Raw genomic sequence first — 113,203 nt, 5'->3', positions numbered from 1 at the left:
AAGACATTACGCAAGGTCGGGGAGCTTTTGCGCCAGTTCACCGCCGCGCAGCCGGAGCATTCGGTCACGGATCTGTCGCGCGCGATCGGCAATTCCGTGAGCGGCACGCATGACCTCGTGAACGGTCTGGCCCGAATCGGATTGCTGCGAAAGGTCGAGCGGGGACGCTATCGGCTGGGTCCGCTGGTCGCGACGCTGAACCGCGCGCTGGAGGATAGTTCCGCGCTGACGGAGGCCGCGCGGCCCGTGTTGGCGGCGCTCTGGCGCGACTATGGCGAGACGCTGCACCTGACCTTGCACGATCACGGGCGGCTTCTGGTGCTCGACGCGCTGGAGGGCACGCAGGCGCTGCGGGTCTCGCGCGAGGCGCTGGGGTCGTGGATCGCGCTGCATGACAGCCCGCCGGGGATGCTGCATCTGGCGCAATTTTCCCCGGCCCAGCTTGAGGAATATCTCGACCGGCACACCCGGCCCGGCTCGCGGCTGGAGGATCGCGCACGCCTGCGCGCGGAGCTCGACGCGCTCGCACGCGACGGGTTCAACGCAGGCGCGCCGAAGGACGAGGCGGATGTAATCTGCGTCTCGGCGCTGATCCGCGACCACATCGCCCAGCCCGTCGCGGTGCTGGTCATCTCGGTCCCCCGCTCGCGCCACGAGGTCCAGCCGCGCGCCTTCCGCAATATCGCCCTGGGCGCCGCGCGGACGATTTCCGAACGCCTGGGGTATGAACTTCGCCCAAACTGAACCTTTGAGGTATTACAGGATACCGCGCACCCGTCTGGCCCAAGCCGCGTGCGCCATGCAAATCTCCCCTTATCGAATTGAAGGCGCCGCCCGGAGGAGGGCCGCCCACCGCATCCGAGGAGGAGACTTATGCGCAACGTAACCGTGGATAATGTGACCGATGTGGTCATCGACTCGCTGGGCCAGCACGCCACGCTCGAGCCGCGCCAGCGAGAGATCATGGAAAGCCTGATCAAGCATCTGCACGGGTTCTGCAAAGACGTGAACCTGACCCATGACGAATTTCTCTATGCCTGCGACTATCTGGGCCGCGCCGGTGCGCTGTGCTCGGACAAGCGTCAGGAATTCATCCTGCTGGGCGACATCCTCGGCGTCGAAGTGCTCGTCGACATGCTCTCGAACCCGATCTCGGGCGACGAGACCGTTTCGACCGTGCTCGGGCCGTTCTTCCGCGAGAACGCTCCGGTGATGCCGAAAGGCGCCTCGACCATTCAGAAGAACTTCGAGGGTCAGGAAACCGTCTATGTCGAGGGCTATATCCGCGACAACAAGGGCAACCCGATCCCCGGCGCGATCATCGACGTGTGGGAAGACGCGCCGAACGGTCTTTACGAGAACCACGATCCCGATCAGCCCGAATATAACCTGCGCGGCCGTTTTGAGAGCGACGAGAACGGGCATTACGCCTTCGTCGCGATCCGCCCCGTGCCCTACCCGATCCCCGGCGACGAGACCGCGGGCGAACTGATCCGCTACATGGGCCACCACTGCATGCGCCCGGGCCATATCCACATGATGGTCACGCGCGAGGGCTACCGCCCGCTGATCTCGCAGATCTACGACGCCGATAGCGATTATCTCGACAATGACTCGGTCTTCGCCGTGAAAGAGGACCTGATCGGCAAGTTCGAGAAGGCGCCCGAAGGTTCGGAAACCGATCTGGTTCTGCGCTTCGACTTCACGCTGGGCAATCAGGCTCAGGCGATGGCCGCGGAATGATCCAAGTGGCGTAAAGAGTTCCCGGCGCCGCAAGCGCGGCGCCGGATTTACCTTGAAGACCAATGACATATTTCGAAGGACAGAGCCGATGACTACGCCCGGCGTTGCGAAACTCGCAGATCATTTTCAGGGCGCCGACGCCCATGCGGGTCGCCAGATCGCGAAGATCGAGACGATGATCGTCGATTGCCCGACGACCCGGCGCCACAAGCTGTCCAACACGGAAATCAACTTCCAGTCCTATGTGATCGTGCGCGCCGAACTGGCCGACGGATCGGTCGGCTGGGGCGAGGCATCGACGCTGGGCGGTCCCCGCTGGGCCGAGGAAAGCGTCGAGGCGATGAAGGCCAATATCGACACCTATCTCGCCCCGGCTCTGGCTGGGGCCAATGCGCTCGAGTTCGAGCTGAATGCCGCCAAGATGGCCAAGGCCGCGAGCCGTAACAACGCCGCGCGCGCCGCGGTGGATGCCGCGCTTTACGATGCAGCCGGGCACTCGCTCGATCTGTCGGTCTCGGTCCTGATGGGGGGCGCGGTGCGCGACAAGATCGAGGTGATCTGGGCGCTCGCCTCGGGCGATGCCGATCAGGAGATCGAGGAAGCCAACCGCAAGTTCGACGCGCGCGAGCATCGCCGCTTCAAGATCAAGCTGGGCTTCAACACGCCTGATCAGGACATGATCCGCCTGCGCAAGATCGTCTCGGCGCTGGAGGGCAAAGCCACCGAGATCATCGTCGACGTCAATCAGGGCTGGACCGAGGCGGTCGCGATCCGCTACCTGCCGCAGCTGGCCGAGATGGGCGTGTCGCTGATCGAACAGCCGCTGCGTCCCGGCCTGATTGCGGCCACCGCGCGTGTCGCCGCGCGCGCCGCGATCCCGATCATGGTGGACGAGGCCGCTTTCACCGGCCCCGATATTGTCGCCAACGGCATCGCTGCGGCCGGTTCGGTCTATTCGCTGAAACTGGTGAAATCGGGCGGGTTGAACGAGATCAAGCGCGCCGCCGGGATCGCGCAGGCCTGCGGGATGGAGCTTTATGGCGGCTGCCTGATCGAGAGCGGCATCGGCGCCGCGGCGCATCTGGCCGTATTCTCGACCCTGCCCCGGCTCGAATGGGGCTGCGAGCATTTCGGCCCGAAGATCCTGAAAACGGACCTCACCGGCGGCGAAATCCGCTTCGCCGATTTCCACGTTCATTGCCCGACCGGCCCCGGCCTCGGGATCACGGTGAACGAGGACGTGCTGGCCTCCGTCGCGCGGAAAGGCTGAGCCGATGCCGATCCTGCACTGGTCCCCGCGCTCGCCCTACGTCCGCAAAGCGATGGTCGCGCTGCATGAGAAAGGTCTGGCCGATAAGGTCGAGACCGTGCGCACCCATGCCGACCCGATGATCCCGCATGAGGGGCTGATGGCGATCAACCCGCTGTCGAAGATCCCGACGCTGGAGCTCGAAGACGGCCGCGTGCTGTTCGACAGCCATGTGGTTTGCGAATGGGCCGATCTGGAGAGCGCAGACGGCCCGCAGCTTTTCCCCGCCGACCCCGCCGCGCGGCTCGAGGCCGAGCGCGACGAGGCGCTGGGAACGGGGCTGTTGGATGTGGCGCTACCGTGGCTGGTGGAGCTGAAGATGCGGCCCGAGGAACAGCGGTCCGAGCAGATGCTCGCCGTCTATCGCACCAAGATGAACCGGGTTGCGGATTGGTTGGAAGGTCATGCCGCGCGCCTGACCGAGCGGCCCTTCGATATCGGTCATCTGAGCATCGGGGTCGCGCTCTGCTATCTCGATTTCCGCTTCGACGGTGAGGGCTGGCGCGAGGGCCGTCCGGAGTTGGCCAATTGGCACGCACGCTTTGCCGAACGCCCGTCCGTGCAGGCCACGACCTTCCGCGACGACCCGCGCCCGACTTAATGCATCACTTGAACTTCGCGCCGCAACCTACTGTTTACGCGCAAATTTACGGGTCACTTCCAGAAAGTGCATCACCTGCGGCGCGCGATTGTCGAGCCGCGCATGCACGGTCAGGCCGGTCCCCGGATTATAGCCCTTATAGGGCCGGAAGATCACGCCGGGGCGCTGCGTGCGCGACACCGACTGCGGCACCACCGCGATCCCCACGCCCACTGACACAAGGCTGATCGCGGATTGGAAATCCTGCGCGAGATCGACGGCCTTCGGCTTGAACCCTTCGCGCGCGCAGATATCAAGCACGACATCGGCATAGCTGGGCCGGGGCTTGCGCGGATAGAGCACGAAGGTCTTGTCGGCGAGATCGGCGAAATGGATCTCGGCGCGGGTGCCGAGATCAGAATTGTCGGGCAGCGCGAGGATCAGCGGCTCGGTGCAGAGCGGCTCGCGGCGGAACTCCTCGTCATCGAGGATCGGCCGCGCCACTGCGATGTCGATCTCGCGGCTCACAAGCGCGGTGTGCAGCTCGGCATTGTTCATCGCCGAGAGCTGCAGCTCGACCTCCGGGTAGAAGGATCGGTAGGATTTGATCAGCGTCGGCAGCACCCCATGCGAGGCCGATCCGACAAAGGCGATCCGCAGCCGCCCGCCCGCGCCGGAGCCCACCATCTTCGTCTCGCGATAGGCCGCATCCAGCCGTTCGAGCAATTGCCGCGCGTGATCCTGCAGCACCTCGCCCGCCTGTGTCAGCCGGATCTGGCTGCGCGAACGGTCGAAAAGCTGCACCTCCAGCTCGGCCTCGAGCGCCGCGATCTGACGCGACAGCGGCGGCTGCGCGATATCCAACCGGTTCGCCGCGCGTCCGAAATGCAATTCCTCGGCCACCGCGAGGAAATATTTGAGCCGCTTGAAGTCCATTCCCACGCCTCCTCCCGTTGATACCATATAGGTCATAACGGAACCCTCCTCACTATCGCAAAAGGTATTGGATAATGCCGGGCACGAATGAGGGCTCGCGCCCGGCCGGGGAGGATCAGAAGACCTTCAGGAAACGCAGCTCCGCGACCACGTCGTTGCGGAACCCGCCATCGCTGTTCACGTCCTTCGCCAGCATCCCCTGCACCTGGACGGTCGGCGTGACGAAAGTATTGGCATAGAGGCGGAGCTGATCGCGCTCGGTGCGCTGGCCGGTATCGGCGCCGCCCACCTTGATCTTGCCGCCGCGCTGCGAGGACAGGCCGAAGGACACGGAGGTCTTCTGGCCGAATTGCTTGCGCAGATAGGCCTGAACCTGCGTGGCGGGGCTGCGCTCGATCTTCTGGCCTTGTTCGGTGTGGTCCATCGTGACCGCCACATCGGCCATCGCGTCGAAATAAAGCCCCTGCCCGAGCCCCTGAATGAACCCGATCTGCGGCGTCAGCGCCCACGTCCCAGAGCCCGCGCTGACCTTCGCCGCGTCATACCGCCCCGTAGGCGCGGTCACGAAGGCGGTCACGCCGAGCGTTGTCCCGGTCTCGGGGTTCGACGGCTGCACTGGCCAGACCGAGAAGCCCAGCGTCAGATCGCCCACGCCCGATTTGGTCGGCATGTCCCCACCGCCGATGCGCGCAGTGTCGAAATTCACGATCGGCAGCACCGCCTGATAGAGCGCAGGCATCCCGAAGGCTTCGGAATAATGCAGCCCGCGCAGGACCATCACGTTCACCTTGGCCTTGCTGTCGGGCACCTTCGTCCCACCAAGCTCGAACGTATCGGCGCTTTGATGCTGCAGATAGAGCAGCCCGATATTCGTGCCGGACGGCAGGATGTTGTAATCCCCCGGGGCCACGTCGATGGCATGGGCCGGCAGTGCGGCAAGCGACATCAGCGCGCTCAAAGCGAGCGCGGCGCGTTTCAGTTTCATGGATTTCCTCCCTTCGCGTTTCTCTGGTCCGGTCGCTCCGGGCGTCAGGGCTCCTCTTCCCCTACCCGGTCCGGCTTTCCGCGCGCCGTTGGGACCGACGCGCGGAAAGGATCTGTCAGGCGCTCTCCTTCAACAGGCCGCGCTCGCGCGCCATGGTCATCGCCGTGTCCTGGATCATGTCTTCCTGACCGCCGATCATCTTCTTGCGGCCCAGTTCGACAAGGATGTCGCGCGCCGGGATGCCGAAGCGCTCGCCTGCGCGTTTCGCGGGCAGCAGGAAGGTCGAATAGACCCCGGCAAAGCCCAGCGTCAGCGCTTCGCGGTCGGCGCGAACGACGTGATCCATGAACGGGACCACGACATCCTCGGCCAGATCCATCAGCGCGAAGGTGTCGGAGCCGGTCTCGATCTCCATCCGGTCACAGACGGCGGCCAGCACCTCGATCGGCGCATTGCCCGCACCTGCGCCCAGCCCCGCCAGCGAGGCGTCGATCCGCGTAGCCCCCGCACCGATGGCGGCGATGGAGTTGGCGATGCCGAGGCCGAGATTGTGGTGGCCGTGGAAGCCGATCTCCGTTTCCGGTTTCAGCGCATCACGCATCATCGAGATCGCATGGGTGACCTCGTGGGTCAGCATCGCGCCCGCCGAGTCCGTGACATAGACGGTGTTGGCGCCATAGCTCTCCATCAGGAGCGCCTGTTCCGTCAGCCCCTCGGCCGAGTTCAGATGTGACATCATCAGAAAGCCCGAGGCATCCATCCCGAGCTTGCGCGCGAAGGCGATATGCTGCGGCGAGGTGTCGGCCTCGGTACAATGGGTCGCGACATGGACCGAGCGCGCGCCGCACTGATAGGCCTCTTCGAGCTCTTTCATCGTGCCGAGACCCGGGATCAGCAGCACCGAAATCGTCGCCTGTTTCACCACCGCAGCAACCGCCGAGATATATTCCGCGTTGGACGCCAGCGCGCGGCCATGCTGGATCGAGTTGCCACCCAGACCCGCGCCATGGGTGACCTGCATGTAAGGCACGCCCGCCGCGTCGAGACCCTTGGCGATCTTGACCATCATCTCGACCGGGATCTGCTCGCGCTTGGCATGCATCCCGTCGCGCAGGGACATGTCGTGCAGCTTGACCTTGCGGCCTTCCATGCCCGATTTCGCTTTTTCATGGGTCATTGTGCCGGCTCCAGTTTCTTGAGTTCCATCGACCCGTCGAGGATCCGCTCGGCGAACATCTCGGCGGTGCGTGCCGCCGCCGCCGTCATGATGTCGAGATTGCCCGCATAGGTCGGCAGGTAGTCGCCAAGGCCCGCGACCTCCATGAAGACCGCGACGCGTTTGCCGTCGAAATCGGGGCCGTTCACCAGCTTGTAGCCGGGGACGTAGCGCTGAACCTGCGCGATCATATCCTTCACCGATTTGGTGATCGCTTCGCGGTCGGGCGTGCCCTCGACCTCGCAATAGATCGTGTTGCGCATGATCATCGGCGGATCGGCGGGGTTGATGATCGCAAGCGCCTTGCCCTTCTTCGCGCCGCCCACCTTCTCGATCGCGTTCGAGGTGGTGAAGGTGAACTCGTCGAGGTTCGCCCGCGTGCCCGGCCCGATGGATTTCGAGCTGAGCGAGGCGATGATCTCGGCATATTCGACCGTCTGCACCGCGCCCACGGCCGAGACGATCGGGATCGTCGCCTGACCCGCGCAGGAGATCATGTTGACGTTCATCGGGGTGGCCTTCGCCAGATCGCCGAGATTCACCGGCGGCACGCATAAGGGACCGATCGCGGCGGGCGTCAGGTCGACCATGAACACGCCCAACTCGTTGAGCTTGCGCGAGTTTTCGGCATGGACATAGGCCGAGGTCGCGTCGAATGCGATCTGGATGCCGTCTTCTTCGACATGGGGCAGCAGCCCGTCGACGCCTTCATGGGTGACCTTCAGCCCCTTCTCCTTGGCGCGCTTGAGGCCGTCGGAATCGGGGTCGATGCCGACCATCCAGACCGGCTCCAGCACCTCCGAGCGCAGCAGCTTGAACATCAGATCGGTGCCGATATTGCCCGACCCGATCAGGGCACATTTGATCTTGTTCATCTTGAACCTCCTTGGCTCGGGATCACTCGGTGAAGGTCACCGTGATCGAGCCCATCTCGTAAAATCTCGCGGTGATGGAATCGCCGGGTTTGACGGCCACGGCGGCGGTGATCGCGCCGGCCATCACGAAGCTGCCCGCGGGCAGCACCTCGCCCATATCGTCCAGAACGCCGACCAGCATCGCGATCGCCTCGGCGGGGTGGCCCAGCACCTCGGCGCCCGCGCCGATCTGGGCGATCTCGCCGTTATGCTCCAACACGACGCCCACGGTCCGCAGATCGAGCGCGTCGGGCCGGATCATCCGCCCGCCCGGCACATAGCGCGCCGAGCTGGAATTGTCGGCCAGCACCGATTCCAGATCGAACTTGAACCCAGTGAAGCGGCTGTCGATCACCTCCAGCGCGGGCTGGACGTAATCGGTGGCGGCCAGCACGTCGTCGCGCGTAACCTTGCCCGCCAGCTCCTTGTTGGTCACAAAAGCGATCTCGGCCTCGACCCGCGGGTGGATCATGTCGCTGACGGTGATCTTCGAGTTCGCCGGACGCTCCATCGCGTCGGTCAGAAAGCCCACGCCGGGGGTCGAGACCCCCATCTGCGCCATTTTCGGCTTCGAGGTCAGGCCCGCTTTCCAGCCGATCACCCGCTCGCCCTTCTTCTCCAGATTGCGGCGCAGCGCGGTCTGGACGCGATAGGCGTCGGCGATGGTCAGATCGGTATAATCCTCGGTCAGTTTGCGGATCGGCACCGCGTAGCGCTGCGCGGTCTCGACGCGCTCGGCCATGCGGATGATCGCTTCCTCATCGACGGTCTTCGGTTGATCGAGGCTCATACCATTGCCCTCCCGGCAAAACGCATCTCGCACGCGCCGATGCCCGCGATCTCGCAAGTGAAATGATCGCCATCCGTGACGGCCAGCAGCGGCGCCTGCGCGCCCGACAGGATGATCTCTCCGGCTTTCAGCGGGATCCCCAGACGCCCGAGCGTATTGGCCAGCCACGCGACCGCCATCACCGGCGAGCCTTGCACCGCAGCGCCTGCCCCGGTCGCGACCACCTCGCCGTTCTTCTCGATCACCATGCCTGCGAGGCTGAGGTCCAGATCGCGCGGATCGGCCTTGGCCTCGCCCAGCACGAACACGCCGCAAGACGCGTTATCGGCCACAGTATCCTGAATCTTGATCTGCCAATCCTCGAACCGGGTATCGACGATCTCGAAACAGGGCGTCACATAGTCGGTCGCGCGGATCACGTCCGAGACGGTCACGCCCGGCCCGATCAGGTCTTCCTTCAGGCGGAAGGCCAGCTCGCCCTCGAGGCGCGGCTGCATCAGCTTGCTGAGGTCGATCGTCGCGCCATCCTCGAACAGCATCCGCTTCGTCACCTGCCCGAAATCGGGCTGGTAGACGCCGAGCGCGTCCTGAATGGCGCGGCTCGTCAGGCCGATCTTCTTGCCGACGACCGCGTCGCCCGCCTCCAGACGCCGCTCCAGCATCCGCAACTGGATGCGATAGGCGTCCTCGATGTCGCTCTCGGGTTCGAGCGCGCTGATTTTCTGGGTCGGTCGGCCCGAGCGCAGCGCGTCATACAGCGCATCGCCCAAGCTCTCGATCTTGGTGCTGTCCAGCATATGTCCTCCGTCGCGGCCCTCATCTGCATCGGTCTCGTGAAACCGATACGGGCTGCCTCCGGATCAAGGCTAAGACGGCGGCGCGATACGCTCCAATACTTTGACGGGCCGGGCTTGATACGGGTTTTGCATCGCGACCCGATGCGGCATCATGCAAAAACGGTATCGCGTGCGGGATGCAAAAGCATTGGAGCGTATCGGCCGGGTTGCCTAGCTTGTCGCCCAAGAGGTGGCTCACGGGAGGACGATATGACCACGCATAAGCTCTTCATCGACGGCGAATACCGCGCCGCGCAATCGGGCAAAACCTTCGACAAGATTTCCCCGTCCACCGGCGAGAAGATCGCCGATGTGCATGAGGCGCTGGCCGAGGATGTGAATGACGCGGTGGAGGCGGCACAGGCGGCGCTGAAAGGCCCCTGGGGCAAGATGCCGAAAGCGCAACGCTGCGATCTGCTGATGAAGATCGCCGACGCGATCGACGCACGCAAGGCCGACTTCATGGAAGCGGAAGTGGCCGATACCGGCCATACGCGCGGCTTTGCCGAGAAGGTCGAGATTCCGCGCGGCGCGGCGAATTTCCGGATCTTCGCGGAGATGCTCAAGAACACGGGCGGCGAGTATTTCCATATGGATACGCCCGACGGCACGGGGGCGGCCAATCTCGAACTGCATCGCCCGAAAGGCGTGATCGGGGTGATCTCGCCCTGGAACGCGCCGTTCCTGCTGATGACTTGGAAGGTTGGCCCGGCGCTGGCTTGTGGCAATACGGTCGTCGTGAAGCCGTCCGAGGAAAGCCCCGCCACCGCGACCCTGCTGGGCGAGGTGATGAACGAGGTGGGCATCCCGAAAGGCGTCTATAACGTGATCCACGGCTTTGGGCCGGACAGCGCGGGCGAGTTGCTGACCCAGCATCCGGGCGTCAACGGCATCACCTTCACCGGCGAGACCCGCACCGGCGAGGCGATCATGAAGCAGGCTGCGGTGGGGCTGCGCGATGTGTCGTTTGAACTCGGCGGCAAAAACCCCGCCATCGTCTTTGCCGATGCAGATCTGGACAAGGCGATCGAGGTCACGATGCGCTCGTGTTTCGCCAATACCGGGCAGGTCTGTCTGGGCACCGAGCGGATTTACGTCGAACGCCCCGTCTTCGAGGAATTCGTCAGCCGCCTGAAAGCGGGCGCGGAAGGTCTGATCCAAGGCGGCCCGGATACCGACGGCGCGACCATCGGCCCGCTGATCTCCGCTGAGCATCGCGAGAAGGTGCTGAGCTATTACAAGAAGGCCGCCGATCTGGGCGCGACCATCGTCACCGGCGGCGGCACGCCGGACTTCGCGCAAGGCGATTACCGCAACGGGGGCTTCTTCGTCGAGCCGACCATCTGGACCGGCCTGCCCGAAGACAGCCCCATCGTGCGCGAGGAAATCTTCGGCCCCTGCTGCCACATCCAGCCCTTCGACAGCGAAGAGGAAGTGATCGCGATGGCCAACGATACCAATTACGGGCTCTCGGCCACGATCCTCACTGAAAATCTCAGCCGCGCACATCGCGTCGGCGGGCAGATGGAGGCGGGCCTCGTCTGGGTGAACTCGTGGTTCCTGCGCGACCTGCGCACGGCCTTCGGTGGCTCGAAATCCTCAGGGATCGGGCGCGAAGGCGGGGTGCATTCGCTCGAATTCTACACCGAGCGGACGAACCTCTGTATCAAGCTGTGAGCGCCAGCCTCGCGAGCCGCGCCCGATGCGCGCCGCAGGCGCAGGGCGCGCGCCGGCCCGTGCCGACGGGCTGGCGCCTTGCCACCCGCGCGCGTGGCTCGAGCGATGGAGGCAGCCGCGCGGATAAAGCGCATCCGCTGATATGTCGGGATGCGCCACCCCACGGGCCGCCGCGCGCCCGGCTTGCCCCCTTCGCCATTGTGCCTCACTCTGAGCGCCGGAGAGGACACCCATGAACCTGCGCCAGCTTCGCTATTTCATCGCCGTGGCCGAAGAGCTGCATTTCGGCCGCGCGGCCGAGCGGCTGCATGTCTCCCAGCCCCCGATCACCCGCCAGATTCAAGCGCTGGAGGAACAGCTCGGCGCGCAGCTTTTCAACCGCACGCCGCGCGGGGTGGAGCTGACGCAAGCGGGGGCGCTGTTTCTCGATGAGGCGCGCAACATCGCGGCGCTGCTCGATCAGGCGGCGGACCGGGTGCACCGGGCGTCCGAGGGCGGGCTTGGCCGGATTGACATCGCGATCTTCGGCACCGCGATCCTCAGCTTCATCCCGCGCATCATCCTCGAATTCAAACGCCGCTACCCGGATGTGAAAGTGGTGATGCACGCGCTCGACAAACTGGCGCAGATCGAGGGGCTGCAGAACCGTTCGATCGATCTGGGCTTCAACCGGATGCTGACGCCGGTGCCGGGGCTGGCGATCGAGGAGCTGGCCTCGGAGCCGCTCTATATCGTCGTGCCCGATCCGGGGCCTTTCGCGGATCGCGAGAGCGTCGCGCTGTCGGAACTGGCGCGCGAACCGATGATGCTGTTTCCCGCCAGCCGCGCGCAGGGGTTCGTCGAGAAGGTCACGGGGCTCTGCCACGAGGCAGGCTTTGCGCCCAATGTCGCGCAGGTCGTGGGCGACGGCTTTACCGCGATGGCGCTGGTGGCGGCGGGCTTCGGCGTCTCGGTCGTCCCGCAATCGATCACATCGGTCATCATGGAAGGCGTGAAATGCCTGCCGATCAGCGATGTGAGCGACAGCGCGCGGGTCGATATCTCCTGCATCTCCCGAGAGGACGACCCATCTCCGATCGTCGCGAATTTCCTCGAAGTCGCACGCAGTTTAAGTCAATAAATTCCGCAACTTGAAAGACGTTCCTCATGTTGCAGACCGGACGTGATCCGGGTGCGACATCGTGCCATATGACGGGTTCACTCTTACCCGGAGCGATGCGCCTTCGGTATCGAAACCCGGACTAAATGGTATTTGATCGTATCGCCTTTTCTGCCCCAATCTCGGTCCACGGACACGCCGAGGAGGCCCCGAAACGCGGGGAATGAGGGCGCGTCCCGAGACAGAGGAGCAGTCATGCCGGTAATCCAGATCAACCTTATGGAAGGCCGCACCGAGGCGCAGAAAGAAGCGCTGATGCGCGAGGTCACGCGCGCGGCGGTCGACACGCTGGGCGTCAAGCCGCAGGCCGTTCGGATCATGCTCAACGAGCTGCGCTCGGGCCATTACGCGGTCGCGGGCGAGCCGAAATATGTCGAAGCGAGCGAGCAACCCGCCGCCGCCTCGAACGGCACAGCCCCGACCAACGGCCACGAGAAGGCCCCAGCAAACTGACCGCATTCACCTTATCGAGCTTTAGGGAGGACACCATGAGCTTTCAGGAACAGATCCACGATGTCGCGCAGCTTGCCTGCATCGAACTTTTCACCCCCAAATTCGAGGAAAGCTTCTGGTTCTTCCACGATGTTCTGGGCATGACGCCGACCGAGGATGACGGCACCTCGTGCTATCTGCGCGGCTATGAGGATCGCTATCACCACTCGCTGAAGCTGACCCGCTCGGACAAGGCTGGCATCGCCATGGTGGGTTGGCGCGCGTCGTCTCCGCAGGCGCTGGAGCGCCGCGTGGCCGTGCTCGAGGCCTCCGACAATCCGGGCAAATGGGTCGAGGGCCACAAGGGCTATGGCCGCGCCTATGAATTCACCACGCCGGACGGCCACAAGCAGCACCTGTTCTGGGAGGTCGAGTATTACGAGGCCCCGGCAGAGCTGAAATCGAAGCTGCTCTCGCGCGCCCAGAAGCGTCCGCTGCGCGGGGTGCCGGTGCGTCGTCTCGACCACGTCAATCTGCTCTGCTCGGACGTGACCAAGAATGGCAAGTTCCTGCAGGACAATCTCGGCTTCCTGAAGCGTGAGAACGTGGTCTTCGGCGGCTCGGACGAGCTGGCGGCGTGGTTCTCGGTCAGCCCGCTGGTGCATGAGGTCGCCTTCACCAAGGATCAGGCAGGCCCCGGCAACCGTCTGCACCATGTCGCCTTCTGGTATGGCAATCAGGGCCAGATGCTCGACCTTGCCGATATCTTGCAGGAATATGACGTGACCATCGAAGCGGGCCCGGCCAAGCACGGCGTCTCTCAGGCCTATTTCATGTATGTCTACGAGCCCGGCGGCAACCGCATCGAGCTGTTCGGCGACACCGGCTATCTGATCTTCGACCCGGACTGGAAGACGCTGACCTGGGACGAGAGCAACTTCTTCAACGGCGGCGGCGTCTGGTTCGGTGGCGAGCTTCCGCAGGACTTCTTCGTCTATGGCACGCCGATCATCGAGGCCGCGATGGCCGAGGCGGAGACCAAGGACGAAGTGGCCGAGCCGGCCGAGTAATTCCTCTCCGCAGTTTCGGAGGCTGGCCATCCCCTCGGGGGTGGCCTTTTTGGTTTTGGGGATGGCGCCGACCTCAGGTCCCGTCCGGGGCGACCAGCCCCGGGCAGCGCCCGACCTCCCCCCGGGAGGGCGCTTTTGCGACGCCGCTGCGCGCACCGATCACTCTCGGATCTTGCGAGATTAAGCGCGGACCACGACTGTTGTCACGCGCCCACCCGAGGTCGGGCGCCGCCCTCTGGCGCGGCCCGGGGCTGGTCGCCCCGCGCCAAGTAGCTCCCGGCATCCCACTTCAGGTATCACCGAGGTAATCCCCGATACCCGCGCGGTATGTTTTCCTTCCCCAGTCCCGCGCGCTACAACCTCCTGCAAAGAGGAGGCTTTCATGCACGCACTGACCCATGACGGGGTGACGCTCCACATTCTCGACCAGGGCCCGCGCGACGGGCGCGTGGTGATGTTCGGCAATTCTCTGGGCAGCGATCTGAGGCTCTGGGAGACGCTGATCCCGCATCTGCCCGAGGGGCTGCGGCTGATCCGGTTCGACAAGCGCGGGCATGGGCTGAGCGATTGCCCGCCCGGCCCCTACAGCATCGAGGACCTCTCGGGCGACGCCGCCGCGATCTGCGATGCGCTCGGGCTTCGGGACGTGACCTTCGTGGGCCTCTCGATCGGCGGGCTGATCGGACAGAGCCTCGCAGCACGCCGTCCTGACCTTCTGCGTGCACTGGTGCTGATGGACACCGCCGCCAAGATCGGCACGCCCGAGATGTGGAACGAGCGGATCGCCAATGTGCGCCGCGACGGCATCGCGAGCATCTCCGATGCGATCCTCGCACGCTGGTTCGCGCCCGGTTTCGCCGAGGCCCACCCGGCGGAGTTCGCGCTTTGCCGCAACATGCTCGAACGCGGGCCCGACGAGGGCTATGCGGGCTGCTGCGCGGCGATTGCCGGGGCCGATCAGACCGAGGCGACGCGGGCGCTGACGCTGCCGGTGATGGCGATGACGGGTGCGGATGACGCCTCGACCCCGCCCGATCTGGTGCGCGGCACGGCGGAGCTGTGCAACGCCGAGTTTCACGAGATCGCGAATGCCGGCCACCTGCCCTGTTACGAGCAACCCGAGGCTGTCGCGGCGCTGCTGAAGGCGTTCTTGGACAAGACCTGAGCCAAGCAGGGCGCGCGCCGGTCCGTGGGATGGCGCGCGTCCCTTATCCGCTCAAGAGATTGATGCCTGCCACGCCCCTCCATCAGTGACGCGGCGTGCCCGGCTGCAGATGCGCCAGCCCGTCGGGACGGACCGACGCGCGCCCTGCGCCTTCGGCGCGTACCGGGCGCAGCTCTCTAGACCGCCTCCAGCGCAACGGCGATGCCCTGCCCCACGCCGATGCACATCGTGGCAAGCGCCCGGCTGCCCTTACGGCGCACCAGTTCCAGCGCCGCCGTGCCGGTGATCCGCGCGCCCGACATGCCCAAGGGATGGCCAAGCGCAATCGCGCCGCCATTGGGGTTCACGCGGGCATCGTCATCGGCAATGCCGAGATCGCGCAGCGTGGCCAGACCTTGGCTCGCAAAGGCCTCGTTCAGCTCGATCACGTCGAAGGCGTCCTGCGTCAGCCCCAGCCGCGCCATCAGCTTCTTGCTGGCAGGCGCAGGCCCGAAGCCCATGATCCGCGGCGGCACGCCCGCCGCGGCCCCGCCGGAGATCTTCACCAGCGGCGTCAGCCCGTGTTTGCGCACGGCGTCCTCGGAGGCGATGATCAGCGCCGCTGCGCCATCGTTCACGCCGGACGCGTTGCCCGCCGTGACCGTGCCATCAGGCCGCACGATGGGCCGTAGCTTGGTCAGCGCCTCCAGCGTGGTGCCGGGGCGCGGGTGTTCGTCAGTGTCGACCACGACCGGCTCGCCCTTGCGCTGCGGGATCGTGACGGGCGTGATTTCCTCGGCCAGACGGCCTTCTTCCAGCGCCTTGGCCGCAGCTTCCTGCGAGCGCAGCGCGAACGCGTCCTGATCTGCGCGGCTCACGCCGAAATCGTCGGCCACGTTCTCCGCCGTCTCGGGCATCGAGTCGACGCCGTGGGACTCTTTCATCAGCTTGTTCACGAAGCGCCAGCCGATGGTCGTGTCATAGACCGCATTGGCGCGGCTATAGGCGGCCTCGGCCTTGGGCATCACGAAGGGCGCGCGCGACATGCTCTCGACGCCGCCCGCGATCATCAGATCGGCCTCGCCCGCCTTGATCGCGCGGGCGGCGGTGACGATGGCATCCATCCCAGAGCCGCAGAGCCGGTTGATCGTGGTCCCCGGCACGTTCACCGGCAGACCCGCGAGCAGCGCCGACATGCGCGCCACGTTGCGGTTGTCTTCGCCCGCCTGATTGGCGCAACCGAAGATCACGTCCTCGACCGCCTCCCAATCGACGCCCGTGTTGCGCGCCATCAGAGCGCGCAGCGGGATCGCCCCCAGATCGTCGGCCCGGACAGGCGCCAGCGCGCCGCCGAAACGGCCGATCGGGGTTCGGATATAGTCGCAGATATAAGCGTCACGCATCGGCCAACTCCTCGGGACAGATCAGGTCACCCACCGCGCCCTCGATATGCAGGGTCGCACCGGTGACGGATTGCAGCTCCTCCATCGAGATCGCGGGGAGCTTTTCGCGCAGGACGAAGCGACCATCCACCACGTCCACCACGGCGAGCGACGTATAGACGCGGGTCACGCAGCCCACCCCGGTCAGCGGGAAGGTGCAGGCCTCGACCAGCTTCGGCTGGCCCTTCTTGGTGACGTGGTCGGTGATGACAGCCACGCGTTTGGCCCCGTGTACAAGGTCCATCGCCCCGCCCACGGCGGGCACGCCCTTCGGCCCGGTCGACCAGTTCGCCAGATCGCCCGTTTCGGCCACCTGATAGGCGCCGAGGATCGCCACGTCGAGATGCCCGCCGCGCACCATCGCAAAGCTGTCGGCATGGTGGAAGAAAGCGGTGCCGGGCTTCAGCGTGATCGCCTTTTTCCCGGCATTGATCAGGTCCCAGTCCTCCTGACCGGGCTCGGGCGCGCGGCCGAAGCCGAGCACGCCGTTTTCCGTATGGAAGATCGCCTCGCGGCCTTCGGGCTGGAAGCGCGCGACCATCTCGGGAAAGCCGATCCCGAGGTTCACATAGGCGCCGTCCTCGATGTCCTGCGCGGCGCGCCAGGCGATCTGTGCATTGCTCAGTTTCTGGGTCATGGGTGATGGGCTCCGGCGCGGTTCAACTCTTCTTCCTGGGCGGGATTGGCGACCTCGACGATCGCATCCACGAAGATGCCCGGGGTGACGATGACTTCCGGGTCGATCTCGCCCGGCTCAACTGCCTTGGTCACCTGAACGACGACCTTTTCTGCCGCCGTCGCCATCAGGGGCGAGAAGTTGCGCGCGGCCATCCGGTAGGTGAGATTGCCAAGCGCGTCGCCCTGCTCCGCCTTGATCAGCGCGTGATCGGCCTTGAGCCAGCGCTCCATCACGTAGTCGCGGCCGTCGAATTGCTGCACCGGCTTGCCCTCGGCCAGATCGGTGCCAACGGAGGTCGGCGTGAAGAAGCCCGGGATGCCCGCGCCGCCTGCGCGGATACGCTCGGCCAGCGTGCCCTGCGGCACCAGTTCCAGCTCGATCTCACCCGCCAGATAGCGTTCGGTGAACACCGTCGGATCGGCCGAGCGCGGGAAGGAGCAGATCATCTTCTTGACCATGCCCTGCTCGATCATAGCGGCGATGCCGACATGGCCGTTGCCCGCGTTGTTGTTGATCACGGTCAGCCCCTTGGGCGATCCGGTTTCGAGAAAGCGGTCGATCAGGGCGTGGATCAGTTCGATCGGGGCCCCCGAGCCGCCAAAGCCGCCGATCATCACCGTGGCGCCGTCTTGAATATCGGCCACGGCCTCGGTCAGCGAGGAAAGTCTCTTGTCCATTTGCGGTCCTCCTGAGGCCTCGGATTTAGACCTGCGCGGGACGGCTTTCCACGGCTTTCGTGCGCATCTTGACATTTGTTCGCATCGCGAGAAAACCTGTTCGCATGTTGAACAAACCGACCGATTTCATCGCCTCTTTCGCGAAAGGCCTGCGCGTCATCGAATGTTTCGGGGCGGAGACGCCGCGGCTCTCGATTGCCGAGGTGGCGCAGGCGACGGGCTTCGACCGGGCCACCGCGCGGCGCTGCCTGCTGACGCTGAACGCGGAGGGCTACGCGGAGTACGACGGCAAGTTCTTCACGCTAACACCGAAGGTCTTACGGCTCGGAATGGGGGCGTTGGCCTCGCTGCCGCTGCCGCAGATCGTGCAGCCGTGGCTCGATCAGCTGACCGACCGGATCGGGCAAAGCTGTTCGGTCTCGATCCTCGACGGGACCGAAATCGTCTATCTCGCGCGGGCGGCGCAGAGGCGGGTGATGTCGATCGGGCTGATGCCGGGTTCGCGGCTGCCCGCGCATTGCACCTCGATGGGGCGCGTGCTGCTGGCCGCCCTGCCCCCGGAAGACGCCCGCACGGCGGTGGAGGCCTCGGACCTGACGCCGCGCACGGCCTATAGCCTCACCGATCCGGGCGAGATCCTCGCGCGCATCGATCAGGTGCGCCGCGACGGCTATGCGGTGATCGATCAGGAGGTGGAGATCGGGCTGCGCTCCATCGCGGTGCCGCTTTACGACATGCATGGGCGGGTCGTGGCCGCGCTCAATACCGGGATGGCGGCGAGCGCCGATCCGGCGGCGACGCTGATCGAGACCTATCTGCCGGAACTCACGCGGGTGCAGACCGGGCTGCGGCGGGTGATGCGCTGAGCCTCACTGAGCGACGGTGATCTCGGTGTCCCATTGCGCGCAAAGCGCCATGAGCGCGTCCGGCAAGGGCTTGTCGATGAAAACCCGGTCGATATCGGAGAGCGAGGCCAAGCGCACCGGCGCGGAGCGTTCCAGCTTCGACGCGTCAGTCACCAGAAAGCTCTGCCGCGCCTGCCGCAAGATCCGGCGGCTCACGCGCACTTCGGCCAGATCGTAATCGAGCATGTCTCCGTCCGCATCGAGCGCGGAAGTCCCGATCACCGCGAAATCGGCTTTGAACTCGCCCATGAAATCCGCCGTCAGGTCGCCCACGAGCCCGCCATCCGAGCGGCGCAGGTTGCCGCCCGCCACGAGGATGTCGCAGCTCTCATTGGCCATCAGGATATTGGCGACATTGATGTTATTCGTGACCACGGTGATGTTGCGATGATGCAGAAGCTCGCGCGCCACCGCCTCGGTCGTGGTGCCCAGCGTCAGCACGATCGAGCTGTTGTCGGGGATCGCCTGCGCACAGGCCCGCCCAATTGCCGCCTTCGCCGCCTCGTTCATCCGGCGGCGCTCTTCATAGGCGAAATTCACCACGCCGGTGCGGATCACCGCCCCGCCATGCACGCGTTCCAGATGCCCCGCCTCGGACAGTTCCGTCAGGTCGCGCCGGATCGTCTGGACCGACACATTGAAGCGTTCGGCCAAGGCCTCGACCACGACACGGCCCTCGTCGCGCGCGATTTCGAGAATTTCGGACTGTCTGAAATTGAGCGCCATCCTGCCCCCCCTTTTGGGCCTTGCTGCCACAGGTTACCGACAAAGTCATGTCTTGGCAGTGTTTTTGTGTGAAATCACCGGGGACGGTGTGGCGCGGTCAGTTCAGGCTCAGCCCCTCGATCCGGGCGCGGATCGCGCTGTCGGTGTCGTCGCTGTCCCCTGACAGAGCCAGCCCCACAAGCTGCGTCGGCTGCGCCCCGAAGGCGCGCTGGTAGTCGCGCGCGAGATCGACGCTCTCGGAATGCGTGCCGGTCCCCGCCGGGCGTAGCACCACCGTCTTGCCCCGCGCCCCCAGATAGGGCGAGGGCAGCAGAGCCCCGCGCCCGTGCTTGCCGCCCCAGACATACATCAGCACGCGCGCTTCCTTCACCGCCAGAAGCTTGCGGATGCTGGCCCCCTCATTGGCGTGGGCGACGGCCTCGGGCATGAAGACGAAATAGAGCGACAGATCGCGATCGTCCCCGCCCTTACGGTCGAGCGGCGTCGGCGGGACGCTCTGGCTGACCGACCATTGCCACGCGGCCTTGCGCGTGCCCCAATCGGACTGCGGCAACGCCCGCCAGATCAGCGACACCGAGCCGTCCGAGCGCATCTCCACGCCATCGCGGGACTGCTGCCAGTCATTCGACGAGAACAGCGAAAACCGCTGCTCAGCCCAGCCGCCGAAGATCGAGGCCAGCGCGAGGCCCGGCATCGCCCCCGACAGGATCAGCCCCAAGATCAAACCACGCATCATTCCTCCTCCGGTCGCCATCAGCTCTCATGACTTACGAAGCGGCGCGTTGCTGCGGATCACTCGCGTCAACGAGGCCCTGCGCCGCTGTGCCAGTCAGACAGAGACTCGGCGGCGATGTCAAAGACCTCCAATCGCCACTTTGGCAACCCCGTCTCAGGGCACGTAACGCCTGAGGAATTCCGCGAGCGCAGAGACCGCGGCGCCCATATCCGCCCCATTCGCCTCTTCTGCCGGATTATGGCTGACCCCACCCTTGCAGCGGACGAAGAGCATCGCAATCGGGCACAGATCGGCCATCGCGGAAGCGTCATGCGTCGCCCCGGAGGGAAGCTCGATCGCGGGGGCGCCGGTCGCGGCTTCGACAGCCGCTGCGAGCCGCGCACGCAGATCGGGGTCGCAGGCCTGCGCGGGTTGGGAATAGGTCTTTTCGATCTCGATTTCGGTGAGTGTCTCGACTGCGATGCCGGCGCACAGCTCGCCGAGCGCCGCACCGACAGCATCGCGCGCCGCGTCTTCGGCGGCACGGATCTCGATCGTCAGATCGACCCGCGCAGGGATCGCATTGACCACATTGGGCGACACTGTCAGCTGACCGACGGTCGCGCGAATTCCGTGATCGCGCGCCATGTCATGCACGCCGCGCACAAGGTCGGAGGCCGAGAGAAGAGCGTCATGGCGCATCTCCATCGGCACCGTGCCCGCATGTCCCGCCTCGCCGGTGACCGTGACGCGATGCCGTTCGATCCCGGAAATCGCGGTGACGACGCCAAGCGGCGCATCGGCGGCTTCCAGCACCGGGCCCTGCTCGATATGCAGCTCCAGATAGCCCGCGATCTCATCCGGGTTTCGCGCGAGCATCGTGGCCTTTTCCGGATCTCCCCCGAAGGCACGCAAGGCCTCCCCGAGGCGTTCGCCTGCCCTGTCGGTCATCTCGAAGACCTTCGGGTCGAGCGTGCCTGCCAGCGCGCGTGGACCGATCAGCGCGGTGGGGAAGCGCACGCCTTCCTCATCGGCGAAGGCCAGAACCTCGACGGCGAAGGGCAGTTCCTGCGCGCCAAGGGCCTCGAGGGCGAGACAGCCCAGAGCCACGCCCATGATCCCGTCGAACGCCCCTCCCTCGCGCACCGAGTCCTGATGCGAGCCGATCAGCAGCGTGGGCGCACCGGGCGGTCCCTCGCGCCGCCCGATCAGCGTCCCCGCCGAATCGAGCGACACGGAACAGCCCGCGCGCCGCATCCACTCCGATATAAGGTCCAGCGCCGCCTCGTGCTCCGGACCGAAGGGCAAACGCGTCACCCCCGGCCCCGGCTCGGACGCCTTGGCGATCGCGCTCAGACGTTCGCTCGCCATCGCGCCCCAGTCCTCATTCGCAGTCATTCGGATCGGCCCCGTCTATTTATAATGATAAATAGGTATCTACTCTTTCACCCGGTTTTGGTCTAGGAGAAAGTCTCCAGGAATTTCCCTCGCAGAGGTCAGATGCGCCCGAAACCCTCCACCGAACCCAGACGCAGCCGCCCGGCGCGCGTCGCCGATCAGATCAAGGACTGGGTGGTCGCGCAGCGGCTGAAGAAGGGCGACCGCCTGCCGGGCGAGAGCGAGATGATCGCCCGGTTCGGCATGGCGAAAGGCACGATCCGCGAGGCGATGCGGCTGCTGGAAGCGCAGGGGCTGGTGACGACACGCACCGGGCCTGGCGGCGGCTCCTTCGTGGGCGAGGTCAGCGAGGAGCGCGCTCGGGCGCTGTTGGGAAACTACTTCTATTTCAAGGACCTGACGGTCGCCGACATCTACCAGATCCGCCGCGCGCTGGAGCCCGAAGTGGCTGCGAGCCTTGCCGGAAAGCTCTCCGAGGCGGATCTGGCCGAGCTGGAGGCGCTGGTCTCGCAATATGCCGCCCCCGCCGCGACGCCCGAGGAGGAACGCGAACAGCATGTGGATTCCCTGAAATTCCATGCGGTGCTGGCGCGGCATTCCGACAATGCGCTGCTGGCCTTCCTGATCCGCTTCATGGCGCAGATCCTGTCGGACCTGACGGTCTATCGCAAACTCTACGCGCCCCATAACCGCGAGCTGTGGGAGAGCGGACGCAACCACCAGATCGCCCTGATCGCCGCGCTGCGCGAGGGCCGTGCCGAGGATGCCCGCACGATCATGGCGGATCACATGGCCACCGCCCAGCGCTTCATGGAGGCGCAGGAGGCCGAGGTGATGAAACGCTTCATCGCCGAGTGACGCGGGCTTTCGCGCCGAGGGCCGCGCCCGAGCCTCGGGCGGGCGCTTTGCAACGCGTGTGGCTTAGCGATTCATCTCGCAAACCCGAAAATCGGTGATGCATGCGCCGACGCCGCCAATGCGCCCTCCCGTGGGGAGGGTCGGGCGCGGCCCGGGGCTGGTCGCCCCGCGCCAAGTTCCGAGCTACTCCGTCCCGGTCTCGGGCAGCGGGAGCGCTTCGGGCTCCACCAGATCGGGGGCGCGATAGGGATCGTCGAGGGTCGGCACGACGCGGGTCCAGCCGTAATAGGGCTCGGCCCGGGCGGCGGCGAGCAGGTCGGCCAGATCCTCGAGCGGCTTGGCGGAGCGGTCGATGCGCAGGGTGAGCGGCGTCGTCGCGCGCGAGGCCACCAGCAGCGCCGCCGAGAGGAGCCCACGGCTGTCGCCCCCCGCCTGCGCGCCCGCCACCAGCGCCGCCATCAGACGGTCGGGCATCGGGCCCTGTGTGGACAGGTAGGTGTCGCGCACCGCCACGATCACCGACCAATCGGCGAGCATATTGCCCGAAACCACGACACCCGGCCCTTCCAGCGCACCGCAGACCGGCACCGACATCTCGCCGGTGAAATGGCCCGTGCGCCCACGCAGGTCGATGGCGGCGAGTTGGCGGTGGGCGCGTCCGGTATCGGGGTCTGTCACCTCCGCCACGGCATCGGGCGCGGACATACCCGCCTTCATCTTCGCCAGCACATCCTCGCCCCAGAGCGTGGACGGCGCGGTGCCCTGGCTTGCCGACAATCCCGATTCGGCGCCGCCGCGCAGCACCCAGCCGCCGACGCAGAGGCTGCCGGTCATGGCCGCCCCGCCAAAGACGCCTGTTTTTTCGTCATATGCCAGAATTGATACCGTCACGGCGGAACTCCGTTAATCTACGCTCTTGCATTTATCATGATAATTTGCCCTCATGCAATCATCACCAATAAAAATCAGCCATGCTGAACAGGAGAGGTACTATGGCAAAACTCACCCTTACGCGGCGCGGACTTCTGATCTCGGGCGTGGCTGCGGGCGTCCTGATGGGAACCGGTCTGCCCTCGATGGCGGCGACCCCGCCCGGCGTTCTGGTCGTCGGCCAGATCGCGGAGCCCAAGGCGCTCGACCCGGCGGCGGTCACCGCCGTGAACGACTTCCGCATTCTGATGAATCTCTATGACGGGCTGGTGCGCTACAAATCCGGCACGCTCGAAGTCGAACCGGCCCTCGCCGAGAGCTGGGACATCTCGGATGACGGCAAGACCTACACCTTCCACCTGCGTCAGGACGTGAAGTTCCATGACGGGTCCGCTTTCGACGCCGAGGCGGTGAAGTTCAACTTCGAGCGGATGCTCGACGAGAACCACCCCTATCACCACACCGGTCCCTTCCCGCTCGCTTTCTTCTTCTCGAGCGTGGACACGATCGACGCGAAGGACCCGCAAACCGTGGTCTTCACGCTGAAAGAACCCTATGCGCCCTTCCTGTCGAACCTCGCCTATCCGACGGGGCTGATCGTCTCGCCGACGGCGGTGAAGAAATTCGACAAGGATTTCGGCCGCAACCCGGTCGGCACCGGCCCCTTCACCTTCAAGGAATGGCGTGCGAACGAGGCCGTCGTGGTCGAGGGCAACCCAGATTACTGGGACACGCCCACCTCGCTCAAGGCTGTGATCTTCCGCCCGATCACCGATGCCAATACCCGCGTGGCCGAGATGCTGGCAGGCGGGATCGACCTGATGGTCGAGGTGCCGCCCGTGGCGCTCAAGGAGTTCCAGAACGACAAGTACCACCTTGTCGAGCAGGCCGGGCCGCATCTGTGGTTCCTGATCCTCGATTGCGCCAAGGGGCCGTTCAAGGACAAGCGCGCCCGTCAGGCCGCGAACTACGCGATCAACAAGAAAGCGATCGTCAACGATGTGCTCGAAGGGACGGCCACCGTGGCCAACGGCCCGACGCCCGCCGCCTTCGCCTGGGCGCATGACGATAGCCTCGACCCCTACCCCTACGACCCGGAAAAGGCCAAGGCGCTGCTGAAAGAGGCCGGCGTGGCCGAGGGCACGGAAGTGACCTTCTACGTCACCGATGGCGGCTCGGGGATGCTCGACCCGGTGGCAATGGGCACGGCCATTCAGGCCGACCTGAAAGCGGTGGGGCTGAACGCCAAGATCGAGACCTTCGAGTGGAACACCTTCCTCGGCAAGGTGAACCCGGGGCTGGATGCGAACGGGCAGCATGTCGACATGGCCGAGATGGCGTGGATGACGAACGATCCCGACACCCTGCCCTATCTCGCGCTGCGCACCGATGCCTGGCCCGACAAGGGCGGCTTCAACTCGGGCTATTACTCGAACCCCGAGGTCGACAAGCTGCTCGAAGAGGCGCGCACCGCGACCGATCAGTCCAAGCGCGCCGAGCTTTACAAGAAGATGCAGCAGATCGTGCATGACGACGCGCCCTGGGTCTTCGTGGCGAACTGGAAGCAGAACGCGGTGACGAACGACAAAGTGTCGGACTTCACGCTGCAGCCCTCGTTCTTCCTGCTCCTCAAGGACGTGACGAAGGCCTGATCCTTCCGAGTGCGCGAGCCGCGACTGGCCCGCGCACTCTTTTTTTCATCATTTGCGCGTCACCCAAAGGGAGACCAATGGGCAGCTATATCCTCAAACGGCTCTTGCTGGCGGTGCCGGTGATCCTCGGGATCACGGTGATCGTCTTTCTGATCATGGCGATGATCCCGGGCGACCCGGCCACCGCGATCCTGGGCAGCTATGCCACACCCGAAAACGTGGCGAAGCTGAACCGCGATCTCGGCCTCGATCAGCCCTTGGTGGCGCGCTATTCCATCTGGCTGTGGAACATGCTCCACGGCGATTTCGGCCAGAGCTTCTCGCTCAATCGCCCCGTGATCGACGAGGTGCTGGAGCGGTTCAACAACACGCTGATCCTTGCGGGCACCTCCTTCGTTCTCTGCACAGTGTTCGGCATTCTCGCAGGCGTGGTCTCGGCCGCGCGCCAATATGGCTTCGCCGACAAGGCGATCACCTTCGTGGTGCTGCTGGGCATTTCGATCCCGTCCTTCTTCCTCGGGATGATGATGATCCTGATCTTCGCCGTGGACCTGCAATGGCTGCCGGTCTCGGGGATGTATGCGATCTATGGCGGCGGCGACCTGCCCGACCTGCTCCATCACCTGACGATGCCCGCGCTGGCTTTGGCAGTGGTGGCGACCGGCGTTGTGGCGCGACTGTCGCGCTCGGCCATGCTGGAGGTGCTGCGGCAGGATTTCATCCGCACCGCACGGGCCAAGGGTGTGAAAGAGGGCCGCGTGATCTGGGGCCATGCCCTGCGCGCGGCGATGGTCTCGATTATCCCTGTGCTCGGCATTCAGGCGGGCTTCGTGCTGTCGGGCGCGGTCTATATCGAGATCGTGTTCCAATGGCCCGGCATCGGGCGGATGCTGGTCGATGCGATCTTGCAGCGTGACATCCTGCTCGTCCAAGGCGGCGTGGTCTTCGTCGCGGCCTGCTACGTCATTTTCAACATCATCGTCGATGTCGCCCAGAGCCTTCTCGACCCGAGGATCAAGACATGAGCGCGTTCTTCAAACTTCTCGCGCGCAACCGGCTGGCGCTGGGTGGGCTGATCGTGATGGGGCTGGTGGTGGCTCTGGCGCTGATTACGCCTCTGCTGCCTCTCGTCGATCCGGACGCGACGAACACCGCGAACCGCTTCCTGCCGCCGTTCTCCGATAGCGCGCTGCTGGGCACGGATGCGCTGGGGCGCGATCTGCTCTCGCGGCTTCTGTGGGGCACCCGGCTGTCGCTCGCCGTGGGCTTTGCCGCAGCCCTCTTCGCGGCTGTTGCGGGCGCGGCAGTCGGCATCATCGCGGGCTTCTATGGCGGGCGCACCGACAATATCATCATGCGCGCCGTCGATATGCTGATGGCCTTCCCCTATATCCTGCTGGCGCTCGCGATCGTGGCCGCGCTCGGTCCCGGTCTCGTGAATGCGCTGATCGCGGTCTCAGTCGTCAACATCCCCTTCTTCGCGCGCAACATTCGCGGCATCACCGTGGGGCTTGCCAATAAGGAATTCGTGGATGCGGCAAAGCTCGCGGGCATGTCCAATGCGCGCATCATCACCTCGGAAATCCTGCCCAATGTGGTGCCCGTCATCGTGATCGCGATGTCCACCACGATCGGCTGGATGATCCTCGAGACGGCGGGCCTGAGCTTCCTCGGGCTCGGCTCTCAGCCGCCGCAGGCCGATCTCGGGAGCATGCTGGGCGAGGCGCGCTCGGCGCTGATCACCAACCCGCATACCTCGGTCATTCCCGGCATCATGATCCTCATCATCGTGATGAGCATCAACCTGCTGGGCGACGGCGTGCGCGACGCGCTCGACCCGCGGCTGAAATCGGACGCGCTGAGCCGTCCGATGGCCGCGACCCGCGTGGACCGCAAACACACCCCCGCGCCAGAAGTCGCGACTGACGGCATTCTCAGCCTCGAGAACCTGCGGACCGAATTCCACGTCAAGGACCGCATCTACAAGGCGGTGTCCGGTGTCTCTCTGTCGGTCAAACCCGGCGAATGTCTCGGCGTGATCGGCGAGTCCGGCTCGGGCAAATCGGTCACGGCGCTGTCGGTCATGGGGCTTGTCGCCTCGCCGCCCGGCGTCATCACCGGCGGAGCCGCGCGGCTTGAGGGCCGCGACATGATCGGCGCGCGCTATGGCGATCTGAGAACCCTGCGCGGTCGCCGCGTCGCCTATATCTTTCAGGACCCGCTGGCGACGCTGCACCCGCTCTACAAGGTCGGCGATCAACTGGTGGAGGCGATCTCCAGCCATCGCGCGATCTCGAAATCCGAAGGTCGTGCAAAGGCCATCGAGTTGCTGAAATCCGTGCGCATCCCCAATGCCGAGGAGCGCGTGGACAGCTACCCGCACGAGATGTCGGGCGGCATGCGTCAGCGCGTCGGCATCGCGATGGCGCTGGCCAACGATCCCGACGTGATCATCGCGGACGAGCCGACCACGGCGCTCGACGTGACGGTGCAGGCACAGATCCTCTCGCTGCTCGACGATCTGCGGCGCGAGCGCGGGCTCGCGATCATCTTCATCACCCATGATTTCGGCGTGGTGGCGCAGCTGTGCGACCGCGTGGCGGTGATGTATGCGGGCCGGATCGTCGAGGAAGGCCCGACGATGGAGATCCTGCGCGCCCCCGCCCACCCCTACACGGCGCGGCTGATCGCCTGCGTGCCCGAACTGGGCGCGGGCAAGCGCAAGCTGGAGGCGATCCCGGGCCTGCCGCCTTCGGTCGATGCGCTGCCCGCAGGCTGCGCCTTCGCCGATCGCTGCCTGAAGGCGCAACCGGATTGCCAGCAAAGCGAGATCGCGCTTGAACGGGCCGGTGCCCGCGCGGTGCGCTGCCTGCATCCCGAAACCACCCTGGCGGAGGAAACCGCATGAGCATCGCCCTGCAAGTCACCGATCTGTCGAAGACATTCCCCTTTGGCAAGAAGCTCTTCGGCGGCACCACAGGGGCCGTGCAAGCCGTCCATCCGATAACGCTGGAAGTGCAGACCGGCGAGACTCTCGGCGTCGTCGGAGAGTCGGGCTGCGGCAAGTCCACGCTGGCACGAATGCTGGTGGGGCTGCTCCCCGCGACGACCGGCACGATCGAAATCGAGGGTTCGGCGCTCGATAACGCCGACCCGGCCGAGTTCGGCAAGCGCATCCAGTATGTGTTTCAGGACCCGATCTCTTCGCTGAACCCGCGCAAGACGATCCGGCAGATCATGGATGCGCCCTTGAAGCTGCTGCACGGGATGGACCGCAAGGCGCGCGAGAAGCGTATCCTCGAGATTTTCGACAGCGTGAACCTGCGCGCCGATTTCCTAGACCGCTACCCGCATGAGTTCTCCGGCGGTCAGGCGCAGCGCATCGGCATCGCGCGGGCGCTCGCCGCGCAGGCGCGCATCCTGATCCTCGACGAACCCGTCTCGGCGCTCGATGTGTCGGTGCAGGCGCAGGTGCTCAACCTGCTGGCAGACCTGAAACGCGAATTCGGCCTGACCTACCTGTTCATCAGTCACGATCTGGCGGTGGTCGAGGCGGTCTCTGACCGGATCGCGGTGCTCTATTTCGGCTCGGTGGTCGAGGAAGGCCGGGCCGAGGAAATCTTCGCCCATCCGCGCCACCCCTACACGAAACTGCTGGCGGAAAGCGCGCCGGTCGTGGGGCGTGCGCTGTCAGACCCCGAAGACGGGCACGCGGAATTGCCCAACCCGCTCGACCCGCCCAAGGGCTGCGCCTTTGCGATGCGCTGCCCCTACGCGACCGATAAATGCCGGGAGGCGGCTCCCGCGCTCGAGCAGATCGGCGACGATCAACGGGTCGCCTGCTTCCATCCTCTGCCCGCGCGCTAAGGCGCAGAGCCGGAGCGCGGCAACCGCGTGCGTCTCGCTATGTCACGCGGTGCGGCACTGGCGGGAATGGGACCTCCGCGTCTCATCGCTCCAGAAATGAAAAACCCGGCCGCTGGGGGCCGGGTTCATTCAGATCGCTTGCGGCGCGCTCAGCTCAGGCCGAGCTTCTTCAGCCGGTTCTCGCGCAGCCGGGCGAAGTCGTCGCCCGCGTGATAGCTCGAGCGGGTTAGCGGAGTCGCCGACACCATCAGGAAGCCCTTGCCGTAAGCCGCTTTCTCGTAGTCGCGGAACTCTTCCGGCGTCACGAAACGCATCACCGCGTGGTGCTTCGGCGTCGGCTGCAGATATTGCCCGATGGTCAGGAAATCGACATCGGCGGAGCGCATGTCATCCATCACCTGACGGACCTGCGGTGCCTCTTCACCCAGACCGACCATGATGCCCGATTTGGTGAACATCGACGGGTCCAGCTCTTTCACGCGCTGCAAAAGGCGCAGCGAGTGGAAGTAACGCGCACCGGGGCGCACGCCGGGATAGAGGCCAGGCACGGTTTCGAGATTGTGGTTGAACACGTCGGGGCGCGCCTCGACGACTTTCTCCAGCGCGGCGGGCTCGCATTTCAGGAAGTCCGGCGTCAGGATTTCGATCGTGGTGTCGGGCGAGCGGTGACGGATCGCGCGGATCGTCTGCGCGAAATGCTCCGCCCCGCCATCGTCCAGATCGTCGCGGTCGACCGAGGTGATCACGACGTGGTTCAGACCCAGCGTCTCGACCGCATGGGCGACGCGGCCCGGCTCGAACACGTCGAGCGCGTCGGGGCGACCGGTGGCCACGTTGCAGAAGGAACAGCCACGGGTACAGATCTCGCCCATGATCATCATGGTAGCGTGACCCTGGCTCCAGCATTCGCCGACATTCGGGCAGCCTGCCTCTTCGCAGACGGTGACCAGCTTGTTGGTCTTCAGAATGTCGCGCGTCTTCTTGTAGCCTTCCGAGACCGGCGCTTTCACGCGGATCCAATCGGGTTTCTTGGGCTGGGCATTGTCGGCGCGATGCGCCTTTTCGGGGTGGCGTTCACCGGGCATCTTGAGATCGCGCATGATCCATCCTTTCGGAGTGCGGTTGATGGTCACATAAGCCGATTGCGTCCCGGATGCAAATGCGCAACCCCGAAGGCCGCAATGCACATGGCGCGCGGCTGACCTGCGCGTAAGCGACGCTCAGGCCACCATCAAGTCAACGACTGCAAAGTCGCGCGGCGGATGCTGCATCTGCAAAGTCAGCGATTGTGACCGAAAGGGACATCCGCTAGTCAGGACATTCTCCAAACCGCAACCTCCCCAACCGATAAAGGAGACCTCCCATGCTTCCCGGTTCGAAACTGCCCGAAGTGACCTTCCACACCCGCGTGCGCGACGACAGCATCGAGGGGCCGAACCCCTTCCGCTGGGAGGACAAGACCACCGCGGATTACTTCGCGGGCAAGCGCGTGGTGCTGTTTGCGCTGCCCGGCGCCTTCACCCCCACTTGCTCGACCTACCAGCTGCCCGGCTTCGAGAAGGGCTTCGACGATTTCGCCGCACAGGGCATCGACGAGATCTACTGCCTGTCGGTCAACGACGCCTTCGTGATGAACCAGTGGGCCAAGGCGCAGGGCCTCGAGAACGTCAAGGTGATCCCCGATGGTTCGGGCGAGTTCACCCGCCGCGTCGGTATGCTGGTGCGCAAGGACAATCTGGGCTTCGGTCTGCGCTCGTGGCGCTATGCGGCCGTCGTCAATGACGGCGTGATCGAGGCCTGGTTCGAGGAGCCGGGCCTTGAAGACAACCATGGCGCGGATCCCTATGGCGTGTCCTCGCCCGAGACCGTCATGAACTGGCTGGTCAACGCCAAGGCCGAAGCGGCGGCGTGACCCTATGCCGGCCCGTTTATCGGGCCGGCATACGAGGGGCCGAGACCGGGGCGCGCGGCGATCAGAAGCGTCTGCGCGCCTGCGCGACCAGCCCCTCGCCCGCACTTTGCAAGACCTGCGCGAGCGGGTCGAACCACGCCTCGGCATCGGAAACTTCGCGGGCACGGACCAGCCTCACGGTCCGTGCCGGCTCTTCGTCGAACCGGCTGAGCGCGAGCGTCGGAAAGGCGCGGGTTTCCTGCAAGCTCGCGATCTCGGGCACCAGCGTCAGCCCCATCGCCTGCCCGGCCAGCGCGCAAAGCGTGGTCAGCGAGGACGCCCCCAGATCGATGCGCTGCGCCGCCCGCGTCAGCCCGCACAGAGCCAGCGCCTGATCGGCGAGGCAATGGCCTTCATCGAGCAGCAAGAGCTGATCCGGGTCGATCGCCTGAGGGCTGAGGCCGCGCACCATTGTCAGCTGATCCGGCGTCCCGGCCAGCAGGAAACGATCCTCGAACAGCGGTGTCTCGAACAGTTCCGGCGCGGGCGTCGCGATGATCGCGGCATCGAGGCGCCCCTCGGCGATCTCGGCCAGCAGCGACTCGGTCGTGGCCTCGCGCAGCCGCAGCCCCCCTTGCGCGCGCAGCCCCGCCAGAGACGCAGGCAGCAGATAGGGCGCGATGGTCGGGATCACGCCAAGATTGACCTGCCCCAGCCCGCGCCGCGCCTCGGACTGCAAATCGCGCAACTCGCCCGCGACCCGCTCGGCGGTTTCCAGCACCCGCCGCCCGGCCCGCGTCAGCCGCACATCGCGCGGGCGGCGCTCGACCAGCGGCTGGCCCACCTGCTCCTCCAGCTCACGGATTTGGACCGAGAGCGCGGGCTGGCTGACATGGACGATCTCAGCGGCGCGCGAGAAAGAGCGCGCCTGACCGAGCGCCCGCAAATAGGTGAGTTGGCGAAGCGTGATATTCATAACCTTCGATTATCGCCACACGGAAAAATTTACAACTTCGCGTTATATCATTTTCGCATGGGTCGCTCATACCAAGAAGGAATCCGTAAGGGTGCACGCCAAGGTCGGCAGGACACGGACCAGCGAAAAAGGTAAGGGCGCGAGAAAACCTCACGCCCTTTCTTGCGTTTTATCAGAGTCTTGCAAAGCAAAGCTAAGGTAAAACCTTAACTTTAACGCACTGTTAGGCATTGAGGATTTGGCTGCGTGAGAGCGTCCGGACCGCCGCTCACCCAATCATCGGACTGGCCCCGCCATAGGTGTCGTCGTAATGCCGCTTGAGACGTTGCAGAGCGATGCGCAGGACGATCTTGCCCGAGCGCGCCGACCAGCCGAGCCGCTTCTCCGCCGTCTCCAGCCCTTCGAGGAAGCAGCAGCAGCGCAGCGCCATGTCGCCCAGGCCCGGCCCCAGATCGCGCAGCGCCAGCGCCACCCGCTCGCGCGCGGTGTCGGAGCCGCCGCCCATCGCCAGCTCGGGGCGATACTGCCCGCGCCCCCCCACCGCCGGTCAGGAACCGTTCCCAATTCTGACCCACGCGGGGGCCCATCTGCGCCAGCTCAAAATCCTCGCGCAAACGCTCCCCGGCGGCGACGAGATCGGCGCCGAGGAACGGCCGCCCCTGTTTGTCACGCCGCCGCGCCAGCACCGCGAGCGGGCTTTCGGCCAGATTGGCGCGCACCCGGCGCTGATGCCCGTCCGCGTCGGCGCGCGTCTCGTGGGCGAACTCGCCATGTTGCGCGGCGAAGGGATTGGCGGCGGTCTCGCCGCGTGCCGCGGCCTCTTCCTCCAGCACGCGTTTCAGCGCCGCGCGCCCCGCTTGCGTGATCTCGTAGCTGGTGACGCGCCCCACATGGGCGACCTCGATCCAGTCCTTGAGCGCGAAAGCCTGCGCCACCGCGCGCTCCAGCACGGCCGTGCGCACCGTGCCGCGGAGCACCACGGCCTTGTCCATCTCGCGCCCCACGATCAGGAGCGCGCCCGGCTCGGACAGGCGGCGCAGGATGCGGCGCGTCTCACGGCGCAGCTGGTCTTCATCGGCGGGCGTCTCAGAGGGGTGGAAAGCAGCGGTCATGGGCGTGTCCTTTTGGAGCACGGTCGTCATCGGAGCCTCGGGATAATTGGCGGCGCCCGGCCCGGCCGCGCGGCCAAGACGTTCGAGCGCCTCATCGACCAGCGGATCGTCCCGCCGCGCCTCGATCCGGCGCACGCGGCGCAGGATCGTCGAGGCTGCGCACCCTTCCGCCCGTGCCAATGCCCGTATCGGAACGCCTTCTTCGACATGGCGCAGATAGAGTCGGGCATGTTCGGGCAGCCAGGCGGGAAGCTCCGCCGGGGCCGGTGCGATCGAAGTCATATTGTCCCCCAGATTGCGCCGCGAAACGCGCGACGAGTCCGTCCGGTAACAACCGTGAGTTGCTTTGGTTACCCGTTCGTTAATAAACGGGACGCCAGCAAGAATTCCTTAAACTTCCTAAACAAAGCTTTGCGGGGCGCACGCTTCAGGGCGAAATTGCGCAACACCATCTGAGGCTGGGTAACGCTCGGGATCTCACCTCAAGGGAGTTTCCGATGACCTTCGCATTTCGCCAGAAATCCACGCCTGCCTTCCACGCCCCGTCGCCGCTGCGCCTGGTCGAACCGGCCGCCGCCGACAGCGTCGCCCCCGATATCGATCCGGTCACCGCCGTGGCGAAGCTGCGCCGCCCGCGCCTGTTGATCCGCGCGGCCCGGCACGGGCTGAGCGATTACAGCCGCAAGCGCGACCTCAAGCGGGTGATGCGGATGAGCGAGCTGCCGCGTCCGGGAGCGGCCCTGCGCGCGCTGATGGCCGAGGAAGAGGCGCTCGATCAGGCGCGGCGCGCGGGCGAGGCGACCTATTCGGTCGCCCGCCATATCGAGCTGCTGATCGCGCTGCTGGCCGAGACGCGGCTGGCGCCGCAGCCCGCTGAGGAGAGCGCGGGTGCCCCGTCGCTCAGCGCGACTTGAAGAGCGAACCGAGAACCCCGCGCACGATCGTCTGGCCCGTCTTGGTGCCCAGCTGACGCGCAAGGCTCTTGCCGAAGGTCTCGAGGATCGTATCGGACCGGCGCGAGGATTTGCGCGCCGGTTTCGACTTCGCCGTCGGATCGTAGCGCCGTGCATTGTTGAAATTGTCGAAGCCCTCATCGAGCTCGGAGCGGCCCGCGGCGGTCTTGGCCGCTTTCTCGCGCACCTCGGCCTCTGCGGCTTCGCGCGCCGCCAGTTCGGCACGCTTGGCGAGGATTTCCTGCGCCGACTCGCGATCCACGGGCGTGTCGTATTTGTCGCCCAGACCGCTTGACGCGATCACGGCGGCGCGCTCGGTATCGCTGAGCGGGCCAAGACGCGACTGCGGCGGGCGGATCAGCGTGCGCTCGACCATGCCCGGCACGCCCTTCTTTTCGAGGAAGGAGGTCACCGCCTCGCCCGTGCCGACTTCCTTGATCGCGATCTCGGTGTCGAAGCTCGGATTGGCGCGGTAATTCTCGGCCGCGCGATGCAGGTCGCGCTGATCCTTTGCGGTGAAGGCACGCAACGCGTGCTGCACGCGGTTGCCAAGCTGGCTGAGAATGCCGTCGGGCACGTCGCCGGGGTTCTGGGTGATGAAGAACACCCCCACCCCTTTCGAGCGGATCAGCCGCGCCACCTGCTCCACCTTGTCGACGAGCGCCTTGGGCGCGTCGTCGAACAGCAGATGCGCCTCGTCGAAGAAGAAGACCAGCTTGGGCTTGTCGGGGTTGCCGACCTCGGGCAGTTCCTCGAACAGTTCCGAGAGCAGCCACAGCAGGAAAGTCGCGTAAAGCTGCGGGCTGCCCATCAGCTTGTCGGCGGCGAGGATGTTGATCTGGCCCATGCCGTTTTCGTCGGTCTGGATCAGATCGCCAAGGTCCAGCGCGGGTTCGCCGAAGAACTGCGCCCCGCCCTGGTTCTCCAGCACCAGCAGGTCGCGCTGGATCGCGCCGATCGTCGCGGTGCCGACATTGCCGTATTCCAGCGCGATCTCGTCCGCACGCTCGCCGATATGGCGCAGCATCGCGCGCAGGTCGTCGAGGTCGAGCAGCGCCAGCCCCTCCTTGTCGGCGATGTGGAAGGCGATGTTGAGCGCCCCTTCCTGCGCCTCGGTCAGCCCCAGAAGACGGCTCAGCAGCAGCGGCCCCATCTCGGAGACGGTCGTGCGCACCGGATGGCCCTTCTCGCCGAACATGTCCCAGAAGACGGTCGGATAGGCGCGGTATTGCAGATCGAAACCGATGGTCTGCGAGCGCTCCATGAAGGCGTTGTGCAGCTTGGCCTCGGCCGAGCCAGTGGCCGCGATGCCCGACAGATCGCCTTTCACATCGGCCATGAAGACCGGCACGCCCGCCTGCGAGAAGCCTTCCGCGAGGATCTGCAGCGTCACCGTTTTGCCGGTGCCGGTCGCGCCCGCAACCAGCCCGTGACGGTTGCCGTATTGGAGCTTCAATTCCTGCGGGCTTGCGTAGCCTTCACCACCGCCCCCAACGAACACACCCTCTTCGGTCAGAACACCGGTCATCTTGCCCTCGCCAAACAAATTTCGGCTCCGACAATACTACCTTAACCCTTTTGCGCCAGTCTGATCCTGCCCCCGGAGTACGCTTTTGCGCGGATGGGGGCGCTTCCTCCCTGTTGAACTGGCCGCGCCACGCTTGGCGCGGTCTTTTTCTTCTGTGCCAAGGGATTGCGTCCCGGAGTTCATCGCCTCACCGCCTGTCACACTTCCTCAACTTTGCCTGTTGACCTGTGAAAAATTCCGGCCTAGCGTACCGGCAATGACGAAGTCGGCCAGTCCGACAGGGGGAAAAGGAAGGGGTCCTGAACGGGCCCCTTTCGCTTGGAAAGCCCAGCTTTCGCGCCCTCGAAACACCCGATCCGGCCCGCGCGAGACGCGGCTGAATCGCCCCCGGCCTTTCCGCGAAATCCCCCGCCTGCGCCAGCGCCGATGCAGGCCGTCGAAAGGCTCACGAAACTGTGGCAGTTTGCCGCCGATCCGTGAGCGCCGCTGCGGAATTCGCCACTGACAGTGGCCCGGACCCGTGTTAAGCCTTCGACCAATACGTTTCAGGAGAAGAGTAATATGTCTCAACTGACGAAACCGCTCGCCCTCGCACTGGCCCTCGGCCTTGCAAGCGGGGCGTGGGCGCAAGATACCACCTCGAGCGACACGACCACGACGCCCTCGGCGGATGCGGGCACGACGGCCCCGGCCGCGGATGCGACCAGCACCGATCAGGCACCCGCGACTGGCGCTGACGCCACGCCGACGATGCCCGGCGCCGACCAGCAGGCCCAGAAGCCGCAGGAGCCGCAGACCTACATCAAGGCGACCTACGAAGACTGGCAGCTGCAATGCGCCAAGTCGCCCGACGGCAAGGATCCCTGCCAGATGTATCAGGTGATCAAGGACCAGAATGGCGGCAACGTGGCCGACATCTCGGTGATCGGCCTGCCCGATGGCAGCCAGGCCGCCGCTGGCCTCACCATCATGGTGCCGATGCAGACCCTGCTGTCGCAGAACCTGGTGCTGCAGGTCGATGGCGGCAAGCCGATGGTCTACCCCTATTCCTTCTGCGACCCGCGCATGATGGGCTGCTTCGCCCGCTTCGGCGTCAGCAACGCCGAGCTCGACTCGCTCAAGAAGGGCAGCAAGGCGACGATCACGATCACGCCGCTGGCCAACCCGCAGCAGAAGGTGAAAGCGGATATCTCGCTCAAAGGCTTCACCAAAGCCTTCGACGAAACCGTGAAAACCAACAAGGAAAACGGCGTTCAGAAGTAAGCTGGATGGATGAGCTTCGGCTCGCAACCGTTTGAAATTTAAGACGCCGCGCCCAAACCGGGCGCGGCGTTTTTATATCGTGCGCAAGGCCAGAACCGCGTTGAGCCCGCCGAAAGCGAAGGCATTCGAGAGCGCCGCGCCGACCTGCTGCTTGCGGGCGGTGTTGGGCACATAATCCAGATCGCAGTCGGGATCGGGGGTGGCGTAATTCGCCGTGGGCGCGATCACCCCGTCGCCAAGCGCCATCAGGCAGGCGATCAGCTCCACCGCGCCCGTGCCGCCGATGCAATGGCCGTGCAGCGCCTTGGTCGAGCTGACCGCGACCTGATCGGCCGCTGGGCCGAGCGCCGCGCGGATCGCGGCGGTCTCGATCCGATCATTGGCTGCCGTGCCGGTGCCGTGGGCGTTGATATAGCCGACCTCTTCGGGCGCCATGCCCGCATCACTCAGCGCGCCGATGATCGCGGCGGTCGCGCTGTCGAGCGACGGCATCACGACATCACGCGCATCGGAATTCATCGCGAAGCCCGCAATCTCGGCCAAGGGCTGCGCGCCACGCGCCTCGGCGCTCTCCAGCGTCTCGATCACGAAGACGCCTGCGCCCTCGCCCTGCACCATGCCGTTGCGATCTGCCGAGAACGGGCGGCAGCCATCGGGCGACATTACCCGCAGCCCCTCCCACGCTTTCAGCCCGCCGAAATTGAGCATCGCCTCAGAGCCACCCGCTAGCATCCCCTCGGCCATGCCCGAACGCACCATCTGGAACGCGAGGCCGATGGCGTGGTTGGAGCTGGCGCAGGCAGTGGCGACGGCAAAGCTCGGCCCCTGCAGCCCGTAGCGGATCGAGAGATGCGAGGGCGCGGCATTGGCCATCAGCTTCGGCACGGTCAGCGGGTGAACGCGGCTCTTTTGATCTGCGAAAACAGCGCGATAGGCATTGTTCGCGGTCGCATGCCCGCCGCCTGCGGACCCGACGATGCAGCCCCAGCGCGCGGGATCGGGAGCTGCCTCCAACCCCGCCTGCGCCATCGCCTCCGCGCCGGAGATCAGCGCGTATTGGGTGAAGGGGTCGTATTGCGCGAGCTGCGCCGAGGTGAAGCGGTCAGACGCGTCATAGCCGCGGATCTGACCGCCGATGCGGATGCTCAGCCGCTCTACATCCTGGAAGCTGAGCGGCCCGATGCCGCTGCGCCCCTCCGCCATGGCCGCCTTGGTTGCCGCAACGCCCTCGCCGAGCGCGTTGATCGTGCCCGCGCCCGTGATGACGACGCGCCGCATCAGGCGACGGCGGTCGACGGCTTGCCGCCCGAGACGAGACGCTCCACCGCGCCCACGATCGCCCCGATCGAGGACATGTCGAATTGCGAGGCGGCGGGTTCGTTGGCGTTGAACGGCACCGAGACGTCGAAGGCCTCTTCGATGGCGAAGATCACTTCGACGAGGCCGAGGCTATCGAGCCCCAGTTCGTCGAGCGTCATCTCGGGCGAAAGTTCGGAGGGCTCACGAAGGGCTTCGCGGGCGATGATCGAGAAAACCTGGTCTTGCACGTCTGGCCTCATATCTGGGGTTACTCCGTGCCGCCTTTTTGCGTGAGTTTCGTAACAGTTTCTCGAAGCTCGGCCATTTGCGCAAACAATCTCGGCAATCTGCGGACAGATTTGTTGATCTCGAGCTGCGTTTCCATCTTCACCGCCGGGCTCCCCCAGATCGTACGGCCTTTGGGGACGTTGGTGTAGATATTGGTGCCGCCCGCCGCGATGACGTCATCGCCCACGGTGATGTTGTCCGAGACGCCGCATTGCCCTGCCAGTACCACGCGGTGCCCGATCCGGGTCGAGCCCGCGATGCCGACCTGACCGCAGAGCAGGCAATCCTCGCCCACCTGCACGTTGTGGCCGATATGAACCATGTTATCGAGCTTGCTGCCCGAGCCGATGGCGGTTGCGCGCACCGTGCCGCGGTCGATACAGGCATTGGCGCCGATCTCGACATCGTCGCCGATCTCGACCGTGCCGAGCGAGTGGATGCGGAACCATTTCTGCTCGGTGATCTCTTCGCGCTGCTCCAGCGTGTGGCGGATTTCCTCGACGCCGGAGGGATCGGGCGTGACAAAGGAGAACCCGTCCGAGCCGATCACCGCGCCGGGCTGACAGACCAGCCGGTCGCCGATCAGCACCCGCGCGCCGATCCGCGCGCCGGGATAGATCAGCGCGTCAGCACCGATCTGCGCGCCTTCCGCGATGGTCACCTGCCCCACGATCCGCGCATTCGGGCCGATCTTCACCTCCTTGCCGATCACGGTGAAGGGGCCGATAGCGGCATCCTTGCCGATGATGGCGGTCGGGTCGATCACACAGGTCGGATGGATGCCGGGCTCGACGATGGGACCGGGATCGAAAGCTTTCGACAGCCCCGCCATGGCGAGACGCGGGCGGGTCACGAAAACCGCCGCCTCCAGCCCGAGCGCACGCCAGTCCGCACCTTCCCACAGAAGCGCCGCGCGGGCCTTACCCTCGCGCAGTCCTTCGGCGTATTTCTCGCTCATCGCGAGGGCGATCTGGTCGGGCCCCGCCGTCGCAGGCTCGGACGCGCCGGTCACCTCGATCGACAGGTCGCCTTCGGCGCGGGCGTTCAGCGCCTGCGCGATATGCTCGATTGTCTGGGACATGGCCGATCCTCTCATGGTCGCATGGGGGCGCGCTTGCCGCCCCCGTTGCCAGAGATTTAGCTGTCCTGCGTGCCCAATTCCACCCCGGCCTTTTGCAAGGCGTTGAAGAGGATCGCGTCACGCCCATAGACGTCGCGGCGATACTCGACATGCCCCGACGCGGTCGGCCAGGCGGTGAAATAGGTCAGATGCACAGGCACGTGCTTTTCCAGCGGCACGATCGTCTCGCGCCCCGAATTGAGGATGCGCTTGAACTCCGCTTCAGGATTGTCGCTTTGCGCGCCCAGAAGCGTGTAGGCCAGATCGAAGGGGTCGCCGACGCGCACGCAACCATGGCTGAACGCCCGCGTCTCTTTCTTGAAGAGCGATTTCGACGGCGTGTCGTGCAGGTAGATGTTCCAGCGGTTCGGGAACAGGAATTTCACCAGCCCCAGCGCGTTGCGGTTCGACGGCGGCTGCTTCATCGCGAAGGGGAAGTTGCGCGCGTTATAGGCGGCGAAATCCACCGCCGAGCGCGGCACCACCCGGCCCCGGCTGTCGATCAGCTGAAGCTGGCTCGCCGCATTCGGATTGCGCTGCATCTGCGGCAGGTATTCCTTGGTCACGATCGAGCGCGGCACATGCCAGGCCGGGTTGATGACCATCCGCTCCATCTCGTCGGAAAACTCCGGCGTGCGGCGGTCCGAGCTGTTCTGCCCGACCACCGTGACCGAGCGGAAGATAGTCTTGCCGTGATCGACCACGCGCACCGAGAAATCGGTGATGTTGACCCAGACGTAGCGGCCCGAGAAATCGATGCCGTTCATCCAGCGCAGACGCTCCATCGCGACGAGGATGGCTTTCATCCGCGCCTCGGGGCTCTTGTTGATCTCGCCCAGCGTGCTCGGCCCGGCCACGCCATCGGTCGCGAGCCCCTGATCGGTCTGATAGGCCTGCACGGCCTTTTGCATCTCGGCGTCATAGGTCGCGCTGGCAGAGCGGCCCAGATAGCCCATCCGCTGCAGCCTGTCGCGCAGTGCCACCACGTCCGGCCCGCTATCGCCGGGCTCGAGCTTGGTGCCGGGCACCGTCGGCCCCCAGCCGCCCGCTTCGATCTGATGCTCCAGATCGAGGCGCGCTTTCACCAGCTGCGCATATTGCGGCATCTGCGGCGCGAGCTCACGCAGGAACAGCGCCGGGTTGGTCGAAGCGGCGAAGGCCGTCATCCGGGCTTCGGGATCGGCGCGTTTGGGTTCGCGCTTGATATCGGAGATGACGCTGTGCGGGTCGAGCACGCCATGCGACAGGTCATGGGCGTAATCGAGGAAGATACGGCTCATCTTCACTTCGAGCAGCCCGCGCTGACGCTCGGACTGGACGGCGGCGAAGGCGACACGCAGCCCCTCGGGGTCGTAATGCGCCGTGGGCAGCCCCTGCATCGCCGACAGATCGAGCGCGCGCATGAAAGCCGCGCGGCGGCCCGCATCCTCGGCGGCGGTCCAGATCGGACGGTAATCGCGGGCAGCATAGAAGGCCGCCAGAGCGGGATTGTCAGCCGCAGCTTCGGCCACGGCCTGGGTGAAGCCCGAAAGCTCGACCCCCGCCAATGGCGACATGGCCCCTTGCGCTGCAATCTGGGCAGTGCCTTGCGCCTGGGCGCCGGCGGCGAGCGTAGCTAGCGCGAAGGCCAGCCCTATCTTACGGAAATTGCGCGTCATAGCGTCTAAACCCCTGCCCCGACCTTATCGTTCCAGATGTTCCAAACTTACCCCCATCTGTCCAGCAAAGCGTTGCGTGTGCGCAACGATAGGAGTCGAGGCGCGATCAGCGATGCAGGGGCGCAACAGCGCCTTTCCGCCGTCTCGGACCCGTCCCTCGCGCCGTTCCCACAAGGACGTGAGCGTATTTTTACTACCAGCAGGCGATTTTTTGCCGACCCGGCCCCTTATGGCAAAGATGCACCAGTTCCGTTCTTTATCGGTTAATAGGTCTATGCCATAAGGAGTAAGAAGTTTGGGTCTACCATCCCTCAACCGCCCGAAACAGGGCGGGGAAAATCGAGAGACAGGCGAACACAGGAACTTGCTATGACGACGATTTCCCGGCGCGGCCTTCTGGGCGCATTTGCTGCGACCATGGTAACGGCGGCCCCCACCATGAGTAACGCTTTCGGTCTACTCAAGGGCGCAGGGGACATCCGACGGATCAAGATGTATAACGGTCGTACCGGCGAGACGCTCGACACCGTTTACTGGATCGAAGGCGAGTATATCCCCGACGCGCTGAAAGAGATCACCTATTTCGCCCGCGACTGGCGCACCAATCAGCTGAAGAACATCGACGCGCGCACCGTGGACATCGCGGCCGCCGCGCACAACCTGATGGATTCGCGCGAACCCTATATGCTTCTGTCGGGTTACCGCTCGCCCAAGACCAACGCCATGCTGCGCGCCCGCTCGAAGGGCGTCGCGAAGAACTCGCTGCACATGCAGGGTCTGGCGATGGACCTGCGGCTGAAGTCGCGCTCGGTCAGCCAGATGTACAAGGCGGCCGCCGCCTGCCACGCTGGCGGCGTTGGCAAATACTCGCGCTCGAACTTCGTTCACATGGATTGCGGCCCGGTGCGGCACTGGGGCTCCTGAGCCTCGCGCACCTCGCCGGACTGACCCGAACGCCGCTTTCCCGAGCGGCGTTTTTCTTTGTCGGCCCTGCCGGGGGCTACCCCGAACCGCAGACAGCAAAAGGCCCCCGCGTGGGGGGCCTTGATGTAGCTTTGAGAGGCGATGCTCAGTCGAGCACCCTTCCCTGCTGGCGGAAATAGGCCTCTGCCTCCGGGGTCAGATCGACCTTCTCATAGCCAGAGACCATGGGCCGAACATGCTGGCGGAAGCCGTGGCCGATGGTGAGCAGGTAGACATGGACCACCACGAAGCTCGCGATGGCGAAGGCCGCGAGGACGTGGAAATTCGCGATGATCTCGAGCCAGAACGAGCCGCCGTCGAGGTGATCCCAGAACCCGTAGCTGAGATAGGCCAGCCCCGAGATCCAGATCGCCGGGAAGAGCATCATCTTGAGCGCGAAATAGGCCGCCGCCTGCAGCGGGTTGTGCCGCCGCTCGTAGCTCTTCACATAAGGATGCTCCTCGCCCTTGAAGACGCCATAAGCGTAGAAGCGGCTGACCTCCCACATGCCCTGCATGCGCGGGATGAACTGCTTGTAGCCGCCTGTGGTGAACAGCCAGAAGGTCGCGAAGGCCCAGAGCAGGAGCAGCGCCAGCGCGACGACCGTGTGGATCAGCACCGCCGCCCCGAAGGGCAGGATCGGATGCAGCCCCAGAAGCCGAGCGCCGGTGAAGAACAGCAGCATGATCGAGGCGACCTGGCTCCAGTGCCAGAGCCGGTTGAAGCGCGAATAGACCTTTACGCAATGCTCAGCCATGGTGGCCTCCCTCCTTCTTGCCGCGGTTGATCAGGCGCAGCGCGCCGTGGCCCAAGGCCCCCAGAAGCGCCATCAGGAACATCGCGAGCCCCAGCTTGCCGCCGAGATTGATTTCCGAGCCGGGAACGTAGATTCCCGCCAGATCGGCCATCCGACCGCCCTGCGTGTGGCAGCTTTCGCATTGCAGCGCATCGTCGGCGGGCGCGACCATATGGGTGATCGGCCAGTACATGTAGGTATGGACGAAATCGAACTCGCCCGAATACTCCACACCGGCGTAATCCATGCCCGCCTTGAGCGATTTCTCCCAGTCGTAATAGGACCAGAGCGCGGTGCCGTTGCCGGGGCCATAGACGTTGTTATAGGCCAGCACATTGCGCTGTACGTCATAGGCCTGCGTGCCGACCATCCGCTTGAAGGGGAAGATGCGGCTGTCGGGCTGACCGGGATTGCCGCCGATCTTGTTGATCTCGACCACCTGCGTCGGGTCGATCTCTTCCTCCGGCAGGGTGAAGGTCATCTCGCCGTTGGACCATGCGTAATAGGGCGTGACGTTCTCGCGCCATTCGAAATTGCCCTTCTTGGACATGTAGGTGTGCAGGTGCTTGCCGTCGGATTGGGTGAAGCCCTCTTCGGTGATCGGCTTGCCGTTCTCGTCGAGCTTGCCCGCCGTGGACCAGTCCCAGACGGTTTTCGTCGCCACCCCGCCGCGCGCGAAGCTGGGGATGTGGCAGGTCTGGCAGGCCACCGTGTCGGTATGATCGTTGAGCTTCGCCGCGATCAGCGGGTTCGGCCCTTCATGCGGGCTGTCCGTGTGGCAGGACTGGCAGGCGGCCGCGTCATGCGCGGTGCCCGCCATGCGATCGGGATGCGGGTCGATCACGTCGGTCTCGTAGCGCGAGCCCTCGAAGACGTGCTTGTCCGAGACGTGGCAGGTCTCGCAGGTGAAGTTCTGACCGTCGGGCGACATATGGACATCGACGTCGCGCGGCGGGTTGAACAGCGCCGAGCTGAGATCGCCATGCTTCACGTTATCGCCGCCGCCGCCGTAGAAGTGGCAGTTGCCGCAATTGTCGCGACCGGGCGGTGCGCCCACCGATCGCGCGGCCTCGGCCAGATCGACGGGCCAGGCGGCCGCGCCGGTGATCGTCTTCGCGCCCGCGGCCACCGGTTCCAGCGACGGCTCGCCCGCGAGGTTGTCCTGCTTGGCGTATTGGCCGGATTTGTCGTGACAGACGAGGCAGTCGACCTTGGTCGGATCGTCGGGCATCGGCTCACGCACGTCCGTCCAGCCATAGCCCGTGTGGCACGAGGTACAGCGCACCTCGTTCGAGGCGACATTGCCGCAAAACGCGTTCATCTCATGCGCTTTGCCGAGCGTCTGGCCCGTGGCCTCGTTCTGGTATTCCCAGGTCCAGTGGACCGAATGCATCACCTGATTGGAGGCCTCGGTGTGGCACGACAGACAGGCTTCCGTCACCTCGGAACCCGACGCGAACGGCCCCTTGAGCTGGTCGAATTTCGAGTGGTCGGCGGTGAGCTCTTTCACCGGATCGCTCATATGGGCGGCCTTCGACGCCCCTTGCGCGACAGGCGTCGATTGCGCGCCGATTGCGGGCGTCTCCTCCGGGGTCGCGTCCTGCGCGTAGGCGGGAAGCTGGCCCAAAATCACGGCTGAGACGAATGCCGTGATCCGCAATGCACTCTGTGTCATCGATGCTCCGACTGGCTCACTACTGGTTACTCACATTGCTTAGCGCGATCGCGTCGATCACGGGGATGCGACATTTCGTGAGTTTTGCGTGACTTACTGTCGCATCGGATTTTGGCGCGTGGGGGGGCTGCGCACTTTACGTTTGCGGACAGGCGCCGTCGGCTCTGGCCGCCGTACCGGTGCTGGAAAGCCAGGGCTATCAGCTCCTCCCGATGTAAGCGCCCCTCTCAGGCGGACATGAAAAAACGCGGGCAGTTTGCGCTGCCCGCGTTTCTTATTTTCTTGGCGGAGCGAGGCCCGAAGGCCCCTGCCCCTTCGGCTTACATGCTGCCGGCGCCCATACCCATGCGGCTTGCCAGATCGGCCAGCACCCAGACGGTGCCCGCAGCCATCAGGATGATGAGCAGGAAGGTGAACAGCACCAGATACAGGTCCGGACGCGCCTCTTTCGAGAAGTCGAGGTGCATGAAGGCCCAGAACTGGATCACCAGCTGCGCGATGCCGAGGATGCCCACGATGGACCATGCGAGGCCCGTCGAGAACACGCCACCCGCGACGATCACGACGCCTGCGAGCGTCAGGACCACCGAGAGCGCGAAGCCCCAGACATAGCGCGCCATGTCGTGCTTGTACTCAGCCGAGTCCATGCCGACGTCGGAGTTGATATAGTCCATCACAGCACCCCCATCAGGTAGACTTTCGTGAAGAGCGCGATCCAGACGATGTCCAGCATGTGCCAGAACAGGCCCAGACGCACGAGACGCGACTTGATCAGGTCGTTCATCCCGAAGGTCTTCATCTGAACCATCAGCAGGATGCCCCAGATGATACCCGAGGTGACGTGCAGACCGTGCAGCCCCACCAGCGAGTAATAGGCGGTCAGGAAGCCCGACACTTGCGGCGTGTTGCCCTCGGTCCAGAACTCGTGGAATTCGTAGAGTTCGATCCCGAGGAAGATCGCGCCAAGCGCCAGCGTCAGGATGAGCCAGCCCACCGTGCGCTTCATCGACGCGCCGTATTTCATCCCCAGCGTACAGATGCCGAAGGTGAAGGTGGAGATCAGCAGCGCCATCGTCTCGATGGTCGGCAGGCCGAGGCTGAACAGCTCATGCGGGCTCGGCCCGTTCGCGATGCCGTGCCATTCGGCATCGGCGTAGTTGGCGATCATCAGCGAGAAGGCGATGAGGTCCGACATCAGGAAGATCCAGAAGCCGAAGATCACCGTGCCCGTCTTGTCGTGATGGCCGTGATCGTGGGAGGCAGCGTGCGCTGCCCCCGTGTTGCTCATAGTTGCACTCATACCTGCGTCTCCATGATCAGGCCGCGGTTCTTGGTGGTGAACTCATCGTCGAGCCGGATTTGCGGCGTGGATTCGACGACGCGCTTGTGGGCTTCATAGCCCTCACGCAGTTCTTCCGCGGTGACGGTTTCTTCCCAGTCGGTGTCGTAGGAGCGGATCAGCACCAGCACCCACATGGCCACGAAGCCCACCGCAGCGATCAGCCACATCTGGAAGATCATGGCGAAAGCGAAGAGGGTCGCGACGAGGCCCACCAGGAACGGCATGCCGGTCGGTTTCGGCAGGTGGATGTCGACGAACTCGGTCGGATCCATGACCCGCTTGCCCGCTTCCTTCGCATCGACCCACGGCTCACGCGAGGTCATCGCCGGGATCGTGGAGAAGTCGTATTCCGGCACCGGGCAGCCCAGCGACCATTCGATACCACGACCGTCCCAGGGATCGCCCGCCGGCACCATCAGGCTCTCACGGTTCTTGACCGAGACCCAGACCTGAATGATCTGCGCGGTCAGACCCGCCAGCACGCACAGCGCGCCGAGCATCGCGATCACCAGCCACGGGAAGTAGGCCGGCTCGGTGAAGAAGGCCATGCGGCGCGGTGCGCCCATCAGACCGATCGCATAGAGCGGCATGAAGGCCCCGTAGAAGCCGATCATCCACAGCCAGAAGCTGCGGCGGCCCCATTTCTCGTCCAGGCGGAAGCCGAAGCAGAGCGGGAACCAGTAGTTCACGGCCGCGAACATACCGAACAGCAGGCCCGGGATGAGCATGTTGTGGAAGTGCGCCACCAGGAACAGCGAGTTGTGGGTCGCGAAGTCGATCGTCGGGTTGGCGAGCATGACGCCCGTGATGCCGCCGATCACGAAGGTGAAGATGAAGCCGGTGGAGAACAGCATCGCGGTCGAGAACCGCAGCTTGCCGCGCCACATGGTCAGCATCCAGTTGAAGACCTTCACACCGGTCGGCACACCGATCGTCATCGTCGCGATGCCGAAGATGGCGTTGAGGTGGGCGGTCTGACCCATGGTGAAGAAGTGGTGCACCCAGACGGTGAAGGACAGCACTGCGATGGCAATGGTGGCCCAGACGAGCGAGGTGTAGCCGTAGATCTTCTTGCCCGAGAAGGTCGGGATGACTTCCGAGAACACGCCGAAGGCCGGCAGGATCAGGATGTAGACTTCCGGGTGGCCGAACAGCCAGAACATGTTGGCGAAGTTCATCATGTTCCCGCCTTGGGTGGCGGTGAAGAAGTGGAAGCCCGCCTGACGGTCAAGCGCCAGCATCAGCGAGGCCACGGTCAGCGGCATCATCGCGAAGATCATCAGGATCGCGGTGCAGAGCGTCGCCCAGGCGAAGATCGACATGTCGAACAGCTTCATGCCGGGGGCACGCTGCTTGTAGATCGTCACGAGGAAGTTGATGCCCGAAAGCGTCGAGCCAACCGAGGTCAGGCCCAGCGACCAGATCCAGTAATCCACGCCCTCGTTCGGCGACAGCTTGATGCCCGTATAGGGCGGGTAAGCGGTCCAACCGCCGGTCTCGAAGTGACCGACGACGAGCGAGGCCATCACGAGTGCCGCGCCGCCGATCGACAGCCAGAGCGAGACCGCGTTCATGAAGGGGAACTCCATGTCGCGCGCACCGATCTGGAGCGGCATGACGACGTTGATGACGCCGGTCAGGAAGGGCATCGCCACGAAGAAGATCATGATCGTGCCGTGGGTCGAGAACAGCTCGGCGTGGTGTTCGACCGACAGGAAGCCCGGTGCGGGCGAGACCTGCTGGGCGCGCATCACGACCGCCTCGAGGACGCCGCGGATCAGCATGATCAGCGCCAGAACGATGTAGATGACACCGATCTTCTTGTGATCGAGCGTGGTGATCCAGTTCGACCAGAGCGGTTTCCACCAACCTTTGACGGTCAGCAGAACCATGACCGCGAGCGCGCCGAGGACGACGATGCCGCCCGCGCCCGCTGCGATCCCGGTGGACAGAGACGGATCCGTGAAGAAGGGAACGATGAAGATATCGTTCCAATCGAGACTACCAAGAATACTCATTGAGCGTCCCCTTGATGTTGGTTTTGCGAGACATGCAGTTCTTCGCGGATCGCGTCATCGATCTTCTTCTGCTCGGGCGCGTGGTCGGGCAGGATCGCTGCGCCGCCATCGGACAGCATGTCAGGGTTCATCATTACTTTGCCCCAGTAGCCTTTCTCCGGCGGCTCGAAGAGCTCAGGCCCCGACCAGGTCGCGGTCTTCTTGAAAGCTTTTTCGAGCTGGGCGAAGGGGTGCTTGGGTTCTTGCAGGAACGCGTCGAACTGCTCCTGGCTCACCACGTCGACCTCAAACTTGTTGAGCGGGAAAGCCGCGCCGTTGAACTGGCTGTTGAAGCCATAGGTCTGCGACGGATCTTCCGAGGTGGTCAGGTTCATCTTCGTGCCCATGCCGGGCATTGCGTAGATCTGGCCAGCAAGGCGCGGGATCCAGAAGCTCTGCATCGCGCCGGTGGCGGTGATGTCGAACTCGACGGGGGTGTTCTCGGGCAGGACCAACCGGTTCACGGCGGCGACCTTGCCGGGATAGATGAACATCCATTTCCATTCGGACCCGATGACCTTCACATGCATCGGTTCTTTGCCCGTTGCCTTGTAGGGGTCTTCGCCCATCACGTGGCCCCAGGTGAGCCAGCCGACGATAAGGAAGGTGAGCGTGGCACCGCCCCAGATCACGACTTCGGCGGCAACCGAGTGCGACCAGGTCGGATCATATTTGCCTTTCCCACCCTGACGGCGATAGCGCATCGCGATCCACGGCGTGCCGATCAGGATCGGCAGAGAAATGGGCAGCATCCAAAGGAAGAAGCTGATCAGGTGAGCGCGTTCCCCGGCCGCCACCGGGCCGAGCGGGGTCATGACCCCGTTCTCCGCGCAACCTGACAGCCATGCAGCCGCAACGGTCAACAGGACCGGGGCAGCGAGGCGGCTGGGCCGCTTGTAGATTTTTTCAAACAACACGGAAATACCTTTCCTATTCCCTCTTCTTGGCGCGGGGGCATAGGGGTCTCTCGGGGGAGGCCGCGAGGGCTCCCGTCCCGCGCGATGCCTCCCACTCTAGGGCAGCGCCCGCGAGGTCAATCGGTGTTGACAAATTGTCGCAGGAGCAGGCGTAACCGCCTGAAAATTATGCACAAATATCATCACACACCTGCGACGCACGAAAAAATAACCAATAAATAAAGGGGGTTGGTCTTGAACGGAGGCGCCCGAATACAGGGGTAAACGGGCCCATCTCTCGTGCTTGTGATAGAGTGGTGAGCGATCCGTGAGCAAAATGAGCAACTTAGCCGATCACGGACGCTTGAGGTCACGGGGGCTGTGAGGGGTGTTATCCGCTCAGGCTCACGCCGCGACCCGTCTTGGCGGGAACGGGCAGCGCCCTCCCCCGCCGGATGACAAACCAACGCCGCGGAAACCCCGCGGCGCGCTGTCAGAGAGGGTTACCGGAAAGGAGCGGTCAGAGCGCCGCGGCCCGCCGCAGCGCCGGGAGCGACGAGATCCGCACACGCCCGCCGGCAATCCGGAACAGGCCCTGATCGCGCAGGCGGCGGATCGTCTTGTTCGTATGCACCAGCGACAGCCCGAGCGAATCCGCCACGACCTGCTGGGCGAAGGGAAACGGCGCGCTGTCCTTCTCGATCAGCCCGACCGCCTCGGCGCGCTCCCATGCGTGCATCACGAACCACGCGATCCCCTCATTGGCATTGCGCTGCCCGACCGAGGCCAGCCAGCCCGACAGCCGCGTCAGTTCGCGCGTCATCAGCCAAACGAGCGTCGTGGTGCGGTCGGGACCATCTGGCAGAGGCTTATGCAGATCGGCCGGATCGAAGCTCGACAGCATCATCGGCGTGAGCGCCTCGTAATAGCTCGCCCCCGGACCGTAGAGCACGCTCGTCAGCCCGCACAGATCGCCCGGATAGACCAGCGCTTCGACCTGCCTGCGCCCGTCTTCGAGAAGCGTATAGCGCATGGCGATCCCGCGTTCGATCCGCACGATCAACGGCGTGGACTCGGGCAAAAGCGCCGCCCCCACGGGAATGGCGCGTTGCGATTGAGACAGTGCCGCCAGATAGGCGAGGTCAGGTTTTCGAGACAGGTTTTCCAAGCTTGCTCGGTTCCGTTTTGTTAATTTCTGCGAAGAAACCAGCATCTGCCGCGAAAGCGCTAAGCGCGCTACGTCATAGGACAATGATGCAGGTCTTTTCCGATATTCCTCGGCGTCACCCGGCGGAAAAACGCTTTTCGCCTATGTGAAAAGCTTTAAGAATCGGTGTGCTACTGCGGCGTTACTGAGGAATTCCGCCACTCAACCGCGACACTATAAATAGTAGCGCGGTGGCCCGGCCCCGAGCTCGACGACTCCTATATCGGCGAGCTTTTCGAGATCGGGCAGTTCGAGAATCCCCTGCGTCCATCTGACGAGCCCCTCGGACCTCAGACGGGCAAGCGTCTTGTTAGTGTGAACGAGCGATAGCCCGAGCGCATCCGCAAGATCCTGCTGCCGGACCGGGAACGGCATCTTGCCGTCACGCACCAGCCCGGTCTGCGATCCGCGCTCAAAGAGAGTGACGAAGGCCCACGCAAGCGACTCACGCGCCGAGCGCTGCCCGACCGTCACCAGCGCGTCGCTCAGGAAATGCTCCTCGCGCGCGACCTGCCAAGTCAGCATCATCGCGCGCTGCGGCATTTTCGCGAACAGGTCCCACACATGTTTACGGTCGAAAACACTGAGCTTTAACGGGGTCAGCGCCTCGGTCGTATGCGAGGCCATGCCCATCATGATGGCGTCGAGGCCGATCAGATCGCCGGGAAAGAGGAAATTGAGTACTTGGCGCCGGCCGTCCTCCAGCATGCGGTAGCGCATGGCCTGGCCCTCGAGCAGGGTGAAGAAGCGTTGCGGCTCGTTGCCTTCCATCACGACGGTCTGCCCTGCGGGCATCCGCAGCTCGCCCGCGCGGGCGGCTTCGGCGATTGCTTCCTCGTGCGCATCGGGCGCCATGAAGGCGGGATTATCGACGAAGGGACAATTTCTAAAGTTGCGTGTCATGCCTTAGCTCACTTTTACGTCATAAGGCAACGCGGAGGGCCGTGGCAGGTTCCTTTCAAATTTCGTGAGGGATTCCGTATTTCCCCTTATTTCCCTCACTATCTACGCCCCACATGTTCACGATCGCTTGTGTAACAGTCAGCCCTGTGGGATTCATGTCAGCTAGACGCTTTGCAACAGTATGTCATAGTTAAATGACCCCGGAGATTACGAGGTGCAGGAAGGCTGAAGAGGCCTCTCAGTGCACCGACAATCGGGCTGAAGCCTAAATCGTTATACTCGACGCTGGATCGTCCACGATCCCTCTCACCCTCCAAATGCAGTAATCTGCAAGGACAGGAAGCTGATGCCCCGGATTTTCCAACACGAACGAAGCGAGAGCCGCGTAAGCGGTGCCCGCCTCGCGGCTAGGCGGTCCTCGTGACACTTTGTTCCCCCCCTCGGATCGACGGCACCGCGCTGGTGCTCGAAGACGCGATGATCGTGGCCTATGATGCGGCCGCGATGCTGAGCGAATTCGGCGCGCGCGATGTGGTCATCTTCGGCACTGTCGAAGAAGCATTGCTCCATATCGCTGGCGGCAATGACATCTCGATGGCGTTGCTCGACATCAATCTTGGCGACGAAACCTCGCTGGAAGCCGCCAAGGCGCTGCGCGAACGTGCGGTGCCGATCCTCTACTCGACCGGATATGATGAACAATCCGTGATGATGGACGGGTTTCCCGAAGGCAAAATGCTGATCAAGCCCTTCACCAATGACGATTTCGCCAATGCCCTGATTTCGATGGGTTTTGCCGAAGCCTGATTTCTGCGCCGCTGGCGCTGAGATCGACATGCCATGCGCCGGGCGACATCACCCATGCATCCGGCGCATACCTGCCAAACATGGACATCCCGCGCAACCTCGCGTTCCTCGTCACCGGAACACCAGGTCGCGCGGCCATGCGGGGCAGAGAGGAGCCCCGTTCCGCGGCAGCGCGACCGAACCATCGCGAAGGAGGCGCTTGCTCATGAACCATACGATCCGCAAAGCCCATGCCGGGCTCGCCGCCAAGGTCATGTCGGCCGAAGAGGCCGCAGAGCTGATCGACAATGGCGCGACCATCGGCATGTCGGGATTCACCGGATCGGGCTATCCCAAGGCGGTACCGATGGCGCTGGCCGCGCGGATCGAGGCCGAGCACGCGGCGGGGCGTCCCTTCAAGGTGAAGATCTGGTCGGGCGCCTCGACCGGCCCCGAGCTGGACGGCGCCTTGGCCAAGGCCGACGGGATCGAATTCCGCCTGCCCTACAATTCCGACCCGATCGCGCGCGAGCGGATCAATGCGGGCCAGATGAAATATTTCGACATGCACCTGAGCCAGGTCGCGCCGATGGCGTGGATGGGGTTCATGGGCAAGCTCGACACGGCGGTGATCGAGATCTCGGGCATCACCGAGGATGGCAAGCTGATCCCCTCGAGCTCGGTGGGCAACAACAAGACCTGGCTCGATTGTGCCGACAAGATCATCCTCGAAGTGAACCGCTGGCAATCGCCGCTGCTGGAGGGGATGCATGACATCTATTACGGCACCGCCCTGCCCCCGAACCGCGTGCCGATCCCGCTGGTGAAGCCCGACGACCGGATTGGGCAGACCTATTTCGAGGTGGACCCTGCGAAAGTCGTGGCCGTGGTCGAGACCGACGCGCCCGACCGCAATGCGCCCTTCAGCCCGCCCGATGCGGTGGCCGAGGCGATTGCGGGCCATATCCTCGACTTTCTCGGCAACGAGGTGAAACAGGGCCGCCTGCCGCGCGGGCTGCTGCCGCTGCAATCGGGCGTGGGCAATGTGCCGAACGCGGTGATGGCCGGGCTGATCGAGGCGCCCTTCGACCAGATGACCGCCTTCACCGAGGTCATTCAGGACGGGATGCTCGACATGATCGAGGCGGGCAAGCTGCGCATGGCCAGCGCCACGGCGTTTTCGCTCTCGCCCGAGAAAGCGCAGTATTTCAACGACAACGCCGCCTATTTCCGCGACAAGCTGATCCTGCGCCCGCAGGAGATCTCGAACCATCCCGAGCTGGTGCGCCGTCTGGGCTGTATCGCGATGAACGGGCTGATCGAGGCGGATATCTATGGCAACGTGAACTCGACCCATGTGATGGGCTCGAAGATCCAGAACGGCATCGGCGGCTCGGGCGATTTCGCGCGCAACGGCTATGTCTCGATCTTCATGACGCCTTCGGTCGCGAAGGGCGGCAAGATTTCCGCGATCGTGCCGATGGCCGCCCATGTCGATCACATCGCGCAGGATGTGCAGGTGATCGTGACCGAGCAGGGTCTGGCCGATCTGCGGGGGCTATCTCCGAAGCAGCGCGCCGAGACGATCATCGAGACCTGCGCCCACCCCGCCTATCGCCCGATGCTGCGGGATTATTTCGAGCGCGCCAAGAAAGGCAGCTTCGCCAATCACGCCCCGAACCTACTGGGCGAGGCGCTGAGCTGGCACCAGCGCTTCGTGGAAACGGGGACGATGGAAGAGTGAGGCCCTGAGGTTCGGGCGCGGCCCGGGGTGAGCCGCGTCTTGGAAGGCTTCAGCGGCGAACGCGCCGCGCGTCGCGGCGCAGGGGACGTCTGTGTTTCGCGGAAAGGGCAGCGCCCGAGCCTTGGGTGGGCGCTTCGATCGGTGGGTGGCTTGGCGGTTTATCTCGCAAGCCCGAAGGTCGGTCGTGCCCGCGCTGACATCGCCAATGCGCCCTCCCGGGGGGAGGCTCGGGCGCGGCCCGGGGCTGGTCGCCCCGCGCCAGAGCCAAATGCTCCCGCTTCGCGATTGCGCCCGGAACGCGCCGCAGGCGCAGGGCGCGCGCCGGTCCGTCCCGGCGGGCTGGCGCGTTGCCACCCGCGCGCAACGCTCACGCTTTGGAGGAGCTTGGCAGGCATAAAACGCCTTCGTTCAAAACTCAGGCCACGCCATCCCACGGACCGGCGCGCACCCTGCTCCGCAACCAATAAGAAAAAGGGGCGCCCGACCGGACGCCCCTTCCCCAATTCCAATCCCCGAAAAGCTCAGACCTTGAGCGACGGGATGATCTGTTTCTTGCGGCTCATCACGCCGGGCAGGACGACCGTGTCACCCTCGACCGTGGCATCGAAGCTCTTCTCGGCCACGCTCTTCACCAGATCGTTCGGCACCAGCAGCGTCGCCTCTTCCTTCAGGATGTCGATCACGAAGAGCAGCACCTGATCGACACCGTCTTCCTTCGCGACCTCTTCCATCGAAGCCATCAGCGAGGCTTTGCGGTCCAGCACCATTTTCGGCGCGGTGGTCTCCAGCACGGAGACGCGGAAACTCGTGCCGTCGACCGGGTATTCTTTGGAATCCATGCGCAGCAGTTCTGCGTCGGTGAAGGCGGAGACGTCCGATTTCGCTTCGAACATCTTCTCGGCCAGCTCGTGCATGTCGATGCCCAGATCGCTCGCCAGCGCGTCGCAGACGGCGCGGTCGTGATCGGTCGTGGTGGGCGAGCGGAATTCCAGCGTGTCGGACAGGATGCAGCTGAGCATCGCGCCCTTGATGCCGCGCGGGGCCTTGGCCACGTCGTCGCCCATCAGATCGTAGAGGATGGTCGCGGTGCAGGCGAGCGGGCGCATCGTGATGTCGATCGGACCCTTGGTCTCGATCCCGCCGGTCAGCTTGTGGTGGTCGATGATCTGGATGACGTTGGCCGCGTTGATGCCGCTCGGCAGCTCGGCGGGATTGTTGGTGTCGACGACGACCACGTCCTCGCCTTCTTCCACGTCAGAGATGATCTCGGGCTTGTCGAGACCCCAATGCTCGATGACGAAAGCGGCCTCGGTATTGGGCTCGCCCAGCAGGCAGGGCTTGGCCGGAGTGCCTTTGACATCATTGAGATACCACGCCCAGGCGATGGGCGAGCCGGTGGAGTCGGTGTCGGGAGCCTTATGGCCGAAAACCTTGATCGTCATGGGGAGATCCTCTCGGATAATCATCTGTCGGCGCAGGTTATAGGCGCTGTGTCTGGGCTTGTCACCTAGGGGTCTGGCGATGCGGAAAGGGGCGCGCCCGAACCTTGGGCGGGCGCCCTAGAAAGGCTGTGTTTCAGTTGATCAGCTATCGAGCCGCTTGATCGTCCAGCCGTCCTTTTCGAGCAGCCGCAACAGCCCCTCTTCGCCGGACAGATGCAGCGCCCCCACCGCCACGACGACCGGGCCATCCTCTGCCGCCGCCTCGATCTCGGGCAGCCAGTTTTGGTTGCGCGCGACCATCAGAAGATCCTCGGAAAGCTTCATCTGGCGCTCGACCTCGTCGGCATCCATGCCCGCCGCGACCGCCTGATAGCGCGCCAGTTCCCAGATCAGGCGCGGCTCGCCCCGGAAATAGAGATCGCCCATCGTCACGCCCATATCGTCGGCCAGGGGCGCGCCGATCACCGCCGCGCGCAGCATCTCCAGCGCTTCGGTCTCGGTGATCCCGTTGAAGAGCTTGAAGACAGTATCCCACGGCTCGAGCGCCTCGACCGGCACGCCATCGGCCTCGGCCGCGGTCATCACCTGCAGGTCCAGCCCTCCCTGCCCCTTCGCAAGCTCGGCCGTCGCACAAGGCGGCAGCGAGAGCGTCATCGCGACGAAAGCGGGCCGCATCTTGGCCGCGAGGAAGGCGGGCATCCCGTGGGCCGCCAGCGCCGCCTTGGTCATGTTCCAGTCCTGCTCCGACATCATCTGCGGCAGCGTCTTGCCGGTCGAGAACATCAGCGTCGGGTCGGTCTTGATCGCATGTTCCAGCTTCCCCTGCTCGTCCGGACCGGCCTCCACCAGAAGCCGCGACGCATCGGCGAGCGCCTTCGAGAGCGCGCCCACGAGCGTGTCATGGCGCGGATCGGGAAGGTGGTAAGTGCCCGCCAGCGTGATCTTTTCCTCGCCTTTGGTTGCAGAGAACAGCAATCCGCGAGAGAAGGGCGCGGAATCGGCCTTGGCGGTCAGCGCCGCCTGCTCGGCTGCGGGCAGCGCGTCGAAAATATTCTTGCCCCGGCACTCGGCCCATGCGGGCAGTGCGAGGCAGAGCGAAAGCGCGGGGGCCAGCAGCGGCCGAAGGAGCTTGGCGAGTTTCATGACGGCGAGAGTGCCACGCGATAGGCGTTCCGCATAGAGGCGAAAACGCCGCGCCCGGTTCGCTCGAATTGACGCAAAAAATTCGTCATCCGGTTATTGACACCCGCCCGCCCCAATGACTAACTCCGCCATCGTTAGCACTCACCAGTGACGAGTGCTAAAAGTTTTCGAACCTGGAACCTTTAGGGAGTGACCCAGATGGCATTCAAACCGCTTCATGACCGTGTGCTGGTCAAGCGCGTGGAGAGCGAAGAAAAAACCAAGGGTGGCCTGATCATCCCCGACAGCGCGAAGGAAAAGCCCGCAGAGGGTGAAGTCGTCGCAGTGGGTGACGGCGCGCGCAAGGAATCGGGCGAGCTGATCGCACCGGGCGTCAAAGCTGGCGACCGCGTTCTCTTCGGCAAGTGGTCGGGCACGGAAGTGACCCTCGACGGCGAAGAGCTGCTCATCATGAAAGAAAGCGACATCATGGGCATCATCTCGTAAGGCGCCCTGCCCTTACCGAGACCCCCTGATTTCCCAAGAACAACTCAGTCAAGGAGCCAACAAACATGGCAGCCAAGGACGTGAAATTCTCCACCGACGCCCGCGATCGCATGCTCGACGGCGTCAACATCCTCGCCGACGCGGTGAAGGTCACGCTGGGCCCGAAAGGCCGCAACGTCGTGATCGAAAAGTCGTTCGGCTCGCCGCGCATCACCAAGGACGGTGTGTCGGTCGCCAAAGAGATCGAACTTTCCGACAAGTTCGAGAACATGGGCGCGCAAATGGTGAAAGAAGTCGCCTCGCGCACCAATGACGAGGCCGGCGACGGCACCACCACCGCCACCGTGCTCGCTCAGGCGATCGTCAAGGACGGCCTGAAGTCGGTTGCCGCCGGCATGAACCCGATGGACCTCAAGCGTGGCATCGATTTCGCGACCTCGAAAGTCGTCGAAGCGATCCAGGCGGCTGCACGCCCGGTCAAGGACTCGGACGAAGTCGCTCAGGTCGGCACCATTTCGGCCAACGGCGAAGCTGCGATCGGCAAGATGATCGCGGACGCGATGCAGAAAGTCGGCAATGACGGCGTCATCACCGTGGAAGAAGCCCGCGGCATGGAGACCGAAGTCGAAGTCGTCGAAGGCATGCAGTTCGACCGCGGCTACCTGTCGCCCTACTTCGTGACCAACCCCGACAAGATGGTCGCGGAACTCGAAGACTGCCTCATCCTGCTCCACGAGAAGAAGCTCTCGTCGCTGCAGCCGATGGTCCCGCTCCTCGAGCAGGTCATCCAGTCGCAAAAGCCGCTCCTCATCATCGGTGAAGACGTCGAAGGCGAAGCGCTCGCGACCCTCGTGGTCAACAAGCTGCGCGGCGGCCTGAAGATCGCAGCCGTGAAAGCACCGGGCTTCGGCGACCGCCGCAAGGCCATGCTGCAGGACATCGCTGTTCTGACCGGCGGCCAGGTGATCTCGGAAGACCTCGGCATGAAGCTCGAGAACGTCGGCATGGACATGCTGGGCACCGCCAAGAAGGTGACCATCACCAAGGACGACACCACCATCGTCGAAGGCGCTGGTGACAAGGCCGAGATCGAAGCGCGCGTCAGCCAGATCCGCACCCAGATCGAGGAAACCACCTCGGACTACGACCGCGAGAAGCTGCAAGAGCGTGTCGCGAAACTGGCCGGTGGCGTTGCTGTCATCCGCGTCGGCGGCATGACCGAGACCGAAGTGAAAGAGCGCAAGGACCGCGTCGATGACGCGCTCAACGCGACCCGCGCGGCTGTGCAGGAAGGCATCGTCGTCGGCGGTGGCGTGGCACTCGTGCAGGGTGCGAAAGTGCTCCACGACCTGGCCGCTGCGAACTCGGATCAGGAAGCTGGCATCGCCATCGTGCGCCGCGCGCTCGAAGCTCCGCTGCGCCAGATCGCTGAAAACGCTGGCGTCGACGGCGCCGTCGTGGCCGGCAAGGTCCGCGAGTCGGATGACCTGAACTTCGGCTTCAACGCGCAGACCGAAGAATATGGCAACATGTTCGAGTTCGGCGTGATCGACCCGGCCAAAGTGACCCGCACCGCGCTCGAAGACGCGGCGTCGATCGCTGGCCTGCTGATCACCACCGAAGCGATGATCGCCGAGAAGCCGGAGCCGAAAGGCGCTGGCGGCGGTGCCCCCGACATGGGCGGCATGGGCGGCATGGGCGGCATGATGTAATCAGCCGTTCCCGCTTCAGGGATCTAATGGGAAGGGGCGCTCCGAAAGGGGCGCCCCTTTTCGCATTTGTGCGGCGCAGCTGGCAAATTTCCCCGCGCGCATTGAGCTATGTCACGTCGCCGCGAACGAATGGCGCTATGCTTCCCCCCAACGTCAATTTCGCTGGAGGGCCCCGGTCATGTTGCGCAATTTCCTCGTCAAATCCCTCGCCTGCCTTGCCGTCGCGCTGACCGCCTCGGTCGCAATGGCCGAGGAGTCTCAGGACTGGCGCTTCGGCGGCGACGCCTATCTCGCGGGTCGCACCGTGAGCGCCACAGGCGAGAACATCCACGATCTCTTCGCCGCCGGTCAGCACGTGACATTGGGCAGCCCGATCACCGGCGCGGCGCATCTGGCGGGCCAGAATATCGTGATCGGCGCGCAGGTGGGCGGTGATCTCTACGCGGCGGGACAGGATATCGACCTCGACGCCCCGGTGGCGGGCGCGGCCACGCTCGCGGGTCAGGCGCTCACCATCAAGGGCCCGATCTCGGGCAACCTGCGTGCGATGGGCCAGCAGGTCCGGCTTGAGGCCCCGGTCGCGGGCAGCGTGATCATCGGTGCCGACGACGCGCAGATCGATACCGAGATCTCGGGCGATCTGGTGCTGGGCACGAAGACCGTCACCTGGGGCGACGGCGCGACGGTCACAGGCAAGGTGCAAGTCTACACCGACACGCCCGGCGAGGTGAGCGTGCCTGCCAGCGTCGCCCCGGCCGATCGGGTCAGCATCCACGAGGCGAAGGAGTTCGAGCAGGCGAAGACGCGCGCAGCCCCGGAGCGCAATTACCTCATCGAGACCCGCGACTGGCTGGGCGGCGTGCTCGTGGTCGGGATCGTGACCACGCTTCTTGCCGTCTTCGCGCCGGGCTTCATGGACCGGATGCGCCAACGCAGCCTCGACCATCCTTTGCGCGCAGGGCTTGCGGGCTTCATCGGGCTCTCGGCGCTGGTGGGGTCGATCTTGCTGCTCGCGATGACGGTGATCGGCATCGTGCTTATTCCGTTCTCGCTGCTCGGGGTGCTGGTGCTGGGCTTTGGCGGCTACATCGTGGGCATCTGGGTCATCGGCGCCTGGGCGCATGATCTGGTCGGGCGCGGCCATCCCGTCACCAATGGAGAATGCGCACTCGCGGCCTTCGGCGGTGCGGTGATCGGTGCGCTCATCTGCATCATCCCCTGGGTCGGATGGCTCGGCATGATGGCGATCTTCCTGTTCGGCGCGGGCGCGATTGTGCTGCGCGTGACCGGGATCGGCGCACAAGGCGCCGCAGCCTGACCGTCCCTCCCCGCCTCTGGCCATCCCTGCTTTCGCGCGCTATCGCTGCGCGAAGGACAGGGGGAGGAACCATGACCGAGCTGGTGATTTTCGACTGCGACGGGGTGCTGATCGATTCCGAGATCATCTCGGCGCAGATGCTGATCGACGAGCTGGCCAAGCTGCGGGTGTCGATCGACCTCGACTATGTCGCGCGGCATTTCCTCGGACGGTCCTACCCCACCGTGATGAAGCAGATCCGGTACGAATTCGGGCTCGATCTGCCGGAGGAATTCGAAGCGCAATATCGCGCGCGGTTGCTGGACGCGTTCGAGCGCGAGTTGCAGGTGATGCCCGGCGTGGCCGATGTGATGGAGAGGCTGGAGGTGCCGTGGTGCGTGGCCACCTCGTCGAGCCAGCCGCGCGCGGAACGCTCGCTGGAAATCGCGGGGCTGCGCCAACGGGTGGGCGATCGGCTGTTCACGGCAAGCGAGGTCTCGCATGGCAAGCCCGCCCCCGATCTGTTCCTCCATGCGGCAAAGACGATGGGCGCGGCCCCTGCCCGCACGCTGGTGATCGAGGACAGTCTCAACGGCATCCGCGCCGGGCTTGCGGCGGGAATGGAAGTCTGGCGCTTCACCGGCGGCAGCCATCTGGCCGGGCGCGACCTGACCCCGCCCGAGGACGCGCAGCCGCATCGCGAATTTGCGCATTTCACCGAGTTCTTCCAGAATGAGCCGACTAGGGAGAAAGATTCGTGAACCGTATGAGTGACGCCGAAACCTCGCGCGATGACGAGGCGGCACGGGCCGGATGGCTCTATTATGTCGGCGGAATGACGCAGGACCAGATCGCCGCCGAGCTGGGCGTGTCGCGCCAGCGTGCGCAGCGGCTGGTGAGCCGCGCGGTCTCCGAAGGGCTGGTGCGGGTGCGCATCGAGCATAAGATCGGGGCCTGTCTGGAACTGGAGGCCGCGCTGATCCGGCGCTTCGGCCTGCAGACGGCGCGCGTTGCGCCCTCGCTGGGCGAACGGGGCGATCCCGCCACGGCCACGGCAGCTTTCGCAGCCACGCTTCTCGAACGCATCCTCGCCCGCTCCGAGCCGCAGGTGATCGCCTTCGGCACCGGGCGCTCGCTCTCGGCGATGGTGAACGAGGTGATGCAACGCCCCGCGACCGCGCATAAGATCGTCTCGCTGATCGGCAACATCGCCCCGGACGGCTCGGCCTCGTTCTACGACGTCATCATGCGCATGGCCGACAAGCTGCGCCTGCCGCATTACCCGATGCTGGTGCCGGTGATCTCGGAGACGGTGGAAGAGCGCGCGATGTTCGACAAGCTCAAGCCGGTGCAGGCGGTGCAGCGGCTTGCGGCGGCGGCGGATGCGACCTTCGTGGGCGTCGGCCAGTTGGGCGAGGACGCGCCGGTGCACAAGGACGGCTTCGTCACCCTTGCCGAGCTGGAGGAATTGCGCGCCGCAGGTGGCGTGGGCGAGCTCGTGGGTTCGTTCTACGATGCGCAGGGCAATTACATCGCCACCCCCACCACGGCGCGGTTCGGCTCGTTCCGGATCGAGCCCAAGCGCGAGGCGCCGGTGATCGGCATCGCAGCCGGCCCCTCGAAACTGGTCGCGATTCGTGCAGCCCTCGATGGCGGGCTTCTCAACGGGCTCGTGACCGATGAGCCGACGGCCCAGGCCCTGCTGGAAGACTGACGTCGAAACAAGGCGTTACTGTCAGCGTTAACAATTAATCAAGACATCGCAGTAATTCTGGATTGACAGTCTAGGTCGCGTTTGTGAATATTTTCTCACAGTTTGGGCATATGCTCAAAACTCAAGGGAGGAAATCTATGACTTACACGATCCGGGCGCTTCTGGGCGCCTGTGCTCTTGGCGCGCTTGCGACTGCGGCGGCTGCCGAGACCACCATCACCGTCGCTACCGTGAACAACGGCGACATGGTCCGCTGTAGCCGCCCCCTTCCTTCCCAGCTCTCCCCTTGCAAAACTCTCGCAAGGATTCGAAATTAAACGGGTGTTCAATTCATCCGGTTGAGGTCGAGCCTTTGCCGAAAGTGAGCTCGGGGAGGAGTTTCATGGATTACGCGCTCAGCGAGGAACAGCAGGCCATTTTCGATATGGCTTACGCCTTCGGGCAAGACGAGATCGCCCCCCATGCCGAGGCGTGGGAAGAGGCCGGCACGATCCCGAAAGAGCTCTGGCCGAAAGTGGCCGAGCTGGGTCTGGGCGGCATTTACGTCTCCGAAGACTATGGCGGATCGGGGCTGTCGCGCCTCGATGCCACGCTCGTCTTCGAGGCGCTGGCGATGTCCTGCCCGGCCGTGGGCTCGTTCCTGTCGATCCACAACATGTGCGGCGGCATGATTGACAAATTCGGATCGGACGAGGACAAGGCGCGCTGGCTGCCCGATCTGGTCAGCATGAAGAAGGTATTCTCCTACTGCCTGACCGAGCCGGGCTCGGGCTCGGACGCGGCGGCTCTGCGCACCAAGGCCGAGCGCTCGAACGAGGGCTGGGTGCTCAACGGCACCAAGGCGTTCATCTCGGGCGGCGGCTATTCGGATGTCTATGTGACGATGGTCCGCACCGGCGATCCGGGACCCAAGGGCATCTCCACCGTGGTGGTCGAGGACGGCGCAAAGGGGCTCAGTTTCGGCGGGTTGGAACGCAAAATGGGCTGGAAAGCCCAGCCGACCGCGCAGGTGCAATTCGACGATTGCCACATTCCGGCGGAGAATCTGCTGGGCGAAGAAGGCAAAGGTTTCAGTTATGCGATGGCAGGCCTCGATGGCGGGCGCCTCAACATCGCGGCCTCGGCCTTGGGCGGCGCGCAGGCCGCGCTGACCAAGACGCTGGCCTATATGGGCGAGCGCAAGGCCTTCGGCAAATCGCTCGACCAGTTCCAGGCGCTGCAATTCCGCCTTGCCGAGATGGAGGTGAAGCTGGAATCCGCGCGCACTTTCCTGCGTCAGGCGGCATGGAAGCTCGACAACAAGACCCACGATGCGACGAAGTTCTGCGCCATGGCTAAACTCTATGTGACGGATGCCTCATTCGATGTGGCAAACCAATGCCTGCAATTGCATGGTGGTTACGGCTATCTTGCCGATTACGGGATCGAGAAGCTCGTACGCGACCTGCGCGTGCACCAGATCCTCGAAGGCACCAATGAAATCATGCGGCTGATCGTCAGCCGCGCGATGCTGGCGGAGCGTGGATGACCGAAGAAACGATGATCGCACGAAAAGAAGGTCGCGCCGGACGGCTGACCTTCAATCGACCCAAGGCGCTCAACGCGCTCGATCACGACATGGCCATGGCGATCGAGGCAGCCCTCGATCAATGGCGCGACGACCCGGAGGTCGATCTTGTCGTGATCGACGCGGTGGGCGATCGCGCGTTCTGCTCGGGCGGCGACATTGCCGCCGTCTACCGGGCCGGGATCGCGGGGGATTACGCGCCGGGGCGCGACTTCTGGCGCGACGAATACCGGATGAACGCCAAGATCGCGGAATATCCCAAACCCATCGTCGCCTTCATGCAGGGCTTCGTGATGGGCGGCGGCGTCGGCGTCGGTGGCCATGCCAGCCACCGGATCGTGGGCGAGAGCACGCAAGTCGCGATGCCCGAAAGCGGGATCGGGCTGATCCCCGACGTGGGCGGCACGCTGTTGCTGGCGCGCGCGCCGGGCCATGTGGGCGAATATCTCGGCCTGACCGGGGCGCGGATGAACGCGACCGACGCGCTCTATGCGGGGTTTGCCGACATGTTCGTGCCCGAGGCCGATTGGGAAGAGTTGAAGACCCGGCTCATCGAGACCGGCAATATCGACACCCTGCCCCATCCGCGCACCCCGCCCGAAGCCGGCAAGCTGGAGGCCCTGCGCCCCGAGATCGACCGCATCTTCTGGGCCGAGAGCCTCAGCGCGATCGTCGCCAAGCTCGAGACCTCGGGCAGCGAGTTTGCCGAGAAGACCTACAAGACGGTGCTGCGCAACTCTGCGCTCTCGATGGAAGCGACGCTGCGCCTGATCCGCATGACCCGCGCCGAGAACACCATCCGCGCCGCCCTCACCCATGAGTTCCGCTTTACCTGGCGTGCGGCGGAGCTAGGTGATTTTCTTGAGGGCGTGCGGGCGCAGATCATCGACAAGGATCGCAATCCGCAATGGAAATACGCTCTGGATGCGCTGCCGGAAGAGGCGGTCGCGCAGATGCTGGAGCCGCTCGGCCCCGAATGGGCCATCTGGGAGGAGACACCATGAAAATCGCATTTATCGGGCTTGGAAACATGGGTGGGCCGATGGCGGCCAATCTGGTCGCCGCGGGTCACAAAGTGATCGGCTTCGACCTCACCGCCCCGCCGCCCGAGGGCGTGGGTCAGGCGACGACCGCAGCGGCGGCGGCGCAGGAGGCCGAGGTTGTCATCACCATGCTGCCCAACGGCCAGATCCTGCGCGACGTCGCCAAGGAAGTGATCCCGGCGATGCAGGAAGATGCGGTGCTGTGCGATTGCTCGACCGTCGATGTCGATAGCGCGAAAGCGGTCGCCGCGATGGCGGCGGAGCGCGGCCTCGGCGCGCTCGACGCGCCGGTCTCCGGCGGTGTGGGCGGCGCGACCAATGGCACGCTGACCTTCATGGTGGGCGGTGACGCGAAAAGCTTCGACATCGTGAAGCCCCTCTTCGACGTGATGGGCCAGAAAGCCGTGCATTGCGGTGAAGCGGGCGCAGGCCAGTCGGCCAAGATCTGCAACAACATGATCCTTGGCGTGACGATGATCGCGACCTGCGAAGCCTTCGCGCTGGCCGACAAGCTGGGCCTCGACCGCGAGAAGATGTTCGACGTGGTCTCGACCTCTTCGGGTCAGAGCTGGTCGATGAATACCTATTGCCCCGCGCCGGGCGTCGGGCCGCAATCGCCTGCCGACAACGACTACAAGCCGGGCTTCGCGGCCGAACTGATGCTCAAGGACCTGCGGCTGAGCCAGCAGGCCGCCGAGAGCGCCGATGCCGACACGCCGATGGGCAAGCTCGCCTCCGCGCTCTACGCGGCTTTCGTGGAAGCCGAAGGCGGCAAGGGGCGCGATTTCTCGGCCATGCTGCCGCGTTTCGAGAAGCGCTCGCGCAGCTGAGCGGGGGCGCGTCACCGCGCCTCCCGCAGTTAATCCTTGCCGCTTGAGCTTGCGTAACAGTATCAAGATCAAAGGAAACTGCGCCACCGAAAGGGCTTTGCATGTTCAAGAACAATGTCGGCGGCATCGACCGCACTCTGCGCATCGTGATCGGGCTGGCCCTGATCATCGGCTTCTTCGTAACCCCGCCCGGCCCCTATCACTGGCTGTACTGGATCGGGTTGATCCCGCTTGCGACCGGGTTGCTGGGCACCTGCCCGCTTTATTCGATGCTGGGCGTCAATACCTGCAAGAAGTAACCCCTACGACCTAAGCTCGCCCTCGGGCGAGCCGGACCCCGCCTAAGGACCGCGTGTCTTCGGCGGGGTCTTGCTTGTGAGAAGGTATGGTACGATTCCGCAATGGAACGGCTCGGCAGGTATGGTCATTTATATCCCGAGACGCGCCTGAGGCGCTTATGGAAAGGAGAGGTCACATGAAACGCCTGACCCAGCTTACCCTCGCCGCCGCTCTCGGGGCGAGCCTTCTGCCCGGTGCCGCCCTTGCCGACGGGAATGGCCACGGCAAGTGGAAGAACGACCGCGGCCACGCGGAGCGCAATTACAAGGGCTGCCCGCCGGGGCTGGCCAAGAAGAACAATGGCTGCCGCCCGCCGGGCCTCGCCAAGAAGAGCTATCGCCACGACGACGAGCGTGACGACGCATGGCGGGACGCCGACCACCGCTGGCATCGCGGCGACCGGATCATTGGCGATTACGTCCTGATCCGCGACCCGAATCGCTACGGCCTGAACGACAATCGCACCTACTGGCGTTCGAACGGATACGTCTATCAGGTCGACCGTCAGACCGGTGAAGTGCTCGCATTGATCGGACTCGCGCGTTCGATCCTCGGGAACTGACCGCGCAAACGCAGAAACGGCGTTCAAAATGACGTTACGAAAAGTGAAGACCCGCGCAGGTTTGCGCGGGTCTTTCACATTTTCTGAAACGACCGTTAGAATTTATTTAAGCATTTTCAGCGCCCTAGCGAAACCGCCGGCACACAATCGCACACAAACGCGTGCATAGCGGTAATGCGGAATCTGCAATGGACCTTTTCGCCGCAATGCGGCATTTGGTCCACCAAGACGAAAGGAAAAGCGCATGACTTATCTTCCCCGTATCGCGCTGATCGCGGTGATCGGCGCAGCTCTTACCCCGATGGCAGTTCTCGCAGATGGTCCGATGAGCGCCGCAGGTTCGAAACTCGCATCCAGCGTCTCGGTCGCGAACCAGGCACACGCTGAAAAGCCCTCGGTTCGGAACAATCTTCTGTGGCAGGTTGGCCAGCAGATCACCGAGAACCACGTTCGCCTCCGCCAGCCCGACGCATTCGGCCTGAAGGCTGACGCGACCTACTGGCGCTCGTTTGGCTACATCTACGAAGTCAGCCCCGAGAGCGGCGAAGTGATCGCCCAGATCGGCAAAGCTTCGGACGTCGTCGGCTTCTGAGCCACAGTCCAGATGGAAAGTTACGAACGGGCGGAACCACTCCGCCCGTTTTTTCTTGTCCTCAAAAGCTTGGAGGACAGAAACATGCGTCGATTCTCAATTTCATTGCCCGATGGCATCTGCGTGGCTAGGCTTTCGCGATGAGGATCGTGACACGCCCGCTCGCCCTGATCGCGCTGATCTGCGCCCTGCCCGCCCTCGCCTCCGCCGAAGGATCGGCGCAAGGGGTAGAAGTGATGCGCGGCGGCAAGATCGACATGAACAGCCCGGCGACCGCGAACACCAAGACCGCCGCAAAGGCCGCGCCTGAGTGCAAGACGCTCACGACGGGCGACACGTTCTGCAAGGTCGCCACGACCAACGGAACGGCGCGCTGGGTGCTGCAAGGGCAGATGGAGCCCGAGTTCAGCGTCGGCGACGTCTTCCCGGTCTATCAGCATTCGATGATTATGAACCTGCGCCGCTACGACCTGCCGATCGTGACCGGCGCCTGGCGCTACTACAGAGTACGCGGCGTGATCTACAAAGTCGGCGCGGAAGACCACAAGGTCATGGAAGTCATCGGCCGCACCGCGCGGCGCTGAGCCCGCGGCCATGGTCGAAGTCCTCGGCGCGGCGGATCACTCCGCCGCGACCTTCACTCCCAGCATCTGAGCGAGGTAGTGGCCGGTATGACTGCGCGGATTTTCGGCCACCTGCTCAGGGGTGCCGACCGCCACGATCTCACCGCCGCCGTCGCCGCCCTCGGGGCCGATATCGATGATATGATCGGCAGTCTTGATGACGTCGAGATTGTGCTCGATCACCACGACCGTGTTGCCCTGCTCCACGAGGCTGTGCAGCACCTCTAGCAGTTTTCGAACATCTTCGAAGTGCAGACCGGTCGTCGGTTCGTCCAGAATGTACAAAGTGCGACCTGTCGCGCGTTTCGACAGTTCCTTGGACAGCTTCACCCGCTGCGCCTCGCCGCCCGACAGGGTCGTCGCCTGCTGGCCGACCTTGATATAGCCAAGGCCCACTTCCATCAGCGCATCCATCTTCTCGCGGATCGAAGGCACCGCCTTGAAGAACTCCTGCGCATCCTCGACCGTCATGTCGAGCACATCCGCGATGGACTTGCCCTTATACTGGATCTCCAACGTCTCGCGGTTGTAGCGCTTGCCCTTGCAGGTCTCGCATTCGACGTAGACGTCGGGCAGGAAGTGCATCTCGATCTTGATGACGCCATCGCCTTGACAGGCCTCGCAGCGCCCACCCTTCACGTTGAAGGAGAAGCGCCCCGGCTTGTAGCCACGCGCCTTCGCCTCGGGCAGACCGGCGAACCAGTCGCGGATCGGGGTAAAGGCCCCGGTATAGGTCGCCGGGTTCGAGCGCGGCGTGCGCCCGATCGGGCGCTGGTCGATGTCGATGACCTTGTCGAGATGCTCCAGCCCCTTGATCGTGTCGCAGGGCGCGGGCGTCTGACGCGCGCCGTTGAGCCGCATCGAGGCGGTCTTGAACAGCGTCTCGATGGTGAGCGTGGACTTGCCCCCGCCCGAGACGCCGGTGACGCAGACGAACTTGCCCAGCGGGAACTCGGCCGTGACGTTCTTGAGGTTGTTGCCGGTCGCGCCCACCACCTTGAGCTTCTTCTTGTTGCCCTTGCGCCGTTCCGTCGGCACCGCGATCTCGCGCTTGCCGGACAGATATTGCCCCGTCAGCGAGGCCGCATCGGCGGCGATCTCGTCGGGCGTGCCACGCGCGATGACCTGACCGCCATGAACGCCCGCGCCGGGGCCGATATCGAAGACGTAATCGGCATGGCGGATCGCATCCTCGTCATGCTCGACCACGATCACGGTATTGCCCTGATCGCGCAGGTTTTTCAGCGTCTGGAGCAGGCGGTCATTGTCGCGCTGGTGCAGACCGATCGAGGGCTCGTCGAGCACATAGAGCACGCCCGTCAGCCCCGAGCCGATCTGCGACGCCAGCCTGATCCGCTGGCTCTCACCGCCCGAAAGCGTCCCCGCCGCGCGGCTCATCGTCAGGTAATCGAGGCCCACATTCACGAGGAAACCGAGACGTTCGCGGATTTCCTTGAGGATCGCCGTCGCGATCTCGTTCTTCTGGTGCGACAGGCTGCCCGGCACGGTGGCGACCCAGTCATGGGCCTCCTTGATCGACATCTCGACCACATGGCCCACGTGCTTACCCCCGATCTTCACGGCGAGCGCTTCGGGCCGCAGGCGATAGCCGCCGCAGGCGTGGCAGGGGCGGTTGTTCTGATAGCGCTCCATCTCTTCGCGCGACCAGGCGCTATCGGTCTCGCGGTAGCGGCGCTCCATATTGGGGATGATCCCCTCGAAGGTGCGACTGACCTCGTAGACGCGGCCGCCCTCGTCGAAGCGGAACTTGATCTCCTGATCGCCCGAGCCGCGCAGGAACAGCTCCTGCACATTCTCCGGCAGGTCCTTCCACGGCTTCTTCGGATCGAAGCCGTAATGTTTCGACAGCGCCTCGATCGTCTGGGTGTAATAGGGCGATTTCGTCCGCGCCCAAGGGGCCAGCGCCCCGCCCTGCACCGAAAGCGTCACATCGGGCACCATCAGACGCTCGTCGAAGAACAGCTCGACGCCGAGGCCGTCACAGACCGGACAGGCCCCGAAGGGCGCGTTGAACGAGAACAGGCGCGGCTCGATCTCGGGAATGGTGAAGCCCGACACGGGACAGGCGAAGTTTTCCGAAAACGTCGTGCGTTCTGGTTCGCCCTCGCCTTCGCGCGGGGCGCTCTCGAAGATCGCGATGCCGTCGGCGAGGTCGAGCGCGGTGCGGAAACTGTCCGCCAGCCGCGTCTCCATCCCCTCGCGCACGACGACACGGTCCACGACCACGTCGATGTTGTGGCGGAATTTTTTGTCCAGCGTCGGCGGCTCTTCCAGCTCGTAGAATTCGCCATTGACCTTCACGCGCTGGAAGCCCTGCTTGCGCAGCTCGATGAATTCCTTGCGATATTCGCCTTTGCGGTCGCGCACGATCGGGGCGAGCAGATAGCCGCGCGTCCCCTCCTCCATCTGCATCACGATATCGACCATGTCCTGCACCTGCTGCGCCTCGATCGGCTCGCCGGTGGCAGGCGAATAGGGCGTGCCCGCGCGGGCGTAGAGCAGACGCAGGTAGTCGTAGATTTCGGTCACGGTGCCGACGGTGGAGCGCGGGTTCTTCGACGTGGTCTTCTGCTCGATCGAGATCGCGGGCGACAGGCCCGAGATGTGATCGACATCGGGTTTGCCCATCATGTCGAGGAACTGGCGCGCATAGGCGCTCAGACTTTCGACATAGCGGCGCTGCCCTTCGGCATAGATCGTGTCGAACGCCAGCGAGGATTTCCCGGAGCCCGACAGCCCCGTGATCACCACGAACTGGTCGCGCGGAATATCGACATCCACGCCCTTGAGATTGTGCTCGCGCGCGCCGCGCACTTCGATGAACTTCAGTTCAGCCATCCACGCCCCCTTTATCACCAGCCCTAGATAGGTGTTTCCGGGCGAGTCTCCAATCCAAATCTGCGAACGAAATGTGAACTTTTGACTCTGCGCGGATGTCAGGCGCTTTGCGCGCGCCGCCTGCCCGCCTCGCAGCACGATCAAAATCGTGGCAGATCGGCATTAAATTCCATTTCTTGAATGTATTTTCGCTCCGTTCCGCGCTAATACTCTTGAAAGCCTCCCGGCATTTGCCACATGAGGCGGGAAACGGATCTTTCGGGTCCAGCGAACGCAAGAGGTATTGAGATGCTGAACTTCCTTCGTCCTTCCGGCGGTGGCCGCGTGGAAAAAATCTCGGCGAAAGACGCCGTGGCCAAGGCGAAAGCCGGCGAACTGACCGTCGTCGACGTGCGCGAGGGCATGGAAGTCAAAAGCTCGGGCAAGGCCAAGGGCGCGCTGCATATCCCGCTCGCGACGATCCGCATGAAGGCCGATCCGTCGAGCCCCGAGAAACATCCCAAGCTGGACACGTCGAAGCCGGTCGCTCTGTATTGCGCCTCGGGCGCGCGTTCGGCCGGTGCGGCGCAGATGCTCGCCCAGCTGGGCTACGAGCATGTCTACAACCTCGGCGGTCTGCATGACTGGCACGCGGGCGGTGGCGAGATCGAACGCTGATCGCGCGCTGCATCGCATGATTTTGAAGGGGTCCCGCCGGGGCCCCTTTTGTTTTGCGCGCCCCGCGGAATTGCGCGAGCGCGGCGCGTGCCTATATCGAGACCGAGTGTTTTCGCGTGGAGATGATCACGATGGGATATGCCAAGACTGCGATGCTGATGGCGGCGATGACAGCGCTGTTCATGGGGTTGGGCTACCTGATGGGGGGCGCGACCGGCATGGTGATCGCGCTGATCTTCGCCGCCGGGATGAATGTCTATTCGTGGTGGAATTCGGACAAGATGGTGCTGCGGATGCATAACGCGCATCTGGTGGCGCCGGGCGACCGCGCGGGGCTGAACGCGCTGGTGGGCCAACTGGCGAAGAATGCTGGTCTGCCGATGCCCGCCGTCTACCTGATCGACACGCCGCAGCCCAACGCGTTCGCCACCGGCCGCAACCCCGAGAACGCCGCCGTGGCGGTGACCGCCGGGCTGATGCAGAGCCTATCGCGCGAAGAGCTGTCCGGCGTGATCGCCCACGAGCTGGCCCATATCAAGCACCGCGACACCGCGATCATGACGGTGACGGCAAGCTTCGCCGGTGCGATCTCGATGCTGGCGAATTTCGCCCTGTTCTTCGGCGGCTCACGCGAGCGGATGGGGATCATGGGCACGCTGGCGATGATGTTCCTCGCCCCGATGGCGGCGGCACTGGTGCAGATGGCGATCTCGCGCACCCGCGAATATGCGGCCGACAAGGAAGGCGCTGCGATCTGCGGCAATCCGCTCTGGCTCGCCTCGGCGCTGCAGCGGATCGAGGCGGGCGCGCGCCGGGTCGAGAATGTCGCCGCCGAGCGCAACCCCGCGACCGCGCATATGTTCATCATCAACCCGCTGAGCGGGCATGGCGCGGATAACCTGTTCGCCACCCACCCCTCGACCGAGAACCGCGTGGCCGCGCTGCGCCAGCTGGCGGGCGGTACGGGCGCGCGTCGTGAGCGCGCGGCCCCCGCGCCTGAGGCGGGCGATTGGAGCGGCGCACGCTCGATGCCGAAGGTGCGCCGGAAGGGCAAGAACGGGCCTTGGTCATAACCGGCACGGGGCGACCAGCCCCGGGCCGCGCCCGACCCTCCCCCCGGGAGGGCGCATTGACGATGTCAGCGCAGGCACATCCGACTTGCGGGCTTGCGGGATAAACCGCCCGGCCAAAGGCGACGCGCAGCGCCCACCCGAGGCTCGGGCGCGCCCCTTACCACGCAACGAAAAAGGCCGGGGTCTCCCCCGGCCTTTCGCATCTCTCGGCACATCAGATCAGAAGTGGATCGCGCGCCCGTAAGCGTCGAGCACCGACTCGTGCATCATCTCCGAAAGGGTCGGGTGCGGGAAGACGGTGTTCATCAGGTCTTCCTCGGTGGTCTCGAGCTGACGCCCCACGACATAGCCCTGGATCAGCTCGGTCACTTCCGCGCCGACCATATGCGCGCCCAGCAATTCGCCGGTCTTCGCGTCGAACACGGTCTTCACCAGACCTTCGCTCTCGCCCAGGGCAATCGCCTTGCCGTTGCCGATGAAGGGGAAGCGGCCGACCTTGATGTCGTAGCCCGCCTCTTTCGCCTTGGCTTCGGTCATGCCGACCGAGGCGACCTGCGGCTGGCAATAGGTGCAGCCCGCGATCGAGCCCGGCTTGACCGGATGGGCGTGCTTGCCCGCGATCAGCTCGGCCACCATCACGCCCTCATGGCTCGCCTTGTGGGCCAGCCACGGCGCGCCCGCGATATCGCCGATCGCATAGAGCCCGTCGACGCCGGTGCGGCAGTATTCGTCGGTCACGACATGGGTGCGGTCGACCTTCACGCCCGCCTCTTCAAGGCCCAGGTCCTCGACATTGCCGACGATGCCCACGGCGGAGATCACGGTGTCGACCTCCAGCGTCTCGGTCTTGCCGCCCTTGTCGAGCGTCGCGATGACCTTGTCGGCCTTGCGGTCGAGCTTGGTCACGGTGGTCTTCTCGCGGATCGTCATGCCCTGCTTCTCGAACTGCTTCTTGGCGAATTTCGAGATTTCCTCGTCTTCGACGGGCAGCACGCGATCCATCACCTCGACGACCGTCGTCTCGGCGCCCAGCGTATTGAAGAAGCTGGCGAATTCGATGCCGATCGCGCCGGAGCCGATGACCAGCAGTTTCTTCGGCTCATGCGGCGGGTTGAGCGCGTGCTTGTAGGACCAGACGCGCTTGCCGTCGGCCTCGAGCCCCGGCAGGTTGCGCGCCCGCGCGCCGGTGGCCAGCACGATATTCTTGGCGGTCAACTCTTCGCTACCCTTGTCGGTTTTCACCGAAACCTTGCCCTTGCCGGCCAGTTTCGCGGTGCCCATCACGACATCGACCTTGTTCTTCTTGAGCAGGTGGCCGACGCCGGAGGCGAGTTGCTTGGCCACCCCGCGCGAGCGTTTCACCACCGCGTCGAGGTCATAGCCGAACTTCTCGGCGCTGAGACCGAAATCCTTCGCGCGCTCCATCAGGTGGAACACCTCGGCCGAGCGCAGCAGCGCTTTCGTGGGGATACAGCCCCAGTTCAGGCAGATGCCGCCCAGATGCTCGCGCTCCACGATCGCGACCTTGAGGCCCAGCTGTGCGCCCCGGATGGCGCTGACATAGCCCCCCGGCCCTGCCCCGATCACAATCATGTCGTAGCTTTTCGATGCCATGTCTTCCCTCCGGTCAGAAACTGGTTTGGCATTAAACTATTTTACGGACAGCTTCAACTCATCCGCATCCACAAGCGCCTTGCGGTAGCCGCCCTGTTCCATGAATGCCTGTTCCTCGGGCGTCGTTTCGCGATCTAGCGCAGAATTGCGCCAAGGGAAGCGCCCGAACCGTTCGATCACTGAACGATGTGCGCGCGCATGGCGCAGGTTGTCCTCCGAGCGCCAGCGCTCGGCGAACAGAGTGACCGCCCGGTCCTGATCGGACAGCGCCTCGGAATGCATGAAAGGCAGGTAGAAGAACTGCTGCAGCGGCGGGCCGATCTGCAGGTCGAACCCTTCGGCGATCGCACGTTCGGCATGGCGCCGCGCCATCGGATCGGTCTGAAAGGCGCGCGGGTCTTCGCGGAACATGTTGCGCGGGAACTGGTCGAGCAGCAGCAAAAGCGCCAGCGCGCCCTCCGCGTTACGCTCCCATTCGCTCAGCGCACCTTGCGCGCCCACCTGCCAGAGCGGCGCATAGCGGCGCCGGATCGCGGCGTCGATCTGCTCGCTCGACTGATACCAGTATTTCTCGCCGACCTCGATACGCCAGAAGCGTATAATCTCGTTTGTGCGATCCATGGTGACGGCCCTCCCCTGCCGTGCCTGCCCCGCCTGTCGTCAGATCATGGTAGGGCAAGCAAAGGGGCAGGCAAAGGGGGCTTGCGTCAGCTGGCGGTATCCGTGCGCTTGTCGGCCTCGGAGTGCTCTTCCGCTTCCCCCTCGGCTTCCGCATCTGCCTCGGCTTCCGCTTCGGCTTCGGCCTCCGCTTCCGCCTCTTCCTGAGCGACTTCGAGACGGGCCTCGACCGCAACCGCCGTCGCCGTCGGCGAGAGCAGCGTGTAGGAGCCGGTCTCGTCCGCCGAAGGCGCTTCACGGCGCGTCATCCGCCATGCGGCATAGCCCGCAATCCCGGCACAGAGCACCCCGATATAGAGGAAAAAGCCGCCCGGCCCCATGACGCTCATCAGCCAACCGGTCACCAGCGGCCCCGCCACTGCACCGAGCCCGTTGACGAACATCAGCCCCGCCGAAGCGGACGCCATATCGGAATAATCGAGATAGTCATTCGTATAGGCGATCAGCAGCGAATAAAGCGGGTTGGCCACACCGCCGATCAGCGTCGCGCCGATCAGCAGCACCCAGAAGGGCGGGTTCGTCGCGAAGATCGCAAAGGTAACCACCGCGCCTGCAAGCGCCGCCCACATGATCACGTGGCGCCGGTCCATCCGGTCCGAAGCCCATCCGATGGGATATTGCAAGAAGAGGCCGCCCACATAGATCGCCGCCACGAAGGCCGAAATCTGCTTCACGTTGAGCCCTTCGGCGGTGCCCCAGACCGAGGCCATGCCGAACATCGCCGAGATGATGCCGCCCAGCAGGAAGATCCCCACCATGCCCAGCGGCGAGGCTTCCCAGAGCCGCTTGAAGGTCATGCGCTGGATCGTCTCGAAGCTGGGTGCGGGCGAGGCCGCGAGCAGGATCGGCGTGAAGGACAGCGACACCAGCACCGAGGGGATCACGAAGAGGAGATACCCCGCCGGATCGCCCACGTTGAGCAGCGCCTGCGCCGTGACGATGCCGAACATCTGCATGATCATGTAGAGCGACAGCGCCTGCCCGCGCGTCTCGTTGGTCGAGCCCGCGTTCAGCCAGCTTTCCGCCGTGATATACACGCCCGAGAAGGAGAAGCCGATCAGGACGCGCAGCGCCACCCAGGAGGGCCAGTTCGGAAAGGCGGCATAAAGGACGAGGATCGCCGAGATCAGCGAGCCGAGCGCCGCGAAGACCCGCACATGACCGACGCGCGCGATCATCTCCGGCACCATGCGCGACCCGAACAGGAAGCCCGCGAAATAGGCCGACATGACGAGCGACATGTAGAAGGTGTCGATACCCTCGATCTTGCCGCGGATACCAAGCAGCGTGCCCTGCATCCCGTTGCCGACCATCAAGAGCATGATGCCCAGCAAAAGCGGCCATGTCTGGCGCAGCACTAACAACATGTCTTGGACTCCCGGGGACTGATTTGGATTGCGTCGTGTCGCGGCATCTAGTCCGCAGCGAAGACATTTCCAAGCCCTGAAAGCGACTCTACGGAATTAGAAGCGACGCATCGCCGTAAGAGAAGAAACGATAACCCGTCTTAACCGCATGATCGTAAATTTCGCGTATACGATCTTGGCCCATCAAAGCCGAGACCAGCATCAGCAGGGTCGATTTCGGCAGGTGGAAATTCGTCATCAGCGCGTCGGTGATGCGGAACTCGAAACCGGGATAGATGAAGATGTCGGTGGCGTCGCGGAACGGCACGATATGGCCCTTCGCGCCGCCCTCGGCACGCGCCGCGCTCTCGATCAGGCGCAGCGCGGTGGTGCCCACGGGGATGACGCGGCCGCCCGCCTGTTTGGTCGCGTTGATCTCGGCTGCCGCCTGTTCGCTCACCTCGCCCCATTCGGCATGCATCTTGTGGGTGGTGACATCCTCGACCTTCACCGGCAGAAAGGTGCCCGCGCCGACATGAAGCGTGACTTCGGTGAACTCCACGCCCTTGGCGGCCAGCGCCTCCAGCAGCTCGCGGGTAAAATGCAGGCTGGCCGTGGGCGCCGCGACCGCACCGGAATGGCGTGCGAAGACGGTCTGGTAATCGCGCTTGTCCTCGTCATCGGGGGCGCGCAGCGCCGCGATATAGGGCGGTAGCGGCATCGCGCCCGCCTCAGCCAGCGCCGCGTCGAAATCCTCGCCCGACAGGTTGAAGCTGAGCCGCAGCTGGCCGTTCTCGATCGCCTCGACCCTGGCCGAGAGCGCGTCGGAGAAGACGATCTCCTCTCCCTCCTTCACCTTGCGCAAAGGCTTAGCGAGCGCCGACCATTCGCCGCCCGGTGCGGGCTCCAGAAGCGTCACCTCGACCTTCGCGACCACCTCGCCCTGCGCGCTTTGCCGGGTCCGGGTGCCCGCCAGCCGCGCCGGGATCACCTTGGTATTGTTGAGCACCAGCCGGTCGCCGGGCCGGAAGATGTCGATCAGGTCGCGCACATGGCGGTCATGGATCGCATCGCCCTCGGCCAGCAGCAGCCGCGCCGCATCGCGCGGGCGCGCAGGCCGCGTCGCAATCAGCCCCTCGGGGAGCTCGAAATCGAAATCGTCTAGCTTCATCGTCAGCCTTATTCGCTCAGCACCTTGGGCGGCCCCGCCCGGAACAACTCGCGCAGACCGCCCGGCGCGAGCACCGAGAGCGGATTGATCGAGACCTTCGGCGCATCGGAGCTTCCGCGCAGCGAGTAGTTGAACCCGAAGAGGCCCTCGCCTTGCTTGGAGATGACCTGACCGATCCCGTTCACGAGATAGAAAGGCGAGATCACGCCCTTCATGTTCAGCGTCTTCGATTGCGGGTAATAGTTGCCCGTCATCGTCACCCCCATAGAGGCCCCCACGGCGGCGCCCCGTGTGACACTCACCCCGTTGGGCGTCAAGCGGAAGGCGCCTTCGACGGAGCTGAACAGGATGCCCTCGCCGCCGAGCTGCTCCAGCAGGCCCACACCCGAGGCCGCCGAGAGAAGCGAGGCCAGAACCGGCGCGTCCTTCACCCGCAGGTTCGCGACCGTGAGCTTGCCGTCATAGCTTTTCTGCCCAAGCGGGGTCAGCACCAACGCGCCCTGCCCGCCGCGGGCCTTGGTGAAAATCCCGGTCGCCGCCAGCGCGCGGCCTGCGTCGCGGGTTTGCGCGCGCACCGCGACGCGCCCGCCCGCCGCCGGGATCACCGTGCCGTCGATCGGCGCGCTGCCGTTGAGCTGCCCCTGGAACCGGCCCGAGAGGCCACCGCGCGTGCTGAAATCGCCCCGGAAGCCTGTCAGCGCGATGCCATCCGTGATCTGCAGCCGGTCGAGCGACGCGCTGATCGCCGTGCCGGCACCGCCCGCGCTGCCCCCCGCACCGCCGCCCAAATCGGCCTTGGCGAGGTCCAGCCTGCCCGAGGTGACATTCACCTTCGGCGGGCGCGCTTTGCCCTGTCCGACCAGATCGACGCTGCCGGAGAACCAGTTGCCGACGCTCAGGCTCGAGAACCGCGCCCGGTTCAGCCCGCCGCCCTTGTTCAAGGTGATGTCGCCCTGCGTCTTCAGCCCCGCCGCGCTCAGCGACAGGCTGTCGACCTGTGGCGGCGCGCCGAGCGTGCCGGACATTTTCAGATCGCCCGCGCTGCCCGGCGCCTTGCTCCAGCCGATTTCCGGGATAGACAGGCGTATCCCGTTCAGCGCGCTCGCGAAGGTGAACCGCGTCGGTTGATCCTTGCGCAGCTCGAGCGCGATACGGCCCTTGCACGAGCCGCGCACCATGCCGTTGGGCAGCGCGATCCCCAGCCGGTCGAGCCCATCGGGGCTGACATCGACCGTGCCCGCGACCTCCGAACGCCCCTTGTTCTCCGGCCCGAATTTCTGCGTCCAGGCAGCATCGAACCCGACACCGGACAGAGTGCCCTTGCCCGAGATCGTCATCCCTTTGGGATCGGCCTTCAGCGTCAGCAAATCGGCCCGCAGCGGTCGGTCGGGCACCAGCGTGTCGCTTTTCACCTCGGTCAGCCGGGCGGTCACGTCGAAATCGATCTCGTCCTGCGGCACCTTGGGCTTCAGCGGCAAGCGGATCACCGAGCGCGCCTCGGCCCAGCCCTGCGCCACATCGGTGCTCATGCCCGCCTTGCTGAGAAACTCGAATGGCGGCTGGTCGAGCAGCGACAGAGCCGCCGGGATCGGCGAGCGCGTCATCAGCGTGACCTTCGCCGGGGCGGGTTTGATGCGGATATCGGGCACGATGAGCGACGAGCCCGTTACCTCGATCCGGCCGCCCGACGGCGCGGTCACATGCCCCTCCTCGACCTTGAGCGCCTGTCGCGTATCGATGATCGTCGCAAAACCTCGGCCCTGCTGCACGGGCGGCAGGGTCTTGATGATCCGCACATCCGCGCCCCGGAACTCGTAGCCGAGCGCCAGTTTCGGCTGCGCGCCCGGCACGAGCCGCAGCGCCACGCGGGCATTGCGCAGCTGGCCCGTGGTCACGTTCTTCTCGAGCCATTCGCGGGTCTTTGGCACCACCGCGGGCGGCCAGAGCGCGAGCAGCTTGGTCTGGTCGATCTGGTCGATCCCGGCATCGAGCGCGACTTTCCAGCCGTCCTTCTCGGCGCTGACCTTGCCGCGCGCCGAGATCGTCGTGTCGCCCTGATCGTTGAGTTCCAACTGGCCGATATCGATGCGGAACGGATCGAGGTTCAGCCGGAAATCGACCGCGCCTTGCGCGAATTGCACCGGGCTCTCGAACAGCCCCGCCGGATCGAGCTGCAGATCGGAAATCGCGATCTGGCCGAGGATCTTCTGCGGCACCCCGCCTTCGAGATCGCGCAGATAGGTGTGGCCCGCCGCCTTCAGGCGCAGCGCCCGGCTGTTGAGCGAAAGCGTCGAGACCTCCACCCGCTGCCGTTTCGGGTCGTAGTTGAGATAGAGCTTGCCGTTCTCGATCGGGATCGGGTTCACGCCCTCATTGGGCCGGATCGCGCCGCGCCCGATCTCGAGCATCGCGTTCATCCCGGTCAGCTCGCCCTTGTCGTTGAGCCCCGAGCGCAGCGCCCCAGAGATCGGCGCATCGAGCACGCCGAGCGCCGCGAGCGCCGGGGCCTGGACCGCCAGATCGCGCGCCGGAAGCGCGGTCACGGCGGCCCCGAAACTGGCTTCGCGGCTGGCTTTCTGCGTGGTCATCGACAGCGCGACCTGCGCCGGTTTCGTCTGCCCGCTGCCCAGATCGAACCCCAGCGCGACCGAGATTTCACTGTCGCTTTGGGTCAGCTTGAAGCGGCCATCGGTGACCTTCCAGAGCCGGTCGAGCCGCTCGTCCATCAGCCGGATCTGCAGGTCTTCGGCGCTGATCTGCTGCAACCGGGACAGCGCCGGAACTTCAATGGTTTTCTCAAAGGCTTCAATGAGATCGGAGGCGTTGTTCAAGTCGATATTGGCGAAACGATTGCCGCCGAAATCGAGATCCAGATTGCCGTCGGGCAGACGATGCAGCGACAGGCTCGCCCCGCGCAACCGAAACGAGCGCGGCTCCACCCGCCCGCGCAGCAAAGGCTCCGCCCAGAGCGTCATACGCAGTTCCGGCAGGACCGCGATCGGCAGGCCCGAGGGCCGCTCCAGCCGCACCGTGTTCAGGCGGATCCGGGGGCGGATGCCGTCGTCGATGTAAAGATCGATCCCACCGGACAGCCGGACCCGCATCTGGCCTTGCAAGGCGTCATTGGCGCGGGTCTCGATGCGCGAGACGATCCATTGCGGCACGGCGACCGCGCGATGGGTGATGACGAGAAAGGCGCCGGCAGCCACGACCCCGAGAAACAGGAAGCTGAGAACAAGGAGCAGACCGGTGCGGGCACGGCGGCCGCGGCTCACCGGGGTCGCTGCCCCGGGCTGGGTCTCGGCCTCGGATTTGGGCGTCTCGGCATCGCTCAACGACGCCTCGCCCGCCCTCTCGGGCGTGCCGGACGTTTCGCGACTATCGGGACGCTGTCTCTCCATACCGTTCGTCTTGCGCCCGTTGGATCGGGGCTTTTTCTCCCTCGGCGGCGGCGCGTGCCGACCCCGTCTCGTTTGCCGGGCCCACCGCGCGCGGTCTTGCCCGGGTCTCCTGCCTCGTGGTTAAGTCTCGCGCAAGCGGGCGCGGAAAGTAAGCCCCGAAACTGCAAGGAGGTTCCCCAATGATCGAGACAGGCGAAAAAGCGCCGGAGTTCACCCTTCCCGCCACGGGCGGCAAGAGCTTCGAAACGCTCGGAAATCCGATCACGGAAGACGGAAATCTGACGCTGTCGGCCTTCGCGGGCCGTCCGGTCGTGCTGTATTTCTACCCCAAGGACAACACGCCCGGCTGCACCACCGAGGCGTTGGATTTCACCCGGCTCGCCCCGGATTTCGCCGAGGCCGGCGTGGTCGTCATCGGCATTTCGAAAGACAGCCTGAAGAAGCACGAGAATTTCTGCGCCAAGCATGATCTGGGCATCTACCTCGCCTCGGATGATGGCGGCGAGACCTGCGAAAGCTATGGGGTGTGGGCAGAAAAATCCATGTATGGCAAAACCTTCTGGGGCATTGTTCGTGCAACCTTCCTGATCGGCGCGGACGGCAATGTCGCGCGGGTCTGGCCGAAGGTGAAAGTCAAAGGCCACGCCGAAGAGGTGCTCGAAGCGGCCCGCGACCTGGGCTGACCCGCTACGCGGGCGCAGCGCCCCGCATGACACCCCGGCGGGCGACAGATGTCGCACCGCGGGGGCGTTGTGTGGCGCGCGCCCGGCGGCAAGCGCGGATCACACCAACGTGACGCAGGCATGACCGGCGGGACCGAAACCGCCGGACAACGCGGCCTTTTGGGCAGAAAACCGCTCATACCGCGCGCGCGAGGGAACCGTGACCGAATGTGCAGGGGAAAGAGGTTGCCGGGACCTGCCCCCCTTGGTAATCCCTTGGCTCGAGGGCGGAGGACTTATCCACAAGCAGGACGGGTGCGCCGCCGCAAGTGACGTGCGGCCCCGTGGCCGCGCTTGATCCGAAACAAACACAGGACCGACCGGCTTGCCTAGACGCATTCTCGACCGCCTGAACACCCGTCTCGAGCGCATCCTGCCCGAACAGCGGCTGTTTCTGAAATCAGACAGCGCCACGCGGTTCGTCCGACTGCGCCCCCTCACCCAAGCGAGTGTACTGGCGATCGGCGCAGGCGTGTTCGTGTGGTCGATGGCCGCGACCTCGATGCTCTTCATCGACGGGATTTCCTCGGGCGGGGCCGAGCAGAACGACAAGGTCGCGAAACTCGCCTTCGAGCGCCGCCTCGACGCGCTCTCGCAAGAGCGCGACGCCCGTGCCGCCGAAGCCCTTGCCGCACAGGACCGCTTCCAGACCGCCCTCGAGCAGGTCTCGAAGATGCAATCCACGCTGCTCGCCTCGGAAGAGCGCAAGCGCGAGCTGGAAACCGGGATCGGCGTGATCCAGGCCACCCTGCGCCGCACCATGGACGAGCGCGACAAAGCCCGGCTCGCCTTGGCGAAAGCCGAGGGCAATGGCCCCGATGCGGGTCCGACCCCGGTCGCGCGCGCCGAGGATATGGAGAAGACGGTCGATATGCTGTCCACCGCGCTCGGCGAGACCGCGAAGGAACGCGACACCGCCGACGCCAACGCCAAGACGGCGCAGCTGCAGATGGACAAGATCGCGCTGCAGAAGCGGCTCATGGAGCAGCGCAACGACGAGATTTTCACCACGCTCGAAGGGGCTGTGAAAATCTCGATGGAGCCGCTCGACAAGGTCTTCAAACAGGCCGGCATGGACCCCGACCACGTCCTCAAGGAGATCAAGCGGGGCTATTCGGGCACCGGCGGGCCGCTCTCGCCGATCTCGCTCTCGACCAAGGGCACCGCCGATCTCGATGGCGACACCGCGCGCGCCGAGAACATCCTGCGCAAGCTCGACGAGATGAACATGTATCGCATCGCCGTCGACAAGCTGCCCTTCTCGATGCCGGTGAAGGCGCATTTCCGCTTCTCGTCGCCCTTCGGCTGGCGCTGGGGCCGGATGCATGAGGGCGTCGATATGGCCGCCCCGATCGGCACCAAGGTCTACGCGCCCGCCGACGGTGTCGTGATCGCCGCCGAACGCGAACGCGGCTACGGCAATATCGTCAAGATCCGCCACGAGTTCGGCATCACCACCCGCTACGGCCACCTCAACAAATTCCACGTGAAAGTCGGGCAAAAAGTGTCGCAAGGCGAGTGGATTGCTGATATGGGCAATACCGGACACTCCACGGGACCGCATCTGCACTACGAGATCCGGCTCGGAGGCAAGCCAATTAACCCGATGACCTTCATCAAGGCTGGTAAGAATGTTTTCTAAATCGAAAATCCATGAACCGGGCCCCAAGGCCGACGGCGACAAGCCCAAAACCGGTGAGAGCTCGACCGCTCCGAGCCGCCCGACGTCCAGCTCGAGCGACTACACGCCGAGCGCCGCGCCGCGCTCGAAGCCCGCGCCCTCGGTTCTCTCCTCGGACCTGACCATCACTGGCAACGTCAAGACGACCGGCGACATCCAGATCGAAGGCACCGTCGAAGGCGACATCCGCGCCCATCTGCTGACCGTCGGCGAAAGCGCCACGATCAAGGGTGAGATCATGGCGGACGACGTCGTGGTCAACGGCCGCGTCGTGGGCCGTGTGCGCGGCCTGAAGGTGCGCCTGACCTCGACCGCACGCGTCGAAGGCGACATCATCCACAAGACCATCGCGATCGAGAGCGGTGCGCATTTCGAAGGTTCGGTGCAGCGTCAGGACGACCCGCTGCAGACCGGTCAGGGCACGCGGAAACTCGCGCCCCCGGCCTCCGAGACCGCCGCCGCGGCACCGGCGCCGACGGGATCGGAACAGAAATAAAATCAGGCGATAGCCAGAGCAGGAGGGGCGGCCGATCGGGTCGCCCTTTTATTTTGCGCCGGTGCCATGTCCCGAGCGGGCAACAGGGGCGCTGCCCCTCTTCGCTTGCGCGAATTCACCCCGGGATATTTCGGCCAAGCCGAAAGAATTTCCCGTGTTTTCGCCTTGGTGGAAATATCCCGGGGGGCGCGCGCAGCGCGGGGGGCAGAGCCCCCCAGACCTGCCCCCATAGAAAAGCGCGCCGCGTGGGAGTGCCACGGGCGCGCCAGGTCAGAATGGCGGGGCGATCGGGCCGGGTTCGGCCCCTGCGCCCCGCGCGGTTTATTTCACGACCGTCTCCGGCCCCATCGCCATCGTCGGCAACCAAGTCGACAGGAATGGCACATAGGTGACAAGGATCAGGAAGACGAAGAGCACGGCGAGGAAGGGCGCTGCCGCTTTCACGACCCGCATGATCGGCATCCCCGCCACCCCGGAGGTCACGAAGAGGTTCAGCCCCACCGGTGGCGTGATCATCCCGATCTCCATGTTCACCACCATGATGATGCCGAGATGGATCGGATCGACGCCCAGCTCGATCGCGATCGGGAAGACCAGCGGCGCGACGATCAGGATCAGGCCCGAGGGCTCCATGAACTGACCGCCGATCAGCAGGATGATGTTGACGATCACGAGGAACATGATCTTGCCCAGACCCGCGCCGAGCAGGGCCTCGGTGATCTTCTGCGGGATCTGCTCGTCGGTCAGCACGTGCTTGAGGATCAGCGCATTGGCGATGATGAACATCAGCGTGATGGTCAGCTTGCCCGCCTCGAACAGCGTGTCGCGCGTGCCCTTGTGCCAGACGGCGGTGATCAGCGCCTGCGGCTTTTGCCAGAGCGCGATCTTCTTCTCGCCCTGATCGAGCGGGCCCATGTCGCGATAGATGAAGTTCGCGACGAACCACGCATAGACGGCGGCGACGGCGGCGGCCTCGGTGGGGGTGAAGATGCCGCCCGTGATGCCGGGGATGCCGTAGAGGCCGACCATGATGATCGCGATCAGCATCAGGCCCCAGAACGCGTCGATGAAGCTCGCGGCGACCTCGCCCCAGCCCTGCCACTCGCCTTTCGGCAGGTTGCGCTTGATCGCGAAGAACAGGATCGTGGCCATCAGCATGACGCCCGCCATCAGGCCCGGAATGACGCCCGCGAGGAACATCCGGCCCACCGACACGTCGGTCGCCGAAGCATAGACCACCATCACGATCGACGGCGGGATCAGGATGCCGAGCGTGCCGGCGTTACAGATCACGCCGGCGGCGAAATCCTTCGAGTAGCCCACCTGACGCATCGCCGCGATGACGATGGAGCCGATGGCGACCACGGTCGCGGGCGACGAGCCCGAGAGCGCGGCAAACAGCATACAGGCGAAGACGCCCGCGATGGCCAGACCGCCCGGCAGGTGGCCGACCACGGCGATGGCGAAGCGGATGATGCGCTGCGCCACACCGCCCGTCGACATGAAGCTCGAGGCGAGGATGAAGAACGGGATCGCCAGCAGCGTCGCGTGATTGTCCATCGCGTCGTAGAGCGACTGCGCGATGGAGGCCAGCGAGGCGTCCGAGAAGATCAGCAGGAACAGCGTCGACGCGAGACCCAGAGAGACCGCGATCGGCACGCCGATCAGCATGAAGCCGATCACCATCACGAAAAGGAACAGGATATCCATGCCTCAGTCACCCTTGTTGATATGGGCCACATCGGCCACTTGGTCTTCGGCTTCATGGCTCACGATCAGCGCCGAACGCTTACCCACGGCGACGCCGATTGCCGCCTGCACGAAGCGGATCAGCAGAAGCGTCACGCCGATCGGCAGGATCACGTAAGGGATGAAGCGCGGCAGCTTGTCATAGGCCTCGCCCATGTTGAACCGGTCGCCCAGCCAGACGGCGAGCCAGTCCGCGATCGGCACCTGATCGGTCTCGTAGAAGGCGCGGTCGCGGGTGTCCTGAAAGCCCGTCGGGAACCAGCGGCCCGAGGTCTGATCGAAGCCCGCGAAGGGGGCCCAGTAATCCCATGCGCCTTTCAGGAGCAGCACCGCGTAGAGAATGCACAAGCCGGCGGCCACGAGGCCCAACGCCTTGCGCGGGCCGGGGCGCAGCATGTTGATGATGGCGTCGACGCCCAGATGCGCAGTCACCTTGACCGCGTAGCTCATGCCCAGCAGCACCAGCCATGCGAAAAGGATCAGTGTCGTCTCAAGCCCCCAGATCAGCGAGGAGTTGAAGACATAGCGCAGGACGACATTGACGAAGGTGATCACGGTCATCGTGCCGAGGATCAACGCGATCAGCGTCTCCTCCAGATTATGGATCGCCCGCGAAAACCCGTTGCGCGGCTCATAGCGCTGGCTCATGGCTCACTCCTGCCTCAGATCGAGAGGTGAAAGGGGCGCGCGCGGGTGATTTAGGGGGCCGCGCGCACCGAGAGATCGGGCGACAGGTGGGGTCTGTCGCCCGTCCGTTCCGGATCAGTGCTTGGCGTTGATCGCCTGCGCTGCGTCGATGTTTTCCTGACCGACGTCATCCTTGAACTGGTCCCAGACCGGTTTCATCGCATCGACCCATTGCTGGCGCTGCTCGGGCGTCAGTTCGCGGATCGTCGCGCCGGCATCGAGGATCGCCTGACGGTTTTCCTCGTTCACCTGGTTGATCGCGGCGTTACGCTCTTTGGTGACCTCGTCGAGGATCGACTTGATCTCGTCGCGCATCGCCGGGTCGAGGCTGTCCCACCAATCGACCGAGGTCACGACCATGTAGTCGAGCAGACCGTGGTTGGTCTCGGTGATACCGTCCTGCACTTCGTAGAACTTCTGACCGTAGATATTCGACCAGGTGTTTTCCTGCCCGTCCACAACGCCGGTCTGCAGCGCACCGTAGACTTCCGAGAAGGCCATCGGCTGCGGCGAGGCGTCGAGCGCTTCCATCTGCGCGATCAGCACGTCGGAGGGCTGCACGCGGAACTTCAGGCCCTTGGCGTCGCCCGGCACCAGCAGCGGTTTGTTGGCCGAGAACTGCTTGAGACCATTATGCCAGAAATCGAGGCCCAGCAGACCGCGACGCACCATCGCCTCTTTCATGTTCTGGCCGATGTCGGAATTCTGGAATTCGTCGACGGCGGCCATGTTCTTGAACATGAAGGGCAGATCGAAGATGCGGTACTTCTTGGTGAAGGTCTCGAATTTCGAGAGCGAGGGCGCGGCCATCTGCACGTCGCCCTGCAGCATCGCCTCGAGCACCTGGTCATCGTTGTAGAGGGTCGAGTTCGGGTAGACCTCGACGCAGGCCTTGCCGTCCATCTGTTCGTTCACGCGCTTGGCGAACAGGGCCGCTGCGATCCCTTTCGGGTGCTTGTCGGTATTGGTGACGTGGCTGAACTTGATGACCATTTCGCCTTCGTCGCAGTCCGTCGGATCGGCCATAGCGACCGAGGCCGAAGCCATGAGGGCGAGCGCCGAAACGGCGGCGGTAAATTTCTTCATAATGTCCTCCCGGAATTCATGTCACGCCGGTCCTCCCCGGCATTGGGGTCAGCAGAAAGCCGCCGAGAGATGCGATCAACTGTTTCGTGAGAGTTATGTGACGAAGGCACATAGCTACTCTAAATCAATAACTTACGGGAAAAACTTCATCACGAGGCGGAAAACCATGTGCGAAAACCCGCACAGTTCGAACCGGCTCAGTGCGAATCCTCGCCCGCCGTTAGTCCCGATAATCCTCGGGCCGCAGCCCGTGGCGCGCGAGCTTGTCGTAGAAGGTCTTGCGCGGCAGTTTCAGCGCCGACGCGGCTTCCGTCGCATTGCCGCCCGCGCGGGTCAGCGCCTCGGCCAGCAGCGACTTCTCCACCGCCGCCATGCGCTCTGACAGGCCCAGTTCTTCCGGCGGCTCTCCCGCCTCCAGCCCCATCGCGAAGCGCATCGCCTCGGACATCAGCGCGCGGGCATTGCCGGGCCAGTCGCGCGCCATCAGCTGCGCGGTCATCTCGGGCGGGATTTCGGGGGCGCGCAGATTGGCCTGTTCGCAGGCGGTGGCGACGTAATGGCGAAACAGCGCGGGAATATCCTCGGGGCGCTCCGACAGCGAGGGGATGCGCACCTTCAGCGCCTCCAGCCGCCAGTAGAGATCGGGGTGGAAGCGCCCGGCCCGCGCCTCGCCCGGCAGGTCGCGATAGGTGCCCGCGATCAGGCGCGTGGCGGGCCGGGTTTCCAAAAGCTCGATCAGCGCGAATTGCGCGGGGCGCGGCAGGTCGGCCACTTCGTCAAGGTAGAGCGTCCCGCCCTCGGCCTGCGCGAAGCCTGCCTCCAGCCCCTCCACGTCGAGGCCCGCCGCGGCGAGCTTCACGAAGGGACGCCGCGCATTGGTCGAGAGCAGGTGGATCACCTCGGCGAGCTTGGAATTGCCCGCCCCCGGCGCGCCGGTGATCAGCACCTCGGCGCCCGAGCGCGCGGCGCGCCGGGCGGCCTCGCGCAAGCCCTCCGCCACCGGAGAGCTACCGACCAACATCCGCGCCGCCGCGTCGCCGCGCTTTCCGGCGGCCCGCGAGAAGCGCGCCTCCATCACCCGCGCGCGGGTTTCCAGCGCCTTCTCGACAACGGCCAGCAAGTCTTTCCCCGTGCAGGGCTTTTCCAGAAAATCGAACGCCCCCGACGCCATTGCGCGCACTGCCATCGGCACATCGGCCTCGCCGGTCAGCAGCACCACGGGCAGCTCCGCATCGGCCTTCTGCACGAGGTCCAGCAGCGCGAACCCGTCCTTTCCCGGCATCCGGATATCGGTGACGACGATCCCCTCGAACTCGGTCGAGATATGGTCCTTCGCCTCGATATAGCTGCCCGCGAGCGTCGGCTTCAGCCCCGCCAGTTCCAGCGTCTGGCCCAGCGCCTCGCGCACCGCGCGGTCGTCATCGACAAAGAGAACCCGGCGCATCATGTCTCCACCTCGATCGGTTTGGGTTGGGCCGTGGCTTCACGCAGCTCGATGGTGAAACGCGCGCCGCCGCCGGGCGCGTTCTCGCCCCGCAGGGTGCCGCCGAACCCTTGCACCAGCCCGTAAGAGATCGAGAGGCCGAGGCCAAGCCCCTCCGCCGATCCCGCCTCCTTGGTCGAGTAGAATGGATCGAAGATACGGTCCGGATCGGCGATGCCCGGCCCGGTGTCGCGCAGGCTGAGGCGGATCATGCCTTCCGCGCGCGCCATGCGGATGGTCAGGCGGCGCTCGGGTTGGCCTTCCATCGCCTCGATCGCGTTCGAGATCAGGTTGATGACGACCTGGCTCAGCCGCACCTCGCCGCCCATTACGATGGCGGGGAAGTCGGGGCGCTGCCAGTCCACGGAGACCCCCGCGCGCCGCAGTCGCTCGTCGAGCATCTCCAGCGCGCTCTCCACCACCGCCGCGAGACCGACGCGGGTCGCGGGTTCGCTTTCTTGTCGCGCAAAGGCGCGCAGATTGCGGATGATGCGCGCCATGCGATGCGCCATCGCGCCGATCTTGCCCAGCGTCTCGCCCGCCTCCTCGGCCCGCCCCCTATCCAACAGCAGTTCGGCATTCTCGGCATAGGACGAGATCGCCATCAGCGGCTGGTTCAGCTCGTGACTGATCCCCGCCGACATCTGGCCCAGCGCGGACAGCTTGCCCGCCTGCACGAGTTCAGCCTGCGTGCGCCGCAATTCCTCGTTCGCGGTGGACAGTTCCGCCGTGCGCTCCGCCACGCGGGCCTCCAGCGCGGCATTGGCTTCCGCCAGCGCGCGCCTGCGCTCCCACAATGCGAAGATCACCGCCCCCACGGCCAGAAACCCCGCCGCCGTCGAGAGCGCCGCAAGCCGCGCCGCGCGCAGCACCGGATCGGCGGCAGCGAGCGCATGGCCCTCCATCTCGATCACCGGCAGCGCGCGCGAGACGTCCAAGGCGGGACCGGCAAGCGAGCCGTCGCCCGAGACCAGCAGATACCCCGCAAGGTTGCGTTCGCGCAGGCGCAACTCCCCGGAAAGCGCCCCCGCCGGATAGGTCGCGGGATCGGGTTTCGCACCCGGTTCCGACAGCAGCACCAGATCTCTGCGGTTGGTCAGAAAACTCACGCCGCTTTCATCGGTGAACCAGACCGGCACCGGGTTGCCGCGCCCCTCGGCCTCGACATCCTCAGCATTCAGCCGCAGCAGCACGATCCCCGCGACACGGCCGCCCGAGGCAAAGACAGGGGCTGCGAAGACGAACAGCCGATCGCCGGTATCGGGGTCCACGAAATGCTCGGAGCCGGTCGCGCCTTGCGCCGCCCGCGCCAGCGCCCGGTTCATCGTGACCCGGTCAGGGCTATCCGCCGGGCCCGCCAGCACCGTACCCCCCGGCGCGATCAGCCAGATGTCGCGCGCGCCCGCATGATCGGCGAGGCGCTGAAGCGTCAGGCTCACCGCCGCATCGCGCCAAGTGCCGACGGCCTTGCCCCCTTCGGCGAAACGCGCCGCCAGCGCCACGACGTCGGGATGATCGGCCGCCAGCACCGCCACCTCGCGAAACTGCAAAAGTGCTGCCACCAGACGATCCGACGCCAGCCGCAGATCGGACTGCCCCTGCGCTTCGATCCGCGCCAGACCCTCGCGTGCAGAGACCCGCCACACCCCGATAGAGGCGGCGAGCGTCAGCGCGATCCAGATCAGCAATATGGCGACACGGCCCAGCATCAGCACTCTCCTACCCCTTTCCTTGCGCCTACTGCGCGGCAATGCAAGGCAGCGCGTCACCTTGGTCTTGCATCGCGCGGCGCCTTCTGCCCAATCTGGCCCCGAGTAACCGGAGCGCCGATGCAGACCCTTTCCCAATCCCCGCTCGATCCAGACTTCGTCCAGAACCCCTACCCGTTCTATGACCGGGTGCGGCAAGGCGGGCCGTTGGTGCAATGGCCCGAATACGGGTTTCGCGTCACCGCGCGGGCCGCGATTGTCGGCATGGCGCTGCGCGACCGGCGGCTGGGGCGCGAGGCCCCGCCCGAGCAGGCGGTGGACATCCCCAAGCACCTCGAACCCTTCTACGCGATCGAGCGTCATTCGATGCTGGAACTGGAAGCCCCGACGCACACCCGGCTGCGCAAGCTTGTGGCGAAGGCCTTCACCCCGCGCCGGATCGCAGGGATGCAAGACGAGATCGCCGCGCTCTGCCATCGGCTGATCGACGAGATGCCCGAGGGTGGCTGCGACCTGCTGGAGCATTTCGCCAAACCCCTGCCGGTGATCGTGATCGCACGGCTTCTGGGCGTGCCCGAAAGCGACGCGGACAAGCTCTTGGCGTGGTCGAACGCGATGGTGCAGATGTATCAGGCGCGCCGCGATATCAGCCTCGAGGAAGACGCGGCACAGGCCTCCGCGGACTTCGCGGCCTATCTGGGCGATCTGATCGAGACCCGCCGCAAAGCGCCCGGGGAAGATCTGATCTCGGAACTGATCGCGGTCGAGGAAGAAGGCACCCATCTGACCCGCGACGAACTGATCTCCACCGTGATCTTGCTGTTGAACGCGGGCCATGAGGCGACCGTCCACCAGATCGGCAACAGCGTGAAGACCCTGATCGAACAGAGCGTCGCCCCCCATTGGCTGGAGCCTGCGCGGATCGACGGCACGATCGAGGAGCTGCTGCGTTTCGATCCGCCGCTGCATCTCTTCACGCGCTGGCTCTATGAGGACATGGAGTTTCAGGGACAGGTGCTGCGCAAGGGCGAGCGGATCGGGCTGTTGCTCGCCGGTGCGAACCGCGACCCGTCGGCTTGGGACGATGCGAGCGTCTTCGACCCGTCGCGCCCCGTGCGCACGAATTTCAGCTTCGGCGCGGGGGCGCATTTCTGTATCGGTGCGCCGCTGGCCCGGCTGGAGCTGAAGCTTGCCCTGCCGATGCTGATGGAGCGGCTTCAGGGGCTCGATCTGCCGCGCCGCCCCTATTACGCGGATCTCTACCACTTCCACGGGCTGGAGAAGCTGCAGGTCACCTATACCAAGCGCTGAGCCTCACAGCGGCAGCGCGGTGGTGGATTTCAGCTCCTCCATCGAGAGAAGCGCGGTCACGTTGTGGATTTTCACCTCGGAGATCAGCGCCTGATAGAAGCGGTCATAGGCGCGCGCATTCTCGACCCGCACTTTCAGGATGTAGTCGATATCGCCCGCCAGACGGTGCGCCTCCATCACTTCGGGGCGCGCACGCAGGGTGGCGAGGAACTTGTCCTGCCACTCGGCCTCATGCTCGGAGGTGCGGATCAGCACGAAGAAACAGGCATCGAAGCCAAGCGCCTCGGGATCGAGGATCGCGGTCTGCTTTCCAATCACCCCCGCCGCACGCAATTTGCGAATCCGGTTCCAGACCGGGGTCTTGGAAGACCCTGTTTTCCGCGCGATTTCGTCGAGCGACTGGCTCGCATCGTCCTGTAGCTCCGCGAGGATTTTCCGATCCAGCTCGTCGATCTGCACCGCCATTCCGATTTCCCTCCGCTTGTTAGGAGGTTGTCGCTCCCTCCAAATCCATAAGGAACGAATGTCCTTATTGGCAAGGGGATATGGCCAAAAACCAGAATAATTTCCTATATTCACGCTCAAGACGCAGACGAGGAGCGTGACATGGAAACTCTCGAAACTCAGACCCGGGTGACCCTTGCCGGGGCCGGTCCGGGCGATCCGGACCTGCTGACCGTGGCGGTGCTGCGCGAGATGATGTGCGCCAACGTCATCCTGCACGACACGCTGGTGAGCGCCGAGGTGCTCGCGCTCGCGGGTCCGCAGGCGCAGCTGATCGAGACCGGCAAGACCGGCTTCGGCCCCTCGATGAAGCAAGGCGACATCTCGGACCTGATCATCCGCCTCGCGCAGGAAGGCCAGCGCGTGCTGCGCCTGAAATCGGGCGATCCGGGCGTGTTCGGGCGGCTGGGCGAGGAACTGGACGCGCTCGACGCGGCCGGGATCGCCTATCGCGTGCTGCCGGGCATCACCGCCGCTTCTGCCGCTGCCGCGTCGCTTGGTCAAAGCCTGACCGAGCGCGGCCGCAATCGCGAACTGCGCCTGCTCACCGGTCACGACGCCGACGGGCTGGCCGAACAGGATTGGGCGGCGCTGGCTCGTCCCGGCGCGGTCGCCGCGATCTACATGGGCAAGCGCGCGGCGCGCTACGTGCAGGGGCGCCTGATGATGCATGGCGCCTCGCCCGCGACACCCGCCTGCGTGGTCGAGAACGCCTCGCGCGCCGATCAGGTGATCCGCCCCGCGACGCTCGCCACCCTGCCCACCGTTACCGCCGAGGCCAAAGGCCCCGCCGTGATCCTACTCGGGCTCGCCCCGCGCGACGCCCGCACCGCCCTCAAGGAGGCCGTGCTATGAGCAAGAAATTCATCCCCGGCGTGATCAGCGCCAATGACCTGCGCGAAGGCCATGTCGTCTACATGAACGACGCGGGCCAATGGGTGTTGCGCCTCAAGGACGCCGCCTTTCTCGACGATCCGGTGATTGCCGAGATGTGGCTCGATCTGGCCAATGCCCAGCCCGAGAAAGTCGTGGGCGCCTATCTCGCGCCTGCCACGCTCGGCCCGAACGGCCCCGAGCCTGCGCATTTCCGCGAGGCCTTCCGCGCCTCCGGCCCTTCCATCGAGCTACCCCACAACACTCTGGCCAGGAGCTGATCCATGTTCCAACCCAGCGATTTCGACCGCGCCGCCGTTCGCGCGCGCGCCGAGCAGTTTCGCCATCAGGTCGCGCGCCGCCTCGACGGCAGCCTGACCGAGGACGAGTTCAAACCGCTGCGCCTGATGAACGGGCTCTATCTGCAGCTGCACGCGTACATGCTGCGCGTGGCAATCCCCTATGGCACGATCGAAGCCCGGCAGATGCGCCAGCTTGCCAAGATCGCCGATGCCTGGGATCGCGGCTACGGGCATTTCACGACGCGCCAGAACATCCAGTTCAACTGGCCGAAACTGGTCGATGTGCCGGATATGATCGACGCGCTGGCCGATGTGGGCATGCACGCGATCCAGACCTCGGGCAACGCGATCCGCAACACGACGACGGATGCCTTCGCGGGCGCTGCCGCCGACGAGATCGCCGATCCTCGCCCCTATGCCGAGTTGATCAGGCAATGGTCCACCGACCATCCGGAATTCCAGTTCCTGCCGCGCAAGTTCAAGATCGCGATCAACGGCGCCGAAGCCGACCGGGCCGCGATCCGCGCCCATGACGTGGGCCTGCAACTGGTCGAGCGCGACGGTGAGATCGGTTTTCAGGTCTTCGTGGGCGGCGGTCTGGGCCGCACCCCGATGATCGGCAAGGAACTTCGCAGCTTCCTCCCCGCGGCCGATCTGCTGCCCTATCTGGAGTCGATCGTGGCGGCGTGGAACCTCGCCGGACGGCGCGACAACAAGTATAAGGCGCGCATCAAGATCACCGTGCATGAGCTTGGAATCGATACATTTTCCGAGATGGTCGAAGCCGAGTTCCCGGCCCGGCGCGCAGCCTTTAGAGGCGCGGACCAGGCGATCCTCGCCGATCTCAAGGCGCAATTCGCCCCGCCCGTCTTGCCTGCGCGCGAGAGCGAGAGCTATGACACCGCGCTCAACGTCGATGCGCTTCTGCGCGACTGGGCCGCGCGTTCGGTCTCGCCCCATCACAACCCCGACTACGGGGTCGTCACGGTCAGCCTCAAGGATCACGGCGCGCCTCCGGGCGATGCAACGTCCGACCAGATGCGCCTTCTGGCGGAGCTTGCCGAGCGCTACGGCCAGTCGGAGCTGCGCATCAGCCACGAACAGAACGTGATCCTGCCGCATATCGCGAAGGCCGATCTGCCCGCGCTGTTCGAGGCCCTGCGCAAGGGCGGCCTCGCCACGGCGAATATCGGGCTGACCTCGGACATCATCGCCTGCCCCGGCATGGATTACTGCGCACTGGCCACGGCCCGCTCGATCCCGCTGGCGCAACAGATCTCGACCCATTTCCGCGATCTCGGGCTGGAGCAGGAAATCGGTGCGCTCAAGATCAAGATCTCGGGCTGCATCAACGCCTGCGGCCATCACCATCTGGGCCATATCGGTATTCTCGGCCTCGACCGCGCCGGCGTGGAGAACTACCAGATCACGCTGGGCGGCGACGCGAGCGAGACGATGGCGCTTGGCGAACGTGCCGGCCCCGGCTTTGCCTATACGGAGGTGATCCCCGCGCTGGAGCGTCTGCTGCGCGCCTATCTCGAACTGCGTGAAAGCGCGACCGAGAGCTTCCTCGACGCGCTGCGCCGCCTTGGCCCGGCCCCGTTCAAGGAAGCGCTCTATGCAGAGGCTCAACGCCATGCCGCTCAGTGATGGAACGGATATCGCCCCCCGCGTCGCCGGGCTGAACGAACGCTACCGCCACCACGCCGCAACCGCGGTGATGGAGCGAGCGTTGCGTGACCCCGATGTGGGCAATGTCGCGCTGGTCTCCTCCTTCGGGGCGGAATCGGTGGTGTTGTTGCACATGGTCTCGGTGATCGCGCCCGGCACGCCGGTGCTGTTCATCGACACGCAGATGCTGTTTCCCGAGACGCTCGCCTATCAACGCGACGTCGCGGCTAAGCTGGGCCTGACCAATGTGCAGGTGATTCAGGCCGACGAGGCCGCGATTGCCCGCGACGACCCGGACGGCACGCTGCACCAGTACAGCACCGATGCCTGCTGCACCCTGCGCAAGACGGTGCCGCTGGAGAACGCGCTCTCGGGCTACGACGCCTGGATCACCGGGCGCAAACGGTTTCAGGGCGGCCAGCGCGCGGCGCTCGATTTCTTCGAGATCGAGACCGACAGCCGGATGAAGATCAACCCGCTCGCCCATTGGGACAAGCAGGATGTGCAGGATTACATGATCGAGAACCGCCTGCCGCGCCATCCGCTCGTGGCACAAGGCTACCCCTCGATCGGCTGCGCGCCCTGCACCTCGCCCGTGAAACCGGGCGAAGACGAACGCGCGGGCCGCTGGCGCGGTGCCGCCAAGACCGAATGCGGCATCCACTTCATCGGCGGCAAGGCCGTCCGTGTGAACAGTGATGGCCAAGTGATTGAGAACAAGGAGAATGTGGCATGAGCGTGATCGTTCGCGACGACGGCTTCCACGAGGATGATTTCACCGGGGCGAGCCTCGATATCGCGCCGGAGACCGATGCGGGCTACCTGCCTGCGCTGATCGAAGGCGCCGAGATGATCCGCGTCCTGTTCCCGACCTTCTCGGACGGCCGCGGCTTCTCGCTGGCGCGCCGCATCCGCGCGCTCGGCTTCACGGGTCGGCTGCGCGCGGCGGGCCCGCTGATCGCGGATCAATATGCGATGGCGCGGCGCGTGGGCTTCGACGAGGTCGAGATCCCGCCGGAACTGGCCGAGCGCCAGCCGCAGGCGCAATGGCTGTTCCGCGCCGATTGGGCCGCGCATGACTACCGCGCGCGGCTCGCCGGCTGAGGCTTTCACCCGCCCGCGATATCCGATAGACCATAACGAAACCGGCAATTGAGCCAGATCAAGGGCCAGCGCTGACGCAAGCTGTATCCGATCTGTATATTTGCCAGACCGAGGCGCCAGCCCCGGCCCGAGAGAGATGTGACAATGAACGAGAGCGCCGTGACCGAGATCCCCAAGGTGAAGACCCTGCCCGACGCGCAGACCGTGACCGAAGTGACCCATTGGACGGACCGGCTGTTTTCCTTCCGCGTGACCCGGCCGCAAAGCTTGCGCTTCCGCTCGGGGGAATTCGTGATGATCGGGCTGATGGGCGACAATGGCAAACCGCTGCTGCGCGCCTATTCCATCGCGTCGCCCAACTGGGACGAGGAGCTGGAATTCTACTCGATCAAGGTGCCCGACGGCCCGCTGACCTCGAAGCTGCAGCATATCAATGTGGGCGACCAGATCATCCTGCGCCCGAAGCCCGTGGGCACGCTGGTCCATGACGCGCTGCTGCCCGGCAAGCGGGTGTGGTTCCTCGCCACCGGCACCGGCATCGCGCCCTTCGCCTCGCTGATGCGCGACCCCGAGACCTACGACAAGTTCGACGAGGTCATCATGATGCATACCTGCCGGACGGTCGAGGAACTGGAATATGGCCGCCAGCTGGTCGAGAACCTGATCAACGATCCGCTGATCGGCGAGATGGTGGACGGCAAGCTGAAATACTACCCGACCACGACCCGTGAGGAATTCCATCACATGGGCCGGATCACCGACAATCTCGAGAACGGCAAGGTGTTCAAGGATCTCGGCCTCGAGCCGATGAACCCCGAGACCGACCGCGCGATGGTCTGCGGCTCGCTCGCCTTCAACAAGGACGTGATGGCGGTGCTCGAAGGCTTCGGACTGCGCGAAGGCGCGAATTCCGAGCCGCGCGAATATGTGGTCGAGAAGGCCTTCGTCGGCGACGGTATCTGAGCGCGGGCGAAAGAGCGGATTTCGGGAAGGGGCGCGTCAGACACGCGCCTCTTTCTTTTTGCCAAGGTCGCGCACCAGCTTTCCGGAAAGCGCCGCGGTCAGGTCAATCTCGGAATAGGTATTCACGAGGATGGCCCGCGTGTCATTGAACCGCGCGTGATCCAGTCCGGGTTTCAACCAAGGCTCGGAGCAGAGATGTTCCCAGGTTTCGAGAAAGCGCAACGCACCGAGCGTGGGGCGGAACGCGATGCAAAGCGCCGCCTTCGGGTTGGTCTCGGCATGGCGGCTGTTGTCCAGCGTTCCGACATCCCAGCCCCCGCCGGGCAAGTCGATCGGCCCGGTGAGAACAGCGTCGGCATCGACCCAGACCACCGGGCGGTTATGGGTGAGCAGCTTGAACTTTATGAAGCTCGGCTTGAACAGGCAGGCATTGGCGCGTCCGCACGGGGGGATCGTATCGATATCGCTGGCGATGCCCTCACCGCTGCAGGACTGGCGCAGTCGCTCGGCGTAGAGATCATATTCGCCATCGCGCGTGCCGTAGGAGATGACGAGGGGCGGCGCGTCCTCGGCGGGCGCCGTTCCCGTCGCGGGAAGAAGAAAATCGAGGCGTAGATTGGGTGCCGGAGCGATCAGGAAACGACCGCCTGCGCGCTTGGTGACCTTGCGCCCCTTGCCGTTGAGCGCCTGAAGGCTGCGGATCAGTTTCTTCATGGCACCCCCGGGAAGCGGCTGGTCCGCGTCGTCTTCGCGCGTAGCATCGGTTCCGGAACCGCTCAACGGCGGGCGCTCCACAAACACGTGAGCAGCGTCGCGCCTCTGACGAAACGTCACAGGGTGGTCACGCTTGGGAGATCGCCTCATCGTTGCTATCTTAGAAGGATGACCAAGGGGATCACCACGATGACGCGCCACCAATTGAGCCATAGCTTTCGCGAACATGTTGCCGATGGCGTCGTCCATGTGCTGGGCGTCGTTTTCGCCGTGGCAGGCGTCAGCGCGCTGATCGTCTGGGCGTCGCTGGCGGCGCCGGAAGGCCGGGTCTGGCCGCTTGTGGTGTATTCGGTGGGGCTGATCGCCTCTTTCTCTCTCTCGGCCGCCTATAACCTGACCCTGCATGCGCCGACGCGCGCAGTGCTGCGGCGCTTCGATCACGCGGCGATTTATCTTCTGATTGCGGGCACTTACACGCCGATGGCGCTGATCGGCCTTGGCGGCGTCGCAGGTTGGGCGCTGACCGCGACGGTCTGGGCGCTTGCCACCTTCGGCATCGTGATGAAGCTCGGTTTCTTCCACCGCTCGGAGCGCACGGGGTTCTGGCTCTATCTGGCGATGGGCTGGCTCGGGATGATCGCGATGTGGCCGCTGATCGTGTCCCTTCCCCTGCCCGCGCTGATCCTGCTGGTCGTGGGCGGGCTGACCTATACGGTCGGCGTGATCTTCTACCAGACCGAGCGCATCCCCTTCTCGCGCGCGATCTGGCACGGCCATGTGCTGGCCGCGGCCGCGACGCATTACGCCGCGGTGATCGTGATCTCGCACTGAGCGGGGGTCAGAGCGGCTCGATATCGCCCATCGCGCGGGTCTCGTGGAATTCCGAGACGAAGCGCGCCAGCGCCCCCTCGTCGATCGCCGCGCGCAGGCCCGCCATCAGCTCCTGATAGTAATGCAGGTTGTGCCAGGTCAGCAGCATCCCCGAGATCATCTCGCCGGAGCGGAAGACGTGGTGCAGATAGGCGCGCGAGTAGTTTTGGCAGGCCGGACAGGTGCAGGCCTCGTCCAGCGGGCGCGGATCGTCGGCATGGCGAGCGTTCTTGATATTCACCTGACCGCGGCGGGTCCAGGCTTGCCCCGTGCGCCCCGAGCGCGACGGCAGCACGCAATCCATCATGTCGATGCCGCGCTCGACCGCGCCGACGATATCGTCGGGCTTGCCGACGCCCATCAGGTAGCGCGGTTTGTCCTGCGGCAGCATGCCCGGTGCATAGTCGAGCACGCCGAACATCGCTTCCTGCCCCTCGCCCACGGCGAGGCCGCCGACGGCATAGCCTTCGAAGCCGATTTCCTTGAGTTTCTCGGCACTTTCCTCGCGAAGTTCACGCGTCACGCCGCCCTGCTGGATGCCGAACAGCGCATGGCCGGGACGGTCGCCGAAGGCGTCACGCGAGCGCTGCGCCCAGCGCATCGAGAGGCGCATCGACTTCGCCACTTCCTCTTCGGTCGCAGGCAGCGCCGGGCATTCGTCGAAGCACATCACGATATCCGAACCGAGCAGCTTCTGGATTTCCATCGAGCGTTCGGGCGAGAGCATATGTTTCGAGCCGTCGACATGGGAGGCAAAGGTCACGCCTTCCTCGGTCAGCTTGCGCAGAGACGCGAGGCTCATCACCTGAAACCCGCCCGAGTCGGTCAGGATCGGCTTGTCCCAGTTCATGAACTTGTGGAGCCCACCCAGACGCGCCACCCGCTCCGCACCGGGGCGCAGCATCAGGTGATAGGTATTGCCCAGCAGGATATCCGCGCCGGTCGCGGCCACCGATTCCGGCATCATCGCCTTCACGGTGGCGGCTGTGCCCACGGGCATGAAGGCCGGCGTGCGGATCTCGCCGCGCGGCGTCGAGATCGTCCCGGTGCGCGCCGCGCCATCGGTGGCCTTGAGGGTGAAGCTGAACTTGGTCATCTGGGGCTCTCCTTCGGCCCCGGCTGATAGACCCAAAGCCGCGCGAAGGGAAGGCCACGCGGGGCGCAAGGGCATGGACCGGAATCGCTTTTTGGCCTTACGCTAGGGCAAAAGGAGGCTCGCCATGATCCGCGCCATTCTTCTCGCCCTCTGTGCCGTGAGCGCGCCACTCGCGGCGGCTGCGCAAAACCAACGTATCAGCCATTGCATCGCGATCGCGGATGCGGCCCCCGGGATCGAGTATCTGCACAAGGCCAGCTGGTCCGATCCGGTGCCGGAGCAATCGGTGCGGTTGCATTACATCGACCATTCGATGGTGCTGTTGCAAACCGAGGGCGGGTTGTCGGTCGTGACCGATTTCAACGGCTGGACCGGCGGGGCGCGCTTCGCCCCCGATTACGTCACGATGAACCATGCCCATTCGAGCCATATGACCGATATGATCCCGGACGGGACGGTGGCGCTGAAGGGCTGGTCGGATCAGTTCGGCGTGGCGGCCGAGCATCATCTGGATCTTGGCGAGATGCTGATCCGCAATGTGCCCACCGACATCCGCAGCTGGGGCGGGGTCGAGGAGAATGGCAACTCGATCTTCGTCTTCGAGGTAGCGGGGCTTTGCATCGGCCATCTGGGCCATCTGCATCACGAGCCCGACCCCGCGCAATACGCGGCGCTGGGGCGGCTTGATGTGGTGATGGCGGCGGTGGACGGGTCCTACACGGTCGATCAGCCGACGATGATCCGCATCCTGAACCGGCTGCGCTCGCGCATCGTGATCCCGGTGCATTGGTTCGGCGAGCCGACCCTGCAGAGCTTTCTCGACGGGATGGAAGGCGTCTTCGCGGTGGAGCGGCCGGGCGTGAGCGAGCTGGTCGTCTCGCTCAGGACTTTGCCGCGCGAGCCGACGGTAATGGTGCTGGAGCCCGACCGGCTGCGGTAGGGCTCACCAGATCTCAGGTCTCTGGAAAGCCGCCACGCAATGCGGCCTCCCCGCGATGGCGCCAAGCGGCGTGGGCGTCAGGGATTGGCCAAGCCAGCCCTGCGGCATCGACAGCGGATAGGGCGCGGCAATGGCGGCCTCGGCAATCGGCGCAAAGCCCACCTGTCCGTAATAGGCCGGATCGCCATAGGTCAGCACGGTCTCGACGCCCGCCGCTGACAGCTCCGCAAGGGCATGACGGATCAGCTTCTGCCCGACGCCCTGGCGTTGCTGCGCCGGGGCAACCGCCATCGGCGAAAGCAGAAAGACGCGGCGCGGATCGTCGTCATAGCGCAGGCGGGTGAAGCAGACCGCGCCGATGAGGACCTCTCCGTCGCGCGCGGTGAAACAGTGCAGATCGGCGGGGTCGGTCCGGGCGAGGATGTCGCGCACCAGCGCCCCGATCAGCGCACCCTCGTCGGGACCTTCGGAGGCTGCGAAGCTCTCCGCGAAGAGATCGGCGAAGCGATCCGCGTCTCCGGCATATCCTGCGCTGATGTCCACCCGGCTCAACTCTCCGCCTTCTTCTCCCAGCGACCGCCCTCTTCCGACCAGTAGATCGCCTTCGCGCCCGCGCCGGTCAGGGTCTTCCACTGCCCGCGCGCATGTTGCACCGCCTGTGGGTCGTTGCCGTCAAACAGGATCCAGACCCGCTTGTGGGCGTCGGTCTCACTTGCCTGAACCTCGGCGCCGTCCACGGCCATCATCGCCTCGCGCCCGTCGCCTGCGGGCGCGGTGCCCAGCAGGATCGGCTGCAGCGCATCATGCGGCCCGCCTGCGAGCCCGTGCGGCAGGAAGCTCGCCTCGTTGCCCATCAGCCAGAGCCTCTGATCGAGCCAGTCGAGGCGCGCGGAATCGGCACCACGCAATTCCACCTTCCAACCCTGCTCCACCGCCCGGGAGGCGAGGTTCAGCACCACCTCCTCGAGGCTGGAGCGGGTCAGATGGTAGAAATTGACTTGCCCCATCCTTGGCCCCTCAGGCTTCGAACTTGTCGCGGATCAGTCGGTCGAGCATGCGCACGCCCCAGCCGGTCGGCCCTTTCGGCGCCAGCGTGGTCTCCGAGGGCGGCAGGGCCACGCCCGCGATGTCGATATGGCACCACGGCACCTCGTCCTTGACGAAGCGCTTGAGGAAAGCAGCCGCGGTGATCGCGCCGCCCCAGCGGTTTCCGACATTGCGCATATCGGCCAGCCGCGATTTCAGCGCCTTGTCATAGGCGGGCTGCAGCGGCATGTGCCACGCGCCCTCGCCCTCGGTCTTCGCCGCTTTAAGAATGTCGGCTACGAACTTGTCGTCATTGGCGAAAAGGCCCGCATTCTCGTGACCCAGCGCGACGATCACGGCCCCGGTCAGCGTGGCGAGATTGACCATCGCCTTGGGCTGGAACCGGTCCTGCGCATACCAGAGCACATCGGCCAGAACGAGGCGGCCTTCTGCGTCGGTGTTGATGACCTCGATCGTGTCGCCCTTCATCGAGGTCACGATATCGCCGGGGCGTTGCGCGCGCCCGTCGGGCATGTTCTCGACCAACCCCACGAGGCCCACGACATTCGCCTTGGCTTTGCGCAGCGCCAGCGTGCGCATCACGCCCGAGACGACGCCTGCGCCGCCCATATCCATCGTCATCTCTTCCATGCCCGCGCCGGGCTTGAGCGAGATGCCGCCCGCGTCGAACACGACGCCCTTGCCGACGAGCGCGAAGGGCGCCTCGCCCTCTTCGCCGCCCTTCCACTGCATCACGACCAGCTTGGAGGGCATCTCCGAGCCCATGCCGACGCCCAGAAGCGCGCCCATGCCGAGCTTCTTCATGTCTTCTTCTTCGAGGATTTCGACATCGAGGCCCAACTCCTGCATCGCGGCAAGGCGGGCTGCGAAATCGTCTGTAGTCAGGATGTTGGCGGGTTCGTTGACCAGATCGCGGGTGAAGAACACGCCCTCGGCCAGTGCTGCATGCGGGGCAGCGGCGGCGGCGACCTCTTCGGGCTTGTCGACCATGATCGTCACCGGCCCGTAAGCCTTCTTGTCCTCGCCGGTGTGATAGTCGAAGCGATAGGCGCGCAGCGCGAGGCCCAGCGACAGATCGGCGGCGCGCGGATGGTTTTGCGCCACCACGAGCGCGCCCGCCTCCCCCAGTTTGGCCCCGATCGCGGCGCCTGCCTTGCGGGCCTCGTCGGCGCTGGCCTTGCGGTCGAGCCGCACCAGCTGCACCGCTTCGGCGGCGATCGCGGCGGGCCAGCTCAGCTCCATCGCCTCGCCCGCGCCCAAGCCCGCGAAAGCTTCCGAGTCCACCGCGCGCTTGATCGCGCCCTTCATCGCCCGATCCAGCTTGCGCCCGGCCTGACCCAGCTTGCCGTCACCGCCCACGACCAGCGCGATCCGCCCGCTTTGGGTGGCGAAGACCTCCGGATCGGTTTCCTTGAAGGCGATAGCAACAGGTTGGGTCATGTGGGGTTCTCCGAAGATGAGACCGGCGCGCGCGTCGGCGGCGCTCGGTCGCGATTGGCATCAAATTGCGCGCGAGCCTAGCCCTGCCTCCGGAAAATGAAAAGCACCCCCGCTGTGCCCTTCCCTCACTTCGCCCGACAGGCTAGAGAAAGGGAAATATTCGGGGGTATTGAGAGGGTCGTGACGCAACTGGACAGATATGTTTTGTCCAAATTGATGGCGCTGTTCGGGTTTTTCGCGCTCGTGCTGGTCTCCGTCTATTGGGTCAACCGGGCTGTGATTATGTTCGACAGCCTGATTTCGGACGGCCAGACCGCAACGGTGGTGCTGGAATTCACCGCGCTGACCTTGCCCTACGTCATCCGCATCGTGCTACCGGTCGCCGCCTTCGCCGCCACGATCTACGCGTTCAACCGGCTCGATCAGGACAGCGAATTGGTGGTGATGCGCGCCACTGGCACCTCGAACTGGCGGCTGGCGCGTCCGGTGCTGGTCTTCGGGCTGATCGCCTCGGTGATGATGGCGCTTCTGGTGAATTTCCTCGTCCCCGCCGCGAAAGCCCGGCTGGCCGAGCGCCAGCAGGAGGTCGCGCAGAACCTGACCGCGAAATTCCTCACCGAAGGCACGTTCCAGCATCCCGCGCCGGGCATCTCGATCTATATCCGGCGCATTTCCGATCTGGGAGAGTTGCAGGATATCTTCGTCTCCGACAGCCGCTCGGCACAGACGAGCACGATCTATACCGCCGACAAGGGCGTGATCGTGAAGACCGAGACGGGGCCGAAACTGATCATGTTCTCGGGCATGGCCCAGACCCTGCGCAAACCTTCGGATCGCCTGTCGGTCACGCGGTTCAGCAATTTCACCTATGATATCGGCTCTTTCCTGAAGGCCGGGAAAGCGCGGGCGCCGAAGATTGACGAGATGACGACGCCGCGCCTCGCCGCGATGATGGCCGGGACCGGTCTGGACGCGACGCCGGGCGCAGAGAGCGCCAAGGCCGCCCGCGACGCGCTGCGGCTGGAGCTTGCCCGGCGGATCACCCAGCCCCTTCTGGCCCCGATCGCGGCGCTGATCGGCTTCTCGGCGCTGATGATGGGCACATTCTCGCGCTTCGGCATGTGGCGGCAGATGTCGCTCGCCATCGGCGGGCTGATCGTGGTGCAGGTGCTGCAAAACGCCGCCGAGACCAGTTCCGGGCGCGACCCCTCGCTCTGGCCGAGCCTGATCGCGCCGACGCTGGGCGGGATCGTGATGGTGCTGTTCATGCTGTGGTGGTCGGGGCGTCCGCGCCGTATCCGGCCCAAGCGGGAGGCTGCCGCGTGACGCTTGCCCTCTATCTTGCGAAACGGTTCCTCCGCAGCTTCCTGATCGTCGCGGCGAGCTTCTGGGGCATCCTGTTCCTGATCGACGTGGTCGAGGAAATTCGCCGCTTCTCCGATCAGGGGCTGAGCCTGCTGCAGCTCTCAGTGCTCTCTGCGCTCAACATTCCCGAGACGATTTACACCATCCTGCCGTTGATCGTGATGCTGTCGGCGGTGGCGCTGTTCGTCGCGCTGGCGCGCAGCTCGGAGCTGGTGGTGATCCGGGCGGCGGGCCGGTCCGCGCTGCGGATGCTGGCCGCGCCGATCGCGGCGGCGCTGGTACTTGGCGTGCTGGCGCTGCTGGTGGGCAACCCGCTCGTCTCGGCCACTTCGAAGCGCTACGAAACGCTCGTCGACCACTACACGTCCGGTGGCGGCTCGACCGTCTCGATCGGGCGCGAAGGCGTGTGGATGCGGCAAAGCGCGGGCTTTGCGTCGGACAGCAAGTCGCTGGCGCAGGCGGTGATCCATGCCGAGCGCGCCAATGGCGATGCCACGACCCTGCATGGCGTGACCTTCCTGATCTTCGACCCTCAACGCGGTCCGGTGCGCCGGATCGATGCGAAGACCGCGACGCTGGTGCCGGGCGCCTGGCAGTTGCAGGACGTGAAGGACTGGCCGCTGGGCGAGTCCACCAACCCCGAGCGCGACGCCACGACCCAGGACAGCCTCTCGCTGCCCTCGGACCTGACGGTCGCCAGCATCCGCGACAGTTTCGGCAAGCCCTCCGCGGTGCCGATCTGGCAATTGCCGAGCTTCATCGCCTCGCTCGAAGATGCGGGCTTCTCGGCGCGCCGCCATATCGTGTGGTTCCAGATGGAGCTAGCGCTGCCGGTTCTGCTGGTCGCGATGGTGCTGATCGCGGCGAGCTTCACGATGGATCATGTGCGCTTCGGAGGCATCGGCGCGAAGGTTCTTTTGGCCTTGGCCGCCGGTCTGGGCTTGTTCTTCCTGCGCAATATCGCGCAAGTTCTGGGCGATAACGGACAGATTCCCGTTCTGCTCGCGGCCTGGGCGCCGCCGGTGATCGGGTTGATGCTGCCGCTGGCGCGGCTACTGCACCGGGAGGATGGGTGATGCGGCGGCAATTCGGCGCCTTGGCAGGACGGGCGAGCGCCTTGGCGCTGATCGTCGCGCTTGGCGTGGCGGGACCGCAGACGGTACGCGCGCAAGACGCCACCGCGACAGCCTCCACCCCCATCGCACAGGATGCCGCGATCCCCTCTTCGGACGAACTGGCGACGCTTCTGGCCGACCGGGTCTCGATCCGCAATCAGAACGAGCTGGTCGCAGAGGGCAATGTCGAGGTCTTCTACAAGTCCAACCGGCTTTCGGCCAAGCGCGTGGTCTATGACCAGAAGGCGGACAAGCTCTACCTCGAAGGTCCGATCCGGCTGGTGCAGCCCGGCCAGTCGCAGGCGGTGATCCTCGCCTCGCAGGCGGAGCTGTCCTCGGATCTGCAAAACGGCATCCTGCTCAGTGCCCGGATGGTGATGGCGCGCGAGTTGCAGCTCGCCGCCGCCCGGATCGAGCGGCGCGACGGCGCGATCACGATCATGGACAAGGTCGTGGCCTCGTCCTGCGAGGTCTGCCGGACCAACCCGACGCCGCTTTGGGAAATCCGCGCGAGCCGCGTCGTGCATAACGCGACCACGCGGCAGATCGTCTTCGAGGATGCGCAGTTCCGCGCGGCGGGCGTGCCGATCGCCTATCTGCCGCGGCTGCGCCTGCCCGCGCCGGGCGTGCGGCGGATGACGGGCTTCCTCGCCCCGCAATTCCGCACCACGAGCGGTCTCGGACCGGGGCTTCTGGTGCCTTATTTCATCGCGCTCGGGCCGAGCCGCGACCTGACGGTGACGCCCTATTTCGCGACCTCGCGCACCGAGACGCTGAACCTGCGCTACCGACAGGCCTTCAACTGGGGCAAGATGGAATGGTCGGGAGCGCTGAGCAAGGACGACATTCGCAGCGGCACGCGCGGCTATCTCTTCGGCGATCTCGAGGCGCAGCTGCCCCGCGAATTCCGTCTGACCGCGCAGCTTCGGCTGGTCAGCGACGACAGCTACCTGCTCAATTACGGGCTCGGCGACGATGACCGTCTGTGGTCGGGCGTCACGCTCGAACGGGTGCGCCGCGACGAGCTGATCTGGGCCCGCGCCGGCAATGTCCACTCGCTGCGGGCGGGCGAGAGCAACTCGACCGAACCGATGCTGAGCGGCACCGGCGAATGGATCCGCACATTCCGTCCCGCCGTGATCGGCGGACAGGGCAGCCTGCGGTTTTCCACCTTGGCGACGCGGCGCGCGTCGAATTCGACGGTCGATCTCAACGGCGACGGACGGCCCGACGGGAGCGACATGGTGCGTGGCTCGCTCACCGCCGATTGGCGGCGCAACTGGCTGTTCGGGCCGGGTATGCTGGGCTCGCTCGAGGCGCAATTCGCGGGCGACATCATCGAGACCAATCAGGACCCCGCCTTCAGCGACACGATCCTGCGCGGCCAACCCACCGTCGCCGCGGAAATCCGCTGGCCCTGGGTGAAGACGAGCGGCCGCGCCGCCTATGTGATCGAGCCGGTGGCGCAGATCGTCTGGGCGCCCGATCATCTGGCGGACGCCCCCAACGAGGACAGCCAGCTGCCCGAATTCGACGGCGGCAACCTGTTCTCGCTGACCCGCTATCCGGGCGAGGATGCGCGCGAGACCGGCCTGCGCGCCAATGTCGGGCTCGGCTGGACGCGCTATGACAGCTCCGGCTGGTCGCTGGGCGTGGCGGCGGGCCGCGTGTTCCGCCAGCGCGATCTGAGCCAGTTCTCGCAGGGCACGGGGCTGTCGGGGACGAAATCCGACTGGCTCCTTGCGACCCATCTGACCACCGCGAACGGGCTGACCCTGTCGAACCGCGCGCTGTTCGACGATAACTTCTCCGTGTCGCGCGACGAGTTGCGGCTGTCGCGGGTCGGCAATGATTTCGACGTCTCGGCAGGCTATCTCTGGCTCGAGAAGAACCCGGCCGAAGGGCGCGACGACAACATGTCGGAACTGATGCTCGACACGGGATGGCGCTGGGGCAACGGTTGGTCGGGCACGCTCAGCACACGTTACGATTTCACCGCCGAGCGCGCCGCACGCGCCAAGCTCGGCCTGCGCTACCAGACCGAATGCATCGCGGTTGATCTTTCCCTCTCGCGCCGCTTCACGTCATCCACTAGTGTAGCCCCGGAGACCGATTTCGGCCTTTCCGTCCAACTCGTCGGCTTCGGCGCGAGTGGCGGTGCGCCCGCGCGGCGAACCTGCGGAGGGTGAGGCTGGGGATCGCAATGCGGCCCAGCGGGCCCAGAGGATCAACGAGGCCCCAAGGGCCAAGACTGAACGAGACGAAACGGACAGGCACGCTCATGACGATGATGACCCGACTGCTCACCCTTCTGGCGCTGATGCTCGCCCTGCCTTTCGCCGCAGGGACGGCGCAGGCACAATCGGGCGGCAGCTTCGCGCCCGTCGTTACCGTCAACGGGCTGGGCGTGACCGATTACGAAATCAGCCAGCGCCAGCGCTTCATGCAGCTGCTCAATGCCGGCGCGAACTCCCGCGAGGATGCCGAGAAGGCGCTGATCGAAGATCGCCTGCGCATCTGGGCCGGCAACCGGATCGGCATCAAGCTCGACGAGGCCGCGATCCAGAAGGGCATGGACGAATTCGCAGGCCGCGCGAACATGACCGGCGAGCAATTCGTGCAGGCGCTGCAGAAGGAAGGCGTCGATCCGAACACCTTCCGCAATTTCACCGAGGCCGGCCTCGTCTGGCGTCAGGTGGTCCGCGCGCGCTTCGGGCCGCGGGTGAATATCACGAAAGCTGACATCGACCGCGCGATGATGCCCGAAAGCCAGACCGGCAAGGGCGTGAAGGTGCTGCTCTCCGAAGCGATCATCCCCGCGCCTCAGGGCAACGCACGGGCCGCGATGGGTCAGGCGCGTCAGCTTTCGGCCGCACAGGGTGAAGGCGCGTTCGCCGCACTCGCCCGTCAGTATTCGGCCGCTCCCTCGCGGGATCGCGGCGGGCGTCTGGACTGGATGCCGATCGACAAGCTGCCGCCGCAACTGCGCGGCGTGGTGCTCAAGCTCAAGCCGGGCACGGCGACCCAGCCGATCGAACTTCAGGGCGCGGTCGCGGTCTTCCTGCTGCGCGCCATCGGTGATGGCGAGGCCCCGTCGGGCCCGCAGACGCTGAGCTACATGACCTTCGCCATCGGCCAGACCGGCTCGCAGCAATCGGCAAAGGTCCAGAGCCAGGTGGCCGCGGCGCGCCAATGCAACCAGCTCTACACGATCGGCAAGGGCTTCCCGGCGAGCGCGCTCACCATGCATGAGGACGTGGCGCAGGCTCAGGTGCCGACCAATGTCGGTCTCGCGCTGTCGCATCTCGACGTGGGCGAAAGCGAAGTGATCCCGCAGGGCGCGAACGACCTTCTGGTGATGCTCTGCGATCGCAAGGTGGCACCCGAGGGCGACCAATCGGCCCCCGACCGCGATCAGGTCCGCGCGGCACTGGAGAGCAAGGCGCTCGAAGCCTATGCCAACGGCTACATGGCCGATCTGGAAGCCGACGCGGTGATCGTGCGCAAATGAGCGCCCAGCCGACCGATCGCACTGCGGCCCGTGCGCCCGACCGCCCCGTGATCCTCAGCTGCGGCGATCCGTCGGGGGTTGGCCCCGAGATCGCCGCCCGCGCCTGGGAGCATTGCGGCGCGAAGCTGCCTTTCGTCTGGATTGGCGATCCCGCGCATCTGCCGCGCGGCACGAAGATCCGCGAGATCGACCGGCCCGCCGATGCGCTGCGCCATGCCAGCTCCGGGCTGCCGGTGCTGCCCCATCAATTCCCCGCCGCCGCCCTGCCGGGCGAGCCCGATCCCGCCAATGCGAAAGCCGTGATCGACGTGATCGCGCGCGGCGTCGATCTGGTGATGCGCGGCGAAGGCACCGGGCTAACCACGGCGCCAATCAACAAGAAAGCGCTGAAGGACGGGGCAAAGTTCACCTTCCCCGGCCATACCGAATATCTGGCCCATCTCGCGGGCGTCGAGCGGGTGGTGATGATGCTGGCCTCGTCGCGAGTCGATCCGCCGCTGCGCGTGGTGCCCGCCACGATCCATGTCGCGCTCTCCGACGTGCCGAAACTCCTGACCCCGCAGCTTCTGCGCGAGACCGTGCGGATCACCTATGAGGGGCTGCGGCGCGATTTCGGCTTCTCCGCCCCGCGGATCGCCGTGGCGGGGCTGAACCCGCATGCGGGCGAAGGCGGCGCGATGGGCTCCGAGGAAGGCGACTGGATCGCCGACACGCTCGACGGTCTGCGCGAAGAGGGCTACGCCGTCGCGGGACCGATGCCCGCCGATACGATGTTCCACGCCCGCGCTCGGCAGACCTACGACGCCGCGATCTGCGCCTATCACGATCAGGCGCTGATCCCGATCAAGACGCTCGATTTCGACGGCGGGGTGAATATCACGCTCGGCCTGCCCTTCGTGCGGACCTCGCCCGATCACGGCACCGCCTATGACATCGCGGGCCAAGGCCGCGCCAACCCCGCCTCGCTGATCGCGGCGCTGGAGATGGCGGCGCGGATGGGAGCCGCGCGTCATGACTGAGGCTGTGTGATGGCCACGATCGACGGGCTGCCGCCGCTGCGCGAGGTTCTGCAGACGCATGATCTGGTGGCAAAGAAGAGCCTCGGGCAGAACTTCCTGCTGGACCTGAACCTGACCGCGAAGATCGCGCGCTCTGCGGGCGATCTGACGGGCGCGGATGTGCTGGAGGTCGGCCCCGGCCCCGGCGGTCTGACCCGCGGGCTTCTGGCCGAAGGCGCGCGCAAGGTCCTCGCGATCGAGAAGGACACGCGCTGCCTGCCTGCTTTGGCCGAAATCGCCGATGCCTATCCGGGACGGCTCGAAGTGATCAATGGCGATGCGCTGCAGATCGACCCGCTCGCGCATCTGACGCCGCCTATCAAGATCGCCGCGAACCTGCCCTATAACGTGGGCACCGAGCTTCTGGTGCGTTGGCTGACGCCGAAAGAGTGGCCGCCCTTCTGGGAGAGCCTGACGCTGATGTTCCAGCGCGAGGTGGCCGAACGGATCGTGGCCAAACCGGGAAGCAAACATTACGGTCGGCTCGCGCTCCTCGCGCAGTGGCGTGCCGAGGCGAAGATCGTGATGAGCCTGCCGCCCGAGGCCTTCACGCCCGCGCCGAAGGTCCATTCCGCAGTGGTGCATCTGAAGGCCCTGCCCGAGCCGCGCTATCCGGCCGATGCGGCGACGCTCAGCCGCGTCGTGGCCGCGGGCTTCAACCAGCGCCGCAAGATGCTGCGTGCCTCGCTGAAAGGCGTGGCCCCCGATATCGAGGCGAAGCTGGAACAGGCCGGGATCGCGCCCACCGAGCGCGCGGAACGCGTGACGCTGGAGCAGTTCTGCCGGCTTGCACGCATCGTCGCGGGTCAGGAATGATCCGCCCGGCGCGCGAGGACGACCTGCCGCGCATTGCCGAGATCGCCGAGGCGGCCTTCTCCCGCTACATTCCCCGGATCGGACGCCCGCCCGCGCCGATGCTCGCCGATCATGCCGCCGAACTGCCGCATCTCTGGGTCTGCGAGGGGGAAAACGGAGTCGCGGGCTATATCGGGCTCTTTGCGGATGACGGCACGCCGCCCCGGTTGCAGGTCGAGCCCGTCGCCGTCGACCCGGCCGCACAGGGCCAAGGGATCGGGCGGCAGTTGATGGCGTTCGCCGAGGCGCGTGCCCGCGAGATCGGCGCGGAAAAGCTGTGGCTTTTTGCCAATGCCGCGATGGAGGAGAGCCGCGCGGTCTATGCGCGTCTGGGCTTTATCGAGCGCGACCGGCGGATGGATGGCGGCTATGACCGGGTGTTTCTGGACAAAGACCTGACCGCCTGAGCGCCGCCCCTGCCCCATCATGCAAAAAGGCCCGCCGATCCGGCGGGCCTTTTGCTATCTTTTGTCCGAGGCGTTACTCGCCCGAGGCTTTGGGCATCTCGGCGCTCGCCTCTGCCTTTTCGGCCTTGTCGGCTTTCGGGGCGCGCGGCTTGCGCGGGGCGCGCGGACGCTTGGGCTTTTCGGCTTTTTCCGCTTTCTCGGCCTTCTCAGGCTGTGCCGCGGGTTTCGGCGCCTCGTCGCTGTTGCTGCGGCTTTCCGGCGTCTCGACGAGGGTGGAATCCTCTTCGAGCTCCAGCTGCGGCATCGGCGGCATCATCTCGGGGCTCTCGCCGCGCTTGTTGCGACCGGAGGATTTCGCCTCGCTGCGCTCTTCGCGACGCTCGGACGTATTGTTGTCCTGAGCTTCCCCCTTCGAGGCGGCCTCGTTCTGGCTGTCGCCCTGCTGGCCATTGTTCTGGCCGCTGTTTTGACCGCCCTGCTGACCGTTACCGCCTTGGTTCTGACCACCGTTATTCTGGCCACCATTGTTCTGGTTGCCGTTGTTCTGGTTGTTCTGCTGGCGCTGCTGGTTGCGGGCCTCTTGCTCGCGGGCCTGTTCTTTCTGCGCCTCGCCGAGCATTCGCGTGTAATGCTCTGCGTGCTGCAGGAAGTTCTGCTCGGCCACGCGGTCGTTGCCGAGCTGCGCATCGCGCGCAAGCTGAAGATATTTATCAATGATCTGCTGCGGCGTACCGCGCACCTTGCCTTCGGGGCCGGAGCTGTCGAAGACGCGGTTGACGATATTGCCCATCGACCGTTGACGGTTCGACTTATTACGCGAACGGGATTTCGAAGATCTCATGGCTTTCGTTTTCTTGGCCCGTTGTCACGGGCTTTTCGGAAATGGCCGCTAATGCGTGGCCTGCGGGCTGAACTGTCACGCTGGGCATAACTGCCCGGTTTCGTTCCAAACACCCGCGCTGTGAAGCTGAGCCGTGCGGGGGATCACTATCCGCCCTGCACAGGCTTGACTAAACATGCGGGGGGCCACCTTTCAAGTCAGAAAATCGGTCAAATCCGCGATTTCCGCCGATTCGCGGTGTTTTCTCCAAGATTTTGCGCGATTTTGCGCTCAAGACGCGCCGCAATCCGCCGGATCGCCGGATTTATGCGCCAAAACGACGCGGTCGCGCCCATCGAGATCTTGGCGGGTCTCGATCCGCTCGAACCCCTGGGCGGCGAAGAGATCACTCACCGCCTGCGCCTGTGTCGGGCCGATCTCCACCGCGAGACGACCGCCTGCCAGCAACCGCGCCCCTGCCCCGAGCGCAATCGCGCGATAGGCCTCGAGCCCATCGCCGCCGGGGGTCAGCGCCGAGAGCGGCTCCCAGTCGCGCACATCCTGCGAGAGCCCCGCCATCTCGTCCTGGGCGATATAGGGCGGGTTCGAGACGATGAGGTCGTAGCGCCCCGGCACATTGGCAAACCAGTCTGAAATCAGGAACTTGGCGCGTTTGGCCACACCGAGCGCCTCGGCGTTGGATTTCGCGACCTCCAGTGCGGCGTCCGACAGATCGGTCCCCGTGCCCGCCGCGAAGGGCATGGATTTCAGCAGGGAAATCAGGATGCAGCCGGTGCCCGTGCCAAGGTCGAGCGCGTGGACGAAAGGCCGCTCCAGCGCCACCTCGACCAGCAGTTCCGTCTCCGGGCGCGGGTCGAGCGTGTCGCGGGTGACGCGGAATTCATGTCCCCAGAACAGGCGCTTGCCGGTGATCTGAGCGACAGGCTGGCGCGCCGCGCGGGCGGTGAGCGCGGCCTCGAACCGGGCGGCCGCGTCATCGGGCAGCGGATCTTGCAGCGCCAGCGTCAGCCGGTCGGGCGCGATTTGCAACGCATGGGCCAGCAGCCTGCGCGCGTCGGTCTGCGCGCCCTCGATCCCGGCCTCGCGCAGACGACGGGTGGCGGCGACCAGCGCGTCCTGCGCCCTCACGCCTCCATCTCCGCGAGCTTGGCCGCCTGATCGTCGGCGATCAGCGCGTCGACCACCTCGTCGATCTCGCCTTCCATAACCTTATCAAGGGAATAGAGCGTAAGATTGATGCGGTGATCGGTCAGCCGCCCTTGTGGGAAATTATAGGTGCGGATGCGTTCCGAGCGGTCGCCGGAGCCCACCTGAGACTTCCGCGTCTCGGCGCGCTCGGAAGCCGCGCGGTCGCGCTCGGCCTCGAACAGCCGCGCGCGCAACACCGCCATAGCATTGGCGCGGTTCTGGTGCTGGGATTTCTCCGACGAGGTGACGACGATCCCGGTCGGGATATGGGTGATGCGCACCGCCGAGTCCGTGGTGTTGACATGCTGGCCGCCCGCCCCGGAGGCCCGCATCGTGTCGATCCGGATGTCATTGGCAGGAATGTCGATATCGACCGCCTCGACCTCGGGCAGCACCGCCACGGTCGCGGCCGAGGTGTGGATGCGCCCGCCGGCCTCGGTTTCCGGCACGCGCTGCACGCGGTGGACGCCGGACTCGTATTTCAGCCGCGCAAAGACGCCCTCGCCCTCGATCCGGGCCACGGCTTCCTTGACGCCGCCCAGCTCGGTCTCGGTCAGCTCCATCATCTCGAACCGCCAGCCGTGTTTCTCGGCGTATTTCTGATACATCCGCAGCAGGTTACCCGCGAAAAGCGCCGCTTCCTCGCCGCCCGTGCCGGGGCGGATTTCCAGAATGGCAGGCCGCGCGTCGGCGGCGTCCTTGGGCAGAAGCGCCACGCGCAAGGCCTGCTCCATCTCGGGGATACGGTCTTTGAGGCGCGGCAATTCCTCCTCGGCCAGATCGCGCATTTCCGGGTCGGTGAGCCAACCTTCCGCCTCTGCCAGATCGGCGCGCGCCTGACGCCAGGCCTCGATCTGGGTCACGACCGGTTTGAGTTCGGAATATTCGCGGCTGATTTCGGCGATCTTGGCGGGCTCCGCGCCAGCGTTGAGCAGCGCCTCGAGGTACTCGAAGCGCGCGAGGATCTGGTCGAGTTTCTCTTCGGGCAACATGGGATCGGTTTGGCGCGAAGCGTGCGGGGCGTCAAGGCAGGAGCGTTGGAGGAGCGCGCCGCTTCCTCCTTTCGGGCCGGGGCGACCAGCCCCGGGCCGCGCCCGACCCTCCCCACGGGAGGGCGCATTGGCGATGTCAGCGCAAGCTCAAGCGTCCGCCGAGCTTGCGAGATAAAG

General features: G+C 65.1%; 104 protein-coding genes and 1 pseudogene (1 of these 105 running past the window's edge). 54 read left to right on the top strand and 51 right to left on the bottom strand.

Annotated features, from left to right (window positions below):
* From AXZ77_RS19305 to AXZ77_RS07815, 4 genes are all read left to right on the top strand, one after another.
* Positions 1-744 carry the 3' portion of an IclR family transcriptional regulator gene (locus AXZ77_RS19305; protein WP_176535986.1) on the top strand. It extends 3 nt beyond the left edge of the window, so only the last 744 of its 747 coding nucleotides appear in the window; its start codon lies beyond the left edge, outside the window; the stop codon is at positions 742-744.
* Between the two features lie 129 nt (positions 745-873).
* Complete coding sequence (locus tag AXZ77_RS07825; RefSeq protein ID WP_098410708.1) at positions 874-1,743, top strand: dioxygenase; 870 nt, start codon at positions 874-876, stop codon at positions 1,741-1,743.
* Between the two features lie 88 nt (positions 1,744-1,831).
* Positions 1,832-3,013 carry a muconate/chloromuconate family cycloisomerase gene (locus tag AXZ77_RS07820; RefSeq protein WP_098410707.1) on the top strand — a complete coding sequence of 394 codons (1,182 nt, stop codon included), beginning with the start codon at positions 1,832-1,834 and terminating at the stop codon, positions 3,011-3,013.
* Positions 3,014-3,017: 4 nt separating this feature from the next.
* Complete coding sequence (locus tag AXZ77_RS07815) at positions 3,018-3,653, top strand: glutathione S-transferase family protein (RefSeq protein ID WP_098410706.1); 636 nt, start codon at positions 3,018-3,020, stop codon at positions 3,651-3,653.
* A gap of 27 nt (positions 3,654-3,680) precedes the next feature.
* Here the strand turns inward: AXZ77_RS07815 and AXZ77_RS07810 are convergent, their stop codons facing one another.
* The 6 genes from AXZ77_RS07810 to AXZ77_RS07785 all read right to left on the bottom strand — a co-directional run bounded on the left by AXZ77_RS07810 (position 3,681) and on the right by AXZ77_RS07785 (position 9,270).
* Positions 3,681-4,568, bottom strand: coding sequence for a LysR family transcriptional regulator (locus tag AXZ77_RS07810; RefSeq protein ID WP_078519240.1), 888 nt, complete (start codon positions 4,566-4,568; stop codon positions 3,681-3,683).
* 115 nt (positions 4,569-4,683) lie between these two features.
* Positions 4,684-5,553: a transporter gene (locus AXZ77_RS07805; RefSeq protein WP_098410705.1), complete on the bottom strand. Its 870-nt coding sequence runs from the start codon at positions 5,551-5,553 to the stop codon at positions 4,684-4,686.
* Between the two features lie 115 nt (positions 5,554-5,668).
* Positions 5,669-6,730 carry a 4-hydroxy-2-oxovalerate aldolase gene (dmpG, locus tag AXZ77_RS07800; RefSeq protein WP_098410704.1) on the bottom strand — a complete coding sequence of 354 codons (1,062 nt, stop codon included), beginning with the start codon at positions 6,728-6,730 and terminating at the stop codon, positions 5,669-5,671.
* On the bottom strand, positions 6,727-7,644 hold the full coding sequence (locus AXZ77_RS07795) for an acetaldehyde dehydrogenase (acetylating) (protein ID WP_098410703.1): 918 nt from the start codon (positions 7,642-7,644) through the stop codon (positions 6,727-6,729). Before AXZ77_RS07795 ends, dmpG begins: the two co-directional genes overlap by 4 nt.
* A gap of 22 nt (positions 7,645-7,666) precedes the next feature.
* A complete protein-coding gene (gene dmpH / locus AXZ77_RS07790) occupies positions 7,667-8,473 on the bottom strand; it encodes a 2-oxo-3-hexenedioate decarboxylase (RefSeq protein WP_098410702.1) in 807 nt (268 codons plus the stop codon).
* The gene (locus tag AXZ77_RS07785; RefSeq protein ID WP_303741009.1) at positions 8,470-9,270 is read right to left on the bottom strand and encodes a fumarylacetoacetate hydrolase family protein; all 801 of its coding nucleotides are present in this window, start codon (positions 9,268-9,270) and stop codon (positions 8,470-8,472) included. Before AXZ77_RS07785 ends, dmpH begins: the two co-directional genes overlap by 4 nt.
* 249 nt (positions 9,271-9,519) lie before the next feature.
* Here AXZ77_RS07785 and AXZ77_RS07780 point away from each other — a divergent pair, with 249 nt between their 5' ends.
* The 5 genes from AXZ77_RS07780 to pcaD all read left to right on the top strand — a co-directional run bounded on the left by AXZ77_RS07780 (position 9,520) and on the right by pcaD (position 14,812).
* Positions 9,520-10,986, top strand: coding sequence for a 2-hydroxymuconic semialdehyde dehydrogenase (locus AXZ77_RS07780; RefSeq protein WP_098410701.1), 1,467 nt, complete (start codon positions 9,520-9,522; stop codon positions 10,984-10,986).
* A gap of 232 nt (positions 10,987-11,218) precedes the next feature.
* Positions 11,219-12,106 (top strand): LysR family transcriptional regulator, encoded by an 888-nt coding sequence (locus AXZ77_RS07775; protein ID WP_098410700.1) that lies wholly within the window; start codon positions 11,219-11,221, stop codon positions 12,104-12,106.
* Between the two features lie 132 nt (positions 12,107-12,238).
* Entirely contained in the window at positions 12,239-12,598 is a 360-nt protein-coding gene (locus tag AXZ77_RS07770) for a 2-hydroxymuconate tautomerase (protein ID WP_255266434.1), read from the top strand.
* Between the two features lie 35 nt (positions 12,599-12,633).
* Positions 12,634-13,647, top strand: a complete 1,014-nt coding sequence (locus AXZ77_RS07765) for a VOC family protein (protein WP_098410699.1) — start codon at positions 12,634-12,636, stop codon at positions 13,645-13,647.
* 382 nt (positions 13,648-14,029) lie between these two features.
* Positions 14,030-14,812, top strand: coding sequence for a 3-oxoadipate enol-lactonase (gene pcaD, locus AXZ77_RS07760; RefSeq protein ID WP_098410698.1), 783 nt, complete (start codon positions 14,030-14,032; stop codon positions 14,810-14,812).
* Positions 14,813-14,988: 176 nt separating this feature from the next.
* On the opposite strand, the gene pcaF is transcribed toward pcaD, so the two are convergent.
* The 3 genes from pcaF to AXZ77_RS07745 are packed head-to-tail and all read right to left on the bottom strand — an operon-like array spanning position 14,989 to position 17,589.
* On the bottom strand, positions 14,989-16,194 hold the full coding sequence (gene pcaF, locus AXZ77_RS07755; protein ID WP_098410697.1) for a 3-oxoadipyl-CoA thiolase: 1,206 nt from the start codon (positions 16,192-16,194) through the stop codon (positions 14,989-14,991).
* Positions 16,187-16,870 (bottom strand): CoA transferase subunit B, encoded by a 684-nt coding sequence (locus AXZ77_RS07750; protein WP_098410696.1) that lies wholly within the window; start codon positions 16,868-16,870, stop codon positions 16,187-16,189. The genes pcaF and AXZ77_RS07750 overlap by 8 nt, the downstream gene beginning before the upstream one ends.
* Positions 16,867-17,589: a 3-oxoacid CoA-transferase subunit A gene (locus tag AXZ77_RS07745; protein ID WP_078546891.1), complete on the bottom strand. Its 723-nt coding sequence runs from the start codon at positions 17,587-17,589 to the stop codon at positions 16,867-16,869. Before AXZ77_RS07745 ends, AXZ77_RS07750 begins: the two co-directional genes overlap by 4 nt.
* Positions 17,590-17,693: 104 nt before the next feature.
* On the opposite strand from AXZ77_RS07745, the gene AXZ77_RS07740 reads away from it, so the two are divergent.
* Positions 17,694-18,455 (top strand): IclR family transcriptional regulator C-terminal domain-containing protein, encoded by a 762-nt coding sequence (locus tag AXZ77_RS07740; protein ID WP_098410695.1) that lies wholly within the window; start codon positions 17,694-17,696, stop codon positions 18,453-18,455.
* 3 nt (positions 18,456-18,458) lie between these two features.
* Here AXZ77_RS07740 and AXZ77_RS07735 read toward each other — a convergent pair whose 3' ends face one another.
* The 3 genes from AXZ77_RS07735 to AXZ77_RS07725 all read right to left on the bottom strand — a co-directional run bounded on the left by AXZ77_RS07735 (position 18,459) and on the right by AXZ77_RS07725 (position 21,333).
* Positions 18,459-19,220, bottom strand: a complete 762-nt coding sequence (locus AXZ77_RS07735) for a DeoR/GlpR family DNA-binding transcription regulator (RefSeq protein ID WP_098410694.1) — start codon at positions 19,218-19,220, stop codon at positions 18,459-18,461.
* Between the two features lie 97 nt (positions 19,221-19,317).
* On the bottom strand, positions 19,318-19,953 hold the full coding sequence (locus AXZ77_RS07730; protein WP_098412472.1) for a DUF3047 domain-containing protein: 636 nt from the start codon (positions 19,951-19,953) through the stop codon (positions 19,318-19,320).
* A 156-nt stretch (positions 19,954-20,109) separates the two neighbouring features.
* A complete protein-coding gene (locus AXZ77_RS07725) occupies positions 20,110-21,333 on the bottom strand; it encodes a M20 family metallo-hydrolase (RefSeq protein WP_098410693.1) in 1,224 nt (407 codons plus the stop codon).
* Positions 21,334-21,435: 102 nt separating this feature from the next.
* On the opposite strand from AXZ77_RS07725, the gene AXZ77_RS07720 reads away from it, so the two are divergent.
* A complete protein-coding gene (locus AXZ77_RS07720; protein WP_098410692.1) occupies positions 21,436-22,191 on the top strand; it encodes a FadR/GntR family transcriptional regulator in 756 nt (251 codons plus the stop codon).
* 183 nt (positions 22,192-22,374) lie between these two features.
* Here AXZ77_RS07720 and AXZ77_RS07715 read toward each other — a convergent pair whose 3' ends face one another.
* A complete protein-coding gene (locus AXZ77_RS07715) occupies positions 22,375-23,082 on the bottom strand; it encodes a DUF1028 domain-containing protein (RefSeq protein ID WP_098410691.1) in 708 nt (235 codons plus the stop codon).
* Between the two features lie 101 nt (positions 23,083-23,183).
* Here AXZ77_RS07715 and AXZ77_RS07710 point away from each other — a divergent pair, with 101 nt between their 5' ends.
* The 4 genes from AXZ77_RS07710 to AXZ77_RS07695 all read left to right on the top strand — a co-directional run bounded on the left by AXZ77_RS07710 (position 23,184) and on the right by AXZ77_RS07695 (position 28,640).
* A complete protein-coding gene (locus tag AXZ77_RS07710; protein WP_098410690.1) occupies positions 23,184-24,773 on the top strand; it encodes an ABC transporter substrate-binding protein in 1,590 nt (529 codons plus the stop codon).
* 77 nt (positions 24,774-24,850) lie between these two features.
* Entirely contained in the window at positions 24,851-25,798 is a 948-nt protein-coding gene (locus tag AXZ77_RS07705) for an ABC transporter permease (RefSeq protein ID WP_098410689.1), read from the top strand.
* The gene (locus AXZ77_RS07700; RefSeq protein ID WP_098410688.1) at positions 25,795-27,681 is read left to right on the top strand and encodes a dipeptide/oligopeptide/nickel ABC transporter permease/ATP-binding protein; all 1,887 of its coding nucleotides are present in this window, start codon (positions 25,795-25,797) and stop codon (positions 27,679-27,681) included. The genes AXZ77_RS07705 and AXZ77_RS07700 overlap by 4 nt, the downstream gene beginning before the upstream one ends.
* On the top strand, positions 27,678-28,640 hold the full coding sequence (locus AXZ77_RS07695) for an ABC transporter ATP-binding protein (protein ID WP_098410687.1): 963 nt from the start codon (positions 27,678-27,680) through the stop codon (positions 28,638-28,640). The genes AXZ77_RS07700 and AXZ77_RS07695 overlap by 4 nt, the downstream gene beginning before the upstream one ends.
* Before the next feature lie 149 nt (positions 28,641-28,789).
* Here the strand turns inward: AXZ77_RS07695 and lipA are convergent, their stop codons facing one another.
* A complete protein-coding gene (lipA, locus tag AXZ77_RS07690; RefSeq protein ID WP_075774628.1) occupies positions 28,790-29,740 on the bottom strand; it encodes a lipoyl synthase in 951 nt (316 codons plus the stop codon).
* A 263-nt stretch (positions 29,741-30,003) separates the two neighbouring features.
* On the opposite strand from lipA, the gene AXZ77_RS07685 reads away from it, so the two are divergent.
* On the top strand, positions 30,004-30,552 hold the full coding sequence (locus AXZ77_RS07685) for a peroxiredoxin (RefSeq protein ID WP_098410686.1): 549 nt from the start codon (positions 30,004-30,006) through the stop codon (positions 30,550-30,552).
* 61 nt (positions 30,553-30,613) lie between these two features.
* On the opposite strand, the gene AXZ77_RS07680 is transcribed toward AXZ77_RS07685, so the two are convergent.
* Positions 30,614-31,507, bottom strand: a complete 894-nt coding sequence (locus AXZ77_RS07680) for a hydrogen peroxide-inducible genes activator (protein ID WP_098410685.1) — start codon at positions 31,505-31,507, stop codon at positions 30,614-30,616.
* Between the two features lie 268 nt (positions 31,508-31,775).
* Positions 31,776-32,901: pseudogene (locus AXZ77_RS19830) on the bottom strand (DUF6456 domain-containing protein).
* A gap of 215 nt (positions 32,902-33,116) precedes the next feature.
* Between AXZ77_RS19830 and AXZ77_RS07670 the strand changes: the two are divergent.
* Positions 33,117-33,533 (top strand): DUF6477 family protein, encoded by a 417-nt coding sequence (locus AXZ77_RS07670; RefSeq protein ID WP_255266433.1) that lies wholly within the window; start codon positions 33,117-33,119, stop codon positions 33,531-33,533.
* Here AXZ77_RS07670 and AXZ77_RS07665 read toward each other — a convergent pair.
* A complete protein-coding gene (locus AXZ77_RS07665; RefSeq protein ID WP_098412470.1) occupies positions 33,520-35,100 on the bottom strand; it encodes a helicase HerA-like domain-containing protein in 1,581 nt (526 codons plus the stop codon). The two genes, AXZ77_RS07670 and AXZ77_RS07665, sit on opposite strands and share 14 nt — an antisense overlap.
* A 561-nt stretch (positions 35,101-35,661) precedes the next feature.
* Between AXZ77_RS07665 and AXZ77_RS07660 the strand changes: the two genes are divergently transcribed.
* Positions 35,662-36,363: an invasion associated locus B family protein gene (locus AXZ77_RS07660; protein WP_098410684.1), complete on the top strand. Its 702-nt coding sequence runs from the start codon at positions 35,662-35,664 to the stop codon at positions 36,361-36,363.
* A gap of 72 nt (positions 36,364-36,435) precedes the next feature.
* Here the strand turns inward: AXZ77_RS07660 and AXZ77_RS07655 are convergent, their stop codons facing one another.
* The 4 genes from AXZ77_RS07655 to AXZ77_RS07640 are packed head-to-tail and all read right to left on the bottom strand — an operon-like array spanning position 36,436 to position 40,626.
* Entirely contained in the window at positions 36,436-37,641 is a 1,206-nt protein-coding gene (locus AXZ77_RS07655) for a beta-ketoacyl synthase (RefSeq protein WP_098410683.1), read from the bottom strand.
* Positions 37,641-37,922: an acyl carrier protein gene (locus AXZ77_RS07650; RefSeq protein WP_078519276.1), complete on the bottom strand. Its 282-nt coding sequence runs from the start codon at positions 37,920-37,922 to the stop codon at positions 37,641-37,643. Before AXZ77_RS07650 ends, AXZ77_RS07655 begins: the two co-directional genes overlap by 1 nt.
* 8 nt (positions 37,923-37,930) lie before the next feature.
* Complete coding sequence (locus AXZ77_RS07645) at positions 37,931-39,031, bottom strand: UDP-3-O-(3-hydroxymyristoyl)glucosamine N-acyltransferase (protein ID WP_098410682.1); 1,101 nt, start codon at positions 39,029-39,031, stop codon at positions 37,931-37,933.
* Positions 39,032-39,087: 56 nt separating this feature from the next.
* Positions 39,088-40,626 (bottom strand): murein L,D-transpeptidase, encoded by a 1,539-nt coding sequence (locus tag AXZ77_RS07640; RefSeq protein WP_369679771.1) that lies wholly within the window; start codon positions 40,624-40,626, stop codon positions 39,088-39,090.
* A 471-nt stretch (positions 40,627-41,097) separates the two neighbouring features.
* Between AXZ77_RS07640 and AXZ77_RS07635 the strand changes: the two genes are divergently transcribed.
* Complete coding sequence (locus AXZ77_RS07635; RefSeq protein ID WP_098410680.1) at positions 41,098-41,652, top strand: DUF882 domain-containing protein; 555 nt, start codon at positions 41,098-41,100, stop codon at positions 41,650-41,652.
* Between the two features lie 145 nt (positions 41,653-41,797).
* Here AXZ77_RS07635 and AXZ77_RS07630 read toward each other — a convergent pair whose 3' ends face one another.
* From AXZ77_RS07630 to AXZ77_RS07595, 8 genes are all read right to left on the bottom strand, one after another.
* Entirely contained in the window at positions 41,798-42,448 is a 651-nt protein-coding gene (locus tag AXZ77_RS07630; protein WP_098410679.1) for a cytochrome b/b6 domain-containing protein, read from the bottom strand.
* Positions 42,441-44,162 (bottom strand): tetrathionate reductase family octaheme c-type cytochrome, encoded by a 1,722-nt coding sequence (locus AXZ77_RS07625; protein WP_218000476.1) that lies wholly within the window; start codon positions 44,160-44,162, stop codon positions 42,441-42,443. The genes AXZ77_RS07630 and AXZ77_RS07625 overlap by 8 nt, the downstream gene beginning before the upstream one ends.
* 320 nt (positions 44,163-44,482) lie before the next feature.
* Positions 44,483-44,836, bottom strand: a complete 354-nt coding sequence (locus tag AXZ77_RS07620) for a cytochrome o ubiquinol/quinol oxidase subunit IV (RefSeq protein ID WP_078539402.1) — start codon at positions 44,834-44,836, stop codon at positions 44,483-44,485.
* On the bottom strand, positions 44,836-45,450 hold the full coding sequence (locus tag AXZ77_RS07615) for a cytochrome c oxidase subunit 3 (RefSeq protein WP_218000475.1): 615 nt from the start codon (positions 45,448-45,450) through the stop codon (positions 44,836-44,838). Before AXZ77_RS07615 ends, AXZ77_RS07620 begins: the two co-directional genes overlap by 1 nt.
* Before the next feature lie 8 nt (positions 45,451-45,458).
* The gene (locus AXZ77_RS07610; protein WP_078519284.1) at positions 45,459-47,522 is read right to left on the bottom strand and encodes a cbb3-type cytochrome c oxidase subunit I; all 2,064 of its coding nucleotides are present in this window, start codon (positions 47,520-47,522) and stop codon (positions 45,459-45,461) included.
* Positions 47,519-48,376 carry a cytochrome c oxidase subunit II gene (locus tag AXZ77_RS07605; RefSeq protein ID WP_078519285.1) on the bottom strand — a complete coding sequence of 286 codons (858 nt, stop codon included), beginning with the start codon at positions 48,374-48,376 and terminating at the stop codon, positions 47,519-47,521. The genes AXZ77_RS07610 and AXZ77_RS07605 overlap by 4 nt, the downstream gene beginning before the upstream one ends.
* A 601-nt stretch (positions 48,377-48,977) precedes the next feature.
* Positions 48,978-49,625, bottom strand: coding sequence for a Crp/Fnr family transcriptional regulator (locus tag AXZ77_RS07600; protein ID WP_176535985.1), 648 nt, complete (start codon positions 49,623-49,625; stop codon positions 48,978-48,980).
* 213 nt (positions 49,626-49,838) lie between these two features.
* Positions 49,839-50,519 carry a Crp/Fnr family transcriptional regulator gene (locus tag AXZ77_RS07595; RefSeq protein ID WP_176535984.1) on the bottom strand — a complete coding sequence of 227 codons (681 nt, stop codon included), beginning with the start codon at positions 50,517-50,519 and terminating at the stop codon, positions 49,839-49,841.
* A gap of 468 nt (positions 50,520-50,987) precedes the next feature.
* Here AXZ77_RS07595 and AXZ77_RS07590 point away from each other — a divergent pair, with 468 nt between their 5' ends.
* A complete protein-coding gene (locus tag AXZ77_RS07590; protein WP_083075284.1) occupies positions 50,988-51,374 on the top strand; it encodes a response regulator in 387 nt (128 codons plus the stop codon).
* Positions 51,375-51,579: 205 nt separating this feature from the next.
* A complete protein-coding gene (locus tag AXZ77_RS07585) occupies positions 51,580-53,097 on the top strand; it encodes an acetyl-CoA hydrolase/transferase family protein (RefSeq protein ID WP_098410675.1) in 1,518 nt (505 codons plus the stop codon).
* A gap of 521 nt (positions 53,098-53,618) precedes the next feature.
* On the opposite strand, the gene AXZ77_RS07580 is transcribed toward AXZ77_RS07585, so the two are convergent.
* The gene (locus AXZ77_RS07580; protein ID WP_098410674.1) at positions 53,619-54,539 is read right to left on the bottom strand and encodes a manganese-dependent inorganic pyrophosphatase; all 921 of its coding nucleotides are present in this window, start codon (positions 54,537-54,539) and stop codon (positions 53,619-53,621) included.
* A gap of 141 nt (positions 54,540-54,680) precedes the next feature.
* The gene (locus AXZ77_RS07575) at positions 54,681-55,682 is read right to left on the bottom strand and encodes a TraB/GumN family protein (protein ID WP_098410673.1); all 1,002 of its coding nucleotides are present in this window, start codon (positions 55,680-55,682) and stop codon (positions 54,681-54,683) included.
* 198 nt (positions 55,683-55,880) lie between these two features.
* Here AXZ77_RS07575 and groES point away from each other — a divergent pair, with 198 nt between their 5' ends.
* The 12 genes from groES to AXZ77_RS07510 all read left to right on the top strand — a co-directional run bounded on the left by groES (position 55,881) and on the right by AXZ77_RS07510 (position 66,408).
* Complete coding sequence (groES, locus tag AXZ77_RS07570) at positions 55,881-56,168, top strand: co-chaperone GroES (RefSeq protein WP_075774612.1); 288 nt, start codon at positions 55,881-55,883, stop codon at positions 56,166-56,168.
* Between the two features lie 65 nt (positions 56,169-56,233).
* Entirely contained in the window at positions 56,234-57,880 is a 1,647-nt protein-coding gene (gene groL / locus AXZ77_RS07565; RefSeq protein ID WP_098410672.1) for a chaperonin GroEL, read from the top strand.
* A gap of 178 nt (positions 57,881-58,058) precedes the next feature.
* Positions 58,059-59,198 carry a hypothetical protein gene (locus tag AXZ77_RS07560; RefSeq protein WP_098410671.1) on the top strand — a complete coding sequence of 380 codons (1,140 nt, stop codon included), beginning with the start codon at positions 58,059-58,061 and terminating at the stop codon, positions 59,196-59,198.
* A 71-nt stretch (positions 59,199-59,269) separates the two neighbouring features.
* Positions 59,270-59,938, top strand: coding sequence for an HAD family hydrolase (locus tag AXZ77_RS07555; protein WP_098410670.1), 669 nt, complete (start codon positions 59,270-59,272; stop codon positions 59,936-59,938).
* A gap of 5 nt (positions 59,939-59,943) precedes the next feature.
* On the top strand, positions 59,944-60,891 hold the full coding sequence (locus tag AXZ77_RS07550) for a sugar-binding transcriptional regulator (RefSeq protein ID WP_098410669.1): 948 nt from the start codon (positions 59,944-59,946) through the stop codon (positions 60,889-60,891).
* A 382-nt stretch (positions 60,892-61,273) separates the two neighbouring features.
* Complete coding sequence (locus tag AXZ77_RS07540; RefSeq protein ID WP_078539418.1) at positions 61,274-62,419, top strand: acyl-CoA dehydrogenase family protein; 1,146 nt, start codon at positions 61,274-61,276, stop codon at positions 62,417-62,419.
* Positions 62,416-63,462, top strand: a complete 1,047-nt coding sequence (locus AXZ77_RS07535; protein WP_098410667.1) for an enoyl-CoA hydratase/isomerase family protein — start codon at positions 62,416-62,418, stop codon at positions 63,460-63,462. Before AXZ77_RS07540 ends, AXZ77_RS07535 begins: the two co-directional genes overlap by 4 nt.
* Complete coding sequence (mmsB, locus tag AXZ77_RS07530) at positions 63,459-64,331, top strand: 3-hydroxyisobutyrate dehydrogenase (RefSeq protein WP_098410666.1); 873 nt, start codon at positions 63,459-63,461, stop codon at positions 64,329-64,331. Before AXZ77_RS07535 ends, mmsB begins: the two co-directional genes overlap by 4 nt.
* A 101-nt stretch (positions 64,332-64,432) precedes the next feature.
* A complete protein-coding gene (locus tag AXZ77_RS07525; protein WP_078519305.1) occupies positions 64,433-64,630 on the top strand; it encodes a DUF2892 domain-containing protein in 198 nt (65 codons plus the stop codon).
* A 176-nt stretch (positions 64,631-64,806) separates the two neighbouring features.
* Positions 64,807-65,232 (top strand): excinuclease ABC subunit A, encoded by a 426-nt coding sequence (locus AXZ77_RS07520; RefSeq protein ID WP_098410665.1) that lies wholly within the window; start codon positions 64,807-64,809, stop codon positions 65,230-65,232.
* 244 nt (positions 65,233-65,476) lie between these two features.
* Positions 65,477-65,824 (top strand): hypothetical protein, encoded by a 348-nt coding sequence (locus AXZ77_RS07515; RefSeq protein WP_098410664.1) that lies wholly within the window; start codon positions 65,477-65,479, stop codon positions 65,822-65,824.
* A gap of 140 nt (positions 65,825-65,964) precedes the next feature.
* On the top strand, positions 65,965-66,408 hold the full coding sequence (locus AXZ77_RS07510) for a hypothetical protein (protein ID WP_141536242.1): 444 nt from the start codon (positions 65,965-65,967) through the stop codon (positions 66,406-66,408).
* 36 nt (positions 66,409-66,444) lie between these two features.
* Here the strand turns inward: AXZ77_RS07510 and uvrA are convergent, their stop codons facing one another.
* Positions 66,445-69,306, bottom strand: a complete 2,862-nt coding sequence (gene uvrA / locus AXZ77_RS07505; protein WP_098410662.1) for an excinuclease ABC subunit UvrA — start codon at positions 69,304-69,306, stop codon at positions 66,445-66,447.
* Positions 69,307-69,594: 288 nt separating this feature from the next.
* Between uvrA and AXZ77_RS07500 the strand changes: the two genes are divergently transcribed.
* Both AXZ77_RS07500 and htpX read left to right on the top strand, forming a co-directional pair.
* Positions 69,595-69,963: a rhodanese-like domain-containing protein gene (locus tag AXZ77_RS07500; protein WP_098410661.1), complete on the top strand. Its 369-nt coding sequence runs from the start codon at positions 69,595-69,597 to the stop codon at positions 69,961-69,963.
* 131 nt (positions 69,964-70,094) lie between these two features.
* Positions 70,095-71,036: a zinc metalloprotease HtpX gene (gene htpX, locus AXZ77_RS07495; protein WP_098412468.1), complete on the top strand. Its 942-nt coding sequence runs from the start codon at positions 70,095-70,097 to the stop codon at positions 71,034-71,036.
* Between the two features lie 219 nt (positions 71,037-71,255).
* On the opposite strand, the gene lpdA is transcribed toward htpX, so the two are convergent.
* From lpdA to AXZ77_RS07470, 5 genes are all read right to left on the bottom strand, one after another.
* Positions 71,256-72,650, bottom strand: coding sequence for a dihydrolipoyl dehydrogenase (gene lpdA / locus AXZ77_RS07490; protein ID WP_078539426.1), 1,395 nt, complete (start codon positions 72,648-72,650; stop codon positions 71,256-71,258).
* 36 nt (positions 72,651-72,686) lie between these two features.
* Positions 72,687-73,271: a DUF924 family protein gene (locus AXZ77_RS07485; RefSeq protein ID WP_098410660.1), complete on the bottom strand. Its 585-nt coding sequence runs from the start codon at positions 73,269-73,271 to the stop codon at positions 72,687-72,689.
* Between the two features lie 86 nt (positions 73,272-73,357).
* A complete protein-coding gene (locus AXZ77_RS07480; RefSeq protein ID WP_098410659.1) occupies positions 73,358-74,695 on the bottom strand; it encodes an MFS transporter in 1,338 nt (445 codons plus the stop codon).
* Between the two features lie 88 nt (positions 74,696-74,783).
* Positions 74,784-75,845 carry a tRNA preQ1(34) S-adenosylmethionine ribosyltransferase-isomerase QueA gene (gene queA / locus AXZ77_RS07475; protein WP_078603738.1) on the bottom strand — a complete coding sequence of 354 codons (1,062 nt, stop codon included), beginning with the start codon at positions 75,843-75,845 and terminating at the stop codon, positions 74,784-74,786.
* 8 nt (positions 75,846-75,853) lie between these two features.
* Entirely contained in the window at positions 75,854-79,246 is a 3,393-nt protein-coding gene (locus tag AXZ77_RS07470; RefSeq protein ID WP_141536241.1) for an AsmA-like C-terminal region-containing protein, read from the bottom strand.
* A 179-nt stretch (positions 79,247-79,425) separates the two neighbouring features.
* Between AXZ77_RS07470 and AXZ77_RS07465 the strand changes: the two genes are divergently transcribed.
* From AXZ77_RS07465 to AXZ77_RS07455, 3 genes are all read left to right on the top strand, one after another.
* Positions 79,426-79,929: a peroxiredoxin gene (locus AXZ77_RS07465; RefSeq protein ID WP_078519316.1), complete on the top strand. Its 504-nt coding sequence runs from the start codon at positions 79,426-79,428 to the stop codon at positions 79,927-79,929.
* A gap of 364 nt (positions 79,930-80,293) precedes the next feature.
* Positions 80,294-81,610, top strand: coding sequence for a M23 family metallopeptidase (locus tag AXZ77_RS07460; protein WP_098410657.1), 1,317 nt, complete (start codon positions 80,294-80,296; stop codon positions 81,608-81,610).
* On the top strand, positions 81,600-82,145 hold the full coding sequence (locus AXZ77_RS07455; protein ID WP_078519318.1) for a polymer-forming cytoskeletal protein: 546 nt from the start codon (positions 81,600-81,602) through the stop codon (positions 82,143-82,145). The genes AXZ77_RS07460 and AXZ77_RS07455 overlap by 11 nt, the downstream gene beginning before the upstream one ends.
* A 321-nt stretch (positions 82,146-82,466) precedes the next feature.
* Here AXZ77_RS07455 and AXZ77_RS07450 read toward each other — a convergent pair whose 3' ends face one another.
* From AXZ77_RS07450 to AXZ77_RS07430, 5 genes are all read right to left on the bottom strand, one after another.
* Positions 82,467-83,855 carry a TRAP transporter large permease gene (locus AXZ77_RS07450; RefSeq protein WP_098410656.1) on the bottom strand — a complete coding sequence of 463 codons (1,389 nt, stop codon included), beginning with the start codon at positions 83,853-83,855 and terminating at the stop codon, positions 82,467-82,469.
* 3 nt (positions 83,856-83,858) lie between these two features.
* A complete protein-coding gene (locus tag AXZ77_RS07445; RefSeq protein ID WP_098410655.1) occupies positions 83,859-84,542 on the bottom strand; it encodes a TRAP transporter small permease in 684 nt (227 codons plus the stop codon).
* A 114-nt stretch (positions 84,543-84,656) separates the two neighbouring features.
* Complete coding sequence (locus AXZ77_RS07440; RefSeq protein WP_098410654.1) at positions 84,657-85,667, bottom strand: TRAP transporter substrate-binding protein; 1,011 nt, start codon at positions 85,665-85,667, stop codon at positions 84,657-84,659.
* A 220-nt stretch (positions 85,668-85,887) separates the two neighbouring features.
* Positions 85,888-87,114, bottom strand: a complete 1,227-nt coding sequence (locus AXZ77_RS07435) for a sigma-54 dependent transcriptional regulator (protein ID WP_098410653.1) — start codon at positions 87,112-87,114, stop codon at positions 85,888-85,890.
* Positions 87,111-88,859 carry an ATP-binding protein gene (locus AXZ77_RS07430; protein ID WP_098410652.1) on the bottom strand — a complete coding sequence of 583 codons (1,749 nt, stop codon included), beginning with the start codon at positions 88,857-88,859 and terminating at the stop codon, positions 87,111-87,113. Before AXZ77_RS07430 ends, AXZ77_RS07435 begins: the two co-directional genes overlap by 4 nt.
* Before the next feature lie 120 nt (positions 88,860-88,979).
* Between AXZ77_RS07430 and AXZ77_RS07425 the strand changes: the two genes are divergently transcribed.
* Positions 88,980-90,170 carry a cytochrome P450 gene (locus AXZ77_RS07425; protein ID WP_098410651.1) on the top strand — a complete coding sequence of 397 codons (1,191 nt, stop codon included), beginning with the start codon at positions 88,980-88,982 and terminating at the stop codon, positions 90,168-90,170.
* A 3-nt stretch (positions 90,171-90,173) separates the two neighbouring features.
* Here the strand turns inward: AXZ77_RS07425 and AXZ77_RS07420 are convergent, their stop codons facing one another.
* Positions 90,174-90,635 (bottom strand): Lrp/AsnC family transcriptional regulator, encoded by a 462-nt coding sequence (locus AXZ77_RS07420; protein WP_078519325.1) that lies wholly within the window; start codon positions 90,633-90,635, stop codon positions 90,174-90,176.
* A 141-nt stretch (positions 90,636-90,776) separates the two neighbouring features.
* Here AXZ77_RS07420 and cobA point away from each other — a divergent pair, with 141 nt between their 5' ends.
* The 6 genes from cobA to AXZ77_RS07390 all read left to right on the top strand — a co-directional run bounded on the left by cobA (position 90,777) and on the right by AXZ77_RS07390 (position 95,587).
* The gene (gene cobA, locus AXZ77_RS07415; protein WP_098410650.1) at positions 90,777-91,529 is read left to right on the top strand and encodes a uroporphyrinogen-III C-methyltransferase; all 753 of its coding nucleotides are present in this window, start codon (positions 90,777-90,779) and stop codon (positions 91,527-91,529) included.
* Positions 91,526-91,828 carry a DUF2849 domain-containing protein gene (locus AXZ77_RS07410; protein WP_098410649.1) on the top strand — a complete coding sequence of 101 codons (303 nt, stop codon included), beginning with the start codon at positions 91,526-91,528 and terminating at the stop codon, positions 91,826-91,828. Before cobA ends, AXZ77_RS07410 begins: the two co-directional genes overlap by 4 nt.
* Before the next feature lie 3 nt (positions 91,829-91,831).
* The gene (locus AXZ77_RS07405) at positions 91,832-93,499 is read left to right on the top strand and encodes a nitrite/sulfite reductase (protein WP_098410648.1); all 1,668 of its coding nucleotides are present in this window, start codon (positions 91,832-91,834) and stop codon (positions 93,497-93,499) included.
* Entirely contained in the window at positions 93,486-94,256 is a 771-nt protein-coding gene (locus AXZ77_RS07400; RefSeq protein WP_098412467.1) for a phosphoadenylyl-sulfate reductase, read from the top strand. Before AXZ77_RS07405 ends, AXZ77_RS07400 begins: the two co-directional genes overlap by 14 nt.
* Positions 94,253-94,624: a DUF934 domain-containing protein gene (locus AXZ77_RS07395; protein WP_098410647.1), complete on the top strand. Its 372-nt coding sequence runs from the start codon at positions 94,253-94,255 to the stop codon at positions 94,622-94,624. Before AXZ77_RS07400 ends, AXZ77_RS07395 begins: the two co-directional genes overlap by 4 nt.
* A 144-nt stretch (positions 94,625-94,768) precedes the next feature.
* Positions 94,769-95,587, top strand: coding sequence for a ferredoxin--NADP reductase (locus tag AXZ77_RS07390; protein WP_078570318.1), 819 nt, complete (start codon positions 94,769-94,771; stop codon positions 95,585-95,587).
* A gap of 36 nt (positions 95,588-95,623) precedes the next feature.
* On the opposite strand, the gene AXZ77_RS07385 is transcribed toward AXZ77_RS07390, so the two are convergent.
* Positions 95,624-96,451 (bottom strand): hypothetical protein, encoded by an 828-nt coding sequence (locus AXZ77_RS07385; protein WP_141536240.1) that lies wholly within the window; start codon positions 96,449-96,451, stop codon positions 95,624-95,626.
* Between the two features lie 18 nt (positions 96,452-96,469).
* On the opposite strand from AXZ77_RS07385, the gene AXZ77_RS07380 reads away from it, so the two are divergent.
* A complete protein-coding gene (locus AXZ77_RS07380) occupies positions 96,470-97,132 on the top strand; it encodes a hemolysin III family protein (protein ID WP_369679770.1) in 663 nt (220 codons plus the stop codon).
* 7 nt (positions 97,133-97,139) lie between these two features.
* Here AXZ77_RS07380 and tgt read toward each other — a convergent pair whose 3' ends face one another.
* Positions 97,140-98,267: a tRNA guanosine(34) transglycosylase Tgt gene (tgt, locus tag AXZ77_RS07375; protein WP_078519331.1), complete on the bottom strand. Its 1,128-nt coding sequence runs from the start codon at positions 98,265-98,267 to the stop codon at positions 97,140-97,142.
* A gap of 124 nt (positions 98,268-98,391) precedes the next feature.
* On the opposite strand from tgt, the gene AXZ77_RS07370 reads away from it, so the two are divergent.
* A complete protein-coding gene (locus AXZ77_RS07370) occupies positions 98,392-99,207 on the top strand; it encodes an MBL fold metallo-hydrolase (RefSeq protein ID WP_098410645.1) in 816 nt (271 codons plus the stop codon).
* Positions 99,208-99,210: 3 nt separating this feature from the next.
* Here AXZ77_RS07370 and AXZ77_RS07365 read toward each other — a convergent pair whose 3' ends face one another.
* The 3 genes from AXZ77_RS07365 to AXZ77_RS07355 are packed head-to-tail and all read right to left on the bottom strand — an operon-like array spanning position 99,211 to position 101,694.
* A complete protein-coding gene (locus AXZ77_RS07365; protein WP_255266558.1) occupies positions 99,211-99,750 on the bottom strand; it encodes a GNAT family N-acetyltransferase in 540 nt (179 codons plus the stop codon).
* A 5-nt stretch (positions 99,751-99,755) separates the two neighbouring features.
* Positions 99,756-100,214 (bottom strand): DNA polymerase III subunit chi, encoded by a 459-nt coding sequence (locus tag AXZ77_RS07360; RefSeq protein WP_098410644.1) that lies wholly within the window; start codon positions 100,212-100,214, stop codon positions 99,756-99,758.
* A 10-nt stretch (positions 100,215-100,224) separates the two neighbouring features.
* Complete coding sequence (locus tag AXZ77_RS07355) at positions 100,225-101,694, bottom strand: leucyl aminopeptidase (RefSeq protein WP_098410643.1); 1,470 nt, start codon at positions 101,692-101,694, stop codon at positions 100,225-100,227.
* Between the two features lie 180 nt (positions 101,695-101,874).
* On the opposite strand from AXZ77_RS07355, the gene lptF reads away from it, so the two are divergent.
* The 7 genes from lptF (at position 101,875) to AXZ77_RS07320 (ending at position 110,005) form a co-directional block, all read left to right on the top strand.
* Entirely contained in the window at positions 101,875-103,020 is a 1,146-nt protein-coding gene (gene lptF, locus AXZ77_RS07350) for an LPS export ABC transporter permease LptF (RefSeq protein ID WP_078519335.1), read from the top strand.
* Entirely contained in the window at positions 103,017-104,135 is a 1,119-nt protein-coding gene (gene lptG / locus AXZ77_RS07345; RefSeq protein WP_098410642.1) for an LPS export ABC transporter permease LptG, read from the top strand. The genes lptF and lptG overlap by 4 nt, the downstream gene beginning before the upstream one ends.
* Positions 104,135-106,363: an LPS-assembly protein LptD gene (locus tag AXZ77_RS07340; protein WP_098410641.1), complete on the top strand. Its 2,229-nt coding sequence runs from the start codon at positions 104,135-104,137 to the stop codon at positions 106,361-106,363. The genes lptG and AXZ77_RS07340 overlap by 1 nt, the downstream gene beginning before the upstream one ends.
* A 92-nt stretch (positions 106,364-106,455) precedes the next feature.
* Positions 106,456-107,685 (top strand): peptidylprolyl isomerase, encoded by a 1,230-nt coding sequence (locus AXZ77_RS07335; protein WP_176535983.1) that lies wholly within the window; start codon positions 106,456-106,458, stop codon positions 107,683-107,685.
* A complete protein-coding gene (pdxA, locus tag AXZ77_RS07330) occupies positions 107,682-108,704 on the top strand; it encodes a 4-hydroxythreonine-4-phosphate dehydrogenase PdxA (RefSeq protein WP_098410639.1) in 1,023 nt (340 codons plus the stop codon). Before AXZ77_RS07335 ends, pdxA begins: the two co-directional genes overlap by 4 nt.
* Positions 108,705-108,713: 9 nt before the next feature.
* Entirely contained in the window at positions 108,714-109,559 is an 846-nt protein-coding gene (rsmA, locus tag AXZ77_RS07325) for a 16S rRNA (adenine(1518)-N(6)/adenine(1519)-N(6))-dimethyltransferase RsmA (RefSeq protein WP_098410638.1), read from the top strand.
* Positions 109,556-110,005, top strand: coding sequence for a GNAT family N-acetyltransferase (locus tag AXZ77_RS07320; protein WP_098410637.1), 450 nt, complete (start codon positions 109,556-109,558; stop codon positions 110,003-110,005). Before rsmA ends, AXZ77_RS07320 begins: the two co-directional genes overlap by 4 nt.
* Positions 110,006-110,078: 73 nt before the next feature.
* On the opposite strand, the gene AXZ77_RS07315 is transcribed toward AXZ77_RS07320, so the two are convergent.
* The 3 genes from AXZ77_RS07315 to prfA form a co-directional block, all read right to left on the bottom strand.
* Entirely contained in the window at positions 110,079-110,846 is a 768-nt protein-coding gene (locus tag AXZ77_RS07315) for a DUF4167 domain-containing protein (protein ID WP_098410636.1), read from the bottom strand.
* 270 nt (positions 110,847-111,116) lie between these two features.
* Positions 111,117-111,974 (bottom strand): peptide chain release factor N(5)-glutamine methyltransferase, encoded by an 858-nt coding sequence (gene prmC, locus AXZ77_RS07310; RefSeq protein WP_098410635.1) that lies wholly within the window; start codon positions 111,972-111,974, stop codon positions 111,117-111,119.
* Entirely contained in the window at positions 111,971-113,026 is a 1,056-nt protein-coding gene (gene prfA, locus AXZ77_RS07305) for a peptide chain release factor 1 (protein ID WP_098410634.1), read from the bottom strand. Before prfA ends, prmC begins: the two co-directional genes overlap by 4 nt.
* Positions 113,027-113,203 lie beyond the last annotated feature (177 nt).

It is taken from the genome of Thioclava sp. ES.031 (assembly GCF_002563775.1).
In the GTDB taxonomy this organism is placed as follows: Bacteria; Pseudomonadota; Alphaproteobacteria; order Rhodobacterales; family Rhodobacteraceae; genus Thioclava.
The sequence above is the reverse complement of the archived record's forward strand: the minus strand, read 5'-3'. Positions and strand labels throughout refer to the sequence as shown.

Bases quoted from the DNA above. Each gene is read 5' to 3' on its own strand.
- AXZ77_RS07825 (WP_098410708.1), top strand. From the start codon at position 874: ATGCGCAACGTAACCGTGGATAATGTGACCGATGTGGTCATCGACTCG.
- AXZ77_RS07820 (WP_098410707.1), top strand. From the start codon at position 1,832: ATGACTACGCCCGGCGTTGCGAAACTCGCAGATCATTTTCAGGGCGCC.
- AXZ77_RS07815 (WP_098410706.1), top strand. From the start codon at position 3,018: ATGCCGATCCTGCACTGGTCCCCGCGCTCGCCCTACGTCCGCAAAGCG.
- AXZ77_RS07810 (WP_078519240.1), bottom strand. From the start codon at position 4,568: ATGGACTTCAAGCGGCTCAAATATTTCCTCGCGGTGGCCGAGGAATTG.
- AXZ77_RS07805 (WP_098410705.1), bottom strand. From the start codon at position 5,553: ATGAAACTGAAACGCGCCGCGCTCGCTTTGAGCGCGCTGATGTCGCTT.
- dmpG (WP_098410704.1), bottom strand. From the start codon at position 6,730: ATGACCCATGAAAAAGCGAAATCGGGCATGGAAGGCCGCAAGGTCAAG.
- AXZ77_RS07795 (WP_098410703.1), bottom strand. From the start codon at position 7,644: ATGAACAAGATCAAATGTGCCCTGATCGGGTCGGGCAATATCGGCACC.
- dmpH (WP_098410702.1), bottom strand. From the start codon at position 8,473: ATGAGCCTCGATCAACCGAAGACCGTCGATGAGGAAGCGATCATCCGC.
- AXZ77_RS07785 (WP_303741009.1), bottom strand. From the start codon at position 9,270: ATGCTGGACAGCACCAAGATCGAGAGCTTGGGCGATGCGCTGTATGAC.
- AXZ77_RS07780 (WP_098410701.1), top strand. From the start codon at position 9,520: ATGACCACGCATAAGCTCTTCATCGACGGCGAATACCGCGCCGCGCAA.
- AXZ77_RS07775 (WP_098410700.1), top strand. From the start codon at position 11,219: ATGAACCTGCGCCAGCTTCGCTATTTCATCGCCGTGGCCGAAGAGCTG.
- AXZ77_RS07765 (WP_098410699.1), top strand. From the start codon at position 12,634: ATGAGCTTTCAGGAACAGATCCACGATGTCGCGCAGCTTGCCTGCATC.
- pcaD (WP_098410698.1), top strand. From the start codon at position 14,030: ATGCACGCACTGACCCATGACGGGGTGACGCTCCACATTCTCGACCAG.
- pcaF (WP_098410697.1), bottom strand. From the start codon at position 16,194: ATGCGTGACGCTTATATCTGCGACTATATCCGAACCCCGATCGGCCGT.
- AXZ77_RS07750 (WP_098410696.1), bottom strand. From the start codon at position 16,870: ATGACCCAGAAACTGAGCAATGCACAGATCGCCTGGCGCGCCGCGCAG.
- AXZ77_RS07745 (WP_078546891.1), bottom strand. From the start codon at position 17,589: ATGGACAAGAGACTTTCCTCGCTGACCGAGGCCGTGGCCGATATTCAA.
- AXZ77_RS07740 (WP_098410695.1), top strand. From the start codon at position 17,694: ATGTTGAACAAACCGACCGATTTCATCGCCTCTTTCGCGAAAGGCCTG.
- AXZ77_RS07735 (WP_098410694.1), bottom strand. From the start codon at position 19,220: ATGGCGCTCAATTTCAGACAGTCCGAAATTCTCGAAATCGCGCGCGAC.
- AXZ77_RS07730 (WP_098412472.1), bottom strand. From the start codon at position 19,953: ATGCGTGGTTTGATCTTGGGGCTGATCCTGTCGGGGGCGATGCCGGGC.
- AXZ77_RS07725 (WP_098410693.1), bottom strand. From the start codon at position 21,333: ATGACTGCGAATGAGGACTGGGGCGCGATGGCGAGCGAACGTCTGAGC.
- AXZ77_RS07720 (WP_098410692.1), top strand. From the start codon at position 21,436: ATGCGCCCGAAACCCTCCACCGAACCCAGACGCAGCCGCCCGGCGCGC.
- AXZ77_RS07710 (WP_098410690.1), top strand. From the start codon at position 23,184: ATGGCAAAACTCACCCTTACGCGGCGCGGACTTCTGATCTCGGGCGTG.
- AXZ77_RS07705 (WP_098410689.1), top strand. From the start codon at position 24,851: ATGGGCAGCTATATCCTCAAACGGCTCTTGCTGGCGGTGCCGGTGATC.
- AXZ77_RS07700 (WP_098410688.1), top strand. From the start codon at position 25,795: ATGAGCGCGTTCTTCAAACTTCTCGCGCGCAACCGGCTGGCGCTGGGT.
- AXZ77_RS07695 (WP_098410687.1), top strand. From the start codon at position 27,678: ATGAGCATCGCCCTGCAAGTCACCGATCTGTCGAAGACATTCCCCTTT.
- lipA (WP_075774628.1), bottom strand. From the start codon at position 29,740: ATGCGCGATCTCAAGATGCCCGGTGAACGCCACCCCGAAAAGGCGCAT.
- AXZ77_RS07685 (WP_098410686.1), top strand. From the start codon at position 30,004: ATGCTTCCCGGTTCGAAACTGCCCGAAGTGACCTTCCACACCCGCGTG.
- AXZ77_RS07680 (WP_098410685.1), bottom strand. From the start codon at position 31,507: ATGAATATCACGCTTCGCCAACTCACCTATTTGCGGGCGCTCGGTCAG.
- AXZ77_RS07670 (WP_255266433.1), top strand. From the start codon at position 33,117: ATGACCTTCGCATTTCGCCAGAAATCCACGCCTGCCTTCCACGCCCCG.
- AXZ77_RS07665 (WP_098412470.1), bottom strand. From the start codon at position 35,100: ATGACCGGTGTTCTGACCGAAGAGGGTGTGTTCGTTGGGGGCGGTGGT.
- AXZ77_RS07660 (WP_098410684.1), top strand. From the start codon at position 35,662: ATGTCTCAACTGACGAAACCGCTCGCCCTCGCACTGGCCCTCGGCCTT.
- AXZ77_RS07655 (WP_098410683.1), bottom strand. From the start codon at position 37,641: ATGCGGCGCGTCGTCATCACGGGCGCGGGCACGATCAACGCGCTCGGC.
- AXZ77_RS07650 (WP_078519276.1), bottom strand. From the start codon at position 37,922: ATGAGGCCAGACGTGCAAGACCAGGTTTTCTCGATCATCGCCCGCGAA.
- AXZ77_RS07645 (WP_098410682.1), bottom strand. From the start codon at position 39,031: ATGTCCCAGACAATCGAGCATATCGCGCAGGCGCTGAACGCCCGCGCC.
- AXZ77_RS07640 (WP_369679771.1), bottom strand. From the start codon at position 40,626: ATGTCGCCATTGGCGGGGGTCGAGCTTTCGGGCTTCACCCAGGCCGTG.
- AXZ77_RS07635 (WP_098410680.1), top strand. From the start codon at position 41,098: ATGACGACGATTTCCCGGCGCGGCCTTCTGGGCGCATTTGCTGCGACC.
- AXZ77_RS07630 (WP_098410679.1), bottom strand. From the start codon at position 42,448: ATGGCTGAGCATTGCGTAAAGGTCTATTCGCGCTTCAACCGGCTCTGG.
- AXZ77_RS07625 (WP_218000476.1), bottom strand. From the start codon at position 44,162: ATGACACAGAGTGCATTGCGGATCACGGCATTCGTCTCAGCCGTGATT.
- AXZ77_RS07620 (WP_078539402.1), bottom strand. From the start codon at position 44,836: ATGGACTATATCAACTCCGACGTCGGCATGGACTCGGCTGAGTACAAG.
- AXZ77_RS07615 (WP_218000475.1), bottom strand. From the start codon at position 45,450: ATGAGCAACACGGGGGCAGCGCACGCTGCCTCCCACGATCACGGCCAT.
- AXZ77_RS07610 (WP_078519284.1), bottom strand. From the start codon at position 47,522: ATGAGTATTCTTGGTAGTCTCGATTGGAACGATATCTTCATCGTTCCC.
- AXZ77_RS07605 (WP_078519285.1), bottom strand. From the start codon at position 48,376: ATGACCCCGCTCGGCCCGGTGGCGGCCGGGGAACGCGCTCACCTGATC.
- AXZ77_RS07595 (WP_176535984.1), bottom strand. From the start codon at position 50,519: ATGGCGCCCGATGCGCACGAGGAAGCAATCGCCGAAGCCGCCCGCGCG.
- AXZ77_RS07585 (WP_098410675.1), top strand. From the start codon at position 51,580: ATGAACCATACGATCCGCAAAGCCCATGCCGGGCTCGCCGCCAAGGTC.
- AXZ77_RS07580 (WP_098410674.1), bottom strand. From the start codon at position 54,539: ATGACGATCAAGGTTTTCGGCCATAAGGCTCCCGACACCGACTCCACC.
- AXZ77_RS07575 (WP_098410673.1), bottom strand. From the start codon at position 55,682: ATGAAACTCGCCAAGCTCCTTCGGCCGCTGCTGGCCCCCGCGCTTTCG.
- groES (WP_075774612.1), top strand. From the start codon at position 55,881: ATGGCATTCAAACCGCTTCATGACCGTGTGCTGGTCAAGCGCGTGGAG.
- groL (WP_098410672.1), top strand. From the start codon at position 56,234: ATGGCAGCCAAGGACGTGAAATTCTCCACCGACGCCCGCGATCGCATG.
- AXZ77_RS07560 (WP_098410671.1), top strand. From the start codon at position 58,059: ATGTTGCGCAATTTCCTCGTCAAATCCCTCGCCTGCCTTGCCGTCGCG.
- AXZ77_RS07555 (WP_098410670.1), top strand. From the start codon at position 59,270: ATGACCGAGCTGGTGATTTTCGACTGCGACGGGGTGCTGATCGATTCC.
- AXZ77_RS07550 (WP_098410669.1), top strand. From the start codon at position 59,944: ATGAGTGACGCCGAAACCTCGCGCGATGACGAGGCGGCACGGGCCGGA.
- AXZ77_RS07540 (WP_078539418.1), top strand. From the start codon at position 61,274: ATGGATTACGCGCTCAGCGAGGAACAGCAGGCCATTTTCGATATGGCT.
- AXZ77_RS07535 (WP_098410667.1), top strand. From the start codon at position 62,416: ATGACCGAAGAAACGATGATCGCACGAAAAGAAGGTCGCGCCGGACGG.
- mmsB (WP_098410666.1), top strand. From the start codon at position 63,459: ATGAAAATCGCATTTATCGGGCTTGGAAACATGGGTGGGCCGATGGCG.
- AXZ77_RS07525 (WP_078519305.1), top strand. From the start codon at position 64,433: ATGTTCAAGAACAATGTCGGCGGCATCGACCGCACTCTGCGCATCGTG.
- AXZ77_RS07520 (WP_098410665.1), top strand. From the start codon at position 64,807: ATGAAACGCCTGACCCAGCTTACCCTCGCCGCCGCTCTCGGGGCGAGC.
- AXZ77_RS07515 (WP_098410664.1), top strand. From the start codon at position 65,477: ATGACTTATCTTCCCCGTATCGCGCTGATCGCGGTGATCGGCGCAGCT.
- AXZ77_RS07510 (WP_141536242.1), top strand. From the start codon at position 65,965: ATGAGGATCGTGACACGCCCGCTCGCCCTGATCGCGCTGATCTGCGCC.
- uvrA (WP_098410662.1), bottom strand. From the start codon at position 69,306: ATGGCTGAACTGAAGTTCATCGAAGTGCGCGGCGCGCGCGAGCACAAT.
- AXZ77_RS07500 (WP_098410661.1), top strand. From the start codon at position 69,595: ATGCTGAACTTCCTTCGTCCTTCCGGCGGTGGCCGCGTGGAAAAAATC.
- htpX (WP_098412468.1), top strand. From the start codon at position 70,095: ATGGGATATGCCAAGACTGCGATGCTGATGGCGGCGATGACAGCGCTG.
- lpdA (WP_078539426.1), bottom strand. From the start codon at position 72,650: ATGGCATCGAAAAGCTACGACATGATTGTGATCGGGGCAGGGCCGGGG.
- AXZ77_RS07485 (WP_098410660.1), bottom strand. From the start codon at position 73,271: ATGGATCGCACAAACGAGATTATACGCTTCTGGCGTATCGAGGTCGGC.
- AXZ77_RS07480 (WP_098410659.1), bottom strand. From the start codon at position 74,695: ATGTTGTTAGTGCTGCGCCAGACATGGCCGCTTTTGCTGGGCATCATG.
- queA (WP_078603738.1), bottom strand. From the start codon at position 75,845: ATGAAGCTAGACGATTTCGATTTCGAGCTCCCCGAGGGGCTGATTGCG.
- AXZ77_RS07470 (WP_141536241.1), bottom strand. From the start codon at position 79,246: ATGGAGAGACAGCGTCCCGATAGTCGCGAAACGTCCGGCACGCCCGAG.
- AXZ77_RS07465 (WP_078519316.1), top strand. From the start codon at position 79,426: ATGATCGAGACAGGCGAAAAAGCGCCGGAGTTCACCCTTCCCGCCACG.
- AXZ77_RS07455 (WP_078519318.1), top strand. From the start codon at position 81,600: ATGTTTTCTAAATCGAAAATCCATGAACCGGGCCCCAAGGCCGACGGC.
- AXZ77_RS07450 (WP_098410656.1), bottom strand. From the start codon at position 83,855: ATGGATATCCTGTTCCTTTTCGTGATGGTGATCGGCTTCATGCTGATC.
- AXZ77_RS07445 (WP_098410655.1), bottom strand. From the start codon at position 84,542: ATGAGCCAGCGCTATGAGCCGCGCAACGGGTTTTCGCGGGCGATCCAT.
- AXZ77_RS07440 (WP_098410654.1), bottom strand. From the start codon at position 85,667: ATGAAGAAATTTACCGCCGCCGTTTCGGCGCTCGCCCTCATGGCTTCG.
- AXZ77_RS07435 (WP_098410653.1), bottom strand. From the start codon at position 87,114: ATGATGCGCCGGGTTCTCTTTGTCGATGACGACCGCGCGGTGCGCGAG.
- AXZ77_RS07430 (WP_098410652.1), bottom strand. From the start codon at position 88,859: ATGCTGGGCCGTGTCGCCATATTGCTGATCTGGATCGCGCTGACGCTC.
- AXZ77_RS07425 (WP_098410651.1), top strand. From the start codon at position 88,980: ATGCAGACCCTTTCCCAATCCCCGCTCGATCCAGACTTCGTCCAGAAC.
- AXZ77_RS07420 (WP_078519325.1), bottom strand. From the start codon at position 90,635: ATGGCGGTGCAGATCGACGAGCTGGATCGGAAAATCCTCGCGGAGCTA.
- cobA (WP_098410650.1), top strand. From the start codon at position 90,777: ATGGAAACTCTCGAAACTCAGACCCGGGTGACCCTTGCCGGGGCCGGT.
- AXZ77_RS07410 (WP_098410649.1), top strand. From the start codon at position 91,526: ATGAGCAAGAAATTCATCCCCGGCGTGATCAGCGCCAATGACCTGCGC.
- AXZ77_RS07405 (WP_098410648.1), top strand. From the start codon at position 91,832: ATGTTCCAACCCAGCGATTTCGACCGCGCCGCCGTTCGCGCGCGCGCC.
- AXZ77_RS07400 (WP_098412467.1), top strand. From the start codon at position 93,486: ATGCCGCTCAGTGATGGAACGGATATCGCCCCCCGCGTCGCCGGGCTG.
- AXZ77_RS07395 (WP_098410647.1), top strand. From the start codon at position 94,253: ATGAGCGTGATCGTTCGCGACGACGGCTTCCACGAGGATGATTTCACC.
- AXZ77_RS07390 (WP_078570318.1), top strand. From the start codon at position 94,769: ATGAACGAGAGCGCCGTGACCGAGATCCCCAAGGTGAAGACCCTGCCC.
- AXZ77_RS07385 (WP_141536240.1), bottom strand. From the start codon at position 96,451: ATGAGGCGATCTCCCAAGCGTGACCACCCTGTGACGTTTCGTCAGAGG.
- AXZ77_RS07380 (WP_369679770.1), top strand. From the start codon at position 96,470: ATGACCAAGGGGATCACCACGATGACGCGCCACCAATTGAGCCATAGC.
- tgt (WP_078519331.1), bottom strand. From the start codon at position 98,267: ATGACCAAGTTCAGCTTCACCCTCAAGGCCACCGATGGCGCGGCGCGC.
- AXZ77_RS07370 (WP_098410645.1), top strand. From the start codon at position 98,392: ATGATCCGCGCCATTCTTCTCGCCCTCTGTGCCGTGAGCGCGCCACTC.
- AXZ77_RS07360 (WP_098410644.1), bottom strand. From the start codon at position 100,214: ATGGGGCAAGTCAATTTCTACCATCTGACCCGCTCCAGCCTCGAGGAG.
- AXZ77_RS07355 (WP_098410643.1), bottom strand. From the start codon at position 101,694: ATGACCCAACCTGTTGCTATCGCCTTCAAGGAAACCGATCCGGAGGTC.
- AXZ77_RS07340 (WP_098410641.1), top strand. From the start codon at position 104,135: ATGCGGCGGCAATTCGGCGCCTTGGCAGGACGGGCGAGCGCCTTGGCG.
- AXZ77_RS07335 (WP_176535983.1), top strand. From the start codon at position 106,456: ATGACGATGATGACCCGACTGCTCACCCTTCTGGCGCTGATGCTCGCC.
- pdxA (WP_098410639.1), top strand. From the start codon at position 107,682: ATGAGCGCCCAGCCGACCGATCGCACTGCGGCCCGTGCGCCCGACCGC.
- rsmA (WP_098410638.1), top strand. From the start codon at position 108,714: ATGGCCACGATCGACGGGCTGCCGCCGCTGCGCGAGGTTCTGCAGACG.
- AXZ77_RS07320 (WP_098410637.1), top strand. From the start codon at position 109,556: ATGATCCGCCCGGCGCGCGAGGACGACCTGCCGCGCATTGCCGAGATC.
- AXZ77_RS07315 (WP_098410636.1), bottom strand. From the start codon at position 110,846: ATGAGATCTTCGAAATCCCGTTCGCGTAATAAGTCGAACCGTCAACGG.
- prfA (WP_098410634.1), bottom strand. From the start codon at position 113,026: ATGTTGCCCGAAGAGAAACTCGACCAGATCCTCGCGCGCTTCGAGTAC.